This is a genomic window from Kitasatospora sp. NPDC048715 (assembly GCF_043198905.1).
Classification (GTDB): Bacteria; Actinomycetota; Actinomycetes; order Streptomycetales; family Streptomycetaceae; genus Kitasatospora; species Kitasatospora lactacystinica.
Genome location: NZ_JBICVH010000007.1, coordinates 55212 through 169908, shown reverse-complemented (window position 1 = coordinate 169908; position 114697 = coordinate 55212). Strand labels below are relative to the sequence as shown.

Here is a 114697-nt window from a genome sequence, read left to right as displayed (position 1 = left end):
CCGGGTGCTGCCGGTCCGGCGGTGCCGTTCGGTCGGCAAGCAGCACATGGTGCGCAACGACGCGCTGCCGAAGATCGCGGTCGACCCGGAGACGTACAAGGTCACCCTGGACGGCGAGCCCGCCACCATCGAGCCGGCCCGCGAACTGCCGCTCAACCACCTGTTCTACCTCGCGTGAGCGGCACCGATGTCGCCGACGCCGGTGGTGTTGCTGGTGTCGCTGCCGGCGCCGGTGTGTCGGGGGACGGCCTGGACGCGCTGCTGGTCTGCCTCCAACTGACCGACTCGGCCTTCCCCAGCGGCTTCTACACCCTGTCGCACGGGCTGGAGGGCTACGCCCAGGCCAAGGCCGTCACCCCGGACACCCTGCCCGCGCTGCTCGCCGACCTGCTGCGGCACGGCGTCGGACCGTCCGACGCCACGGCGCTGGTCCTGGCCTACCGGGCGGCCACGGCGGGCGACTGGGAGCTGCTCGCCGAGACCGACCAGCGGCTGCACGCCACCCGGCTCAACCGCGAACTGCGCCTGGCCGCCACCCGGACCGGACGCCAACTCCTGGACATCGCCCGGGAGTCGGTGGGCGGCGAGGCGCTGGAGCGGTACGCCGCACTGGTCGCGCGGAAGCGGGCCCCCGGCTGCCAGGCGGTGGCGGCCGGGGTGGCGTACGCCTCGGCCGGCGTTCCGGTCGAACAGGCCGTCACCAGCGACCTGTTCGCGTTCTGCGCCAGCTTCGCCGGCGCGGCGCTCCGGCTGCGGCTGACCGACCACCGCAAGGCGCAGGTGGTGCTGCGGGCGGCCTCCCCGGTGATCCGGGAGGTCGTCTCCGCCGCGCTGGCACGGGACTTGGCGGACCTCGGCGGCTGCGTGCCGGTCGCGGACGCCATGTCCGGGCGGCACGAGCGGGCGGAGGCCCGGCTGTTCATGAGTTGACCACTCGATGCGTACGTGTGCCACCAGAACTACCAATCCAAGGAGGAGAGTTGACAGAGAACGTGCTCCGCGTGGGCATCGGCGGGCCGGTGGGCTCCGGCAAGACGGCGCTGATCGAGGCGCTCGTCCCGGTGCTGATCGCCCGCGGCCACCGCCCGGCGGTCATCACCAACGACATCTACACCCAGGAGGACGCCCAGCACGTGCGGCGCACCCTGGCCGGGCTGCTGGACCCGGAGCGGGTGGTCGGCGTGGAGACCGGCGCCTGCCCGCACACGGCCGTCCGGGACGATCCGACGATGAACCTCGCGGCCGGCGCCGAGATGCTGGAGCGCTTCCCGGACGTCGACACGCTGCTGTTCGAGTCCGGCGGCGACAACCTCACCCTGACCTTCAGCCCGGTGCTGGTGGACCTCTTCCTCTTCGTCCTCGACACCGCCGAGGGCGAGAAGATGCCCCGCAAGCGCGGCCCCGGCATCACCGAGTCGGACCTGCTGGTCATCAACAAGATCGACATCGCCCAGTACGTCAGCGCCGACCTCGGGGTGATGGAGTCCGACGCCCACCGGGTGCGCGAGGGCGGGCCGGTGGTGCTCACCAACTGCCTGACGGGGGAGGGGCTGGAGGAGATCGCGGCCTTCCTGGAGACCTTCCGCAAGGTCCCGGCGTGACAGTCCCGTCGGCTGCCCAGGACGTTCGGGACGTTCAGGATGTCCGGGACGTTCGGGTCGGTGCGGCCGCTCAGGCCGGTGTGCCCGGTGTGCCCGGTGTGCCCGGTGCGGCCGGCGCGGCCGGTGCGGACGCTCCGGCTGTGGGGGTGCCCCGGCTCGACCCCCGGCACTACGAGCCGGCCCGCGTCCCGCACGAGGTCCGGCGCCACGCCGGGACGCCCGACACCCTCGCGGTCGGGCGTCCCGGCAAGGTCGGGCTGCTGGAACTGGCCTTCGAACAGGTCGGCGGGCGCACCGAACTCACCGGCCACTACCAGAAGTCGCCGTTGCAGATCATGCGCCCGCTGTACTTCGACCCGGCCCGCCCCGACCTCGCCGTCACCTTCCTGATGTCCACCGGCGGCGGCATTCTCCAGGCCGACCGGCTCCGCACCGACCTGCGCTGCGGCGCCGACACGGCGGTCCACCTGACCACCCAGGCGGCCACCAAGGTCTACCGGATGGAGCACGACTACGCGACGCAGCTGGTCAACCTGTCGGCGGGCCCGCGCGCCTACGTCGAGTACCTGCCCGAGCCGGTCATCCCCTTCGTCGACTCGCGCCTCTACCAGCGGACCGTCCTCACCGTCGACCCGGACGCGACGGTGCTGGCCGGTGAGACCGTCCTGGCCGGCCGACTCGCCCGGGGCGAGCGCAACGCCTACCGGGTGTTCGCGTCCGACCTCGAAGTGCGGCGTCCGGACGGTGAGTTGGTGGCGCTGGACACCGTACGGCTGGAGCCCTCGCCGACCGGGGGCGGCGGGGTCACCGGGCCGGCGGTGCTGGCCGGGCACGACGTGATGTCCAGCCTGTACGTCCTCAGCCCGCTCGCCCCGGCGGGCCGGATCGCGGACGTCCTGCACGAGGCCGTGGCCGACTGCGGCCGGGGCCGCGGCGAGTTGCTGTACGGGGTCAGCGTGCTGCCGCAGGACAGCGGCGCCTGGCTGCGGCTGCTCGGCTCCGACACCCGGGCCGTCGCGGCCGCCCTGCGCGCGGCCTGGGACGCGGTGCGGCGGCTGCTGATCGGGGTGCCGGCGCCGCAGCTGCGGAAGACGTAGTGTCGGCCGCCGTTCCGGCGTGTCGTGATCTTCTTCCGGTTCCGGGGCAACCCCGGGGCGGGGTGCGGAGTCCTGTCAGGCGTGAACGAGCATGCGAGACAGGACGCCGCACGGGGTGACGTGGCGAAGCCCGGGCCCGAGTTGGAGCCGGAGCCCGAGCCCGGGCCCGAGTTGGAGTCGGAGCCCGAATCGGAGCCGATGCCGGAGCCGGAGCCGATGCCGGAGCCGGAGCGGGGCAGCGCGCTGACCCGGCCGACCCGGCGCCCGGTCGGCCGCCGGAAGCTGTTGATGGGTGTCGTCGGCCTGGGCGCGCTCGCGGCCGCGGCGGGCCTCGAAGCCTGGGTCCGCCAGGGGGATTCCCACGGGCCGAGGCTCTGGCGGACGACCGCCGCGAACGGGCGGCTCGCACTGTCCACCGGTCGCCAACAGGGTCTGTACGCCTCCGGGTTCGACGGCAGCGTGCGCGCCCTCGACCCGCGCACCGGCGAGGTCCGTTGGAGCCGTGCGGTCAGCACGCCCGACGCGGCCGGCCCCCAGGGTGGCTGGCCGGTGGCCGCCGGGGACGGTGTGGTCTGCGTGGCCACCGACACCCGGCTGTGCGTCCTGGACGCCGCCTCGGGGGAGCAGCGGTGGGAGGCCGCCTTGCCCGACCGGTCCGAGGGCGGGTGGCGGCAGGGCCCCGCCGTCGGCGGCGGCAGCGTGTTCGCCGTGCACGGGTCCTCCGTGCGCTGCTACGACCTGGCGACGGGCGAGCCGCGGTGGACCGGTCCGGCGGGCGCCTCGGCCGCCCTGGCCCTCGCCGGCGGCACCGTGTACGCGGCGGGCAGGTCGACCGGGGTCCTGGCTCTCGACGCGCGCAGCGGGGAGCGGCTGTGGGAGCGCAACGTCGTCGCGACCGGACCGCTCACCGTCCACCGGGGCATCCTCCTCCTCGTGTCCGTCAACGAGGCGATGGTCTCCACGTTCGTCTCCGCACTGGACGGGACGACCGGCGAGGTGCGGTGGAGGTCCGTGCAGCACGGCGTGGTGGACTGTCCGCTGTCGGCCGCCGACGGGACGGCCGTCGTGTTCGGCGGGATCCGCCTGACCGGGCTGGACGTCGGCACCGGGGACCGGCGCTGGTCGACCGACGTGCCCGCGGGCAGCCATCCCGGGCCGGTCGCCATGGTCGCCGCCGACGGTGGTGGCGTGTACGCGGATGCGGGCGACGAGCAGCTGTACGCCTTCGATCCCGCGACGAGCGGGCTGCGCTGGCAGGACCAGTCGGAGCCGCTCGACGGCGGCAACCCGATCTCGCTGGCCGCCGCCGGTGGGACCGTTTACCGCGCCGGCCGCGCCGACGTCCTCGCGCTCGGTTCCCTGCCGCCACTGGCGTCGTCCTGACCCGGCCGGGGACCGTCCGGGCCCGTCCGGGGGGATCCACCCGCGTGGGCTCAGGGCCCGTTCGAGCCGTCCGGATCCATGGCCGCGAGCCGGGCGATCTGCCGGTGGCTCAGCTCGACCGTGCGGTTCATGTGCCGTAGCAGGAAGTCGAGTTCGACCTCGGTGTCCTCGGCGAAGGCGGCCACCCAGTCGGTGGACAGCTCGCGCCACACCGCCCCGTAGCGCTCCAGCGTCTCGGGGCGGACCGCGACCAGCACCCGCCGCCGGTCCGCCTCGTCGCGCTGCCGGGTGACCAGCCCGGCCTTCTCCAGCCGGTCGACCAGCCGGGTGGCCGAGCCGCTGGTGAGCCCGGTGAGCTCGGCGATCCGGCCGGTGGTGACCGGCCCGTCCTCCAGGGTGAGCAGGTTGAGGCACTGGACGTCGGTCGGGTGCATGCCCAGGTGGTCGGCGACGGCCTGGTTGAACAGCACGTACGAGGCCAGGTAGCGGCGCGAGACCGGCCACAGCCGGGCCATCAGCTCGTCGCGGGACATCGTCATGGGGGAAGGGTAACCGGCCGCCCGATAATTGTTTGCGTCGCGCAGAGATGGCGCCCTATGTTGTCTGCATGACGCAGATAATTGAGCCCTCGCCTCCCATCGCCGTCACGCCTCCCATCGCCGTCACGCCTCCCGTCGCCGTCACCGGAGCCACCGGAGCCCAGGGCGGCGCCACCGCCCGCGCCCTGCTGCGCGCCGGCCGCCCCGTCCGCGCCCTCACTCGCGAGCCCGGCTCGCCCGCCGCCGCCGAACTCGCCGCCCTCGGCGCCGACGTGGTCCGCGCCGACTTCGACGACCCGGCCTCCCTCGCCCCGGCACTCCACGGCGCCGGTGCGCTGTTCGCGATGTCCACCCCGTTCGGCACCGACCCCGACGCCGAAGTCCGCCAGGCCACCGCCCTGCTGGACGCCGCCCGGGCCGTTGGAAGCGTCCGGCACGTCGTCTACACCTCCGCCACCAACGCCGACCGCTCCACCGGCATCCCGCACTTCGACAGCAAGTACCGGGTAGAGCGGCACCTGACCGGCCTCGGCCTGCCGTGGACCGTCCTCGGCCCGGCCGCCTTCATGGACAACTACGCCAACGACTGGACCCTGCAGTCCCTCCGCGACGGGGTCTTCCACCTCCCCATGCCGCCCGGCGTCCCGCTCCCCGTGATCGCCGCCGACACCATCGGCGCCTTCGCCGCCCACGTCCTCGCCCGGCCCGAGGTCTACGCGGGCCGCCGCATCGACATCGCCTCCCAGTGGCGCACCGGCGAGCAGATCGCCGCCGCGATCACTGCGGCGAGCGGCCGGCCGATCCGCTGCGTGGAGGTGCCGCTCTCGGTCGTGGCGGGGTACTCCGAGGACCTCGCCACGATGTTCCGCTACTTCCAGGAGCCCGGCCTCACCATCGACACCGGCGCCCTGCACGCCGAGCACCCCGAGATCGACTGGCAGCCGCTGGAGACGTGGGCGGCGGCCCGCACCTGGGACCTCTGAGGGGTTCAGGTGCCGGAGGTGAGGTGCGCGACCGCCCCGAGCCCGGCTCGGGCGGCCTCGCGGACCTCGGGATCGGCAAGAGCACGTCGGAGGGCCTCGCCGGTCTCCGGGCTGCCGGGCCACTGCCAGGCGAGCATGGTCAGCGCCCGGCCGCGCACCTCCGGGCTGGGATCGTCGGCCGCCCTGCGCCGGATGACGTCCTCCGCGGATCCGGGGGTGAGCACCGCGTAGCAGCTGAGTGCCGTGCCGCGAACCGTGTGAGCGGGATCCTTCTCGATGCGATCCAGGAGCAGGAGAGCCGTCTCGTCCCGTGAACCCCGGTATTCGGACAGCGCTTCCAGTGCCGATTCCCGCACCCGCCCAGGTTCCGCATCGACGGCCGCGCGGGTGAGCGACGAAACGATCCCGGGGTCGTCGGGGTCCTCGGCGGCGAGGTTCGACAGAGCGCGAACGCGAACGACGGCGTCAGGATCGTGACCCGCACGCTCGCGCAACAGCATCAGGACGGCCGGGGCCTTGGCCCACCGGGTCGCCAGCTCGTGAACCGCCGCGTAGCGGATGCGGCTGTCCGAGTCATTGACGGCACGGTCGAGCAACGTGGCGAAGACCTCGGGGTGCGAGGGCCACACCCACGCGAGTCGCTGGAGGGCGGTGGCACGGAGGACCACCGACTCGTGTGCGACGGCGTTCAGCATCGGGGTGTGGTCGTCGGGGTCGGCCGACAGTCGCGTCAACAGCGTATTGAGCGCCTGGACGCCTTCCACTGTCCCGTCGTCGTCGGCATCGGGCCCGACGACGGTCGGAAGCGGGACCCGCGGATGATCGGGCCAGCGCTCCGCCAGTTCGGCCAGCGCGGCGGCGCCCGCCCGGTCGTGGCCGGATCGGACGGCGAGGTCGCACAAGGCGGCCACGATCCCCGGATGGGCGCTCCAGCGCCGGGCCAGGCCGGCCACGGCGAACTCCCTGGTGGCCGGGGGCCCGAACGTGGCGAGGGCCCGCGTGGTCCGGAAGTCGGTGTGGAGGGTCGTGGCCGCGATCGTCGCCGTACCGGCTCCGGCGAGGAACTGTCCTCGGAGATGGAACCACCGGAGGTAGTGATCGCGCCCGGTCCAACCGGGCACGGAACACAGTGCGGAGAGCGCGGTCATCAGCTGATCGCCGTGGAGGACGGCGTAGTCGTAGTACGTGACGAAAGCGCTGATGAGACGGTCGACGGCCCGGTCGCTCTGCGCGTGCAGCAGTCCGATCTTCCGAACCTCGGCCAGGGACCGGAAGGCCAGGACCAGTGACGGCTCGTCCCCCCGGTCCAGCAGTCGGTCGACCACCCTCCCCGCGTCCGTCTCGCTCAACTGGTTGACCACCAGCAGCAGTACCTCGTGCCACGCAGGGTCGTCCGTCCTCCGCTCGAAGACCTCCTCGATCAGCTCCTCCGGCGACCACTCCCGTCCCACCGTGTAGCGGTGGACGATGTCCGCCGCCGCGAGGTACTCCAGGAAGGCCCGGTGGACGAAGCCGTACACCTCGCCGCCGTACCGGGCCAGGATGAAGTTGCGCTCCCGTAGTTGGTCCCGCAGTGTGCGGGCGGCGGCGAGGCACTGATGGGGCGGGAGGCCGAACTGGGTGAAGTAGTCGCGGAACACCTCCTCCAGCTCCTCCGCGTGGATGTGGTTCCCGGCGATGCCACCCGTTCCCTCCTGCATGCGGCGGGCGAGCAGGCGCAGCAGTTCCAGTCGCTCGCGGTCGTCGAGGAGGCCGAGGGCCTCGGCGGCGCCGGGCTTCAGGGGGATGCCGAGGTGCTTGGTGTCGCGGTCCCAGTGGGCGACCAGGACGCGCACCGCATGCTCGTAGACGCCCTGGCGGTCACGCGGCAGGGCCTGGCGGCGGCCGATGATGACGAGGATGGTCAACAGCAGGGGGTTGCCCGCGAGTTCGCGGATTGGTCGGGAAGCTCCGACGGCGATGGTGATGCGGTCGACCAGGCGGGCGGCCAGCTCGGCATCCGCCGGGCAGGCGATGCCGTACCAGCGGCGGGCGAAGTGGGCGATCCGCTCCGGATCGAGGTCCTGGAGCATGAAGTGGGTGAACCCGGCGCCGCCGAGGGCGCCGCGCTGGTAACCGATGACGCGCGAGGTGACAACCACGCGCGCCCGGTCGTAGCGGGCGGCGAAGGCGGCGATGCGCTCGGCGGTGGCGGCGCGCACACCCGGGTCGAAGAGTTCGTCCAGGCCGTCGAAGACGACCACGACCCGTCCCTCGGTAAGGAGTTGGCGCAGCTCGGGGCCGGGGAGGGACATTCCGGCGACGGTGTGGCGGTGGTCGAGGAAGTCCTCGAAGGTGCGCTCGCGCCACTGCCCCTCGGCGTACTGACGCAGCTCGACCACCAGTGGCACCAGGCCGCCCAGCGGGGCGCGCGGACCGTCGACGTCCTGCACCAGGGTGAGGGCCAAGTACCGGGCGAGCGTGGACTTCCCCGACCCCGGGTCGCCGAGCAGGACCACCCGTTCGCCGCGCGGCCCGGCGAGGACGGAGAGCACGTCCTCCGTCGGCCGGTTCAGGTACTCGGTGCGCAGCCGTTCGAGGGTGGACTGCCCGAGGTCGCCCGGCGGTTCCTCCGCCGTGAACTCGCCACTCGTGAGAAGTCGGTGGACCAGCTCGCGCGGCAGCTCCACCGGTGGCGGGTTCTCCCGCACCTGCGGGGTGACGAACACCTCCCGCAGCTCGACCGCCGGGTGCTCGCCCTGCTCGGAGAGCGGGGTGAGCACCTCCAGATCGAGCCGCCCGTACGTCTCCCGCACCCGCCGGGCGTACGCGGCGCGGGCGGCGGCCATGGACCCGTTGGTGACCTCGGGCTCAACGGCCTTGTTCAGGTTGACCGTTCCGGCCTGGATCACGTCACCGTTGACCGTTCCGGTGACCTCGTTGGCCACCGAAATCCCTGGATCGCCGCCCACCCCGCCTAGGCTAGCCGCTCCACGAACTTGCGCTGCCACGGCGTTTCGACGGCGTGCCGGCTGTAGTGCTCCCGCACGTACGGCACGGCCTCGGCGGCCGGGACGCCGTCCAGGACGGCGATGCAGGCGAGGGCGGTGCCCGTGCGTCCTCGCCCGCCGGCGCAGGCGAGCTCGACGCGTTCGGTGGCGGCGCGCTCCCAGGCCTCGCGGAAGGCGTCGGCGGCGTCCGCGCGGTCGGTGGGGAGACGGAAGTCGGGCCAGCGCACCCAGCGGCTCGGCCAGTCGACGTGCGGCGGGCGGCCCAACAGGTAGAGGCCGAAGTCCGGTCGGGGGCCGGGCGGCAGGGGGCGGCTGTGGCCGCGGCCGCGCAGGAGGCGGCCGGAGGGCAGGCGCAGGATGCCGGGGACGGCCGGGTCCCAGGTGGTGGGGTCGGTCACGAGGGTCTTCTTTCGGGGGGAGGGAGTTCAGGACGCCGCGTGCAGCCCGACCGGCCCGCGCGCAGTCCGGCGCGGTGGGCCAGGGCGGCGGCCTCGCCGCGCGAGGACACGTCGAGCTTGGCGAGGATGTTGGCGACGTGGAACTTCACCGTCGACTCGCTGATCCGCAGCGTCGCCGCGATGTCCCGGTTGCGGCGGCCGCGCGCCAGCTGGTCGAGGACCTCCCGTTCGCGCGGCTGGAGGCCGTCCAGCGGGTCGGTGGCGACGGCGGGTTCGGGCAGGGCCAGCGGGAGGTCGACGGTCACCGTGGTGCCCCAGCCGGGGACCGCCTCGACGCCGTGGTGTCCGCCGAGGGCGGTGATGCGGTCGGCGGTGCGGTGGACGGCGAGGGCGTCGGCGGTCAGTGCGCCGAGGCCGTCGCCGCGCACCACGGCGCGCAGCAGGCCGTCGGCCGTGAGCTGCCAGCTGACGTGCAGCCGGGTCGGCTTCTCCTGTTCCAGCATCAGCAGCACGGCCACCCGGACGGCGTCGCGGGCGGTGTGCGCGGCGTCCGCCGGGATGGAGCGGCCGGCCTCCGCCGGGGGCGCGGCGTCGAGGTGGACCCGGGTGTGGCGCAGCAGCGGGCGCAGTTCGCGCACCAGGCGGGCGAAGGCGGCGTCGGCGGGCTGTTCGCTGAGCGTGCGGTCGAGTTCGGCGCCCTGGCGCAGGTCGAGCAGGGCGGTGACGGCCAGCTCGGTGGCGGTGCGGCGGGCCGTGGCGTCGTCCAGGCCGGGCGCGCGCAGCGGAGCCAGGATCGCGGTGAGCGCGGCGCTGTGGGTGCCGGTGAACTCGGCGATGGCGCGGGCCCGGGCGTTGGCGGAGGCGCGGGAGGCGGCCGTCTGGGTGGGGGCGGCGTCGGTGGCGCGGTGGTCGGAGTGGGCGACCACCAGGTCCCACAGCTGTTGCAGGACGGCGAGTGCCCCGGGTGCGACGGGTCCGGTGCCCGCCCGGACGAGGACCAGCGCGGCGCCGCTGTCGTCGGCCGGCGTGGTGGCCACGACCACCACCGGCCGGGTCCGTCCGGCGAGTTCGGCCTCGCCCTGCCAGGGCCGGCCGGCCGAGGTGGTCGCGGCCGCGCGTTCGGCCAGCCGGGACAGGTCCCGCGTGCTCATGGCCGCGGTGAGCTCGGGCGGGCCGTAGCCGTTCGTGGGGTTGAACGTGCAGACGCCGCTGAGCTGCGCGAGCGCGGTGTGCGGGACGAGGGTGTCGAGCACCTCGGACAGGCGGGGGAGGATGTCCGGCCGGGGAGCGCGCAGCACCTCGACGGCCCGGGCCAGCGCGTCCTCGGGGCGGGCCCAGTGCCGCCGCCAGGGCTCGTCCGTGCCGGCGGTGTCCGCCGCGCCGTTCATGTCGTCCATGCGGTCCAGCCTAGTTCGGGTGCCGCCGACGCGGCCCGGCCGTTCGGACAGGTCGAACCGTCCGAAGGGCCGGGCGGGCCCGCGCCGTCCCGGGCACAGGATGGAAGTCGTCGGAAGCGACCGGCTCCACGGGCCGGCTCCACGGGCCGGCTCCACGGGCCGACTCCACGGGCCGGCTCCACAGACGACTCCGTCGGCGAACCCGTCGGCGAACCCGTCGGCGAACCCGACGGCAACGCCACCGACTGGCTCCGTCGGCGAAGCCGCCGGCAACTCCACTGAAACCTAAGGACCTTCCATGACCAAGGCGATCGCCTTCTCCGAGTTCGGCGGCGCGGACGTGCTGCGCCCGATCGACATCGAGCTGCCCGCGCCCGGGCCCGGCCAGGTGCGGGTCGCGGTCCGCGCCGTGGGCGTCAACCCGGTGGACCGCAGGCTGCGCACCGGCGAGCTGGCCGCGCTCTTCCCGGTCGTCTTCCCCTATGTGCCGGGTGTCGAGGTGTCCGGCGTGGTCGAGGCCGTCGGCGCCGGGGTGAGCGGCTTCGCTCCCGGCGACGAGGTGTTCGGCAGCATGATGGGCGGCGCGTACGCGGAGCACGCGCTGGTGGACGCGGCGGTGCTGGCCCACAAGCCCGCGGGGCTGGGCTGGGAGGAGGCCGCCGCGCTCCCGACGGCGGCCGAGACCTCCGAGCGGGTCCTCGACCTGCTGGGCGTGCGGTCGGGCGAGACGCTGCTGGTGCACGGCGCGGCCGGCGGGGTCGGCACCGTGCTGCTCCAGTTCGCCCGGGCGCGCGGGATCACCGTGGTCGGCACCGCCGGCGAGGCGAACCACGACCACCTGCGCGAGCTCGGCGCGATCCCGGTCGCGTACGGCGAGGGCCTGGCCGAGCGGGTGCGGGCCGCCGCGCCGGGCGGGGTGGACCGGGCGCTGGACGCGGCCGGGCGGGGCGGGGTGCTGCCGCTGTCGATCGAGCTGACGGGCAGCGCGGACCGGGTGCTGACGATCGCCGACGTCGTGGGGGCGCAGGAGCACGGCGTCCGGTTCAACGGCGGCGTCGAGGGCGTGGAGTCCCACCACCGGCGCGCGTTCGCGGCCGCGCTCGCCCTGCACGAGGCGGGCACCCTGCGGCTGCCGCTGCACCGGGTGTTCCCGCTGGCGGAGGCGGCCGAGGCGCAGCGGGTCAGCGAGGCCGGGCACCTGCGCGGGAAGATCGTGCTGACGGTCCGATAGCCGTTCACCGCCCGTCCTGTACCCGTCTGCCCGTTTTACCTCCGTTTTGCATTGGGCTCGCCATTTTCGTACGGTTTCATCCGTTCGGAGTAATTCGGCAGGCGGACGCGCCGTGAACACGGCGCTGAGCCGTCCGGCCGACATGCGGTCCCCCGAACGGTCGACCAGGGTTGGCCGGACGTGGGCGGCACCGGACCGCCTGCCCTGACGGTCAGGAGGACCAGGCGCATGGGCGGAACGGACAGGCGGGCGGTGATCGGCGAGTTCGTCGGGACCCTGCTGCTGGTGTTGCTGGCGGTGGGTGCGGCGGTGCTCGCGGGGGAGGCGATCGGTCCGGTGGGCATCGCGTTCGCCTTCGGCTTCGTGCTGCTGGCGCTCGCGTACGCGCTCGGCCCGATCTCCGGCTGCCACGTCAACCCGGCGGTGACGCTCGGTTTCCTGCTGGCGCGCCGGATCGACGGCCGCACGGCGGTGTCGTACTGGGTGGCGCAGGTGCTCGGCGGCGTCGCGGGCGCGGCGCTCGTCCTGCTGCTGGCGAAGCAGATACCGGGGCTGGAGACCCACGGCAAGCTCGGCACCAACGGCTGGGGCGACCGCTCCCAGGTGCACATCAACGCCGGCGGCGCGTTCCTGACCGAGGTCGTCCTCACCTTCCTGCTGGTCTACGTCGTCCTGGCGGTCACCCACCGGCTGGCCGCGGTTGGCTTCGACGGGCTGCCGATCGGCGTCGCGCTGGTGGTCGTCCACCTGGTCGGCATCCCGCTCACCGGCACCTCGGTCAACCCGGCGCGCAGCCTCGGCCCGGCGCTGTTCGCGGGCGGCGAGGCGCTGTCGCAGCTGTGGCTGTTCCTGCTCGCCCCGCTGGTCGGCGGCGCGCTGGCGGCGGGCGTGCACCTGCTGACCCACCCGCAGCCCAACCTCCCGGTGGCGCAGGCCCTGGCCACCGACGCGCGGGTGTAGGTCCTGGCCACCGACGTGCGGGTGTAGGTCCCGCAGTCGAGCCGGCGCGGCGGCCGGGACCGTACCGACGGTCCCGGCCGCCGCCGTTCCGGCTCTCCGCCGGCCTCGTCCTCGCGCTCCCTGCGTGTCGCTCTGGAGCTTGTTCGCGGTCCCTTCGCAGTCCCTACGTGCTCCCTTCGCGGTCCTTTCGTGCTCCCTTCGAGCCGCTTGGCGTCGTCCTGGGGCTGCTCCGGGGCCGCTCCGGGACCGCTTTTGCGCCGCCGACCGTCCGGATCCGGCGTACCGCCCGAAGAGCCCCGGCTCCCGCCCGTCGGCTGGGTAGAGTCCCGCCATGGTGACTGTGAACGCGGAGAGCCCGGCGGGCGGGCGGCTGGCCGGCCGCTCCTGTGTGGTGACGGGTGCGGCCAACGGCATCGGGAGGGCGGTCGCCGAACGCTTCGCCCGGGAGGGCGCGTCGGTGGTCGCCACCGATGTGGACGCGGCCGGGCTGGACCGGCTGGCCGAACGATTCCCCGGCGCCGTCAGCACGGTGGTCGGCGACGTGGCCCGGGACGAGGACGCCCGCCGGATGGTGGCAGCCGCCGTCGAGCGGCACGGGCGACTGGACGTCCTGGTGGCCAACGCCGGGATCATCCCCCTGATGGAGATCACCGAGGCCACCGCCGAGGACTGGGACCACGTGATGGCGGTGGACGGCCGCGGCATGTTCCTCACCTGCAAGTACGCGATCGAGGCGATGGCCGCCCAGGACCGGCCCGGCGGCTCGATCGTCTGCCTGTCCTCCATCTCCGGCGAGGCCGGTCAGCGCGGCCAGGCGGTGTACGGTCCCGCCAAGTTCGTCGCCTCCGGCCTCACCAAACACCTCGCCGTGGAATGGGCCGACCGCGGCATCCGGGTCAACGCCGTCGCCCCCGGCACCATCACCACCGCGCGCGTCGCCCGGCTGTACGACGAGCCCGGTGGCCCGGAGTACCTCGCGGCGATCGAGAAGCGGCACCCGATGGGGCGGCTGGGGGACCCGGCCGAGGTCGCGGCGGCCGTCCTCTTCCTCGCCTCCGACGACGCGTCCTTCGTCACCGGGGTCGTGCTGCCGGTGGACGGCGGGTACCTGGCGCAGTAGGGCCGCCACCGGGCGCCCGGCTCCCGGTGAGCAGCTCGACCAGGACGGACACTCCGTCCGCCCCGTGTCCGGCGCCGACCGCCGTCCGGGTGAGGGCGAGCGCCGCGTCCAGCACGGAGGTGTCCAGGCCGCGCGCCCGGGCGGTGTGCGCGACGTGCGCCAGCCCGGCCTCGGCGGAGGCGAGACTGCTGCGGTCGCCCGGATGCCTGCGCTCGTCCGCGCGCTGCGCGTAGCCGTCGATCAGCGGCGGCAGCAGGCGCGGCAGGCCCTGGGCGTACGGGGCGAGTTCGGCGCCGCCGATGCCCTCGGCTCGGGCCAGCGCCAGGGCGTGCAGGTAGCCGTGCACGGTGGTCCAGAACAGGTCGAGCAGGGCGGCGTCGAAGGCGCTCGCCCGCCCCGGGTCCGCGCCCACGTGGCGTACGGTGCCGCCCAGTGCCCGCAGTGCGGCCTCGTGGGCGGCGAAGGCCTCGGCGTCGCCGCTCAGGAGGACGGTGCCCTCCGGGCGGCCGACGGTCGGGGTGGGGGTGAGGACCGCGGTGTCCAGGAGGCGGAAGCCCCGGGCCTCGGCGTCGGCGGCGTTCGCCCGCGCGTCGTCCGGGGAGACCGAGGTGGCGTTGACGACGGTCCGGCCGCGCAGCGCCGTTCCGGCCGCCTCCAGCACGCTCCGGGCGGCCGGCTGGTCGCGGACGCAGAGCAGCGCGAGCGGGGCGTCCGCCACCGCCTCGGCGGCGCTCGCGGCCGACCGCGCGCCGAGGGCGAGCGGCTCGGCGTCCCGGCCCGGCGTGCGGTTCCACACGGTGACCGGATGTCCGGCGGCCCGCAGCGCCCCGGTGAGCGCCCGGCCCATCGGGCCCAGGCCCAGCACGGCAACGGCGGTTCGGGCAGGGGTGGTTGAGGAAGATCGTTCGTTCGGCACGGCGGCTACGCTAGAGCTTCACGCCGACGGCAGAGTCAAGGCGCAGAGGCACGGTGGAACGTCGCGGCGGACGGCGCGGACGCTCCGCCGAGGAGGTGTCCGCGATGCGGATCGGAGAACTCGCCCGGCGCGCCGGCGTCACCCCGCGCGCCCTGCGCTACTACGAGGAGCAGGGGCTGCTCGCCCCCGAGCGCCGCCCCAGCGGCTACCGCGAGTACGACGAGCGGGACGTGGACACCGTCCGGGGCATCCGCACCCTCCTCGCGGCCGGGCTCAACAGCACCGTGATCGCCGAGATCCTCCACGGCCTGCCGCTTCCCGGGCAGCGAACGCCCGGCCCGACCTGCCCCGAGTTGCTCGCCGGCCTGGCCCGGGAGCGCGCCAGGATCACCCGGCAGATGGACGAACTCGACCGGGCCCGGGGCCTGTTGGACGCCATCATGGGTGCTCGGGCGCCGGGCGAGGCGATCCGGTCCGGCCGGATCGGGGCGGCGGAGCGGACGCCGGGCGCGGATGCGGCCCCCGCGGGTGCGACCGCTGCGGGCGCTGCCGCCGTGGGCGCTGCCGCCGTGGGTGCGACCGCCGTGGATGCGACCGCCGGGGACCGTCGCCCGCGGTCGGCGGCACGGAAACTCGATGGCGCGCGCTCCCGGACCGTGCTGGAGTGAGCGGATGGATCATGACGAGGTGCTCGCCCTGTTCGACGACCGGCTCCGGCGCAACGCGCCGCCCGACCCCGGCTGCCGCGTCGAACGCGACGGTGCGGTGATCCGGCAGGTGGGCCCGGAGCACAGCTGGAACGGCGTCGTCTGGTCCGGCCTGGACGAGGCCGGCGCGGACGCGGCGATCGCCGCGCAGGTGCGCCACTTCGCCGGACTGGGCCTGGAGTTCGAGTGGAAGGCCTACTCCCACGACCGCCCCGCCGATCTCGGCGCCAGGCTGCTGGCGGCCGGCTTCACCCCGGAGCCGGACGAGGCGCTGATGCTCGCCCGGATCGCGGACCTGCCCACCGACGCGGCCCTGCCCGAGGGGGTCCGGCTGCTCCCGGTGACCGACCCGGCCGGGGTGGACCTGCTGATGGAGGCCCACGAACAGGCCTTCGGCTCCGAGCACCCGGGGCTGCGCGCGCGGTTGCTCGACCACCTGCGGCACGGCACCTCGACGGTCAGCATGGTCGTCGCGATGGCCGGCGGCCGCCCGGTCAGCGGCGCCCGGATGGAGCTGGTCCCGGACACCGGGTTCGCCGGCCTCTGGGGCGGCGGCACCGCACCGGACTGGCGCGGCCGGGGCATCTACCGGGCCCTCATCGCCCACCGGGCCCGGCTCGCGGCCGAACTCGGCTACCAGTACCTCCAGGTCGACGCGAGCGACCAGAGCCGGCCCATCCTCCAGCGCCTCGGCTTCGCCTGGGTGAGCACGACGACCCCTTACGTGCGCCAGCCGTAGGCCCGGCCGCAGGCGGCCGCGGGCGGCCGAGGGGCCGGGGCCGGAGGGGCCGGGAGTCGAGGGGGCCGGGGCCGGAGGGGCCGGGACCTGGGGAACTGGGCCGATCGGCAGGGGAGTACGGGGGTGCCGCTGCTCAGGATGTGCCGTTCGGTACATGCGGGGGAGGGCCGGCCGGGGTCATCGTTGAGGCACCACGAGCGGGGACCGTCCGGGTCCCCGGGGAGGAGCCTCGGCGTGTTCGACCTCTACCACTACCACCCGCGCGTCCTCGGCACGACGGCCGTCGTGCCCGCCGCCCTCGGCGGCTTCGCTCCCAGCCTCGGTCTCAGCCTCGGTCTCGGGCTCGGCCTCGGCCTCGGGTTCGTGCGCCGGGTTGCCCGGCGGCGATCAGGCCGGGAGCCGTGTCCGGGGCACCGCGGCCGGATCGACCGCGCCCGTGAGCGGGCCCTGCCCGAAGCAGCTGCTCCGCTGAGCCCCGGTGTCGTGCACGGCGGTCTGCACCAGGGAGTACTGGAACGGCACCCCGATCGCCGCCAGCGGCAGAAGTACGCACAGCAGGGCGTGCCCCGGGCCGATCCGGAACGTCCTGCGGCGCACGGCGGCGACGAGCTGCCAGCCGCCCCAGCACACCGAGACGACGGCCAGCCCCAACCCCGCCCAGGCGAGCGGCAGTACGGGGGCCGGGGCGCCGGGGCTGTCCTGGCAGCGGCTCACGAGCCCGTGGATGTCGCCGTCCGCGACGAGCGTCGGCACGCCGCACGCCCACCCGAGGCAGGCGAGCAGCAGCGGGCCGCCCGCCCGGAGCCACCGCGGGGAGCGCTGTTCTTCACTCATACGCCTAGTACCAGTCCGGATTCACGCGGACGAAGTGCAGCTTCTGGTGCCCGCGCTGCTCCTGGAAGCTGTCGATCCGGCCGCCCATGCTCGCGTTCTGCTGGCCGCCGCTGTGCTGGGTGTAGCGGATGTCCCCGTCCGGGGTCACCGCCGTCACCACCGCGGTGTGGTGGACGACGCCCTTCTTGTCCTGGGAGTCCTGGTCGGAGTCCTCCTCGTAGTAGACGATGTCCCCGGGCTTCACTTCGCCCGGCGGGACCTCCTGACCGCCGTGGCGCATCATGAAGTCGTGCATGTTCTGCGCCCCGGCCCAGCTCTTCGAATAGTCGAGCCGCTGGTCGAGCCAGTCGCCGCCCGCGTCGTCGCTGCGTCCCCAGGTGTCGTCCCCGCGCCAGCCCCACCACTGGTCCCACTTGGCGTGCACGCCGCCCTGGCGCAGCGCCTCGGAGGCGAAGTTGGTGCAGTTGTCGTCGAAGACGTCGATGGTGGTGTCGTTCCAGTGCTCCAGCGCCCACTGGACCGTCTTCACCCGGTCGTACTTGGCGTTGGGCCCGCCGCGCAGGCCCACCTTCACGTCGTCGGGGATGCCCGGGAGGTTGGCGAGGGTCACGGGGTCGGAGAGCATCAGCTGCTTGTGCTGGTTGTCGGTCAGCGCCTTCCACCAGTCGGCGACCAGTCGGGGGTCCTGCCCGCTGGGGATGCCCCCGGTGTACATGGACAGTTCGGTCTGCGAGGCTTCGCGCTGGAGCTGGTCCAGTGCCTTGCGCGGGTCGGTCTCGCAGGTCGCGGCGGCGAGCTTGCGCAGTTCGGCGGAGGCCAGCTTGTCGGCCTGGGCGGCCTCGCGCAGCGCCTCCTGGAGCATGGCGTCCACCTCCTGGACGGCGTTGTCGTTCGAGGCCGCCGCGCCGCCGCTGCCGTGGACGGTGGCGGTGGTCTCGTCGACGGTGAGGCCGTACTGCTGGGCCATGTCCAGGGCGGAGTTCAGGGTGAGCTTGGCCCGGGTGATGCCGGCGCTCAGCCCGTCGAGGATCATGACGACGCCGCGCATGATGTCCGCGCCGGCCTCCAGGATCTGGGCCTGCTCCTGGAGCTTGCGGCCGGCGGCCTCGCCGACCTTGTCCTTCCAGTTCTCCTTGAGCGGGTCGACACCGTTGGCATGGATGTCGTTGACGGCCTGCCACGCCTGCTTGGACAGGGAGAGCCAGGAGCCGGCGGCGGCATCGACGTCGATGCTGTTGGCGGCCTTGAGCGCCGCGATGGTCATCGTCACGGCTGCTGCCCCGGTTCCGTGCCCCCGAGGTCACCGAGTGCGGCGTCGAGCCGGCGGGCGTACTCCTGGTCGGCCTGGTCGTAGGACTGCGCCGACTCGTGCAACTGTGAGGAGTAGAGATGGAGTTGATCGACGACCGACTTCACGTGGGCCTGCCAGGCGTCGGCGCAGTCCTTCAGTGCCGGACCGGAGTCCCAGGCCGACATCGCGTCGGCGGCCGTGTGGCTGTTGTCGAGCCAGTGCCCGACGGGGCCGAAGGTCTTGGCGGCCTCCGTGAGGCCGTTCGCCGACTGTCGCAACGCATGTGTCTGGACGTGGATGTGGTTCACGGTCAGGTCCCCCTACCCGGCTATGTCGATCCCGATCGACATGGGTGCGGCCATCGTAACGACCGGTTTGGAAGGGAAAGGTCATCCGAAAGTCATGAAAAAGTAATTCAACGGGGCTGGTTGCCTTGCTTCCTGTCGGACGGTGGGCAGCCGGTCACCGGCGCGGAAACCGGGCCTCGTCCGGACCTGACGGGAAGAGACCGCCCGGGAGGACCTCCCCGGGCTCGCCGGAGAACGCCACCTCGCCCCGGTGCAGCACGTGCACCACCGCGGCCCCGGCCAGGGGGTGCGGCAGCGACTGCGCGGCGAGCACGGCCGCACGGCCGTCGGCGGCGCCGGCCAGCAGGTGGGCGTGCAGCCGCGCGGTGACGGCCGGGGCCAGGCCGCGCTCCGGCTCGTCCAGCAGGAGCAGAGCGGGCCGCGTCGCCAAGGCCCGCCCGACAGCGACGAGTTGCTGCTCGCCACCCGACAGGGCGCCGGCCCGGCGGCCCAGCAGGGCGATCAGCTCCGGGAACAGTTCCAGCACCTCGGCGCGCCCCGGCCCACCCAGGAGCAGGTTCTCGGCCACGGTCAGCGAACCGAACACCCCGCGACCGGCCGGGACCACGGCCAGGCCCCGCCGCACCCGTTGGTGCAACCGACAGCCCGCCGATGTCCCGGTCCCGCCAGAGCGCCCGCCCGCCCGACAGCGGTACCACCCCGGCCAGGGCGTGCAGCGCGCTGGTCCGCCCGGCCCCGTTGCGGCCGAGCAGGACCGTGACGGCGGCGGACGGGAAGTCCAGGTCGACACCGTGCAGCGCCTCCAGCGGGCCGTAGCGGACCCGGGCGGCACGAAGGGCGGCTTCGACGGGAATCAACCCACCCCGGAGGTCGGGCGGTTCGGCATCATGTGGCGGCTCCCCACGCCCGGGTGACCCGGGGATCGGTCAGGACGGCCGCGGCCGGTCCGGCGGCGACCACCCGGCCCTGCGCCATGGCGTAGACGGCATCGGCGAGTTCGGCGACCAGTTCGGCGTCGTGCTCGACCAGCAGCAGCGCCATGCCGCGCTCGGCGAGGCCGCGCAGGACGGACACCAGGCGGGCCGTCTGCGCGGCGTCGAGGCCCGCCGCCGGTTCGTCCAGCAGCAGCACCCGGGGCTCGCTCGCCAACGCCCGTGCCGGCTCCACCAGGCGCAACACCCCCGTGGGCTGCCCACCGGCCGGTTCGGCGGCGATCTCCTGCAAGCCGAACAACCGCAGCGCGCGGGCCGAACGCTCGGCGGCCGTCCGGGCGTCCACCCGTCGGGCGTACTGCTCGGCGCCCACCCGGACGTTGTCGGCCACCGAGAGGGTCGGAAAGACGGCGGTCTGCTGGAAGGTCCGCCCAAGCCCCAGCCGCACCCGCCGGTGCGCGGGCAGCCCGGTGACGTCCCGCCCGCCGAGCAGCACCCGCCCGCCGTCGGGCCGCACTGTCCCGGCCAGACAGTCGAACGAGGTGCTCTTCCCCGCCCCGTTGGGCCCGATCAACGCTGTGATCCGCCCCGCCCGCGCCACCAGGTCCACCCCGCCCACCGCCTCGATCCCCCGTACCGCCGCACGACGCCCCGCGCGGTGAGTCGGGCGGTGGGGGCAGGGCGCTCATGGTCGTGCCCCTGCGCTGTGGAGCGGCCTGCCGTTGTGGGGCGGGGTGGTCATGGCAGTTCCTCCGATGCGGTGATCTGCGCTGTGCGCGTGCGCGTGGGCCTGCGCCTGCGGAAGACGATGCGCCCGTGCGGCCGGCCCCTTGCCCGCGGTCGGCCCGTGCGCTGCACTTTCCGCCGCGGAGAGCAGCGGGTGAGCCGAGAGCCTCGGGACAGCCCTCGCTGCGGTGCCCATCGTTCGGTCACTCGTGGCTGTGACTCGCCGGTGACTTCGCCGGGTGGCTCTGACGGCCCTGCGGTATCGCCCGACGGGTTGGGCGCAGGGGGACCTGGTGATCACGACCGCCCGCCTCGCGCGGTGATCCTCGCTCCCCGGCCCAATCGGCCGGGCCGTACCCCGTGGGGTCGGTGGCAGCCAGGTGGGGCTGAACGGGCCCGCCGCAGCTCGTAGCCGCTGCATTGCTGTTCCGGAGTGTGCGTGCCCTGGCCCGTTGGGCAACGCCTGCCGCGGTCCGGCGGAGACAGTCGTCCCTCTCCCTCCGCGGGCCGTGCGACAACCGCTGTCCGTGGCCGAGGGGCTTGCCGGTCCTTGGCCCGGCGGCTCGGTGGTCCTCGTCGCGGCTGGGGCCGAAGGTTCCGCCGGGTCGCCCGATGGTCTGCGTGGTGGGGGAGTTGAGGATCATCGCCGTCCGTCCCGTGCGATGAGGGACCGTAGTCGGCGGCCGGTCGGGGTGAGGCGGGACGCGGGGAGAGGGGCCGTCGGGGGTGCGCGGCGGCCAGGGAGGGGGAGGGCGGCGATTCCGCCGGGGAGGCGGCCGATCGTGGCGGCGAGGACGCCGACGGCGACGGCGGAGACTCCTGCGACGGTGCCGGCGTCGAGGGGCGACGGGCTCATGGGCGGTCAGCCACTCGGCGGGGCGGACTCGCCCGGACGGGTGGGGCCCGGCCCGGCGGCGGACGGCGAGCAGAGCGGGCAGGGCGTCAGGCCCCGGGCCCGGACGGCGTTCGCGTCCACCGGTGCGGCCAGGTCCTTGCCGGTGACCAGCGGGCAGTCCGGCCGGTGGTAGCGGGTGCCCTCGGGGACGGCCAGCCACCAGGCGTCATCGGTGACATCGGCCTCGCCGGCTTCGTCGGCCTGCCCCGAACGGTCGGCCTGTCCGGAACGGTCGGCCGGGTCCGGTGGAGCGGGCCCGGCGTCCGGTTCGACCAGCAGGTCGTACAGCCGTTCCACCCGTCGGTCGGTCAGATCCGTGTGCTCCGGCGGGGACGGCGGTCGCAGTGCGATCAGGAAGGTCCCGGACACGATCAGTGCCGTGCCGGGGATGGTGGACGAGGTTAGGTAGGGGACCTGCTGCTCGACGAAGCGCTCACCGGAGGTCCCGTACCAGCCGAGCACGCACAGCACCGCGCCGACCGCGGCGAGCAGCCAGCCCGCCCACTCCCGGGCGGTCCGCAGCGGCCGAGTCCGACGGAACCCGTCCCGACGGATCTCGCCCCGGGCGGCCGCCGCGTCGGACGGGCGAACCCTCCGGGGCGTTACGGGTGATTTCTCCGTCAGATTGTGATTCGTCCATGGATCCGCCTTCATGGTGTCACTTGAGACGTTTCCAGGATCGGCCTGGAACAGCATCCGGGACACGGAGAGCGGGGCCCGGGCGGCGCAGTCGAGAGGGAAGACCACCATGCACGTGACGCGAAGCGGCACCCCCGAGGACGCCCGCCGGGCCCGGCGGGCGGCGAGCGTACTGCTCGTCCTGCTGCTCGCGGGTACGGCGGCGGCGTGCGGCAGCGACGGCAAGTCCGGCTCTGCGGCCACCTCCCCGGCGGGGACGGGTGCCACCGTCACGGCGACCGCCACCGAGTCCGCCCCTGCGACGGCCACCGCCACCGCCACCGGCACGGCCCCCGCCGACCCGGCCGCCGCGAAGGGGGAGATCACCACCAACTGGGAGAGGTTCTTCGACCCCGACACCCCGATCGCCGACAAGGCCCAGCTGCTCCAGGGCGGCGACGAACTGCTCCCGGCGCTCCAGGGCTTCGCCCAGGACCCGAGGGTCGGCCAGGTGCAGGCGAAGGTCGCCGGCGTCGCGTTCATCGACGCGAGCGACGCGACCGTCACGTACGCGCTCTCGCTGCAGGGCAACGTGGTGGAGCCGAGCGCGACCGGCCAGTCCGTCCTCGACAACGGCACCTGGAAGGTGTCCCGCTCGACCCTGTGCGGTCTGGTCACCCAGGCCGGCGGTGCCACGGCCACCCCGATCCCCGGCTGCGGCTGACCGGATGCGGCCGACTGCCCTGCCGCGCCGCCCGGCCGACGACGCGCTCCCGCGCCGGCGGCCCGGCCGTGTCCGGGCGGCGGTCCGCCCGGACCGCTCCCGCGGCGCCCTCACCGGCCGCTTCGCCGTCCTCCTGCCGCCCCTCGCCGCCCTGCTCGCCGGCTGCGGCACCGGCTCCCGGCTGCCGGCCGAGGCCTTCGCGACCCGCCAGACCCTCGCCTCCCCTGCTGCGGGAGCCACCGGTGTGACCGGAGCCACCGGTGCGGCCGGGAGCGCCAACCCCGCCTCCGACACCGGGGTCACCGCCACGGAGGTCAGGATCGGGCTGGTCACCTCGCTCACCAGCCCGGTCGGCAGCGAGGTGTTCAGCGGTCCGCGCTACGGCGCCCAGGCCTTCTTCCAGGCCTTCTTCCAGGCCCTCAACGACCGCGGCGGCCTGCACGGGCGCACCGTCCGGCTGGTGACCTGTGACGACGGCGGCAGCGGGGTCGGCAACCAGGACTGCGTGCACCGGCTGATCGACCGGGAACACGTCTTCGCCTTCGTCAGCGGCAGCGTCCTCGACTACGCGGGCGCCCCGTACGTGAGCGGCAAGGCGGCGCCGGACGTCGGCGGCCAGCCGATCGGCACGGAGTACGACCGCTGGCCGCACCTCTACGGGATCTACGGCAGCGGCGCCCCGCGCGACGGACGGCCGGTCGGCTGGAACGGCACGCTCTACCAGGGCACCGAGGTCTTCCGGTTCTTCAAGCAGCGACTGGGCGCGACCAGCGCCGCCGTGGTCGCCCACAACCAGGCCGACTCGACCCGTTACGCCGGACAGCTGAAGGCCGGGCTGGAGGCCGAGGGGTGCCGGGTGCTGCTCCGGACGGTGGACTTCGCGCTGCCGAACTTCCAGGCGGTGGCCGCGGCGGTGCACGCCGACGGCTCGCAGCTGCTGTTCGACGCGATGGACTCCCGGGGCAACGCGGCGCTGTGCCGGGCGCCGGACGAGGCCGGGGTGACGGTGGCGGCGAAGGGCACCAACGTGCAGAACAGCAGTACCCGGCGGTCCACGACTTCCGGACCGCGACGGCCCGCTACCACCCGGACCGGGCCGCCCTGCTGTCCGCCTGGGAGTTGGAGGGCTGGGCGGGCGCGCAGTGGCTGACCGACGCGCTGGACTCCTGCGGCGTCGCGCCGACGCGCTCCTGCGTCGAGGCGTTCATGAACCGCGCCGAGCCCTACGACGCGCACGGCTTGATCCTGCCCGCCTCCTTCGTCCCGCAGCCGCCTCCCACCGGGCCGACCCGGGCGTGCCTGAACGCCGCCCGTTGGCAGGACTCGGCCCAGGGCGGGCAGGGCGGCTGGGTCACCCAGGTGCCGTCGATGACCACGAACTGCTTCGACGTGCCGCAGCTGCCGTACAAGCCGTGGCGCAGGGTCCGATCGACAGCCGACAGCCGACAGCCGACGGATTTCAGCTAACAGCTTTCAGGGAACAGCTTTCAGATGACGGCTAACAGATGACAGATTTCGAAATCTGTCATCTGTTAGCCGTCATCCATTGCTTGTCGTTGCCGGTCGCCCACCCTCACGGCAGCCGCTCGACCACCACCATGGCCGCGTCGTCGTCCAGCCTGCCGCCGACGTGCGCGAGCAGATCGCGGCGCAGGCTCTGCAGCAGGGCGGTGGGGCGCTCGGAGCGCCAGGCGGTGACGCGTTCGGTGAGCGGGTAGAAACGCCGCTGGGCGTCGCGGGCCTCGATCACGCCATCGGTGTAGATGAGCAGCCGGTCGCCGGGCCGGAACGGGAAGGTCTCCGCCTCGTACCGCGCCGGCGCGAGTTCGCCGAGGCCCAGCGGCGGGGAGGGATGGTGCGCGGCGAGGGTGGTGATGCCGCCGGAGCGCAGCAGCAGTGGGGGCGGGTGGCCGCAGTCGATCAGGCGGACCGGGGAACCGTCGTCGGGGATGTCGAGCAGGACGGCGGTGATGAAGGATTCTCCGGCTTCGCCGCTCTCCTCGGGGGGCTCCTCGGGCGAGGGGAGGGGCAGGGCGGACAACGCTTGCAGGCCCTGCCGCTCGCGTCGCTCACGCCGGTCGCGGCGGTCCCGTCGGGACTGTTCGGCGAGCTGGGCGAGGTCCCAGCTGACGCTGCCGTCCAGGTAGGCCGCCAGGTCGGGCAGTTCGGCGTGCAGGTGGGCGGCGGCGCGGAAGGCGCCGAGCAGCAGGGCCGCGTCGCCGAGCGAGGACAGTCCCTTGCCGCGGACGTCGCCGACCAGCAGCCGGGTGCCGGTGGCGGTGCGGGCGGCCGCGTACAGGTCGCCGCCGACCTGCGCCTCGGCCTCGGCGGCCAGGTAGACCGAGGCCAGGTGCAGCGGTCCGATCCGTTCCGGCAGCGGGCGCAGCAGCACCCGCTGGGCGGCCTCGGACACCGAGCGCACCCGGGCCAGCTCGCGCTCGTGCCGCTCGCGCAGCACCCGCAGGCCGACGATCAGCACCGAGACGATCAGCTGCGCGCTCAGCTGGGTCTCGATGTTCGCGCTGGTCAGGCTGTCGCGGACGGCGCCGATGACGGTCAGCGCGGCGAACGCGAGCGCGGCGACCGCGGCGGTGGCCCGGGGTCCGGCGAAGGAGGCGGTGAGGGCGGGGGCGACGATCAGCAGCGGGCCGAGGTGGATGTCCGGCGGGGAGAGGATGTCGACCACGGCGATCAGCACGATCAGCGCGAGGGTCAGCGCCGTCAGCACCCGGCGGTCGGGCAGCCAGGCGCGGCGGCGGTCGGGGGGATGCGTCGCGTTCGAGCGGTGCGGCGCATCGGGACGCTGCCGGAGGGGCACTCCTCCTCTGTACACCGTGGAGGCGGAGGGGCGCACCCGGAAGGGCTCGACCGGCCCCTTCGACCGGCTCTCCGTTAGGCCCCTTCGACCGGCCCCTCCGGCCGGTGTTCCGGGTGGCTCCCCCAGGTCAGCCCTCCTGGCCGTACCGGGCCAGGTAGTCGGCGAAGCGGGCGACGTCCTCGTCGGACCAGTCGGTGAAGCGCGCGGTGAAGGAGAGCCTGCGCTGCTCGTTGGCGTCCCGCAGCAGGGTGAGGCCGGCCTCGGTGGCGCGCAGGATCTGGCCGCGCTGGTCGTCCGGATCGGTCTCGCGGGCCAGCAGGCCGAGCTTCTCCAGGGCGGTGACCTGGCGGCTGACGGTGGACTTGTCGAGCATGAAGTGCGCGGCCACGTCGGCGGCCCGGCAGCCGCCGCGCTCGGTGATCAGGTCGAGGATGCTGTACGTGACCAGGGAGAGGTCGGGGTGCAGCTGGGAGGCCTTGTGCCGGGCGCGGCGGGCGAAGGCGGTCAGCTCGCGCTGGATGGTCTCGATGGACGACTGGCGGCCGGGCACGGCGTTCCTATCTCCTCGATATTTGTTGCACTATACAACGGATTTGCCCGGGGTCGCACGCTGCTCCGGTGCTCGCCGCTCCGGCGCTCATCGCCCTGCTGCCCGTCGCCCTGCTGCCCGCCGCCCCGGCGCTCGCTGCTCCGGTGCGGCCCGCCATGCGCGGGCGGCGGTGATCCGCCTGGTCGCACTCGGGTGAGTGGCGAACAGTAGCTCAAGCACCCTCGGCGGGTCGACATCCGAGACGTTCGCCACGGCCAGTCTGCGCTGCATGGCCACGAACTGCTCGACGTCCCCGGTCAGTTCGAGCGCGTGCCGGTCCGCCCTGGCCTCGATCCGGCGGCTCACCGCGCACTGCGGCGGCCCCGACAGCGTGCCCAGCAGCGCCGCGAGCGCCGCCAGTAGCGGCAGCGCCCGGGGGTCCGCCGCGTCCGTCGCCCCGGCGGCGTCCAGCAGCGGCGGCCAGGCGGCGAGCAGGCCGAGGACGGCCACCGCGACGGCCGCGCCGACCGCGCCCAGCGCGGTGCCGACCGGCACGTCCCGGTGCTTGACGTGGCCCAGCTCGTGCGCGACCACCAGCTCCACCTCGCGCGGCTCCGCGGTGGTCAGCAGCGTGTCGTACGCGACGATCCGGCGGGTCGCCCCGAACCCGGAGACGTACGCGTTGAGCGCGGTGGTGCGACGGGAGGCGTCCGCGACCAGGACGTCCCGCACCCGGACGTCGTCCCGTTCGGCCAGCGCGAGCAGCGCGGTGCGCAGCTCCCCGGGGGGCATCGGGGAGAAGCGGTTGAACACCGGCTCGATCAGCAGCGGATGGAGGAAGGAGAGCGCGGCCGTCAGCAGCGCCGCCGCGCCCGCCGCCGGCAGCCACCAGTGCTGCGGCGACCAGGCGGTCAATGCGAACAGGCCCAGTGCGAGCGGGAGGACGAGGACGAGGGTGAGCGCGAGGCCGCGTACGGCGTCCAGCGCCCAGCCGGCCCAGCCCTGGGTCACCAGCCCGTACCGGGCCCGGACGGTCCGCGCCCCGGCGCCGAACGGCAGTTGCAGCGCCTGGCCGAGCACCACCAGGGCCGCCGCGCCGGCCAGTACCCCGGCCGTCCGGGAGCCGCCGAACCAGCCGCCGACGGCGGTCACCAGGGCGGCACCGGCCGGGGTGAGGCCGAGCAGCAGGGTCAGCGCCAGGCCCGCCAGCCGTCCGCCCAGTGCCCACGGCAGCTGGGCTCGGCGCAGCGCGCGGCCCCGGGCGCGCTCGTCGGGGGTGAAGTCCGGCGCGGGGGCTTCGCCGGGCGGGGTGCATTCGGAGGTCGCGGGCTCGGCCGTCACGGTCTCGGAGGCCATGGTCTCGGAGGCCACGGCCTCGGGGATCGCGGCCTCGGGGATCGCGGTCTCGGGGTTCGGGGGTTCGGCGGCCGGGGGTTCGGCGGCCGGGGGTTCGGCGGCCGGGGGTTCGGGGGCCGGGGTGGTGTCCATGGCGGGGTGCGGCTCTTCCGGTCGGGTCGCGGGAGGGGCGGTACGGCGGTTCGGCGATTGTCCAGCGGTGGTCCAGCGGTGATTCAGCATGGCGTACCCGACGGGGCGATGCGCATGCCGCGGCCCGGCGGTCGCCCGCGGGCGGCGGTTCACTCCTCGGTGGGCCCGGTGGCGCCGTGGACGCCGGAGCGCAGCAGTTGGTGGCCGAGGTCCACCAGGGCGCGGCCGACCGCGAACTCGTCGCCGACGGCGGGGGCCGGGGCGTCGCGCGGGTTGCGGCGGGAGCGGGCGTCACTGTGCAGCACGTCGCCGTCGGCGTTCAGCACGGCGTGCACCCGGGTGGTGTCCTCGTCCTCGACCACGTGCAGGCTGAGCTGCCAGTCCTTGGTGCGCACGGCACCGGGGGCCGATTGCTCGACGCCCTCGCCGCCGGCCGCGACCGGCGGCGGGGCGGCCACCGTCCCGTCGGCGCGGACGATCACCACGGGGCAGGCGCCGTGCACGGCGCAGCGGGTGGACACCGAGCCGAGCAGCGTCCGGGCGAAGGTGCCCCGGCCCCGGCTGCCCAGCACCAGCAGGTCGGCCCCCGCCGCCGCCTCCAGCAGCACCTCGGCGGCGTGGCCGAGCACCAGGCTCTCCCGGACCTCCACCGAGCGGTCCGGGCCGAGGATCTCGTTGATCTCGGCGCTCAGCGTGCGGCGGGCGGTCCGCTCGAAGCCGTCGTCCACCATCGGCGCGAACCACCCGTACAGCGAGGGGTACTCCCAGGCCGCCACCGCGTGCACCGCCGCGCCGGTCAGCACGGCCTGGCCGACCGCCCAGCGCAGGGCCGCCTTCGACGGCCCGGAGCCGTCGATCCCGACCACGATCCGGTGCTCCCGGGTGAGGGACGGGGGACTGCCGCCCACGGCGGAGATCTGATTGCTGCCCATCACGCCACACCTCCCGGCCTTCGGCGCGGGATTCGCTCCCTGCACACCACGCTGCGCGCCCCGCCCGCCTCCGCGCCAGGGACACGGTGGCCGGGTCGGCCGGGGCCATTGGGACGGTCGGGCCAGGGGGCGTCCGGCGACCGGCCGGCGATGCCGGGCCCCCGATGCCGGGCCCCTGATGCGCGGTCGGCGATGTCCGCCGGTCGATGTCCGACCGTCGATGCGCAGCCCGGCCCGGGGGTGTCCTTTGTGGCTGGAATGTTGCGGGCTCGGGTCCGGGTGGTGGTGATTCGGTGGCGTAGGCTGACCGCTCTTGCATCATCCTCGGGGGGATCCACTCATGCGCCGTGTCGCGGCCGCCGTCGCGCTGCTCGTCGGAATAACCGCCGTCGCCGCCTGCGGGCCGGACGACCCCGAACCGGTCCCGGCCTCCGCCGCCCCCGTCCCGCCGTCCTCGGCGCCGGACGGTTCGCCCTCCGGCACGGCCCCGGGCAAGAGCGCCCCGCCCCGGCCCGACGGCACCATCACCGTCGCCTTCGCCGGGGACGTCCACTTCGAGGGCCGCACCGAGGCCCGGCTGGCCGTCCAGCCGCCCGAGCCCGCGCTCGGCCCGATCTCCCGCACCCTCGCCGACGCCGACCTGTCCGTCCTCAACCTGGAGACCGCGATCACCGGGCGCGGCGCCCCGGAGCCGAAGACGTACACCTTCCGCACCTCGCCCAAGGCGCTGTCGGTGCTCAAGGACTCGGGCGTCGACGTCGTCTCGATGGCCAACAACCACGCCGTGGACTTCGGCGCCGACGGCCTCACCGACACCCTCGCCGCCAAGGACTCCTCGCCGATCCCGGTGGTCGGCTTCGGACGCAACGCCAAGGAGGCGTACGCCCCGTACGTCACCACCGTGCGCGGGGTGAAGGTCGCGGTGGTCGCCGCCAGCCAGGTCGAGGACCTCACCAACCAGAAGTGGCGGGCCGGCGCCAACAAGCCGGGCATCGCCTCGGCTCTGGACGTGCCGGCGCTGGTCAAGGCGGTGGAGACGGCCAAGCAGCAGGCTCCGGTGGTGCTCGTCTACCTGCACTGGGGCGACGAGGGCAAGGCCTGTCCGACCGGTCCGCAGACCACCATCGCCAAGAAGCTCGCCGGCGCGGGCGCCACGGCCGTGGTCGGCACCCACGCGCACACCATGGTCGGCTCGGGCATGCTCGGCAACACCTACATCGGCTACGGCTTCGGCAACTTCCTCTGGTACGGCACCTCCAACTACCCCAACTCCAACGAGACCGGTGTCACCACCCTCACCCTCACCGCCGACGGCAAGGTGACCGGCGAGGCCTTCATCCCGGCCACCATCGACGACAAGGGCATCCCGGAGCCGGTCAGCGGCGCCACCGCCGAGGCCGCCCTCAAGCGCCGCGACGGCCTGCGCGGCTGCACCGGCCTCTCCCCGGCCCCGGCCGGCCCCGGTGCGGCACCGACGACCCCCACATCTCCGGCCACGACCCCCACCGCTCCGGCGAAGGCCCCTTCGGGTCCCGCGAAGGCGGCCACCACCCCCGCCGCCCCGCGTTAGCCCGCGCTGGTCGGGCACGCACGAGGAACTGACGACCGAACGGCTCTCCCTGCTGCGCCCCGCGGAGGGCGACATCGACGCCGTCCTCGCCGTCCACCGGGACCCGGCCACCTGCGTCCACAACCCCTCGGACGCCCTCGCGACCCGCACCGAGGCCGAAGAGCTGTGCGGCCGCTGGAACGCGGTCCGGGAGCGCCACGGCTTCGGCTACTGGACGGTCCGCGAGCACGACTCCCCGGCCGTACTGGGCTTCTGCGGCATCAAGCCGATGACCTTGGCGGGTCTGCCGATCCTCAACCTCTTCTACCGCCTCGCTCCCGCCGCCTGGGGTCGCGGCGTGGCGACCGAGGCCGCCACCACCGTCGCCGCCTGGGCGTCCGCCCACGCCCCGGACCTCCCCCTGATCGCCCGTGTCCGCCCGGAGAACCTCGCCTCCCGGCGCGTCGCCCTGCGCGCCGGCCTGCGCCGCGCGGAACACCTCGACGGTGAGGGCTGTGACGGCTTCGACCTGATCTTCGCGAGCCGCCTGCCGTAGGGACCCGCCGGACACTGCGACCACGTCCACCAGCACCACAGGCACGACCAGCGCCACTGCCGCCGACGCCGAGGCCGAGACCGTAGGACATCGAGGCCGCAGACGCAGAGGCCGCCCGCCCCCAACCCGGGGACGGGCGGCTTTCTCGTGTTCGGGGGCGCGTTCGCGGTGGGGGAGGCCGCCGCGGTACCAGCGGGAGCGAGTTGACGTTCGCACAGGCTCTCGATGCAGGCGAACAGCTGTGTTAGGTTAGGCTTGCCTAATCTTGCTGGTCGGAGGGGATGTCCTGTGCAGCAGCAGTCCGAATTCGCCGGTGCCGTGGCGATGGTCACCGGGGCCGGGCAGGGCATCGGCGCGGCCGTGGTGCGGGCGCTGGTGGCCGAGGGAGCCGTCGTCGCGGCGGTGGACCGCAACCGCGGCGGGCTCGACGCCCTGGTGGCCGAGCTGCCGACGGTGCGTCCGTACGTGCTCGACGTGTCCGCCGCCCAGGCGGTCGACGACGCCGTGGAGTTGATCGAACGCCAACTCGGGCCGATCGGCACGCTGGTGAACGTCGCGGGAATCCTGCGCACCGCACCGGTCGTCGAAATCTCCGACGGGGACTGGGCGGACACCTTCGCGGTCAACACCACCGGCGTCTTCCACACCGGCCGTGCCGTCGGCCGTCGGATGGCGGACCGCGGGCGCGGGGCGATCGTGACCGTCGGGTCCAATGCCGCCGGGGTGCCGCGGGCCGGGATGGCCGCCTACGCGGCGTCCAAGGCGGCGGCCACCATGTTCACCCGCTGCCTGGGGCTGGAACTCGCCCGGTCCGGGGTGCGGTGCAACGTGGTGTCGCCCGGCTCGACCGACACCGAGATGCAGCGCGCGCTATGGGGCGAGGACGCCGAGGCGGCCGAACGCCGGGTGATCGAGGGCGACTTGAGCGCCTGGCGGGTCGGCATCCCGCTCGGGCGGATCGCCGCACCCGCCGACATCGCGGAGGCGGTGGTGTTCCTGGCCTCCGACCGGGCGCGGCACATCACCATGCACGACCTGTACGTCGACGGCGGCGCGACCCTGCGCGCCTGAGCGGGGCAGGGCGGTGCCGATCGGTGCCCCGCCCGTCCCTCCTCCTCGCCCGCGCTCCCGCTGCTCCCCGCCCTCCCGTTCCTCCTCGTCCCCCGTAGAACCGTCCCAGACTGGAGAGACCGCCGTGACCACGGTGCACCACGCCCCTGCCGGGCCGATACCCGCCGGGCCCGACGACCCGGCGACCGCCCTCGCCGAGGGCCCGGACCACGCCGTCATCGGCGCGGCCAGCGGACTGCTCGGCCAGTACCGGGCCGGCTCCGACGAGGCGTTCTTCGCCTCGCCGACCCGCACCCTGCTCGGCTCCGGCGTGCACGCCCGGGTGCCCCAGGACGGGCGGCCGCTGCCGGTGCGGGTCGCCGAGACGCTGGCCGAGGCGGGCCGGGGTGGGGTCGAACGGCCGCTGGTGGTCGGCGCGGTGGCGTTCGACCGGGACAGCCGGGTCGAACTCGCCGTGCCCTCCCGGGTCCGTACCGCCGGGGCGCTGCGCGACGACCCACTGATCGCGCTGCCCGCGCCGGCGGCCGAGCGGATCGACTGGCGGATCGCCCCGGTGCCCGCGCCGGAGGCGTACGGCGCCGGCGTCGCGGCGGCCGTCGAGCGCCTGCGCGGAGGGGAGTTGAGCAAGGTGGTACTGGCCCGGACGCTGGAGCTGAGCGCCGCCGAGCCGCTCGACCTGCCCGCCATCCTGCAGCGGCTGGCCCGGCGCGACCCGGGTGGCTACACCTTCGCCGTCCCGTCCGGCGGCGGCCGCACCCTGATCGGCGCCAGCCCCGAACTCCTGCTCTCCCGGCGGGGAACGGCCGTGCTGGCCAACCCGCTGGCCGGCTCGGTCCCGCGCAGCGAGGACCTCGGCGAGGACGTCAGGCGCGCCGCCGCGCTGCTCGAGTCGCCCAAGGACCTGCACGAGCACGCCGTCGTGGTGGACGCCATCCGCGAGGCGCTGGCGCCGTACTGCCGAACCCTCGAAGTTCCCGAACGGCCCACTCTGGTACGGACGGCCGCGATGTGGCACCTGGCCACCACGATCCGCGGCGAGCTGGCCGACCCCGCGGTCTCCGCCCTGGAACTGGCCTGCGCACTGCACCCCACCCCGGCGGTCTGCGGCACGCCGACCGACGTCGCACGCCGGGTGATCGGCGAGGTCGAGCCCTTCGACCGCGGCCTCTACACCGGCATGGTCGGCTGGGAGGACGCGACCGGCGACGGCGAGTGGGTGGTCACCATCCGCTGCGCCGAGGCGCAGGAACGGGCGCTGCGGGTGTACGCCGGCGCGGGCGTGGTCGAGCAGTCCCGGCCGGAGGCCGAACTCGCCGAGACCAGCGCCAAGTTCCGCACCTTCCTGGACGCCGCGGGGGTGGCCCGGTGACGCCGCTGGAGACCGCCCGGTCGGGCTTCACCCCGTACCCCGCCGAGTTCGCCGAGCGCTACCGGTACGCCGGGTACTGGCGCGGCGAGACCTTCGGGCGGATGCTGCGCGAACGCGCCGCCGCGCACGGCGAGCGCATCGCCGTCGTCGACCCGGGCGGTCACTCGGTGGCGGCCGCCGAGCGGCGCTGGACGTACGCCGAACTCGACCTCCGGGCCGACCGGATGGCCGCCGGGCTGCTCGCCCGAGGCATCCGGGCCGGGGACCGGGTGGTGGTCCAACTGCCCAACGCCGCCGAGTTCTTCGAGGTCGTCTTCGCGCTGTTCCGGATCGGCGCGCTGCCGGTCTTCGCGCTGCCCGCCCACCGGTACGCCGAGATCGGGTACTTCTGCTCCTTCACCGGGGCGGTCGCCTATGTGGTGCCGGCCGTCGAAGGCGGTCACGACTACCGCGAACTCGCCACCCGGGTAGGGGCGGAGAACCCCGCGCTTCGGCTGGTGCTGGTGGCCGGCGAGGACCCGGGCGAGCACGCCCGGCTCGCGGACGTGCCCTGCGACGGTCCCGGACCGGAGGCCTTCGGCGGGGAGCCCGGGCCCGGGGACGTCGCCTTCCTCCAGCTCTCCGGCGGCAGCACCGGCGTGCCGAAGCTGATCCCGCGCACCCACGACGACTACATCTACTCGCTGCGCGGCTCGGTCGAGCTCTGCGGGCAGGACCGGGACAGCGTGTACCTGTGCGTGCTGCCCGCCGCACACAACTTCCCGCTCAGCTCGCCGGGTTCGCTCGGGACGCTGTACGCCGGCGGCCGGGTGGTGCTCTGCCCGCAGCCCGCCCCGGAGACGGCCTTCCCGCTGATCGAGCGCGAGGGCGTGACCATCACCGGGCTGGTGCCGCCGCTCGCACTGCTCTGGCTGGACGCCGCCGAGCGCGGCGCCCGCGGGTACGAGAGCCTGGAGGTACTGCTGGTCGGCGGCGCCAAGTTCAGCGAGGAGGCCGCCCGGAGGGTGCGGCCGGTGCTGGGCTGCACGCTCCAGCAGGTGTTCGGGATGGCCGAGGGACTGGTCAACTACACCCGGCTGGACGACCCGGAGGAGCTGATCACCACCACCCAGGGCCGGCCGATCTCGCCGGACGACGAGGTCCGGGTGGTGGACGACCAGGACCGGGACCTGTCCGACGGCGCCACCGGCCACCTGCTCACCCGCGGGCCGTACACCATCCGCGGCTACTGGAACGCGCCCGAGCACAACGCCGCCTCCTTCACCGCGGACGGGTTCTACCGCACCGGGGACCTGGTCCGGCGCACCCCGACCGGCCACCTGGTGGTCGAGGGCCGGGCCAAGGACCAGATCAACCGGGGCGGCGAGAAGGTCGCCGCCGAGGAGATCGAGAACCACCTGCTCGCGCACCCCGCGGTGCACGACGCGGCGGTGGTGTCGATGCCCGACCCGTACCTGGGCGAGCGCACCTGCGCCTACGTGGTGCTGCGTGCCTCGCACCGTGAGAACCCACCCAAGAGCGTCGAGTTGAAGAGGTTCGTGCGGCAGCGCGGGCTCGCCGAGTACAAGGTGCCGGACCGGGTCGAGTTCGTCGCCGCCTTCCCGGCCACCGGGATCGGGAAGGTCAGCAAGAAGGACCTGCGCGCCGCGATCGCGGCTTCGCTGACCAGCCGCTGAGCGCCCGCGGATCGGCCGCCGACCGCCCGTTGACCCCCCACACCGCCACGTCTAGCTAAGGAACACCACCGTGGGCCTGCCCCGCATTCCCCGCTATCCCATGCCCGCCGCCGAGGAGCTGCCCGCCAACCGGGTCTCCTGGACGGTGGACCCGGCGCGCGCCGTGCTGCTGGTGCACGACCTGCAGAACCACTTCCTGGACGCCTTCGACGCCGAGGCCGCGCCGGTGCCCGAACTCCTGCACAACGTCTCGGCGTTGGCAGGTGCGGCGCGCGCCGCCGGTGTCCCCGTCGTGTACTCGGCGCAGCTCGGCGGGCAGAGCCCGGCCGAGCGCGGGCTGCAGCAGGACTTCTGGGGCCCGGGCATCCCGGACGACCCGCGGGCCACCGCGATCGCCGAGGCCGTGGCCCCGGAGCCGGTGGACACGGTGCTCACCAAGTGGAAGTACAGCGCCTTCGTGCGCACCGAGCTGGAGCAGCTGCTGCGCGAGCAGGGGCGGGACCAGCTGGTGATCACCGGCGTGTACGCGCACATCGGCGTGCAGGCCACCGCGTGCGACGCCTGGATGCGGGACGTGCAGGCCTTCGTGGTGGCCGACGCGGTCGCCGACTTCGGCCCGGCGGAGCACCGCGACGCGCTGGCCTGGGTGGCCGGGCGCTGCGGGACGGTCACCACGGCGACGGCCGTGCTAGGGGCGCTGGCTCCGGCCGCCCCGGGCGTTTCGGATGTCCAGGGTGTCGCGGGCGTCGCTGGTGTCACTGGTGTCGCGGTTGTTGCGGAACTCGAAGGGGTGAGCGGGAAGTGACGGGCGTGGGCTTCACGGTGGAGCGGATCCGGGCCGAGGTCGCCGATCTGCTCGGCGAGGACCCGGCGGAGATCCCGCTGGACGAGAACCTGGTCGACTGGGGGCTGGACTCCATCCGGCTGATGACCCTGGCCGGGCGCTGGCAGGAGGCGGGCGCCGAGGTGGCGTTCGTCCAGCTCGCGGAGCGGCCGGCGATCGAGGCCTGGGCCGAGCTGCTGGGCGCGGCGTGATGGTGCCGGAGGTGATGGCGCCGGACATGGCGGCGGCGGGCGTGACGGCGGCGGAGGTGACGGCGGCGGGGGTGCGCGAGGCGGTCCGCGGCGCGGCCCCGGGTGCGGTCCGCGAGGCGGTGCTGTCGGCGGCGCCCGAGCTGCCCGCACTGCCCCGCCGTACGGTGCGGTACCCGGCGACCACCGCGGTGGGTCCGGTCGAGGCGCAGGCGGCCCGGACGCCGGACGCGCCGGCGCTGGTGCTCGCGGACGGGGAGACCGTCAGCTACCGGGAGTTGAACGCCGCGGCCAACCGGCTGGCGCGCGCCCTGGCCGCTCGCGGGGCCCGCCCGGGCGCGGTGGTCGGTCTGGCGGGCCTCCGGCGTCCGGCGGAACTGCTGACGGCGCTGCTGGCGGTGGCGAAGTCGGGCGCGGCGTACCTCCCGCTGGACCCGGCGGACACGCCCGGGCGGCGGGAGCGGCTGCTGGCGGAGAACGCGCCGGTCTGCGTGCTGGGGGAGGGGGTGCCGGGGGCGTTGGCCGGGCTGGAGACGGACGGCGAGCTGCCCACCGACCCGCCCAGGGCGCTGACCCCGCACCACCTGCTCTGCGTCGGGTACGGCCCGGGCGGGCGCCCGACCGCCGTGCGGCTCACCCATGCCGAGGCGGACCGCCGGGTGCGCGAGCTCCAGGCCGAGCACCCGCTCGGGCCGGGCGACCGGGTGCTCCACCTGGGCCTGCCGCTCTGGGAGTACCTGTGGCCGCTGCGGACGGGTGCCGCCGTGGTGCTCGCCGACCCGTGGCAGGAGGGCGAGGTCGGGGAGCTGGTGCGGAAGCTGGGCGTGACGGCGGTGCGGGTGGCGCCGGGGGTGCTGCTCGGCGGGTGAGGGCGGGCGGCCGGGCGCTACGGGGTGCGGACGCGGACGGACTTCGGGTGACAACTTTCAGCGAACAGAGTTCAGATGACAGATTTCATCATCTGTTCGCTGAAAGTTGTCGGTCGCCCCCCGTCGGTCAGCGCACCCCACCCGCCGCGGCCTCGGCCGCCGGACGCGCTGCCTGGTCCACCGCCAGGTCCCCTGTCTGGTCCACCGCCAGGTCCACCGCCGTCCACGCCATCGCCACCGCGCCGTCCAGCACCGCCCGCTCCGCCTCCACGCCCAGCGCCGCCTCGGCGAAGGCCGCCTCGTGCGGGGCGCAGGCGCCGCCGGTGATGTCCAGCACCGGATGGATGGACGGCACCGCGTGCGACACGTTCCCCATGTCCGTACAGGCGAAGGGTCCGCTCTCGACCGGTTCCGGCCGGCCGAGCGCCGCCGCGTTGGCCCGCCACAGGGCCAGCAGCCGGGCGTCGGAGCGCATGTCCAGGTAGTCCGGCTCGGGTCGGGTCAGTTCCACCTCGCAGCCGGTGGCGAGCGCCCCGGCGCGGAAGCAGTCCTCGACCCGGGAGCGCAGCTCGGCGAGGTCCTCCGCCGCCGAGGCCCGGATCTCGTACTCGGCGCTCGCGCTGTCCGGGATCAGGTTCGGCGCCGTCCCGGCCGCCGTGGTGATGCCGTGCACCCGCCACTGCGGCGGGAGTTGCTGGCGCAGCAGCCCGATCGCGACCTGGGCGACGGTGAGCGCGTCGGCGGCGTTGCGCCCCCGGTGGGGGTCGAGGCTCGGGTGGGCGGCCCGCCCGGTGTAGCGGACGGACAGCGTGCCGAGCGCGAAGGAGCGGAAGTCGGCGATCTCGACGGGGCAGGGGTGGACCATCATCGCGGCGTCCACCCCGTCGAACGCCCCGGCCTCCAGCAGCAGCGCCTTGCCGGCCCCGCGCTCCTCGGCCGGAGCGCCGATCACCCGGACGGTGAGCCCGAGCCGGTCCGCGTGCGGGGCGAGCCCGAGCGCGGCGCCGATCCCGGCGGCGGCGATCAGGTTGTGCCCGCAGGCGTGGCCGAGTTCGGGCAGCGCGTCGTACTCGCAGACCAGCGCGACGGTGACCGGTCCGCTGCCGAGGCGCGCGTCGAACGCGGTGGCCAGGCCGTGGGCGGGTGCGGTGACCGAGTAGCCGTGTGCGCGCAGCAGTTCGGCGCACCAGTCGGCCGCGAGGTGCTCCTCGAAGGCGGTCTCGGGGTGGGCGTGGATGCGGCGGCTGAGTGCGAGCAGCTCGGCCCGGTGGGCGTGGACGCGGTCGCGCACGGCCTGCTTGTCCTGCTTGGCCTCGGCGGGGGGAGTGGTCGGCGGCTCGGTCAGGGGCATGGGTGGCGTCTCCGGGTTGTCAGGGGCCCGTCCGTGCGGGGCCGTTGACCAGATCATATGAAGTTAGATTAGGCTAACCTAAGTAAGGCGTTCCGGATCCCCGAGGAGCTCTCCACCCCATGCCTGCCGTCGAAACCCAGATCGCCGACAGCCAGACCGCCGACGTCCCCCTGCTCGCCGCCCAGGCCGCGATCTGGTACGCCCAGGCCCTCGACCCCGCGAGCCCGGTCTACAACACCGGCGACGCGGTCGAGATCACCGGCCCGCTCGACGAGGACCGGTTCGAACAGGCGCTGCGGCAGGCGGTGGACGAGGCCCAGGCGCTGAGCGCCGTCGTCGTCACCGGCCCGGACGGCACGCCGCGCCAGCGGCTGCGCCCCGGCCGCCGCTGGCCGCTGCACCGCCTCGACCTGCGGGCCGCCGCCGACCCGGCCGCCGAGGCCGAGGCCTGGATGCGCGCCGACCTCGCCCGCCCGGCCGACCTCGCCGAGGGCCCGCTGTTCACCCACGCGCTGATCCGCCTCGCCGAGGACCGCCGGATCTGGTACCGCCGCATCCACCACCTCGCCGTCGACGCCTACGCGTTGACCCTCCTCGGCGAGCGGATCGCCGCCCTCTACGCCGCCCGCGTCACCGGAGCCGAACCCGCCCCGAACCCCTTCGCCGGACTCGCCGAGGCCGCCGCCGAGGAGGCCGCGTACCGCGGGAGCGCGCAGTACGAGGCCGACCGCGCCCACTGGTCCGCCCGGATGGCCGGCGCCGGCACCCCGGCCGCCCTCCCGGGAAGCCCCGAACCCGCCGGCGCCGGCACCCCGGCCGCCCTCCCGGGAAGCCCCGAACCCGCCGCCGCCGACACCCCGGCCGCCCTCCCGGGAACCCCCGAACCCGCCGCCGCCGACCGGGACGCCGTGCCCGGCGAGGCGGTCCGCCTCACCGCCGACCTGCCCGCCGGCACCCGCGACCGCCTGGAGCGCGCCGCCGACGCCGTCCGCGCCACCTGGGCCGAACTGCTCCTCGCCGCCGCCGCCGGATACCTCCACCGCCTGACCGGCGCCCAGGACGTGGTCCTCGGCCTGCCGCTCGCCAACCGGCGCGGTCCGGCCGCCCTGCGCACCCCCGTGGCCGCCGCCAACGTGCTCCCGCTGCGCCTTGCCGTGCGCCCCGCCGGCAGCGCCGAGGCGCTGCTGCGCGCCGTGGTCCGCGAGCTGCGCGCCGTCCGCCGCCACCAGCGCTACCCCCTGGAGGAACTGCGCCGCGACCTCGGCCGCACCGGCGACCGCCGCGCCCTGTTCGGCCCGATGGTCAACATCAAGGCCTTCGAGAGCGACCTCGACCTGGCCGGTCTGCCCGGCACCGTCCGCAACCTCGCCGCCGGCCCGGTGGACGACCTCGCCCTGAACGTCTCGCCCGGCCCGGACGGCGCGCTGCGCCTGGTCATCGACGCCGACCCGGCCCGCTACGGGCCCGCCTCGCTCGCCGCCCACCGCGACGGCCTGCTGCGCTACCTCGACGCCCTCGCCGAGCTGCTGCTCACCGACCCGCGGACGCCGATCGCCCGGATCGACCTGCTCGACCCGGACGGCCTGCGCCGCGCCACCGAGGGCCGCACCGAGCCCCCGGCCGAGCGGACCGTGCCCGAGCTGTTCGCCGCCCGGGCCGCCCGCACCCCGGACGCCGTCGCCGTCCGCTTCGGTTCGAGCGCGCTGACCTACCGGCAGCTCGACGCCGCCGCCGACCGGCTCGCCCACCGCCTGACCGCCCTGGGCGTCCGGGCCGGGGCGCCGGTCGCGATCGCCCTGCCGCGCGGCACCGACACCCTGGTCGCGATGCTCGCCGTCCTCAAGGCGGGCGGCGCCTGCGTCTCCCTCGACCTCGCCCACCCCGCGCAGCGCCTGGCCGCCGTCCTGGCCGACGCCCGCCCGGTCTGCGCGGTCGCCACCGCCGAGGCCCTCGCCGGGCTCGACCTGCCCGCCGGCCTGCCCACCGTCCGTCCGGAAGCGGCCGACGCCGGGCCCAGCGGTGAGCCCGGGTTCGACCGCGAGCCCGTGCCTGCCCTGCCCGCCCCGCGACTCGACCAGCCCGCCTACGTCCTGCACACCTCGGGCTCCACCGGCCGCCCCAAGGGCGTGGTGGTCACCCACGCCTCGCTGGCCAACCTGCACGCCGGCCTCGGCGAGGACCACATCGCCCCCGCCGTGCGCCGCACCGGCCGGGACCGGCTGCGCGTCGCCCACAGCGCCTCCTTCGCCTTCGACGCCTCCTGGGACCCGGTGCTCTGGATGGTCCACGGCCACGAGCTCCACCTGCTGGACGACGCCACCTACCGCGACCCGGCCGCGCTCGCCGCCCACCTCGACCGGGAGCGCATCGACTACCTCGACCTCACCCCCTCCTACCTCGAAGTCCTGCTCGCCGAAGGCATCCTGGACGAGGGACGGCACCGCCCGTCCGTCCTCGTGGTCGGCGGCGAGGCCACCCCGCCCGCCCTCTGGCAGCGCCTGACCGCCGTCCCCGGCCTGCACCCGGTCGACCTCTACGGCCCGACCGAGACCACCGTCGACGCCTACGCCTGGACCCCGGGCCCGGACGGCGCCCCGCGCGGCCGGGTGGTGCGCGGCTCGCGCGCCTACGTCCTGGACGGCTCGCTGCGCCCCGCCCCCGACGGCGTCACCGGCGAGCTGTACGTGGCCGGGGCCTGCCTGGCCCGCGGCTACCTCGGCCGCCCCGACCTCACCGCCGAACGCTTCCTCGCCGACCCGTTCGGCCCGCCCGGCGGCCGGATGTACCGCACCGGCGACCTCGCCCGGCGCCGCACCGACGGAACCCTGGAGTTCCTCGGCCGGGCCGACGACCAGGTGAAGATCCGCGGCTTCCGGATCGAACCCGGCGAGATCGCCGCCGTCCTCGCCGAACTGCCCGGCGTCGCCCAGGCCGTGGTGATCGCCCGCCCCGGACCGCAGGGCAAGCGGCTGCTCGGCTACGCGGTTCCGGAGAGCGGCAGCAGGCCCGACCCGGACGGGCTGCGCGCCGCGCTCGCCGCCCGGCTGCCCGCGCACATGGTCCCGGCGGCCGTCCTGCTGCTGGACGAACTGCCGCGCACCGCCCACGACAAGCTCGACCACCGCGCCCTGCCCGAGCCGGCCGTCACCACCGAGGGCACGGCGGCGGCCACGCCCCAGGAGGAACTGGTCTGCGGCCTGTTCGCCGAGGTCCTCGGTCTGCCGCAGGCGCCCGGCCGGGACGCCTCCTTCTTCGACCTCGGCGGCCACTCGCTGCTCGCCGGCCGCCTGGCCGCCCGGCTGCGCGACACCTTCGCCGCCCCGGTCGGGTTCGCCGACGTGTTCCGGCAGTCGACCCCGGCCGGCCTCGCGGCCCTGCTCGGCGGGGCGGCCGGCCCGGCCGCGGAGCCCGAGCAGCGGCGTTCCGTCCCGGTGCCCGTGCCGCGCACCGAGCGGATGCCGCTCTCGCCCGCCCAGCGCGGCCTCTGGTTCCTGCACCGACTCGAAGGCCCCAGCCCGACCTACAACATCCCGCTGGCGCTCACCCTCACCGGCCCGCTCGACCGGCACGCCCTCACCCTCGCCCTCGGCGACCTCGTCGCCCGGCACGAAGTCCTGCGCACCGTCTACGGGGAGGAGGCGGACGGCAGCCCGTACCAGCGCATCCTGCCCGCCGCTGGCATCGAACTGCACGACGGCACCGGCGACTTGGCCGAGGCCGTCCGGTACGCCTTCGACCTGACCGCCGAACCCCCGCTGCGCGCCACACTGTTCACCGGGCCCGCCGCGGCCGGCGGATCCACCCCGCCCACCGGCGGCGAGGAGCGGCACACCCTGCTCCTGCTGCTCCACCACATCGCGGGCGACGGCGCCTCCACCACCCCGCTGCTGCGCGACCTGGCTGCCGCCTACACCGCCAGGATCGCCGGACTGGACCCCGAACTGCCGCGGCTCACCGTCCAGTACGCCGACCACGCGGCCTGGCAGCGGGAGCGGATCGGCACCACCGAGGCGCCCAGCGCGCTCGCCGTCCGGCAGGCGGAGCACTGGCGTGCCGCGCTCGCCGGACTGCCCGACCAGCTGGAGCTGCCCCTCGACCGCCCCCGCCCGGCCGTGGCGGGCCACCGGGGTGCCACCGTTCCCTTCGCGCTCGGCGCCGAGGCGCACAGCGCCCTGGCCGGGCTCGCCCGGGCCGCCGGCAGCACCGTCTTCATGGCCGTCCAGGCCGGTCTCGCCGCCCTGCTCACCCGGCACGGCGCCGGCACGGACGTCCCGGTCGGCACCCCGGTGGCCGGCCGCGAGGACGAGCGGACCGCCGCACTGGTCGGCTACTTCGTCAACTCGCTGGTGCTGCGCACCGACACGTCCGGCGACCCCACCTTCCGGGAGCTGCTCGCCCGGGTCCGCGCCACCGTGCTCGCCGCGCACGAGAACGCCGAACTGCCCTTCGACCGGCTGGTCGAGGAGCTCAACCCGGCCCGCTTGCTCGCCCGCCACCCGCTGTTCCAGGTGATGCTCGCCTGGCAGAGCCGCCCGGACGAGCGGATCGCCCTGGGCGGCGGCCTCACCGCCGACATCGCCGCGATCCCCAGCGGTACGGCCAAGTTCGACCTCACCCTCAACGCCGGCGAACTGCCAGGCGGCGGCATCGGCGGCTTCCTGGAGTACCGCACCGACCTCTTCGACGCCGCCACCGCGGCCGCGCTCACGGAGCGCCTGACCAGGCTGCTCACCGCTGCCGCGAGCGCCCCCGACACCCCGATCGGCCGGCTGCCGCTGATCGGCGAGGAGGAGCGGCGGCGCGCCCTGGTCGAGTGGAACGGCCCGTCGGTGGAGACGGCTTCGGACGCCACCCTGCCCGAACTGTTCGAGGCGGCCGCCGCCGCCAACCCGCGCGCCGTCGCGGTCGGTTACCAGGGCGAGCAGCTCGACTACACCGAACTCGGGGCCCGCGCCGACCGGCTGGCCCGGCTGCTGGCCGCCGAGGGCATCGGCCCCGGCACCATCGTCGCGCTCGCCCTGCCGCGCTCGCTCGAACTGGTCGTCGCCCTGCTGGCGGTGGCCAAGTCCGGCGCCGCGTACCTGCCGCTCGACCCCGACTACCCGGCCGAACGGCTCGCCTACATGCTGGCCGACGCCACCCCCGCCGCCCTGCTCACCGACCGGGCCACCGCGCCCCGGCTGCCCGCCCACGAGGTGCGCCAACTCCTGGTCGACGGACCGGAGTCCGAGCGCCACCCGGCCGTCCCGCTGGCCCAGCACGAGCGCACCCGCCCGCTGCGGGCCGAGGACACCGCCTACGTCATCTACACCTCCGGCTCCACCGGCCGGCCCAAGGGCGTGCCCGTCACCCACCGCAACGTGGTCCGGCTGTTCGGCGCCACCGACCACTGGTTCGGCTTCGGAGCCGAGGACGTGTGGACGCTGTTCCACTCCTACGCCTTCGACTTCTCGGTCTGGGAGCTGTGGGGCGCCCTGCTGCACGGCGGCCGGCTGGTCGTCGTCCCGCACCTGGTCAGCCGGGACCCGGCGGCCTTCCTGGAACTGCTCGCCCGCGAACGGGTCACCGTGCTCAACCAGACGCCGTCCGCCTTCTACCAGCTCAGTGCCGCCGACCGGGACCGTCCCGGCAGCGAACTCGCCCTGCGCTACGTGGTGTTCGGCGGCGAGGCGCTCGAACTCGCCCGACTGGACGACTGGTACGACCGGCACGCCGAGGACGCCCCCGTGCTGGTCAACATGTACGGCATCACCGAGACCACCGTGCACGTCTCGTACATCGCCCTCGACCGGGCGAGCGCCGCCGCCGGGAGCAGCAGCACCATCGGCGTCAACATCCCCGACCTCCGGGTCTACGTCCTCGACCAGCACCTCCAGCCCGTCCCGCCCGGCGTCACGGGTGAGATGTACGTGGCCGGGGCGGGCCTGGCCCGCGGCTACCTCGGCCGCCCCGAGCTGACCGCGACCCGCTTCGTCGCCGACCCGTACGCCGAGCTGTTCGGCGAGCGCGGCACCAGGATGTACCGCTCCGGGGACCTCGCCCGGCGCCGCGCCGACGGCGTGCTGGAGTACTTCGGCCGCGCCGACCAGCAGGTCAAGCTGCGCGGCTTCCGGATCGAACTCGGCGAGATCGAGGCCGTGCTGGCCGCGCACCCGGCCGTCGCCGACGCCGCCGTGGTGGTCCGGGAGGACGTGCCGGGGGACAAGCGGCTGGTCGGCTACGCGGTGGCCGACGGCGCCGCCCCGGACGAGCTGCGCGCCCACGCCGCCGCCGAACTGCCCGTCCACATGGTGCCCTCCGCCGTCGTCCTGCTCGACCGCCTCCCGCTGACCGCCAACGGCAAGCTCGACCGCCGCGCCCTGCCCGCCCCCGAGGCCCCCGCCGCGGGCGCCGGCCGCCCGCCGCGCACCCCGCGCGAGCAGCAGCTGTGCGAACTGTTCGCCGAGGTGCTGGGCGTGGCCTCGGTCGGCGTCGAGGACGACTTCTTCGCGCTCGGCGGGCACTCGCTGCTGGTCGTGCGCCTCGCCGGGCGGATCCGCGAGGTGCTCGGACTGGAGGTCGGCATCGGCGCCCTGTTCCAGGCGCCCACCGTGGCCGCCCTGGACGCCGCCCTCGCGGCGGGCGCACCGGACACCGACGCCCTGGACGTGCTGCTCCCGCTGCGGCCCGTCGCCCCCGGCCGGCAGCGCCCGCTGTTCGCCGTCCACCCGGCCGGCGGCCTCAGCTGGTGCTACACCGGACTGATCCGCAACCTGCCCGGCGAGGTGCCGATCTACGGCCTCCAGGCCCAGGGCGTCGGCGCCGCCACCGCTGCCGAGCCGCTGCCCGGCACCCTGGAGGAGCTGGCCGCGCACTACGCCGACCGGCTGCGCGAGGTCCAGCCCGAGGGCCCGTACCGGCTGCTCGGCTGGTCCACCGGCGGGATCATCGCGCACGCGGTGGCCGTCCGCCTCCAGGAACTCGGCCAGGACGTGGAACTGCTCGCGATCCTGGACGCCTACCCCGCCGAGGGCTTCCGCGAGCTGCCCGTCCCGGACCAGGCCGAGGCGCTGGAGGCGCTGCTCACCATGGGCGGCTTCGGGCCGGAGGACCTCGACGGACGTCCGCTCGAACTCGGCCCCGTCACCGAGCTGTTGCGCCGCGAGGGCAGCCCGCTCGCCGGGCTCGACGAGGCCACCGTGGCCGCGCTGAACGAGATCTACCTCAACACCAACCACCTGGTGCGCGGCTACGACCACCGCCGCTTCGACGGCGACGTGCTGTTCTTCCGCGCCACCGTCGACACCATCGACGACACCCTGGTGCCCGAGCTCTGGGAGCCGTACGTGTCCGGCCGGATCGCCAACACGAACGTGGCCTGCTCCCACAAGGACATGACCCTGCCCGCCCCGATCGCGCACATCGCGAGCGTGATCGCCGACCACCTCGCCGACCTCCCGAAGAAGACCGACGATGGAGAAGACCACCGATGAGTGACGCCCCCGCCAACCCCTTCGACGCCGACGGCGAGTTCCTCGCGCTCGTCAACCCCGAGGGACAGCACTCCCTGTGGCCCGCCTTCGCCGCCGTACCGGCCGGCTGGAGCATCGCCCACGGCCCCTGCGAGCGCCCGGCCGCCCTGGAGTGGATCACCGCGAACTGGACCACCCTGTGACCCCTCCCGCCACCCCCGGCGCCGAGGCCCCGGCGCGCCCCCTGCTCGCGGGGCGCGGCGCGGTGGTGGTCGTCTACACGGCCGCGATGTGCATGAACGGCCTGGACTCGACGATCGTCAACCCGGCGCTGTTCAGCATCGCCGAGGACTTCGGCCGGCCCGTCTCGGCGGCCAACGCCGTGGAGACCGCCTTCCTGGTCGGCCTCGCCCTCGGCCTGCCGGTGGCCGGCTGGCTCGGCGACCGGTACGGCGTCAAGCGGGTCTTCCTCGGCGCGCTCGCCGCCTTCACGCTCGCCTCCGCGCTCTGCGCGGCGGCACCCGGCCTGGGCGCGCTGTCGGCGGCCCGGGCCGTCCAGGGCGTGGCCGGCGGGCTGCTCACCCCGGTCGGGATGACGCTGCTGTTCCGGGCCTTCGCCCCGCACGAGCGGGCGGGCCTGGGCCGCATCCTGATCGTCCCGACCGCGCTGATGCCCGCCCTCGGGCCGCCGCTCGGCGGCCTCCTCACCGAACACCTCTCCTGGCACTGGCTGTTCCTGGTCAACGTGCCGATCGGGGTCGCCGCCGTGCTCCTCGGGCTGGTCGGCCTGCGCGACGAACAGGAGCCCCCGGCCGTCCGCTTCGACACCACCGGCTTCCTGCTCGCCACGCCCGGCCTCGGCCTGCTGACCTACGCCCTCGGCTTCGGCCCGGCGCACGGCTGGACCTCCCCGGGCGTGGCCCTCGGCGGACTGCTCGGCCTGGCCCTGCTGGGGGCGGCCGTACGGCACCAACTCCGGGCCCCCGAAGCTCTGGTGGACCTGCGGCTGCTCGCCGACCGCACCTTCGGCGCGGCGAGCTGGCTCGCCCTGCTGACCTCGGCCGGGCTGATGGGCGCGCTGTTCGTGCTGCCGCTGCTCTACCAGGCGGCGCGCGGCGCCACCGCCCTGGACGCCGGGCTGAGCGTCTTCCCGGAGGCGATCGGCCTGATGGCCGCCTCCCAGGTGGTCGACCGCCTGCTGCCCCGGCTCGGTCCGCGCCGGCTCGCCCTGCCGGGCCTGCTGCTGGCGGCGGTCGTCCTCGCCTCCCTCGGTTTCGCCGAGAACCCGTGGGCCGTACGGGTGTTGATGTTCTGCGTCGGCCTGATCCTGGGCACCGCCGTCCTCACCGTCCAGATCGCCGGCTTCGCCGACGTCCCGCCGCCCGCCATGGGCCGCGCGATGGGCCTGTTCACCATCCTGCGCACCCTCGGCGGGGCGCTGGGCATCGCGGCCACCGCCGCGCTGATCGGTGCGCTCGGCGACGGCACGGGTGTCGGGCCGTACCGCCTCGCCCTCCTACTGACAGCCGCCCTGGTCGCCGCCGGCACCCTGCTGGCCGCCCGCCTCCCCGCCGAGGCCCCGGGCCCGCCGCCGGAGGAATGACGCCGGTGCGGTTCGTGGTCCTCCGGTGCTCCGACTGCCCTACGGTGGTCGGAGCACCGGAGGAGAGCCCATGAACCCTCAGCACTACCGTCTGCTCGAAGAGGCCCGTCGTAGCCTGCCGGACGGCTACAAGGTCGAGCTGTCCGGTGACATCATCGTCATGCAGACGTCACCGTCATCGATTCACCAGCTCAACCTGGCGATCGTCCAGCGCCAGTTCGAGGCACACTGTCCTCCCGGCTACTTCCCGACGGGGAACAGCGACCTCTCCTCGCCGGAGGTCGGTTCCGTCCGCAACCCGGACCTCACCTACCTGCCCGAGGACATCATCGAGCTGGGCCGCGAGATCCCCGCCGACCTGGCGCTGATCGCGGTCGAGATCGCCTCGCCGTCCAACCCCGACAACGACTGGAGCGGGAAGGTCCGCGACTACCCGCGGATGGGCTTCCCGCTCTACCTGATCGTGGACCCCCGGCAGAAGACGGTGACCCTGTTCTCCGAACCCAACCGCGACCGCTACCACACCCGGACGGAACGGGAGTTCGGCGAGAAGCTCCGCATCCCCGCGCCCTTCGACTTCGAGCTGGACCTGACCCGGCTGGTGCCCTACCGGGACTGATCGGCCGCGGGGCCCGGGGAGTTCACTCGTTCGGCCAGAGGATCAGGTCGTCCAGCGGGTACCGGCGCGGCCGGTCGCCGAGTTCGGCGACGGCCGCCCGGATGCGGTCCAGGTGGGCGGGGGTGAGCTGGAGCGGGGGCTCGTCGGGCTGGTGGGTGGTGCGGATCGGGTAGTCGACGCCCGGGTCGCGGGTCATCTCGATGTGGCAGCCGAGCACGTGCGTCACCGGGTGGCTCCCGGCGAACGCCACCAGCCGCTCGACGGTCCGTCGGAAGGCCGGCCAGTCGTCGATGTACAGCCGCCCCGGGTAGACGGTGTCTCCGGTGAGCAGGAAGCCCGTCCAGGGGTCGTAGTACGTGACGGCCGCCTCGTGGTGCCCCGGCGTGGCCAGGCACTTCAGCACCCGCCCGCCGCCCAGGTCGACCAGGGCCACGGCCTCCTCGTCCCGGTCGAAGCCGAAGTACGGCCAGGCGGTGGGCAGATCGGCACCGACCAGGGTGGTCGCGGGCCGGTCGGCGAACTGGCCGTCGCCCGCGACGTGGTCGCCGTGCGGGTGGGTGTGCAGCACCAGCAGCCCGTAGCCGTCCCGGGGATTGCGGGCGAGCCACGCCTCCACCAGCCCGTCGACCGTCGCGCGCAGCGGGAAGTACGCGGCCTCGGCCGTCGCCCCGGTGTCGATCAGCACCGCCCGCTCCGCCCCGAAGAGCAGGAACAGGAACGGGGCCTCGTAGTTGATCGCCTTGTTCTGCCGCAGGATGACGGTGTGCTCGTCGTACTCGTGGACCTGGATGTCCGGGTCCGTGTTGTGCTTGGCGGACGGGGAACCGTGGATCCACTGCACGTCCAGCGGACGGGCGATCGGTGCACCGGCAGCGGCCATGACGCCTCCACAGTGCGTCGTCTTGGCAGGCCGGGTACGGCGCACGTCTCGTCCGGGGCCGGCGCCGCTGCACCGCCCCGGGGACGCTAGCACGGGGGCCTTGGCGGCGGCTTCAGCGGTCCAGAGGAGTGACGTCTCGGGCGAGCTGCACGAAGTCGGCCCAGGCCTCGGCGGTGAAGGTGAGCTGAGGTCCGGTCTTGTCCTTGGAGTCCCGGACGCGGACGGTGCCCGGGGCGAGGGCGATCTCGACGCAGGCGCCGCCCTCGGTGTTGCTGTGGCTGGACTTGAACCAGGCCGGTTCAGCGCTCATAGTTCCTCCGCGAGCTTGCCGATGAAGTCGGCCCAAGCCTCGGTCGTGAAGGTGAGCTGAGGTCCGGTCTTGTCCTTGGAATCGCGGACGCGGACGGTGCCCGGAGTGGAAGCGACCTCGACGCAGGCGCCACCCTCGCTCCCGCTGTGACTGGACTTGAACCAGACCAACTCGCGATTCACTGATCCTCCACCAGCTTGTTGATGAACCCGGCCGACTTCTCCGGAGTGAGAGCCTGTCGGAGGATCCTTTCATGGCGTTGGCTCAGGAGCTGTACCTTGTCGATGTCCGAGTACAGCCGCCCGCCAGCCTGGCCCTCCTCATAGGCGATTCGCTGGTGTTCGGGCAGGTCGAGGAGGATGAGCTGTCCTTCCAAGCCAGGATGGAAACCCTTCGAGGGAACGACCTGGATGACGACGTTGCGTTGCTTGCCGACCGTTACGAGGTGCCGCAGCTGCTCGGTGTGGGCTTCTTCCGTGCTGAGGCGACGGCGCAGGACGGCCTCTTCGATCACGAAGTTGAACGCCTTGGTCTGAATGTTCAGCAACCCTCGACGTTCGAGACGGGCGGCCACCCGCGCAGCGACGGTCTCGTCGTCAAGTGGGGGCCAACGACCATCGATGATGGTTCTGGCCGTCGCTTCGGTCTGAAGCAGGCCGGGAACGAGCTGGTTCTCATACCAGTTGATGACCAGCGCTTCTTCCTCGTTCCGGATGTACTCCTCTGCGAACTGCGGATACTTCTCCGGCACCAGGAACTGTGCCCCCGCCACCAGGATGCCCTTCGCGTCGCACATGTCGTCCGCCACCTGCAACAGATGTACGGACGGCTTCCGCCGCCCCGCCTCCATCGACCGCAGGCTCTCGATGCCGTACCCGGCCTCGGTGGCCAGGTCCTCGCGGCTGACACCCGCGCGTGTCCGCCACAGCTTGATCTGATTGCCGCAGTACTTCCACGACATCGGCGGCGGTGTGGCGGACGAGGGCGCGTTCACGGGATACCTCCAGGCCGATCGGTGCGAAGTTCGACGCTAGACGCCCGATGGCCTGGAGGTATGCGAATCAGCCCGAAACCATCCCCTCGGATGACCCGAGCAGGTGCGCGAGCCCGTCGGCCAGGCCCCCGCGCCAGCACGCGTAGTCGTGGCCGCCGTTGAACTCGCGGTAGGCGAGGTCGTAGCCGCGGGCCGTGAGGACGTCGCGCAGGTGGCGGTTCTGGGCGAGGAGCATCCACTCCTGGAGCCCGACCTCGATCCAGAAGCGGGCCTGCCGTCGTTCCTCGGCGGCGAGGCGCCGGGTCAGCCATTCGCTGCCCGCGTCGAACTCGGTCTCGTCGGGCCACCAGAAGGAGCCGGACTGGGAGAGCGCGTTGCCGAAGCGTTCCGGGCGGCGGTAGGCGGCGTAGGCGGCGGTGAGGCCGCCCGCGCTCTGGCCGGCGATCACGGTGGCGGCCGGGTCGCCGCTCGCGCCGAACTCCGTTGCGGCCCAGGGCAGCAGGCGGTCGGCGAGGAGGTCGATGAAGGCCGGGTTGCAGCTCAGGTCGTCCGGGCGCTCCGGCCCCATGGTGTGCACCAGCAGGGTGACGGTGGGCGGGATGGCGCGGTCGGCCGTCAGGTTGTCGAGGGTGTCGCCGACGGAGAGCACCTCGCCCCACATCTCGCCGTCCAGTAGTACCGCGACCGGGTACGGGCCGCAGTCCGCCCGGTGGCCGGCGGGGAGGTGGACGTCGACCCGCCGGCCGGCCACCGTGTGGGCGAGCGTCCGTCCGCGCGGCACGCCTTCGCGCCGCGCCACGTACGGCTGCGTGGGGGCGGCGGGCAGGCTGAGCACCGAGGCGGGGTGGCGGCCGTCGCGGGCGGGCAGCCGGGGCTCGGTGTCGTACGGGTCGGGGCGGGCCTGGTCGAGGACGCGCAGCCAGTCGGGCCGGGTGGTGCCGGGGGCCTCGCCGTGGAACGGGTACAGCTGGTACGAGGCGCGGTGGTCCTCGCGCAGCCGGTAGGTGATCGACCACCCGCCGTCGTCCCGACGCTTCATCAGATGTGGCGTCAGGTCCCCGGCGTGGCGGTCCTTGTCGGTGACGGTGTGCAGCAGCGCGAGCACGCCGTCGCAGTCGCCGTCGTGATGGGTGAAGGTGACCAGGCGGTAGGCGGGGTCGTCGGGGCAGAGGGCGACGAGCGGGGTTTCCACAGCAGTGACTCCAAAAGGCTTAGGCGGGGCTGCCCTTGCGGCCGAGCAGCACCCAGAGCAGGAAGGGACCGCCGAGGACGGTGGTGACGATGCCGACGGGGATCTCCACCCCGGCGAACAGCACTCGGCCCAGTGTGTCGGCGAGCACGACGAGCAGGGCGCCGGTGAGGGCGGAGCCGAGCACGGGCACCCGTGCGGGCCCGGCCAGCCGTCCGGCGATCACCGGCGCGGCCAGGGCCACGAAGCCGACCGGCCCGCAGACGCCGACCGCGAGCCCGGCCAGGGCGACGGCCAGCAGCAGGCAGGCGAGTCGGACCCGGCCCGGGTCGACGCCGAGTGCGGAGGCGACGCTGTCGTCGAAGCGCAGCACCGCCAGTCGCCGGGCCACCGCGAGCGCGACCGGCACCAGTGCCGCGAGTCCGATCAGGACGGGCGTGGCGACGGCGAGGTCGCGTCCGTTGAGGCTGCCGTTGGTCCAGATGTACAGCGATCCGGCCGAGTTGAGCGAGCGCCGGGCCATCGCGACCTGGATGACGGCGGAGGCGAGCGCCGACATGGCGAGCCCGACCACCAGGATCCGGTAGCCGCGCGCGCCGAGTCCGCCGGAGGCCAGGGTGACGACCAGGACGGCGACCAGTGCGCCGAGCGGTCCGGCCCACCAGGCGCCGAAGGTGCCCGCGGTGCTGGCGGAGATGAGTACGGCGGCGGTCGCGCCGTCGTTGACGCCGAGGAGTTCGGGGGTGGCCAGGCGGTTGCGGGCGAGGGTCTGGGTGAGGCAGCCGGCCAGGCCGAGGGCGGCGCCGGCGGCGAGTCCGGCGACGATCCGGCCGAGCCGGAACTTCTGCACCAGCAGGACGTCCAGCCGGTCGCCGTAGCCGAACACGGCCTGGAAGGTGCGGGCGAGGTCGAGTTCGCTCTGTCCGGCGTGCGCCGAGACCACGACGGCGGCCAGCAGGGCGGCGGCCAGGCCGAGCGAGGCCAGCAGTGCCCGGCGCGGCAGCAGCAGCGACCATGTTCCGTGCCGCAGGGTCAAGTCCGGCTTGGGCGGCGCCGGTTCGCCGCGTCGCGCGGCCGGCGTGGACTCGGCGGGGTCGGCCATGGCCAGGGCGGCGGAGTGCCGGGAGCGGACGATCGCGATCAGGGCCGGGGCGCCGATCAGCGCGACGATCACCGAGACCGGCGCCTCGAAGGGTCGGGCCACCACCCGGGCGAGCACGTCCGCGCCGGTCAGTACGGTGGCGCCGAACAGCGCGGCGAGCAGGGTGAGTCGGCCGATCCGGGGGCCGGCGACGGTGCGGGCGAGGAAGCCGGAGAGCAGCCCGAGGAAGGCGATCGGCCCGGCCAGCGCGACCGCCGAGGCGGTCAGCAGGGTGACGGCGACGGCGACGGCGGCCCGGGTGGCGCCGGGTCGGTGGCCGAGGCCGCGGGCGAGGTCGTCGCCGAGGGAGAGCGCGGTCAGCGGACGGGTGGTGAGGGCGGCGAGCAGGAACCCAGCACCGAGCACCGGGGCGAGCTGGCGCAGGGTGGTCCAGCCTTCCACCCCGGCCAGCGATCCGAGTACCCACACCCGGTACCGCTCGTACGCCTCGGGGGAGTTGACGATCAGCACGTCGGTGAGTCCGCGGAAGATCGCCGCGACGGCGGAGCCGGCGAGCACCAGCCGCATCGGCGATCCGCCGCCCCGGCTGCTGGCGACCAGCAGCACCACGGTGCTGGCGAGCACCGCGCCGCCGAAGGCGAAGGCGAGGTAGCCGAAGGAGGTCTGCACGCCGAGCACGGCGATGCCGAGCACGACGCCCAGCGAGGCGCCGGCGTTGACGCCGAGCAGGCCGGTCTCGGCCAGCGGGTTGCGGGTGACGGACTGCAGTTGTGCCCCGGCGACGCCGAGTGCGGCGCCGACGAGCAGGGCGGTGAGGGTGCGCGGCAGCCGCAGGTCGCCGACGACGAGGGCGAGTCGGCCGTCGGCGCGGGCGCCGTCGTGGTTCAGCAGGTAGTCCAGCACCCGCCCGGGGCCGACCTCGCCGGCGCCGACCGACAGCGAGAGCGCGGCGAGGGCGAGCAGGAGGACCGCCGCCGCCGTGACGGCCGGCCAGGTGGGGCGGGCACCCTCGGGCCGACGGCTCCGCCGGCCCGGTGGCGGCGAATCCGGCGCGGTGGCGGGGGGCGCCGCGCGGACGCCGGCTTGCGAGAATGTCATAAGGTAAGGCTAACCTAATGGCCGAGCTCGTCCCGTGGGGCACCCCCGTCCCGTCGAACTTCTCGGACGCCGCTCAACTTCCGTACCACCGTTGCCCGGAGGCACCCATGCCGTTCGCCCGTCGCCCGCTCAGCCCCGTCCGCCGCCGTGCGGCCCAGGCGCTGGCCGTCTCCGGGGCGGCCGCGCTCCTGCTCACCGGCTGCGGCTCCTCCGGCTCCTCCTCCTCGTCCTCGGGCTCCTCCGCGGCCGCGTCCCCGGCGGCGGACGCGGCAGGCGGCGGGAGCGGCGGCAAGCGGACCGTCAAGGACGCCACCGGCAAGGCCGTCGAGGTCCCCGCCGAGCCCAAGCGGATCGTCACCCTCACCCAGGAGGACCTGGACGCGGTGCTCGCCCTGGGCGTCAAGCCGGTCGGCATCACCAACGGCCAGGGACTGGCCGAGCCGCCCGCGTACCTCAAGGACAAGGTGCAGGGGATCCCGGTGGTCGGGAACCTGCTCCAGCCCGTGATGGACAAGGTGATCGCCGCCAAGCCCGACCTGATCCTGGCCGGCGACATGCAGGACGAGCAGGTGCTCAAGCAGCTGCGCGAGATCACCCCCGCCACGCTGGTCACCATGGCGCCCACGGACGACTGGAAGCTCGCCTTCCGCGGCATCGGCAACGCCGTCAACAAGCTCGACCAGGCCAACAAGGTGATCGGCGACTACGATGCCAAGGCCGCCAAGGCGGGCGCCGAGCTCACCAAGAACAAGGGTGCCGCCGTCTCCATCGTGCGCTGGAACCCCACCGGCCCGAGCTGGATGGAGAAGAAGCAGTTCGCCGGCGGCGTCGCCCTGGACATGGGCCTGACCCGCCCGGCCGCGCAGGACAAGGACGGCAACGCGCACAGCCCGGCGCTCAGCCTGGAGAAGCTCAACGAGATCGACGGCGACTGGCTGTTCCTGTCCACCCTGACCGACGACGGCAAGGCCGCGCTCAAGGACGTCCAGTCCAAGCCCGCCTACCAGGAGCTGGGCGCGGTGAAGAACAACCACGCCGTCACCGTGGACGGCTCGGTCTGGTCCACCCGGGGCGGCCCGCTCGCCGCCGACGTCGTCATCGGCGACTTCGCCAAGGCACTCGGCGGCAACTGAGCGCACGTCGAACCAGGGGGAGCTGCCATGGAGTTGACCATCCAAGGGCTCAGCGCCGGCTACGGGCCGGGGCGCCCGGTGCTCGGCGGCGTCGACCTCACCGTCCCGGCCGGACGGGTGGTGGCGGTGGTCGGCCCGAACGGCTGCGGGAAGTCCACCCTGCTGCGGTCCGTCGCGAGGCTGCACCGCCCGGACGGCGGGCGGGTCCTGGTCGGCGGCGAGGACGTGTGGCGGCTGCGCCCGCGCCAGGCCGCCCACCGGGTCGCGCTGCTGCCGCAGAGTCCGCAGGCCCCGGAGGCGGTGACCGTCGCCGGGCTGGTCCGCTACGGCCGCCATCCGCACCAGGGGCTGTTCCGCCAGTGGTCGGCGGAGGACGAGCGGCTGACCGCCGAGGCCCTGCGCGCCACCGGTGTGGAGGACCTCGCCGACCGTCGCCTCGACCGGCTCTCCGGCGGCCAGCGCCAGCGCTGCTGGCTCGCCATGGTGCTCGCCCAGGACACCCCGGTGGTGCTGCTCGACGAGCCGACCAGCGCGCTCGACCTCGGGCACGCGGTGGAGGTGCTGGAGCTGGTCCGCCGGGTCGCGGCGGGCGGGCGGACGGTGGTCATGGTGCTGCACGACCTCGCGGCGGCCGCCCGCTACGCGGACCTGCTGGTCGCGCTGCGGGACGGCGAGGTGGTGGCCTGCGGGCCGCCGCGCGAGGTGGTGGACGCGCCGCTGGTGCGGGCGCTGTACGACATCGACAGCCATGTGCTCGCGGCGCCGGGCGACGGTGCGCCGGTGATCGTGCCCCGGGCGCCGTCGGTCTGACGGGGTGGAGGGGCGGGCGGGGCGGAGGGACGGGCGGGGCGGCTGCTTTCGAGCAGTCGCCCCGCTTTTTTCGCCTCCTCGATCACTCGTTCGAGTGGTTTGAACTTTGCATGTCACGGCCCGAGTTCACCCCGCCCGTCGCGTTGTCAGTGGGCCTCGCTACGTTCCTCGCATCGCTGGTCAGCAGGCGATCGACATGTGTTTCCCGGTGGGAGGAGTACGGCCGTGGCATGGGTGGAGACGGACGCGGGAGGGTACCGCGTCGCGCTCGACGGGGAGGGCAGGGTGGCGTGCCGCAACGCGGCGGGGCGCGACCTCAAGTCCCTGCCGTCGAAGCTCGGTGACGACCGCGTGGTCATGCAGCTCAAGCAGCTCGCCGAGTGGCTGGCCGCGCACGAGCGCCGCTGCCTGGAGGACGTCGAGCGCTGGATGGTCCGCTCGCTGCCGGTGCCCGCCGCCGTGCTCACCGCCGTGTGGCCGGACGAGGCCTGGCAGGGCGTCCTGAAGGACCTCGTGGTCACCACCACGGACGGCTCCGTGGCCGGCTTCCTGCGCGGCGTCGACGCCGAGCGCGGCCTCGGCCTGGTCGACCTGGACGGCGACACCGTGCGCCTCACCGACGGCGAGGTGCTGATACCGCACCCCGTCCTGCTGCAGGACCTCGACGAGCTGCGCGAGTTCGCCGTCGAACTCGGCGTCTCCCAGCGTGTCCAGCAGCTCTACCGCGAGGTCTGGCACCGGCCCGCGGAGCTGCCGGCGGACAGCGAGGTCACCACCTACGCCGGCGGTCGCTACCGGGAGCTGCGCGAGCTGGTCGGGCGCTGCACCCGGCTCGGCTGCCGGGTCCGCGGCGGCTCCGCCGTCCAGCCGGTCACCGAGGGCGGGCGCACCGTCGAGGCCCGGGTCTGGGTCGGCGACTACTACGAGTACGACGCGTGCGAGACCGGCGCGCTCAGCTGGGCCGGCCCCGACGGCCGTGCCCTGCCGCTCACCGAGGTCGGACCGGTCGCCTGGTCCGAGGGCATGCGGATGGCCGCCGCCCTGTACGCCGGCCGCACGATCCAGGGGGAGGAAGCCGCATGACCGCCACCGCGCACCCGACCACCGCGCACCCGACCACCGCGACGCCCGAGGAACTGCTCGACGCCGGGGCCGTGCTCCCGCCCGGCACCCTGCCCGGGGCCGGCCGCCCCGACAGCGCCGCCGACGTCCTCACCGCCCGCGGCTACACCCACCCCGCGCTCGAAGGGCGCCGGATCGTCCGGCTCGTCCCCGGGGCGCTCGGCCCGGCCGAGGACCTCGCCCTCGACTTCCTCGGCCTGGCGCCGGAGGCCGCGCCCGCCGAGGTCGGCCAGGTCCGCCAGGAGGCGCTCGGCTTCCCCGCCTGGGCCCTGGTCCACGACCCGGCCAACGGACACCACGCGCTCGCCCTGGTCAAGGAGCTGGAGCGGCTCGCCCGCCAGGCCGCCTCCAAGCCCGGCGCCGCCAAGGACGGCTTCGACGAGCTGTCCGTCCGCCTCGGCCGGGCCGTCCCGCACTTCCTGCCCACCTTCTGCGAGGAGGTCGGCCGGATCTTCCTGCGCCACGAGAACCGGACCTACGCCGCCGCCTGGTTCGGCAAGGCCCGCGAGGCCGAGCGCACCCACGGCCTGGCGGTGGACGAGGAGCGGCTGCGCGCCGTCTTCCTGGAGTTCGCCCTGGCCGGCGCGCTCACCGTCAAGTCCCTGCGCCAGTACGTCAAGGAGCTCGCCCAGCGGCTCGACCCGCTGACCGCCTGGCAGCGCTTCCGCCAGCTGTGCACCGAGCGCTCCGCGGCGGGCATGGCCCCGTACGCCGGGGTCGCCGAGGACGCCCGCGCGCTGATCAAGGCCGCCGGGCTGGACCGCGCCGAGCACGAACGCGCGCTGCTCGCCGAGCTGCTGGACTCCCCGGCGGTCACGCGGGCGCCCGCCGCGTTCTGGAAGTCCTGGCACGGCGCGCTGGTCGAGCTCGGCCGCAGCGACGCGGCGGTCCGCACCCGCCTGCTGGAACTGCTGCCCGACCCGTCCTCCTCCGAACCGGCCGCGCACGACACCGCCTGGCTGGCGCTGCTCGCCGAGACCGGCGCCGAGGACCTGCTCACCGGCCCCCGCCCCGAGGGCGCCGAACCGGCCGCCGCCTGGCTGCAGCGCTGGTGCAACCACCACGGCCGCGGCTGGCGCAGCCGGCCCAGCTGCCCGGACACCCTCGCGCTGGCCCGCCGGATGGTCGAGCGGCTCAAGGCCGACGCCGTCCCCGTGGACCTCCACACCGGCATCCGCGCCAGCCGGACCAGGATCGACCTGCTGGACCTGCTGCTCACCGAGGGCGTGCCGGTGGCCGGTCCGCCGGACGGCCTCGGCATCGAGCTGCACGACTGGGTCTCGGAGTGCGGCCCCGACAGTCCCGCCCTCACCGCCGTCGGCGCCGACGAGCGCTACCGGCCGCTGCTGCGCCGAGCCGCCCCGGCCGCCTGGAAGACGGCCGCCGAGCGCGAGGTGCCCGCCCTGCCGCTGCTGAACGAGCTGTTCGCCGAGTGGGCCGAGGAGCGCTCCGAGGAGCTGTTCGCCGCCCGCGGCCTGGCCGCCGCCGCCGACCTGGTCCGCGCGTTCGCCCAGCACCGCACCGCCGTCCGGACGGTCGCGCCGGCCGTCGCCGACCGGGTCGCCGCCCTCGACGTCGCCGCGCTGCTCACCGACGCCCTCCGGGCCGGCATCCTGGACGAACTCGGCTGGCCCGCCCTGGAGGAGGCACTCGGCAAGATCGCCGACCCGCCCGCCGACGACGCCCCGCAGCACCCCGTCCCCAGCCTGGGCGGCGCGGGCCTGAGCGGCCTGGTCGTCGAGGACGCCTGGCCGCACCTGATCCTCGCCCGCCTCGACCGGGCCGTCGTGGTCGGCCCGGAGGGCATCGTGCTGGAGCACACCCTCCGACTGCCCGAGGAACTGCACCAGCGCAACCGGATCCGGCTGCGCCTGGTCGACGGCGAACTGCTGGTCGTCTGGTCCCACGAGGGCAAGCAGCTCGCCTACTGGTCGAGCCGCCCGGACGAGCGGTTCGAGCTGGAGGGCGAGACCATCGCCGGCTACTACTACGGCGACCGCGAACCCGAGCCGCCCTCGCTCCAGCTGCCCGGCGGTGGCCGCACCACCGGCGAGCGCCCGCTGCACGCCGGCGACACCCGGATGCCCGACGAGCACCCCGTCCTCGGCGACGGCACCGGCTACTGGACGGTGCGCCACGCCTCCGACGGCGAGGCCGTCCTGCGCGAACTCGACCCGGCCACCGGCGCCCTCGGCCGCGCCGCCGAACCGCCGGTGATCGCCGCCACCGCCCAGGCCGGCCGACTCGTCCGGAAGAGCACCTGGCTGCTGCCGCTGCAGCCCGGCCTGGAGCGGACCCCGCTCGGCACCGACGGCACCGTGCTCGGCAGCTGGGCCAGGGTCGAGCCCCACAAGGCCGTCACCACCTTCACGGCCGACGGGCAGCGCATCGTGCTGCCGCTGTCCGGACACCGGTCGGACACCGTCCCGGTCGGCCGGCTCGCCCTGCCGGGCGCGGCCGCCCCGGTGGTCAGCCACACCTCCGGCGAGCACTTCTCGCTCAACCTGCCCGACCTCACCGACCGCGCCGACCGCACCGTCGACCTGCACCCCTGCCACGCCGGTGAGCTCTCCGCCGCCGGCACCCCGCTCGTTCCGCCGTTCCCGCACTGGCACGCCCTGCGCCCGCGTGACGAGGCCGGCTCCACGGTGCTGCGCGGCGTCACCTCCGAGCAGGCAGCCCGGCTGATCGACGCCGCCTGGCCGACCGACACCGAGCCGGTCCCCGAGGACGAGCAGTGCTGGCTCACCGTCCAGGGCGTGCGCCGTCCGCTCGCCCGGCGCACCCCGCGCACCCTGCCCGTCCCGGAGGTCGGCGCGATCCTGCCCGGCATCGCGGACCAGCGGCTGCTGGCCGGCGTCGCCGGCCTCGCCCGCCTCGCCGCCGACCTGCTGGACCGGATCGCCCGGTTCGCCCCGCAGCCGGAGGCCGAGCGCCCGAGCACGAAGCAGAACACCGAGTGGCAGCCCGAGCACGGGCGCGACCACGAACTGCGCGACGCCGTGCGCGCCGTGCTGCCCGAGATCGGTGGCTTCGGCAACAACTGGGGCTCCGCCGCGCACTGGTGGGTGCTCAACAACCTGCGTGCCGTCACCGGGGTGCTGGCCGCCCCGCCCGCCGCCGACGGCGAGAGCTGGAGCACCCCCGTCACCGTCACCCTGCGCAACGGCAGTGTCAGCTACGGCTGGCTTCAACTGCTCGGCCGGGTCCACGCGCTGGCCCACGCGGTGGCCTCGCCGTTCACCGACCCGGTCCACCGCTCCTCGCTGGTCCTGCTGCTCGGCGAGCTGACCAGGGGCCCGCTGGCCGACCGCGGCGCCACCCTGCGCGAGATCGTCCTCGCCGAGCAGGTGCCGGCGGCGCCGAACGCCACCGGCACCCGGCCGGTCACGCCCCGCGAGGGCGAGGTGCTGCGGCACGGTGGCCGCACCGTCGTCATCATCGGCCACCAGCGGCAGTCCGCCGACGGCTGGGTGCACTGGCTCGCCGTCGACCACGACCCGAGCGGGGAGTTCGGGCCCGTCGCGCACTTCACCACGGTCGAGGAGCGCGACACCGGGGAACTGGTCGACGCCGCCTGGGTCGCCAAGTTCTGTCGGGTCGCCGCCCTGCGCGGCGCCGTCCCGTACGACCGGGCCGGGGCCGAGGCCTTCAGCGGGCTCACCGGCATCGGCACCGCCCGCTCCGCGCTGCTGCTCAGCCCGCCGTCCGGCCTGCTGTACTGGAACGACATCGCCGTGCCCGCCGAACTCGGGCTCAAGGCCGCCGATGTCAAGGCCGCCCGGACGTGGCTGCGCGGACACGACCACACCGGTCTCGCCGCCGTCTGGGGCGCCCTGCTGCCCGCGGACCCGAAGACCCTGTGGACCGACGGCCCCGACCTCGCCGCCGGGGCCGAGGAGTGGATCCGGCGCTTCGGACGCCTCGTCACCCTCCCCGAGGAGGCACTGGCCACCGTCCAGGGCGTGTCCATCGACACCGTCGAGGCGGTGCTCAACCCCGCCCACACCCCGTGGCTGACCGGCCGCACCGGCTTCCGGTTCATCGACGTGGGCGGAGCCGGACCGCGGCTGGCACCCGAGGACGAGTCCGCCGTCCCCGAGAGGAGCGCGCTGAGCTCCACCATCGCCGCACTGCGCTGGCTCGCCTACCACCTGCCCGCCGACAGTCCGCTGCGTCCGCTGCTGCCCACGGCCGCCGAGGCGCTGCGCGACCGCCTGGCCGACCCTGAGCTGCTGCTCGACTTCGACCTGGTGCGCACCCCCAAGGGCACCTCGCTGTCCGCCGTCCTGCGCACCCACTTCGGCCTGCCCGCCGAGGGCGGCGGCGACCGGGACGGGCTGGTCCACTGCGGACCGGCACTCGTCCTGACGCCGTACCACGAGGAGACGGAGCGGGTCTGGCTGCGTCCGGCCGCCCTCACCGGACCGGACGACCCACTGCTCGAACTGCTCGAAGGGCTCTCCAACAGCTACTGGTACCAGGCCGAGCGGCTGGCCATCGAGTCCGTGCTGCGCGGCGAGCCGGAGCGGCTGGCCGCCTCCGCCGCGGTGGCGCCGGCCCCCGGCGAGGGCCCCGCCTGGCTGCAGAACCCGCAGCTGTCCGTCCCCGAGCTGGTCGCCGAGGTGTCCCGCACCCACGACCTGGGCGAGGACGCCGCCACGCTCTACCTCCAACTGCTCGCCCTGCCCGACCCGACCGACCGCAACACCGCCCGCTGGACGGGCTGGAAGCCCGCCCGGCTGAAGAAGGCCCGCGCCGAACTCGCCGCCACCGGCCTGGTGCTGGAGGCCAAGCGGGCCCGGGCCGGCCGCAGCCTCTTCCTGCCCGGCGGCTGGCAGGAGGCCAAGGCGCCGGCACTGCCGGCCGAGACCTGGAAGGCCGCCCTGTACGAACTGCACACCCACCGGCCCGCGCTGGTCCCCCTGCCCGTCCCCGAGCTGTTCGCCCGGGCCTGGCAGCGGACCGTCGACGGCGACGCCCCCGGTTACGAAGAGCTCCGGACCAGCAAGCGCAGGAAGGCCCGCCGATGACCGCCACCGAGACCAACCCCGGCGCGACCACCACCGTCGCGACTGCCACCGTCGCCGCCGCGGACCGGCAGACCGTCCCGCCCGAGGAGAAGTACGCCGCCGAACTGGAGTTCCTGGCCGCCCACGACAGCGGCCCGCGCCCGCCCGGCTGGCGGCTGACCCCGCGCGCCGTGGTCACCTTCGTGATGGGCAGCGGCGGCGAGAAGCTCAAGACCGGGCGCAAGGGCCTGGTCATCGAGCCGAAGTTCGTCGGCGAGCGCGCCCTGGTCGAGCGCTGCGTCGTCACCCTCGCCGGGGAGCGCGGCCTGCTGCTCGTCGGCGAGCCCGGCACCGCCAAGTCCATGCTCTCCGAGCTGCTCGCCGCCGCCGTCTGCGGCACCAGCGCGCTCACCGTCCAGGGCACCGCCGGCACCACCGAGGACCAGCTCAAGTACGGCTGGAACTACGCCCTGCTGCTCGCCAAGGGGCCCAGCCGCGAGGCCCTCGTCCCCTCGCCGGTGCTCACCGCGATGACCGCCGGCGCGGTCGCCCGGGTCGAGGAGGTCACCCGCTGCCTGCCCGAGGTGCAGGACGCCCTGGTCTCGCTGCTCTCGGAACGGCGCATCGCCGTCCCCGAACTGGCCGGCACCCCGGACGGGCAGCTGCACGCCGCGGCCGGCTTCACCCTGATCGCCACCGCGAACCTGCGGGACAAGGGCGTCAGCGAGATGTCCGCGGCGCTCAAGCGGCGCTTCAACTTCGAGACGGTCGGCCCGATCGGCAGCCTCGCCGCCGAGGTCGACCTGGTCCGCCGCCAGTCCACCGCCGCCGTGGCCCGGGCCGGCGCCGCCTACGCCGTGGACGACGCCGTCCTGGAGGCCCTGGTCACCGCGTTCCGCGACCTGCGCACCGGCCGCTCCACCGAGGGCTGGGACGTCGAACGCCCGTCCACCGTGATGAGCACCGCCGAGGCGGTCTCCGTCGCCACCTCGCTCGGCGTCAGCGCCGCCTACCTGCCCGACGGCGGGGACCTGCTCGGCCGGCTGCCCGGCCAGCTCCTCGGAGTGGTCCGCAAGGACGAGCCGGCCGACGCGGCCCGGCTGCTCGGCTACTGGGACGGCCCGGTCCGCCGCCGCGCCGAACAGGGCGCCGCCACCTGGCGCACCCTGTGGGACCTCCGCTCGGCACTGGAGGCCTGATCCGATGAGCAGCGCGGAGATCCCCCGCCCGGACGACGCGGACCGGACGGTCCGGGCCGAGGCCGACCGGCTGGCCGCCTCCGGCACCGGCCGCCCCGGGCCCCACCTGATCGGCGTGCGCCACCACGCGCCGTCCCTCAGCGCGGTCGTCCCCGCGCTGCTCGACGCCGCCCGGCCGGACGCCGTCCTGGTCGAGCTGCCCGCCGAGTTCCAGCCCTGGCTCGGCCGGCTCGCCGACGAGGCCACCCTGGCCCCGGTCGCCCTCGCGGCGGCCCCGACCGGGCCCGAGGAGGCGGCCGGGCCCGCCTTCTACCCGTTCGCCGACTTCTCCCCGGAACTCGCCGCCCTGCGCTGGGCCCGGCGCAACGGCGTGGAGGCCATCGCCTGCGACCTCCCGCTCGCCCACCGCGCCGCCGCGCGGGCCGGCGCGCGGGCCGCGGAGCGGACCGGGGAGCGGGTCGGGGAGTCGAGGCGCACCGACGGGGGCCCGGAAGCGCCCGGCGTCGCCGACGCGCTGCGCCACCGCCTCACCGGCCGGGACGCCGACGACGACCTGTGGGACCGTCTGGTCGAGACGGCCGCCCCCGGCTCCTCCCCGGAGGCCGTCCGGCGCGCCGCCCTGCTGGTCGGCTGGGCACTGCGCCGGGACGCCGAGCGCGGCCCCGGCGTCGACCCGTACGACCTGCGCCGCGAGGCCTGGATGCGGGCCCGCATCCAGGACGCCTCGGCCGGCGGGCGCCGGGTCGCCGCCGTGATCGGCGCCTTCCACGCCCCCGCCCTGCTGGACGGTCCCCTCGCCGCCGAGGAGCCGCCGCCCCCGGACGACCCCGGGCACGTCCTGTCCCTGATCCCGTACACCTACCCGCTGCTCGACGCCCGCTCCGGCTACCCGGCGGGCATCCGCGACCCGGAGTGGCAGCACACCGTCCTGGACGCCGGCGGCGACCCGGAACGCCTCGCCGAGGCGCTCACCACCACCGCCGTCCGGATCTGCGCCGCCCTGCGCAGCCAGGACCACCCCAGCGGCCCGGCCGACGCCCGCGAGATCGTCCGCCTGGCCGGCGACCTCGCCCGGCTGCGCGGCCACGCCGCCCCCGGCCGCGGCGAACTCGTCGAAGCGGTGCAGACCGTCCTCGCCCAGGGCGAACCCCTGGGCCGCGGCCGGGCCGTCGCCCGCGCCCTCGAACAGGTGCTGGTCGGTACCCGCACCGGCCGTCCCACCCCCGCCGCCCCGCGCAGCGGACTCGCCCCCGCCGTCGAGACGCTCCTCGCCGGCCTCGGCTTGCCAGGCCCCGCCGACCCCGGCCCGCGGGACCTGCGCCTCGACCCGCTGCGCAGCGACCTCGACCGCCGCCGCGAGATCCTCCTGCACCGGCTCACCGTCTGCGAGGTCCCCTACGCCGAGTCCGTCGCCACCACCGGCGCCGGCGGCACCGAAACCCTCGGCACCCGCTGGCGCCTGCACTGGACCCCCGCCAGCGCCGCCATGCTCACCGTCGCCGGCACCCGCGGCGTCACCCCCGCGCAGGCCGCCGAGGGCGCCCTGCGCGCCCGCCTCACCGACCGGCCGACCCCGCGCGAGATCATCGACGGCCTCACCGCCGCCGCCTCCTGCGCCCTCCCCGCCCTCGCCGAGACCCGCCTCGCCCAACTCACCACCGTCCTCCCCACCTCCGCCACCCTGCCCGACCTCCTCGATGCCCTGGCGCTCGTCGACCGGCTGACCGCGGGCCACTTCCCCGGCTACGCCCCGGCCGGAGGGGAGACGTCCGCCCCCGCCTCCGCCGTTCCGGCGGGTCGGCCCGGGCTCGCCGCGGCCGGGGAGGTGCTCACCACTGCCGCCGTGCGGCAGTTGGAGGGCGTGGGCGGGTCGGACGATCCGCAGGACGCGCGGGCGCTGGTCGAGCTGGTGCGGCGGGCGGACCGGCTCGGCGGAGTGCGGCTGGCGTACACGCTGGCCGAACTCGCCGAGCGGGGGAGCCCGTTGGTACGGGGCGCGGCCGGTGCGGTCCGGGTGCTGCTCGGGCAGGAGCCGGCCGAGGTGCTGGGCGGCCGGGCCGCCTCCTGGGTGGACGGTGCGACCGGCCCGAAGACGCGACAGGCGCTCGGGCGGGCGCTGGTCGGTCTGCTGACGGCGGCGGAGGGGCTGTTCGACTCCGCGCCGCAGGCACTGGAGCCGCTGCTGGAGCGGGTCGCCTCGCTGCCCGACGACGCCTTCCTGGACCGGCTGCCCGCCCTGCGCGGCGGGTTCGACACGCTCAGCCCGGCCGCCCGCGACCGGCTGCTGGCCCTGGTCGAGGAGAGCCTGGGCGCCCGGCTCGCCGCGCTGCCCGAGGAGGCTGGCCCGGCCGTGCTCGCCGGCTGGGTGCGGGCGGACCTCGCGGCACGGGCGGCCCTCGCCCGCCGCGGCCTCCTGCCCCCGGCGGCGGCCGACATCCCGGCGGTCGCGCCGCCGGCCACGGCCTCGGAGCGGCCTCCCACCCGGCTCCCCGCCGCAACCGCCGCAACCGCCGCAACCGCCACGATTTCCACGACCGCCGCGGCCGTTACGACCACAACCACCACGCCGCGCGCCCTCGCCCCCGCCGAGCGCTGGCGGCTGCTCCTCGGCCGCCCCGGCGACGGCGGCCTGACCGGTCGCGGTGCCCGACTCGCCACGGCCCTGGACGAGTTGTACGGCACCGGCCACGGCGAGGGCTCCGGCCCGGGCCTGGACAGCCGGGGCGGCAGGGGAGGCCGCGAGGCCCCGTACCCCGGCGTGCGGGAGTGGGCCGAGGAGCTGGAGTCGCTGTTCGGCCCCGGCGTGCGCGAGGAGGTGCTGGCCGCCGCTGTCGCCCAGGGCCGTACCGACGTCCTGGAGACGATCGACCCCGCCGCCGTCCGCCCCTCCGTCGAGCTGCTGCGCACCGTGCTGGACCACGCGGGCGGTCTGCCCGAGGCCCGGGTGGCCCGGCTGCGCCCGCTGGTGCGGCGGCTGGTGGACGAGCTGAACCGGGAGCTGGCCACCAGGCTGCGCCCGGCGCTGACCGGGATCGCCGTGCCGCGCCCGTCCCGCCGCCTGGGCGGCGGGCTGGACCTGGACCGGACCATCCGGGCCAACCTCGCCACCGCCCGGCCCGGGCCGGACGGCGGCACCCTGATAGTGCCCGAGCGCCCGGTCTTCCGGACCAGGGCGCGGCAGGCCAACGACTGGCGGCTGATCCTGGTCGTGGACGTCTCCGGGTCGATGGAGGCCTCCACGGTGTGGGCCGCACTGACGGCCTCGATCCTGGCCGGGGTGCCCTCGCTGAGCACCCACTTCGTGGCCTTCTCCACCGAGGTCCTGGACCTCACGGCACGGGTGGACGACCCGCTGAGCCTGCTGCTGGAGGTGAGGGTCGGCGGCGGCACCAGCATCGCGAGCGGGCTGCGCTACGCGCGGGAACTGGTGACGGTGCCGTCCCGCACGCTGATCGCGGTGGTCAGCGACTTCGAGGAGGGCGGGCCGATCGGCGGGCTGCTGGCCCAGACCCGGGCGCTGGTGGACTCCGGCGTGCACCTGCTCGGCTGCGCGGCGCTGGACGACACCGGGACGGCCCGCTACTCGAAGGCGGTCGCGGGCCAACTGGTCGCGGCCGGAATGCCCGTGGCGGCGTTGAGCCCGCTGGAACTGGCCCGCTGGGTGGGGGAGAAGGTGCGATGAGCGCGACGGCACGGACGAGCGACTGGCCGGGCGTGCGGCCCGAGGTGGTCGCCGAGGTGGTGGCCGGACTGAGCGCCCGGCTGCAGAAGCGGCTGGACGGTGCGGCGGCGAAGCTGGCGGAGCGGCCGGTGGCCCGGGAGGGCGACGAGTGGCGGGTGGAGGTGGACGAGGAGACGCTGCTGGTGCTGCACGCCCCGGGTGGGGTGGTCGTGGTGGAGGCCGGCGTCCGCTGCGGCTGCCTGCTGGCCCCGGCCTGCGTGCACCGGGCCGCCGCCGTCACCCTCTGCCCGCTCGCCGAGGCCGAGCCCGAGCCTGAGGTCGAGCCCGATCCCGAGGCCGGGCCCGCGCCCGACGGCGGCACCGGGTCGGTGGCCGCGGAAGGCCGGGAAGGAGCCCCGGAGACGCCCGGGGCGCCGCCCGGCGGGACGGCCCCCGCCCCGCTCACCACCGTCGAACTCGCCGCCGTCCGCCACCTCCACGCGGCCGCGGCCGCCGTCCTGGCTGCTGGGGTGAGCGGGGCGGGCGCCGTCTCCCAGGCCGAGCTGCTGCGCGCCGCCCACCGGGCACGCCTCGCGGGCCTGCACCGCCCGGCCTCGGCGGCGGTCACCGTCGCGACGAGGGTCCGGGCGGCGCGTTCCGGCGCGCCGGACCACCGCCTGGTGGATCTGGTGGCGGGCCAGCGCGAACTGCTCGGCCTCACCACCGCCCTGGCCGCCGGCGCCGCCCCGGTCGCCGAACTGCGCGGCACCGCGCGCCAGGCCTACCGGGAAGAGGGGGGCCTGCGGCTCTACGGCCTGTTCGCCGAGCCGGTGCTGACGGCGACGCACGCGGGCGCGGTCAGCTGGGCGGTGGATGCCAACGGGCGCCTGAGCACGATCGCCGAGGTGATGCCGCACGACGACGCGTCGGCCGCCGCCCCGCAGGCGGTCGGGGCGGGCAACCGGACGGTCCGCCTGGGTGATGCCGCGCTCAGCCACCGCGAGTTGAGCCGGGCCGGGCTGGCCGTCCAGGGCGCGACCAGGTCCACCGGCGGCCGACTGGGCGCCGGCGCCTCGGTACGGGCGGTGCGTGCGGCGGGCACGGCGTGGACGGCGGAGCCGGCCGCCCGGCTCTGGTCCGAACCGGCTCCCGCACAGGTGGCCCGGGCGCTCGCGGCGCAGGAACAGCCGTACGAGAGCCGCCCGGCCGGGAGCGACCTGCTGTTCCTGGACGTCACCCTGCTGGGTACCGCCCCCACCGGCCCGGGCGGGACGCCGCAGCTGCTGGCGCGCTGCACGGCGGGCGGCCCGGCCGAGGGGGCCGCGGACAGCCCGGCAGAGGACAATCCGGCGGAGGCCGGTCCGGGAGGCTCGGGCGGTCCGGTGATCGTCCTGCGCCCGGCGCACGAACACCCCGACCTGCCGTTCCGGGCGAACCTCGCGCTGCTCGCCACCGCGCCCGGGCTGCGGCTGCGGGTGATCGGCCGATTGGAGCGCGCGGACCGTCCGGAGCTGCGCCTGCTCGCGATCGGCACGCCCCCGGGCACGCCGGACCGACTCGCCCTGCCGGCGGCCCGGGCGGGCCGGGTCAACCTCGGCCTCGAACGCCTCCAGACCGCCGACCTCGCGGGGCCCGGCCCGGTCGGTGGGCCGGCGGACGGGCCGACGGCCCCGGCGCCGTACGGCCCGCCCGTCCACGTGCTCGGGCGCCGGGTCGAGCAGACGGTCACCACCGGCCGGCACGCCCTCGCCCCGAGCGAGGCCTCGGCGGCGGCCGACCGCGCGCTGCTGCGCGCCGCCGGGCTGGCCACGGCCGCCGAGCTCCTCGACGCTCTGCGGGCCTGCGCTGCCAACCGGCAGCGCGACGTCTTCGGCCGGATCGTCACGGACGACCACGAGGCCTTCGCCGCCGCTTGGCTGGCGGCGGCCTCCTACACCGAGGAGCTGGCCACGGCCTTGTGCGCGGCGGCCTGGTCCGGGGAGGGGTGAGGGGACTTCCACGGCAGGCCGGCAGGGGAGAGCGCCCGGGGTATGAGTCGAACTATTTGCACAGACCGGTATTCCGCGCCAACTGGCATACTTGTCGTAGGAAGACACAGGACGAGACCTCGTACGAGAGCCGGTACGAGACCTCGCACGGGGCCTCGTCCGGCACACGGCACGAGCAGCGCGACGGAAGGGTGGGCGAGCCATGGGAATCCGCGACGATGCGGCCGAGGTCCGGGCCAGCGGCTGGCGGACGCTCGCCGCGCTGCACGGGATGATCGACACCGCACTGGAGAAGGCGCTCCAGGCCGAGTTCAAGCTCTCGGTGGTCGAGTACACGGTGCTGGACGCGCTCTCCCGCCAGGACGGCTGGCACATGCGGATGCAGCAGCTGGCCCGCGCGGCGGCGCTGAGCAGCAGTGCGACGACCCGGCTGGTGAGCCGCCTGGAGGACCGGGGCCTGCTCAGCCGCTTCCTCTGCGCGGACGACCGGCGCGGCATCTACACCGAGCTGACGGCCGAGGGCCGTGACCTGCTGACGGCCGCCCGGCCGGTGCACGACGCCGCCCTGGAGGCGACGCTGGCCGAGGCCACCGAGGTCCCCGAGCTGGCCCCCCTGGTCGGGTCGCTCGCCGAGCTCCACCCGGTCCACACCAAGGCCTGAGGCGGAATCGGCCCGTTCGCTCGGGCCGGCGGGCCACCCGGGCCGGGGCCTCGCCGCCGCCCGGCGGCTTCGGGTCTCGTGCGCGGGAACGGGGTGAGCCGCCGCCCGGCGGGCCCGCTCGGCGTCCGGTGGTGATCGTGCAGGGGTCCGGTGCGCCGCGTCGTCACTGTTCGCCCCGGGGCACGTCCGACCCGGCGCCGAGGGCCCGCCGCGGCAGGACCCGGGGCGCGCTCGGTCCGCGGTCCGGGCCATCGCCCGTGTCGTCCTTCGGGCCGGTCCCCGGGTCGGTCCCCGGGCCGTCGGCGCGGCTGACGGCGGGCAGTCCGGCCGTGTGTCCCCCCGTGGGGCTGCCCGACAGGTCGTACATGCGCGGCAGTACGGGCCGGGGCACGACCACGGCGCCGGGCAGCCCGGGGATCTCGGCGCCGACCGCCAAGCCCCCGTTGGCGGGCGGCACATCGGCGCGGACGGCACCGGTGACACCGGCGACACCAGCGACCCCGGGAGCACCAGCAGCACCGGCGACATCGCCGAGCCCTGCGGCGCCCGTGCGGGGGCCGTCCGTGGCGTAGGGGACAGGGGGAGCCCCGGGGAGGCCGAAGGGCCCCGGAGCCTGCTGGACCCCGCCCAGCGGCCCGCCGAGCCCCTCTGCCGCCGCGTCCGACGGTCCTGGCCCGAGGCCGTCGGGCCCGGGCCCGGGACCTGAACCGGAGCCGGACTGGCCGTCGGAGCCGGAACCGGAACCGGAACCCGAGCCGTCCTCGGCCCCCGCCTGCCCCGCCTGCCCCGCCTGCCCCGCCTGCCCCTCGGACACCGGAGCCCGGGTGATCCGGGCCCCCGACGGCAGCCCGGGCACCGCGGCCGGGTGTCCGGCCTGCTCCAGCAGCGCCGAGGGCACCAGCACCACCGCCCGGGTGCCGCCGTACGGGGACGGCCGCAGCGAGACCCGGACCTCGTGCCGGGAGGCGAGGCGCGCGACGACGAACAGGCCGAGCCGCAGGTCGTCGCCGAGCGCGGAGACGTCCAGCTCGGGCGGGTCGGCCAGGTACGCGTTGAACCGCTGGTACTCCTGCTCGGTCATGCCGAGCCCGCGGTCCTCGACCTCGACCGCCAGGCCCTCCGCGACCTCCTGAGCCGAGACCTGCACCTGGGTGTACGGCGGGGAGAAGGTGGTGCCGTTCTCGATCAGCTCGGCGACCAGGTGGATGACGTCGGCGACGGCCTGCCCGTCGAGCGAGACGCGCGGCACGCCCTGGACGACGACCCGGGAGTAGCTCTCGGTCTCCGAGACGGCGCTGCGCAGCACGTTGACCATGGGCACGGCGTTGCGCCAGCGCCGGGCGGGCAGGGCGCCGCCGAGGATGACCAGGTTCTCGGCGTTGCGCCGCATCCGGGTGGCCAGGTGGTCGACCGCGAACAGTTCGCGCAGCAGTTCCGGGTCCTCGTGCTCGCGTTCGAGCGCGTCCAGCATGCTGATCTGCCGGTGGATCAGGATCTGGGTGCGCCGGGCGATGTTGAGGAAGACCTTCTTCGTCCCTTCGCGCCCCTGGGCCTGGTGGACGATGGCGGCGATCGCGGCCTGGCGGACGGCGGCGAGGCCCTCCGAGGTCTGCTGGACGTCGTCGCCGGCCCGCCGGGACGGTGCCCAGACGGCCGGGGCGGGCACCTGCTCCCCGGCGCGCAGCCGTCCGACCACCTCGGGGATCTCCTGCTCGGCGAGCGCGAAGGTGTCGGCCCGCAGGCCGGACAGCCGCGCGGACAGGGCCCAGGCGGTCCGGACGCCACGGACCAGGCTGATCAGCAGCACCAGGGCGACGGCCGCGCTGCCGGCCAGCAGTGCGGTGCGCTGTCCGGAGTCGCGCAGCAGGTAGGCGGCGTAGCCCCAGGCGGCGGCGAGGCCCAGGCCGGGGACCAGTACGAGGGAGAGGAGCGGGCCGCGGAGCGAGCCGGACCGGCCGGCGCGGTGGCCCGTGCGGGGGGCCGGTATGCCTGGCATCTGATTCCTTGCTGCAGGGCCGAGTCGCGGGACCGGGACGCCGGTCCGGACCGGTGGGTCCGAGCGGCGGGGTCGATCCCGTACGGCGCGGCCGGGCTTCAGGGAGTCGGGGCCGGGGGTGCCGGAGCCGGTGACGTGCTGTCACTGCTCCGGCGCGGTGCAGCACGGCCGTCGACGGCACGGAACGCTATCAGCCCCGGGCGGCGTCGACGCAATATCAACTGGCCCGGCCCGATGGGCCGATGGCGTCGGAACGGGGTTCGGGCCGGAGGGTCCGCCGGTGCATCGCCGCAGCTCGCGGCCCTCGCCCCGATGGTGCCGACGGTTCCCGGAGGGCGGGGACAGCCCCCCGGGGAATTCGCCAGGAACAGGTCAAGTGTCGTTGTGGCGGGCGGGGCCTCAGCCCGCCAGTGGCATCGGCAGCACCCGTCCGCCCCTCCCCGGCGGCTTCTCCACCGAGGCCTCCCGCTGGGCGGCGAGCTCGCTCCAGGCCCAGCTGGTCAGGTCGGACAGCTCCGCCGACCACTGCTTGCCGTACGTGCCGGAGGCGAACTGCCCGAGCCGCAGCCGCTGGACGTCCGAGGTGCCGGCCGGCGGGTAGACGTGGGTGGCGTCCCGCAGGTAGCGCTCGATGCCGAACTCGGGCTGGAGGCCGCGGGCGGCGTGGATCTCCATGGCGTTGCGCGCGGAGTCCAGTGCGTACTCGGTGTTGATGAGCTTGGCGTTCATCAGCTCGGCGTCGCAGGCGCGGCCGTGGTCGAGCAGGTGGGAGGCGTGGTAGGCGGCGAGCCTGGCGGTCATCAGCCGGGACTGCATCTCGCCCAGCTTGAGCATGATGTTCGGGAGTTGGCTGAGCGGCTGGCCGTACAGGACGCGTCCCCCGGCGAACCGGACGGTGTCCTCGACGATCGCGGTGTGGATGCCGAGCGCGACGGCGGCGAGGTTGATCCGGCCGTAGAGGGTGGAGGAGGAGTAGGCGACGTCCAGCCCCTGTCCCTCCCGGCCGAGCCGGTTGCCGGCCGGGACGCGGCAGTCCTCCAGGAGGATCTCGCCGAAGCTGAAGCCGTGCAGCCCGCTCTGCGACCCGGGGGAGCCGGTGCGGAACCCGGGCCGGTCGCTCTCGACCAGGAAGGCGGACAGGCCCCGGCTGCCCTGGCCGGTGCGCAGGACCACGCCGTGCACGTCCCCGATGTGGGAGTTGCCGACGAACCACTTGCGGCCGTTGAGCACGTACTCGTCGCCGTCGCGCACCGCCGTGCCGGTCATCCCGAGCACGTGCCCGCCGGATTCCGGTTCGGTGACGGCGATGGTCGGCAGGCACTCCCCGGAGGCGAACTTCGGCAGCCACTTGCGGCGTTGGGCCTGGGAGCCGTAGTGGAGGACCTTGGCCACGCCCAGCTGGGAGGCCTGCGCGATCGAGCCGGCGGCCCCGCTGACCCGGGCCAGCTCCTCGATGATCACGGTCTTGGCGACGTGCCCCAGGCCGAGGCCGCCGAACTCCCGCGGGATCGTCACGCCGATCCAGCCCTGGCGGGCGATCTGCCGGGCCAGCTCGAACTCGATCTTCCGCTCGGCCTCCATCCCGGCCACCCGCGGACGCACCTCCTTCTCCGCGAAGTCACGGACCTCGGCGCGAAGCTCCTCGTGACGGTCGTCGGTGAAGTAGTCCATCGCCATGCTCCGGTCCTCTCGGTGTGTGCGGTGCCGTGCCTCCGTTCGTGCCGTCGATGCCGCTCCGGCAACCCCGCGGGGGGCGGTGGGTGTGCGGGAGTTCCGGCCGGTCGCCCCGGTGCGATCGGCGCATGCGTCACCGGGCGGTGTCCCGGTGGCGGGCATCGTCCGTGTCTTCGGCAGGGCTCATTGTTGTATGGGGTGCCGGGGCAGCCCAGAGTCGATCTTGGATTGGCGCGATTCGGCCCGTCCCCGTCCGGAGGGGTTTCGCCCCGGCCCCGGCCGGGAATCGATCTTCGCTTCCGTGACGGTCCGTCGACCGGTCGTTCACGTGCAGTTTTGACGGGCCATCGGCAAGGCTGAGGAACGGTCGATCGGGACGGTCCGGCTGTTCTGATGTCTGGTTACATGTGCGCCATGACTGATGTGATGAGCACTCAAGGCCAGTTCCCGGGTGCCTCCGGCGAGTCCGCGCGAACCCGCAGGCTGCGCGGCCTCGGGCTCAACGACCCGTCCGCGGACGAGGCCTTCGACCGCTTCGCCCACCTCGCAGCCAGTATCACGCGCGCTCCCATCGCGATGGTCAACTTCATCAATGACGAACGCCAGATGTTCCGCGGGCTCTACATTCCGCCAAGTTCGACCGATGCCAGGGCCGAGGACGGATCGTCCTGGGCGGACCGCGGCATCGCGTTCGACCTCCCCACCCGCGAGATGCCGCTGAGCCACGGCTTCTGCCCGCACGTCGTCGCCCAGCGCTCCCCCCTCGCCCTCGACGACATCCTCGCCTACCCCCGGTTCGCCGGGAACCCGGTGGTGGACGAACTCGGCGTCCGCGCCTACCTCGGCGCCCCGCTCGTCGACGACACCAACACCGTCATCGGCACGGTCTGCGTCCTCGACCGGGAACCCCGGCAGTGGGGGCGCGAGCGGCTGCGCGACATCCAGCACCTCGCCGAGGCGCTGCTCTCCGAGATCCGGCTGCGCGACAGCCTGCTCGCCCAGCGCCAGGAGATGTTCGCCGCCTTCGACGGCTCGCCGTTCCCCATCATGCTCACCGAGGGCCCGGCCCAGGAGATCCGGTACGCCAACGCCCAGCACACCGACACCTTCGGCGCGCCGACGGCCTACGGGACGATCGGCGCCGCCTACCCGCAGCTCGGCGCCGCCGGCCTCGAACAGACCGTCGTGGAGGCGTACCACACCGGTCGCACCGCCGTCCTCGACGGCGTCCGGATCGATTCCGCCCGTCCCGACGCGCAACGCGGACGGCAGGTGTTCAGCTTCACCTGCACCCCGCTGCGGGCCGCGCTCACCGGACGGATCAACGGCGTCCTCACCGTCGGCATGGACATCACCGCCCAGTCCCGCACCGAGGAGGAGCTCGGCACGCTGGCCGCCCTGCTCGTCGACCGGCTCCAGCAGAGCGGCGCCTCCGTGCCCGGCCGCTCCGCCGTCGCCGGCGGGGCCGGACCCGGCCTGCCCGTCTGAACCCCGGCCGGGTGCGGACCGTCCACCACCGTGGCGGGGCGCCTCTCACCCCCGTGGAGAGGACCCCGTCACGCTGCCGTCCGGCGCCGGGAGCCCGCCGTCCGGCGCCGGGAGCCCGCCGGGCGCCCGCCGGGTGCCGTTCCCGTGCTCGTCCGTGTCCGCCCGGCACTGCCGGAGGCCCGCCGCCCGGGCCGAGCGGGTGAACCCTCCCCGCTCCGCCGCCCCGACCGGGCCCGTGCCCGGGGCACCGGATGGTAGGCATGGGCCGCATGGACTGGTTCGCCGCCCCCGACTACTGGCTGAGCCGGCTGCTCGTCCAACGCCTGCTCGCCGCCCTCTACCTGATCGGATTCCTGGCCGCCGCCGGGCAGTTCCGCGCGCTCATCGGCGCCGACGGGATGCTGCCGGTGCCCCGCTTCACCGCCCGGGTCCCGTTCCGCCGGTCGCCCGGCCTGTTCCACCTCCACTACAGCGACCGGTTCTTCGCCGCCGGCGCCTGGAGCGGCGCCGCGCTCGCCGCAGCCGTCGCGGCCGGGCTCGGTGACGCCGTCCCGCTCTGGACGTCGATCCTGCTGTGGGCGGTGCTCTGGACCCTCTACCTCTCCATCGTCAACGTCGGGCAGACCTGGTACTCCTTCGGCTGGGAGTCCCTGCTGCTCGAAGCAGGCTTCCTCGCCGCCTTCCTGGGCGACGCCGACACCGCCCCGCCCACCCTGGTGCTGTGGCTGATGCGCTGGCTGGCCTTCCGGGTCGAGTTCGGCGCCGGACTGATCAAGCTGCGCGGCGACAGCTGCTGGCGCGACCTGACCTGCCTCCAGTACCACCACGAGACCCAGCCGATGCCCGGGCCGCTCAGCTGGTTCTTCCACCACCTGCCCGCCCCGCTGCACCGGGTCGAGGCCGCCGTCAACCACTTCGTCCAACTCGTCGTACCGGTCGGCCTGCTGTTGCCGCAGCCGGTCGCGAGCGGCGCGGCCTGCGCCGTCATCGCCACCCAGCTCTGGCTGGTGGCGTCCGGCAACTTCGCCTGGCTCAACTGGCTGACCATCGCCCTCGCCCTCGCCGCCGTCGAACCGGCCCGCCTCGGCCTGCCCGTCCACGCCCGCGCCTACCCCGGCACCCCGGTCTGGTACGAGGTGCTGGTGATCGCGCTGACCGCCGCCGTCCTGGTGCTCAGCTACTGGCCGGTGCGCAACATGATCTCCCGCGGCCAGGCCATGAACCGCTCCTTCAACCGCCTGCACCTCGTCAACACCTACGGCGCCTTCGGCAGTGTCAACCGGTTCCGCCAGGAGGTGGTGGTCGAGGGCACCGACGAGACGGTGCTCACTCCGCACACCGTCTGGCGCGAGTACGGCTTCAAGGGCAAGCCCGGCGACGTGCGCCGCCGCCCGCGCCAGTTCGCGCCCTACCACCTGCGGCTCGACTGGCTGATGTGGTTCGCCGGCATCTCCTCCGCCTACGCCCGCCCCTGGTTCCTCCCCTTCGTCGCCCGCCTGCTGTCCGGCGACCGGGCCACCCTGCGCCTGCTGCGCCACAACCCCTTCCCGGACGCCCCGCCGACCCACGTCCGGGCGACCCTCTACCTCTACCGGTTCACCGATTGGCGCGAACTGCGGGAAACCGGCGCGTGGTGGCACCGCACCGCGCTCAGCGAATACCTCGCGCCGGTCGATCTGCGGGCCCTCGGCCGGGCCGGCTACCGGCCGCCGCCCGGCCGGCCGGGCCCGGTACGGGGACGTGGCGTCCGGGAGGTGCCGATGGAGCGGTTCCGCCGGGGCCACCGTCGGGCCGAGGGCCGTCGTGAGGGCCCTCCCGACAGCCGTCGCGACGGCCGCGCCAACGGCCGCACCGGCGGCCGCACCGGCCGTCGGCCGGAGCCGCCTGTCGGAGGGCCGTGCGAGGAGCCACGGTGAACAGCCGCAGTGAACAGCCGCGGTGAACAGCTGCGGTGGGTTCCGCGAGGAGGAGTCGCGAGGAGGAGCCGTGAGCAGCGGAGACACCCGTCCGGACCAACGCCCGACCACCCGGGCGGACCGCCCGAGTGGCGGCCAGGCGGGCGGTATGGCACACGACACCCGCCCGTCGGGGCGGTGGGTGCGTGCAAGCCTCGAACGGGCACCCGTATTCTGGGCGTCCACAACCGGCAGCCCGCCCGCGCGCCCCCCAGCCCCGCCTCAGGGGCGACCCCGCGCAACCGGTCCGCCGCCCCCTCGCCGCCAGCCCCGCCGTCGTCGCCCAGAACCGGACCTCACATGACAGTGCTTCACTCGCGCAACGCCGACGCAGCCGACCCGGCGGACGTCGCCGACGCCGCAGACGTCAAGGACCCCCAGGACGCCGCCGCGGAGCCCGACCTCCGCGAGGACCTCGGCCGCTACGCCGAGCTCGGGGCCTTCACGCTCACCGCCGAGACCCACGCCTGGTACGCGGCCGTCGACACCGTCGCCACCCCCGAGGACGCCCGCGCCGCCTCCACGGCCCTCGCCGAACTGCGCGGCAGCGACCTCCAGCAGACGTGGGAGGCCGTCACCGCCCTCGCCGCCGACGTCAAGCTGGACGAGCCCGACACCGTCGCCAAGACCGCGCTGCTGGTCGAGATGCTCCAGCGGGTGCACCGCACCTCCACGGCCCTCTTCCCCGCCGCGTACGACGCCGACCTCGGCGCCCTCGCCGCCGCCACCGCCGACAGCACCTGGCGCCGCGAGAACGGCGTCAAGCTCTCCTGGCTGCGCGGCCGCTCGCTGCGCAAGCAGGCCGTCGCACTCGCCACCGACCGCCGCATCCGCCGGGAGGACCTGCACGAGGCCCTCACCTCCGCCGAGATCGAGCGCCGCGCCTGGGCCGCGCTCGCCCCGGCCGGCACCCTCCCGCGAGTGCCCGGCGACGGCGCCCTGGTCGACCGCACCGCCCAGGCCTTCGAGGCGATCAACACCGGCCTGCGCGGCCTCGCCCGCCTGCTGCCCGACCACGACCTGGACGGGCTGCCCTTCGCCGAGCTGATCGACCTGGTCGAGCGGCTCGCCGCCGACGAGGGCACCCTCTACCGCCTGCCCACCATCCGCGGCCTGCGGGTCGGCCTGGAGGAGGCCGGCCTCGCCGACCTGCTCGCCGAACTCGCCGCAGCCAAGGCCGACCGCCGCGCCGCCGAGGCCGCGTACACGGCCCGCCAGGCGCTGGTCGCCGGGCAGCGGGACGGGCTCGGGGAGAAGGCCACCGCCACGGGGGACGCGGCGATCGAGGAGCAGCCCGAGGCCGAGGACGCTGCCGAGGCGACGGACGAGGTCGCTCCCGAGGCCGCTGCCGAGGTCGACGGCGAGGTCGACGGCGAGGCCGGTGCCGAGGAGGCTGTGGCCGAGAAGGCCGGGACCGAGGAGTCGGCGGACCTGGCTGACGCCGAGGCGGCTGCCCTGCAGGCGCTGGCCGGTGGGCAGCGGGACGGGCTGGGAGAGAAGGCCCCGGCTCCGGCGACCGCTCCTGCGGAGGAGGCCGACGAGGCCGCCACGGCGCCCGCGGCCGCTGAGGCAGAGGCCGAGGTCGAGACCGAGACCGCGACCGAGGTCAAGGCTGAGACCGAGGTCGAGGCCGAGATCAAGCCTGAGGTCGAGACCGACGCCGAGGTCGAGGCGGAGACGCCGTCGGACACGGGTGTCGTGGCCGAGGAGCCGGCGACGGAGCAGGCCGACGAGGAGGCCCAGGCCGCGGTGGTCACCCTCCCGGCGCCCTCCCCGGCGGCCGACGACCTGGTGGCGGCCGCGACCGCCGCCCTGGCCGAGGCCGTGGACGAGACCCCGGCGGAGACGGAACCGGAGGCCGACCCGGCCGCCGAGGTCGTTGAGGCCGTTGAGGTCGAGGAGCCCGCCGCCGAGGTCGTGGCCGAGGAGCCGGTCGTCGAGGTTGCGGCCGAGGCTGAGACCGTGGTCGAGGTCGCGCCGGTGGCCGAGACCGAGCCTGAGCCCGTCGTGACGGAGCCCGAGGTGACGGAGCCCGCCGTCGAGGAGCCGACCGCCGAGGTCATCGACGTCGTCGAGGCTGAGGCGAACGTGGTGGAGGAGCCCGCCGCCGAGACCGATGCGCCGGCGATCGAGACTGCCGAGAGTGCCGCCGAGGTCGCGGCCGAGGCTGAGGTCGAGGTCGAGCCGGTGGCTGTCGCGGTGGAGCCCACCGTCGACGAGCCGGCCGCGGAGGTGGACGAGCCTGCCGTTGAGGCCGAGGCCGAGGCCGAGGTCGAGACGGCTGAGGTCGTGGTCGCCGAGGCGGCTGCCGAGCCCGAGCCGGTCACCGAGCCCGAGCCCGCCGTTGAGGTCGCGGCCGAGCCCGAGGCTGTTGCCGTGGAGGCGGCGGAGCCGGTGGTCGAGGCCGAGGAGCCTGCCGTCGCGCCCGAGCCCGAGCCCGCCGTTGAGGTCGCGGCCGAGCCCGAGCCCGTCGCCGCTGCCGAAGCCCCCGCCGCCGAGCCGGAGGCCGACGTCCGTCCCGTGAAGCCGGACTTCACGCCCGGTCGCCCCGTGACCGCCTACTCCGCCGACGAGCTGCTCGCCGTCGTGCGGTGGGTGGACGGCGACGGCGTCGAGCGGACCGACGAGGAACTGCTGCGGGCGGCCATGAAGGAGCTGGGCTTCGCCCGCCTCGGTCCCCGGATCAAGGAGGCGCTGGGCGCCGCCGTCACCGCCGCGCGCGGCTGACGAAACAAGCCGGCAAGGCCACACGGCCACACGGCCGCAGGGCCCGGGACGCGAACACGCGTCCCGGGCCCTGTCACGTTCCGGGGCACCCGCCCTCAGTCGGCGCTTTCCCTCCCGCCCTCGCTCGACCCTCGTACCCCGGTGTCACCGGCGGCCGTCGGTGAGTGGCGGTCGTCCTACGAGGCGCCCGCTCCGCCGCCCGGACCGTACGGGTGGTCGAGGGCCTGCCGCAGCACGGCGGGGGCGGTCACCAGCGAGGGGCCGTACCAGGTCAGGTGCCGTCCGCTGACCAGCGCCGCCGGCGTGCCCGGGAACGCCTCCGGGCCGTCCTCGGCGGTGAAGCGGTACGGCTCGTCCGGCAGGACGACCAACTCGGGTCGGCAGGCGAGCAGTTCGGGCAGCGGAACGGCCGGGTAGCGCTCGGGGTGGTCGGCGTGGACGAGCCGCAGGCCCAGGCGGCGCAGCAGGTCCCCGGCGAAGGTGTCGCGGCCGAGGACCATCCACGGGCGGCGCCAGATCGGCACGACGGTCCGCGGGCCGTCGCCCAGCGCGGGAGTTCCGCCGCTCCCGACAGGGGCCCAGGCCGCCTCCGCCTCGTCCAGCCAGGGCGGCCTGGGCAGTCCGCAGGCGGTGGTCAGCAGCCGGTGCAGGGAGCTGAGGGCGTCGTCCAGGGTGCGGATGTCGGTGACCCAGACCGGGACGCCGGCCGCCCGCAGCGCGTCCAGGTCGGGGCGCCGGTTCTCCTCGTCGTTGGCGAGGACGAGGTCCGGTGCGAGCGCGAGGATGCGCGGGACGTCCGGGTTCTTGGTGCCGCCGATCCGGGTGACGGACAGGTCGGCGGGGTGGCTGCACCAGTCGGTGGCGCCGACCAGCAGTCCGGGTGCGGTGGCGGCGACCGCCTCGGTCAGCGAGGGCACCAGCGAGACCACCCGGCGGGGCGGACGCGGCCCGAGCCGGACGGGGAGGTCGAGGTCGTCGCGCGGGACGGTGGGGGCGGCCATCCGGCCAGCCTACGTCCGGCTCCGGGGCGAGGGGGCGCGCCGACGACGACCGGTCGCGAATCGCGGGGAACCCATCGGCCCGGCCGCCCGACTACCTGGTCCGGGTCCGCAGTACGGGCCTTCGGCACGACCAGCCACGACCCACCCACGACCACCCACGACCACCCACGACAAGCACCGAGCACGGTCACCAGCGCGGTCACCAGCACCGTCACCGAGCACGGTCACCGACCAGGAGAGAGTTGTCATGCGCCCTCGCGTCGCCTGCGGAATCGCAGCCGCCGTCGCCCTGTTCGCCACGGCCTGCGGAAGCGGGACCGGGGGCGGGCCGAGCGCCTCCGTCACCGTCCGGGACGACCCGGGCGGTGGCTTCCCCGTCAAGGTCGCCGACTGCGCGGGCAAGGAGACCAGCATCGCCAAGGCGCCCGCCAGGATCGTCACCAGCAACGCCGCCGGCCTGGAGCTGATGCTCCAACTCGGCGCGGGCGAACGGGTCATCGGCACCGGCTTCCCGCCCGGCAAGGGCACCCTGCCCGCCGCCGTCGCCGAGCAGGGCGCCAAGGTGCCGGTGCTCGGGGACAAGGGCATACCCAAGGAGAAGCTGCTCGGCTCCGGCGCCGACCTCTACGTGGACACCTTCGGCGCGATGCCGATGATGGGCGGTGGCGCCACCGGGCCGAGCGAGGAGGAGTACGCGGCGGCCGGCATCCAGCACGTGTACCTGCTCTCCACCGCCTGCGCCGGGACGTCGAAGGCCGCCAAGGCGCCGCGCACCGACCTCGCCGGGATCGAGGAGGACGTCCGCCGGCTGGGCGCCGTGACCGGCACCGCCGCGCGGGCGGAGGAACTGGTCGCCGGGATGGAGAAGCAGCTCGGCGAGGTCCGCACCGCGCTCGCCGCCGTGCCGGAGGGGCAGCGGCCGAGCTACTTCGTCTTCGACTTCGACGCCGGTACCAAGCAGCCGGTGGCGGTCTGCGGCCGACAGGTCGCCAACGCCGTGATCACCCAGGCCGGGGCGCGCAACGTGTTCGCCGACTGCGACGCCGACTTCAAGCCCGGATCCTGGGAGGACGTGGTCGCCAAGAACCCCGACTGGATCCAGCTGGCCGTGCGCAACCGGGGCAGCGAGGAGGCCACCCGCAAGGCCTTCGACGAGGCCGAGGCCTTCCTGAAGGGCTTCCCCGCGACCCAGGGCCTGAAGGCCGTCCAGGAGGGGCACTTCGTCCGGCTCGGCTCCGAGGTGACCACCATCGCGGGGGTGCGCAACGCCGAGGCCGTCCGGCAGATCGCCGCCACCGTCCACCCGGACCTCGTCAAGAGCCCGGACCCCGCGAAGAGCCCCGACCCCGCTAAGAGCGGGCAGTAGCCGGTGACGTCGGCCATCGCTCGCAACGAGCGCGGCGAAGCCCGCCCGGCCCGCACCCTGCGGGCCGGGCCGCTGGCCGCCGCCCTCGCCGTCGCCCTGGTGCTCGCGCTGACCGTCGCCGTCTCGCTCGGCTCGGTGGACGTCCCGCCCGGCGAGGTCTGGTCGGTGGTCGCCCGCCGGCTCACCGGCCGGGCCCCCGAACCCGGCACCCGCGACCTCATCGTCTGGCAACTGCGCGTCCCGCGCGCCCTGTTGGCGGCCGTGGTGGGCGCCGGACTCGGCCTGGTCGGCACTGCCGTGCAGGCCCTGGTCCGCAATCCGCTCGCCGACCCCTACCTGCTCGGCATCTCCTCCGGTGCCTCGCTGGGTGCGGTCGCCGCCATCGTCCTCGGCACCACCCTCGGGCTCCAGCTCTCCTTCGGCAGCGCGCTCGGCCTCACCGTCTCCCTGGCGGCGTTCGCCGGCGCGCTCGCCGCGTTCTCGCTGGTCTGGCTGATGGCCCGGCGCGGTGGCGGCTTCTCGCCGCTGCGGCTGGTCCTCGCGGGCATCGGCATCGCCCAGTTCCTCGGCGGCATCACCAGCTACCTGGTCCTGCAGACCCGCGACGAGCAGCAGACCAGGGGCGTGCTGTTCTGGCTGATGGGCAGCCTCGGCGGCGCCGTGTGGGCCCAACTCGCCGTCCCCGCCGTCGCCGTGGCGCTCGGACTGGCCCTGCTCCAGGCCCGCGCCCGGGGGCTCAACGCGATGCTGATGGGCGACGAGACGGCCGCCGGGCTCGGCGTGGACGTCACCCGGCTGCGCCGCGAGGTCTTCGTGGTCACCAGCGTGCTCACCGGGGTGCTGGTCGCCGTCTCCGGGGCGATCGGCTTCGTCGGGCTGATGGTGCCGCACGTGTGCCGGCTGCTGGTCGGCGGCGACCACCGGCGGCTGCTGCCGCTGTCCGCGCTCACCGGGGCGCTGCTGCTGGTCGTCGTCGACACGGTGGCCCGCACCGCCCTGGACGGCCAGGAACTGCCGATCGGCGTGGTCACCGCCGTCCTCGGCGCCCCCACCCTGCTCTACCTGCTGGATCGACGACTGGAGCGCAGTTGAGGATCGCCGTCGAGGACCTGAGCGTCGCCCTGGCCGGCCGGACGGTGCTGGCCGGGGCCAACCTGATCGCCGAGGAGGGGGAGATCGCCGGACTGGTCGGACCCAACGGCAGTGGCAAGTCCAGCCTGCTGCGCACCGTCTACCGGCACCTGCGGCCCAGCGCCGGCCGGGTGCTGCTGGCCGGGCGGGACCTCGCGGAGCTGCGGCCCGCGCAGTCCGCCCGGCACATCGGGGCACTGCCCCAGGAGCGCGGCGGGGACTTCGAGTTGAGCGTCCGCGAGGTGGTCGCGATGGGCCGCACCCCGTACAAGCGGGCCTTCGCGGCCGACGACGCCGAGGACCACCGGATCACCTCCGAGGCGCTGACCAGGGTCGGCATGGCCGAGGCCGTCGACCGACGGTTCGCCCAGCTCTCCGGCGGTGAACGGCAACGGGTGCTGCTGGCCCGGGCGCTCGCCCAGCAGCCGGACGTCCTGGTGCTGGACGAGCCGACCAACCATCTGGACGTCCGGCACCAGGTGGAGCTGCTCGCCCTGCTCCGGGAGCAGCGCCGCACCACCCTGGTCGCCCTGCACGACCTCAACGCCGCCGCCTCGGTCTGCGACCGGCTGCACGTCCTGCACGGCGGCGCCCTGGTGGCCTCCGGGACACCGCGCGAGGTGCTGACCGCCGAGCTGCTGGCCGAGGTCTTCGGCGTACGGGCGGCAGTGGTCGAACACCCCCTCACCGGCGATCCGTTGATCGCCTTCGACCACCGGTCCCCGGCAGCGGCGCAGGCGGCCGTGCCGGGGCGGTAGCCCGTACCGGCGCTCCTGCTAGTGGCACTCGTAGTGGCTCGGCCGACCGTCCCGCAGGACCAGCCGGCCGAGCCGCGCGGCCTCCGCGCTGCGCAGCAACTCGCGCTCGCCGCCGGCGCGGTGGAGCACAGCGGAGTGCCAGGGCGTGATCCAGGCGTCGGCCGCCGCCAGCAGCCGGATGCCGAACTTGGACGCCCCGGCCGGCTGCGGGTGGATGGAGAGCCGGACGGCGCGCGGATGGTGCTCGGCGATCAACTCGCCCCAGGCGCGGCTGCGCTGGATCACGCCGTAGGCGCGGCGGCGGCACTCCCGCTGGAGGGCGGAGCGGGTGCCGGTGAAGCCGACGGTGTCCTCGGTGAGGAAGCGGGTGATGCCCCGGTAGAGCCGCAGGGTCTCCTCCTCGGTCAGTACCTGTTCGCGCAACTCCTCGACGCTCGGCGCGTACCGGGCGTGCACCCGGGCGCGCTTCTCGTCGTACGGGAGGTCGCCGAGGACGGCCCGCAGGTCGAAGGTGTCGAGGCGGGTCAGGCCCTCGCGGGCGATCATGGCGGTCAGGGCGTCCGAGTAGGCGTCTATGTGGTCGTCCGGGACGTCGATCAGGTCGCCGAAGATGTGCCCGTCCGAGCAGATCAGGATCCGGGCGCCGGGCGCGTACAGACGGCCGATCTCGGCGCACAGCCCGTCGAGGAAGGTCAGTGACAGCCGTTCGCCCTCGTCCGGCAGGTGGCCGAGCACCTTCGCGGGGTTCGGCGACTTGCAGGGGAAGCCGGGCAGGGTCAGGACGATCGGTTCGCCGGCGGTGATGAAGTCCGCCAACTGGGCCAGCTGGAGCGGGAAGTGCTCCGGGCGGGCGTCGAGCTCCGGGTCCGCGGCCCGGCGGTGCGGCAGCAGCAGGCCGAGGACGCGGGCGGCGAGCCGCTCGGCCGCGGGGCGGTCCGAGGGGCGGTCCGAGGGGCGGTCCGCGGGGTCGGTGGCGGTGGAGACGGCGGTGACAGGGGTGATGGCGGCAGGGGCGGTGCCGACGGGCGGCATGGGGGTCCTCCACGGAAGGTGGTGCGGTGCGGCTTCGGGCGTCAGGTGTCGGGCTCCGGGCGGTCGGAGCCGGGGTGCGTGATCGGGGGTATGTGAGCGGGGGGCGTGTGATCGGGGGTGCGATGTGCCCCGGGGGGTGCGAGGCGCCCGGGGGTCAGCGGCGCTGGTCGTAGGCGACCGGCAGCCGGTTCACTCCGCGCGCCAGGACGGCGGGAACCCAGACCAGGTCCGCCAGGCCGTCGCCGGGCGCCTCGGCCGGGCGCAGGCCGGGCAGCCGGGTGAGCAGGGTGGCGAGGGCGACCTGGAGCTCGGCCCGGGCGAGTGCGGCGCCGGGGCAGTAGTGGATGCCGTGGCCGAAGGCCAGGTGGGCGTTGGGGGTGCGGTCCAGGTCGAGGCGGTCGGGATCGGGGAACTGCTCGTCGTCGCGGTTGGCGGCGCAGAGCGAGACGATCACGGAGTCGCCGGCCGGGACGACGGTGCCGAACAGGTCGCTGTCCTCGGCGAAGAACCGCCAGGTGGTGAGCTCGAACGCGGCGTCGTGGCGCAGCAGTTCCTCCACCGCCCGGGCGAGTCGGTCGGGCTCGTCGACGCCCTCGCGCAGCCGGGCGAGCTGCTCGGGGTGGCGCAGCAGGGTGACCAGCATGGTGGTGATCTGGTTGGTGACCGGCTCCTGCCCGGCGACCAGCAGCTGGAAGACCATCGAGTCGAGCTCCGCGCGGCTCAACTCGCCCGCGTCATGGGCGTGGACGAGCCGGCCCAGCAGGTCCTCCCGGGCCACCCAGCCGGGCTCCCGACAGTCGACGCGCTTGCGGGCGACGACATCGGCGATGTACGTCTGGAGGCCGCGCAGCCGTGCCTCGTACGCCGGTCGGCCGGGGTCCTGCGGGCCGACCGGCTGGACCACCTTGCCCCAGTCCCGGTCGAAGCGCTCGGCCAACTCGGGCGGCAGGCCGATGACTTCGGCGAGCACCCGGAAGGGGTAGTGGGCCGCGAAGCCCGCCACCAGGTCCGCGCCGCCGGACTGCGGCAGTTCGTCCACCAGCGCGTCGGCCAGCTCCTGGAACCGGGGGCGAAGCGACTCCACCCGGCGCGGGGCGAAGGCGTCGAGCACGAGCCGGCGCATCGAGGTGTGCTTGGGCGGGTCCTGGTGGAGCAGATGGACCTGGAGCTGCGAGTGCTGCGGCTCGGGCATGATCGACGCGAGGCGGCGCCAATTGTCGTTGCCCAGGCTGTGGTTCTTGCCAAGGCGGGGGTCGTTGAGGGCCGCGTGGGCGGCCCGGTGGCCGGTGACCAGCCAGGCGTGGATGCCGCTCGGGAACTCCACCCGGTGCACCGGCCCGGCCTCGCGCATCCGTCGGTAGAGCGGGTACGGGTCGCGCTTGTACGCCGGGCCGTACAGCGGGACGGGGGAGGGGAGCCGGTCGTACCCGTACGGGCAGCGCGGGGCTTCGTCGTCGGCGGTGGCGGCCGGGGCGGTGGCCGTGTCGGTGATCGAGTCGGTAATCGAGGCGGGGCTCGTGTCGGTCATCTGGGGGGTCCTTCGATGCGGGGCGATGCGGGCCGATGCGGTGTGTTGGGGCGTGTTGTGGATGCGGGGCGGAGCGGGGGCCGATGCGGGGCGGGCGGTGCGGGGTGCTCAGGCCTCGGGGCGGCGGTGCAGGGTGCTCAGGCCTCGGGGCGGCGGTGCGGGGCGAGCAGGGCGACGGCGGTGGCCGCGACCATGGCGGCCAGGGCGATCCCGGCGCGCGTCCCGGTGGTGTCGTGGGGCGCGGCGAGCGCGGCGGCGGTGCCGAGGGCCGGGCCGAGCGCGAAGCCGAGGCTGCGGGCGAGTTGGACGGCGGAGCCGGCGGTGGCGAGCTTCCCGGGCGGGGAGGCGGACATCACCAGGGCCTGGGTGGGGCCGCCGTTGAGGCCCATCCCGGCGCCGGCGAGGGCGAGTCGCGCGGCGATGTCGAGGGCGGACCAGCTCGGGTCCAGCGGGGCGAGCAGGGCCAGGCCGAGGGCGGTGACGGCGGCACCGGTGAGCGCGGTCGGGCGGGCGCCCCAGCGGTCGGCCAGCCGGCCGCCGACCCGGCCGGCCAGCACCATGCCGAGCGGGAACGCCAGCATGGTGAGTGCGGTGGCGGTGGCGCTCTCGCCCCGGGGTCCGCGCAGGTGCTGGGCGAGCAGGTAGTGGCAGGCCGCGAATCCGGCGGCGAGGGCCAGCACCGAGGCGTTGGCGCCGGCGGTCCCGGCGGCCCGAAGTACCTCGGCCACCGGCCGGCCGCCCGGGCGGCGAAGCCAGAGCAGCACCAGCGGTACGGCGGGCAGGGCGAGCAGCAGCCACAGCGGCGTCCGCGGGGCCAGGGTGAGCCCGAGCAGGGTGGCGGCCACGGCGGCGCCGATCAGCGCGGCGTCGCCGAGCGAGGACCGGTCGGGCGGTCGCAGCCCGCCGCGGCGCGGGGCGTGGCGCCGCACGATCAGGACGGCGGCCAGGCAGACCGGCAGCTTGACGAGGAAGATCGCCCGCCAGCCCAGGTGGTCGAGCAGCAGCCCGCCGAGCACCGGCCCGGTGACGGCGCCGAGCGGACCGAGCGTCGCGGGCACGCTCATCGCCCGGCCGCGCAGCTCGGGCCGGACGGAGGTGGCGGCGAGCACCGGCATCAGGACGAAGAGCACGGCCCCGAAGGCGCCCTGGAACAGCCGTGCCGTGATCAGCCACCCGGCCCACGGGGCGCAGGCCGCCAGCACGCTGCACAGGGCGAAGCAGCCGACGGCGAGCAGCAGGGCCGAGCGGGTGCCGACCTGGTCCAGCCATCGTCCGGCGGGCAACAGCAGGGCGACGAGCGGAAGTTGGTACCCGAGGGCGGCCCACTGGGCGACCCCGGGGGAGACGTGCAGACCGGCCGAGATGTCGGTGAGCGCGAGGTTGACCACGTTCATGTCGAGCATCGCGACGAAGGACAGCAGGCCGGCGGCCACCACCAGGCTCCAGCGGTCCACCGGCTCGTGCTGATGGTTCGTCAGATTTTGGGTGGTCGGGGGTGGTTGCACTGTCATGAAGTCCCTCCGTCTCCCGTGCTGCCGGACCGGACGCCGCCTCGGCGGCGGGGTCCGGTACAGCAGTCGGTGGCGCAGGGGCTCCGGTTCCGAACACCTGGGGGATTTCTTGCGGAGGTGCGGCGCGGGTGACAACTTTCAGCGAACAGATGACAGATTTCGAAATCTGTCATCTGTTCGCTGTCATCTGTCCGCTGTCGGTTGTTCGCCGTCGGCTGTCGATCGTTCGCCGCTCGCTCGCTCGCTCGCCCGCCCGCCGACGGCCCGTCGTCCTCCCGCCGCTCAGCAGGCGGTCGCGAGCTCCCCGGCCTCGGCGGCGCGCAGGCGGGCCACCAGTTCCTCCCGGGCGCGGGCGACTCGCGAACGGACCGTTCCGACGGGGCAGCCGGCGACCTCGGCCGCCTCGGCATAGCTCAGGCCGACCACCTGCGTCAGCACGAAGGCCTCCCGCCGCTGGGCGGGCACCCGGTCGAGCAGATCGCCGAGCGCGATGCCGTCCTCGAACCCGGCCGTCGGTGTGCCACCCTGCCGCTCCGCCGCCTCCTGCCAGTCCGGCAGTGCCGCGCAGCGCGGCCGGGCGGCGGCCATCCGGTACCGGTCGATCACCGTGCGCCGGGCGATCGACAGCAGCCAGGTCCGGGCCGAGGAGCGCCCCGCGAACGCGGGCAGGCCGCGCAGGGCGCGCAGGAACGTCTCCTGGGCGAGGTCGTCGGCGGACTGCACGTCGGTCAGGTGGGCGACGAAGCGCCAGACGTCCCGCTGGGTCGCCCGGACGAAGGCCTCGACGTCGGCCGCCCGTCCGGAGCGGGCGGTCAGTGCCAGCGCGGTGAGCTGATCGTCATCCACGGTGGCCCCCCACCCGGCCGGTCCCGGCATCACGGCCGTGCGGGACGATGGTCATATGAGATGCGTGCAGTTTCGGACAGCTTTGTCCGCCCGGCTCGACGGCGAACCGAGCGGCCTGCCGGAGGTGCGGCTGGACAAGCACGTCGCGCGCTGCCACGGCTGCCGGGAGTGGCTGGCCCGGGCCGAACAGCTGCGCGCTCGGGTTCGGGCGGGCGCTGCCGACGGGCCCTCGCCCGAGTGGTCGGCCCGGCTGCTGGCCGGCCTCGGCGAGGACCGGCCGGGAGATCGTGCTCCGAACGGTCCGCAGGCCGTCGAGCGGTAGGCGCGGCCAGGGCGCCCGGAGGGGCGGGAACGGCAGGACGGGGGCGCCGGCCGGAGCCGGTGCGCCGTCGAAGTGAGGCATGGGAAGGTCCCGAGGGGAAGGCGGGGACGGCACCGCGCAGCGCGGCACCGTCGGCGTCCGGGGGCAGCCGCGCGGCACGCCGGCCCTGAGGGGGCGCGGCGGCGGACGCGGGCCCGCGCCCTGGCGGTACGACGGCACAAGGGCTTGGCCGTACGGCAGGGCGACCTGCCCGTCGCGAGAGTCCCGACGGCCGGGAGGCGGCCGGGGTGAGAAAGGGTGCGGCGGGCGCGTCAGCAGGCGAGGGCGAACGCCGGCGGCCCACGCCGGACCACGGCATGCGTGAGCAGCACCGACCGGGGCGGCCGGGCCCGGTCGTCGACCGGGCGGGGCGGCGCCGGGGCCCGGTGGCCGAAGGGGCGCGCGAACAGTGCCAGCAGCGGGAGCAGCAGGGCCCCCGCGACCACCGCGCCGAGCGCGCCGAGCAGCTCGAAGAGCCGGACCAGTGCCGCGTCGCCGCGCCAGAGCAGGAGCGCACACGCCAGCGCGGCGAGCACGTGGGCGGCGGTCATCCCCGGCGACATGCCGTGGGACATCCCGTGCGCCATGTCGTGCGCCGGTCCCTGCGTCGAACCGCCGACCAGAACCTGCGCCGCGTCGTACGACCCGTCACCGTGGAACGTTCCGTCCGGCATCGTGTGCGGCCCTGCGGGCATGCCGGTCGTGCCTGCCATCCCGGTCGTCCTGGACAGGTCGGGGTGCACGGCCGTCGGGCCCGGCGCCCCGTGGTGCGTTCCCGCCATCGGCCGCAGGCTGCCGGTGAGCGGCGGGACGTCCGGATCGATGCCGGCCATCCGTGCCAGCTCGACCGGGGAGAGCCCGCCGGGCGCCCGGTCCGGGTTGCAGAGCAGGAGGGCGGCCCAGTCCGTGGCGGCGAGTCGGCCGAGGCCGCCGCCCCCTCGGGAAAGCGCCCCGGCCTGTTCGAACAGCTGGTGCAGCGCGGTCTGCGCCACGACCATCCAGAGGCTGATCACCCCGAGTCCGCGCCGCTTTCCGGCGAGCAGCCAGGTCAGCCCGAGGACCGCCCCGAACCCACCGGCCAGCACCCTCGGCGAGACCCCGGGCCCGGCCATGGCGACGTGCGCGGTGGCGGCCATCGCTACGCACAGCGCGGCGAAGACCACGGCGCGCAGCAGGCGGATCCGGTCGGTCATCACGATGGCACTCATCGTCGCACCCGCCCTGCCCGGCCCGTACCGCACCCTCCGGTCATGGCCGGTTCTGTGCCGTGAGACCATGCCCGGCCGCCCGCCCCGCGGCCCGCCGGACCGCCGCCCGGACCGCCGCCCAACCCGGCCCATCGGCCCGGCGCGCCGGACCGAGCCATCACTCGTACGACCATCGGGGCGGTTTGACAGCGCGCATTCCATACTCACTTAATGTGCAGCACCCAGTACGGTGCGTATCGGGACGACGTCGTTCAGAAGCAGGGAGGTCCGGCCTTGGAGACCCCGACGGATACCTCGGCGCCCATTGCCGACAGTGCCGAGTCCGCTGCCCCCACGGAGCCGACCGTCCCGCAGCAGGCGACGGCCCCGAGAGGGGCGGCGCCGACCGAGGCGGCTCCGGCCGAAGCCGAGGAACCCGCCGCGCGGGCCGAAGCCGCCGAGCCGGCCGCAACCGCCGAACCTGCCGAATCCGCCGCACCCGCCGAGACGACCGAGTCTGCCGAGCGCGTTGAGCCAGCCGAACCTGCCGAGGGCGCCGAGGCCGCCGAGCAGGACGAGGCCGCCGAACCAGCCGAAGCCGCCGAACAGCCCGAGGCCGCTGCCCCCGGCGAACCCGCCGACCCCGCCGACCCCGCCGAGCGGACCGACTCGCCGGAGGCCGCCGACTCCGCCGACGCGTCCGCCCCCGCCGACTCGGCCGAGCCCTCCACTCCGCCCGGCTCCGCGGACGCGGCCGAGGCCCCGGCCCAGCCCGAGGCTCTTGCCGCGCCCGGGTCCACAGATCTCGCCGACGCCCGCTTCTGGCAGTTGCCGGCCCCCGCCCGTGCCGCCGCCTTCGCCGAGCTGCGCAGCCGCCCCGCCCCGGTGTTCTTCGGCGACCGCGCCTCCGGCCGGGGCTTCCACGCCCTGGTCCGCCACGCCGACGTGGTCGAGGCCAGCCGCACCCCCGCCGTCTTCCTCAGCGGTCCCGGCGTGACCACCCCCGTCCCGGCGCGCTGGGTCCGGCTGCTGTTCGGAGACTCGATGGTCAACCTGGACGATCCCCGTCACGCCCAGCTGCGCCGGATCGTCTCGCGGGCGTTCACCCCGCGGCTGCTCGACCGGGTCGAGGAGGACGTCCGGCGGATCAGCACCGAGCTGGTCGACCGGATCGAGCGGGAGCGGCCGGAGGACTTCGTGACCGCGGTCGCCGCCGAGCTCCCGTTCCAGGTGATCTGCACCATGATGGGCATCCCGGAGAGGTCGCGCCGCACCATCCTCGACCTGGTCAACCGCACCTCCGAGGACATCGGGGTGGCCCGACCGCTGCGCCGCCGCCTGCGGGTGCCCGGGCGCGGGCTGCGGGCGCTCGCCCGGATGCAGGGCATCGTCGCCGGGATCGGCCGCAGGCGCCGCCGCCGGCCGGAGGAGGACCTGATCTCCGCGCTGGTCACCGCCGACGTGGACGGCCGTCGGCTCACCGGGCGCGAGCTCGGCGCCTTCTTCAGCCTGCTGCTGGTCGCCGGGGTCGAGACCACCCGCAACGCGCTGGCCCACGGCCTGCACCTGCTGACCGTCCATCCCGAGCAGCGCGCCCTGCTGCTCGCCGACCTCGACGGGCTGCTCGGCGGCGCGGTGGACGAGATGGTCCGCCACTCCACGCCGATCATCCAGTTCAACCGGACCCTCGCCGTCGACCACGAACTGGGCGGATCCGGCGGGCCGCTGCTGCGCGCGGGCGAGAAGGTCGCGCTGTTCTACGGCTCGGCCAACCGCGACGAGGAGGTCTTCCCCGACCCGGACGCCTTCGACATCACGCGCACGCCCAACCCCCACCTCGGCTTCGGCGGCGGCGGTCCGCACTACTGCCTCGGCGCGCACCTGGCCCGGCAGGAGATGACGGCGCTGTTCCGCGAGCTGTTCACCCGCCTGCCCGAGGTGCGGTCGGTCGGCGAGCCGCAGCTCGTGCCGTCCAGCTTCGACCACCGGGTCCGCTCGCTGCGCTTCACCTTCTGAGCCCCGGGCGACCCCGACCCGTCCGTCAGGTCGGCCTGGACCTCCAGGCCGACCTGGACCTTCGGCTCGACCCGAATCCTCCGATCGATCCGACCCCCTGGGGCGGCCGGCGCTCCCGCACCCGGCTAGTCGGTCGCCTCCCAGACCGCGTGGTCGTGCGCGAACAGCACGCGGTGCGGCTCGTGCTCCGCCATCCGGTCGAGCCAGGCCCGGTACCCGGGCAGCGGTGCGGCCAGGCCCTCGCGCGCCGCCCGCCGGGCGAGCACCGCCTGCCCGTACTGGGAGGCGAAGTCGTACGCCTGCCCGGCCAGCAGGACCGGGCCGCCGCCCGGGCGGTCGATCAGCAGTGACTGGTGGCCCCCGGTGTGGCCGGGTGTGGGCAGCACCCGCACGCCCGGCCAGACCTCGGCCTCGCCGCCGAGCTCGCGGTACTCGGCGCCGGGGAAGTCGACCAGCGCGTCGATGGTGTACCCGCCGCGCCGGGCGGTGGCCAGCTCCTCCGCCTGGACCAGGACGGGGGTGCCGGCGAACAGCGGGTTGCCGCCGCAGTGGTCGAAGTGCAGGTGGCAGTTGACCACCAGGTCGATGTCGCCGACGGCGACCCCGGCCGCGGCGAGCGCCTCCGGCAGCGGGCGGCGGACCGGGCGGTAGTGCGCCTCGGTCTCCGGCTCGCCGCCACCGATCCCGGTGTCGAACAGCAGCAGCCCCTCCGGACGCCGGACCAGGTACGCGAGCACCGGCTCCACGCGCGGCTCCGGGCCGCCCGCCTCGGCGGCCGGCCGGACGAAGTACCCCAGGTCGAGACGGCGGATCACGCGCAATTCAGCCCCCATGTCGCGGTGCGTCGCTCTGCCCCGTACGGACGGTCGCACGGGCCCCCGGTTCGCACCCTACCCGCCGACCGGCAGCCCCCGGTCGGCCTTCACCTGCTTCATCGTCAGGTGCGAGTTGACCTGCGCGATGCCCGGCAGGCCGGAGAGCACGTCGGTGATGAAGCGCTCGTACGCGGCGATGTCGGCCACGGCGATCCGCAGCAGGTAGTCGGGCTCGCCGAACAGCCGGTGGGCCTCCACCACCTCCGGCAGTTCGGCCACCCGGCGTTCGAACTCGGCGACCGTCACCTGGTCCTCGTGACGCATGGTGATCGTCACGAAGGGCTGGAATCCGCGCCCGACCGCCGCGCCGTCCAGCACCGCCCGGTAGCCGCGGATCACGCCGTCCTGCTCCAGTTGGCGCACTCTGCGCAGGCAGGGGGAGGGGGTGAGGTCCACCCGGGAGGCCAGCTCGGTGTTGGTCAGGCGCCCGTCCTGCTGGAGCTCGCGGAGGATTCTGCGGTCGATTCGGTCCATGGCGCAACATTCTGCCAAAACGCGGCTCCGACCAGCGGGAAGTCGCCATCGCGTGCCAGCCCCGTCCGGCTACCTTCAGTGACCGCACCGGCCGCCGGGCCTTCCCGGCCCACTTCCGGCGCACTCCGGCCGACCGCCGGGAGGCCTCCGGTCGATCGCCGGAACAACCCCGGTCGATCGCCGGGGCACCTCCCGGCCGACCCGCCGGGCCCACACCGCGACGAGCACGACAGGCCACGCCACGCCCATGGACACCCACGCCCTCCTCCTCTTCCTCGGAGTCGACCTGCTGCTGGTCTGCACCCCGGGCCCCGACTGGCTCTACATCGCCGCCCGAGGCCTCGGCCAGGGACGCCGCGCCGCGCTGATCGCGGTCGGCGGGGTCTGCGCCGGGTACGCCGTCCACACCCTGCTCTCCAGCGCCGGCCTGGCCGCCGCGCTGCGCGCCGTCCCGGCCGCCCTGCCGGTGCTGCGCCTCACCGGCGCCGCCTACCTGCTGGTGCTGGCCGTCATGATGCTGCTGGCGCTGCGCAAGGGCGGGGGCGCCGCCGCCCTGGCCGCGCCCAAGCCGCAGCCCACCGCGACGGTGCTGCGCCAGAGCATGCTGACCGCGCTGCTCAACCCCAAGGGCCTGCTGCTCTACCTCTCCCTGGTGCCGCAGTTCGTCGATCCGGGCGCCGCACTGCCGGTCGGCGGGCAGGTGCTCGCGCTCGGCTCGCTCAACGTGCTGGCCTGCGCGGTGGTGTACGGGCTGGTCGCGCACGCCAGTGGACGGCTCGGCGGCCGGTTCGGCGGCACCCCGCAGGCGGCCCGCCGGATGACCGTGGTCTCGGCGGTCCTGCTGATGTTGGTGGCGGGCGTCACGGCGACCGCCTGAAAACCGGAGCACAATGCGGGGCATGACCGATCGTCCGCTGCCAACAGGAACCACCGGACCCACTGGAACCATGGGATCCACCAGACCCACGGAACCCACAGGGCCCACGGAACCCACGGGAACCACCGGAACCCCCGGTGCCGTCGACGGTCCCACGGCCCATGCCTGGGAGGCTCTCGGCGGACCGCCCGAATTGCTGGAACGGGTGACCTTCCACGGGCCGGACGACGTCCTGCCCTCCGGTCTGCCGGTGCGCCGGCTCGCCCGTGCGACCGTGGCGGTCTGCTCGCTGGCCGCCGCCGAGCTCGCCGCCCACCGCGGCGGCGCGGCGGTCCCGGCCGTCCCCGCGGTCCGGGTCGACCAGGGCGCGGTCGCCACCGCCTTCGTCAGCGAGCGGCATCTGACGGTCGACGGCCGTACGCCCGTCACCTTCGCCCCGCATTCCGGCTTCTGGCGCACCGCCGACGGCTGGGTGCGCACCCATGCCAACTACCCGCACCACCGCACCCGGCTGCTCTCCGCGCTCGGCCTCGCCGCCGATGCCGGGCCCGAGCAGCTCGCCGAGACGCTCGGTGGACTGCCGGCCGAGCGGATCCAGGAGCGCGCGTACGAGGCGGGAGCGCTCGCGGTTGCCGTCGCGCCGGTGAGCCCGGCCGTGCACCCCCTCGTGGAGCACGGGGACATCGGTGCCGCCGCCAGGACCGCGCCGGTCCGTCCGCTCGGCGAGGCCCCCGTGGACCGGCCCGCCGCCGGGGTCCGGGTCCTCGACCTCACCCGGGTGATCGCCGGGCCGGTCGCCACCCGCACCCTCGCCCTGCTCGGTGCCGACGTCCTGCGCGTCGACTCGCCCCGCCTGCCGGAGGTCGACGACGCCCACGCCGACACCGGCTTCGGCAAGCGCTCAACCAGGCTCGACCTCGCCGTGCCGGCCGACCGTGAGGTCTTCGAGGAGCTGCTCGCCACCGCCGACGTCGTCGTCACGGCCTACCGCCCCGGCGCCCTGGACGCCCACGGCCTCGGCCCCGACGCGCTGTTCGCCCGCCGCCCGGACCTGATCCTTGTCCAGCTCTGCGCCTGGGGCTGGACCGGCCCCTGGGCCGGACGGCGCGGCTTCGACAGCCTGGTCCAGGCGGGCGTCGGCATCGCCGCCCACGAGTCCGCTTCCGCTTCCGCTTCCGCCGCCGCCTCGGACTCAGCATCCGGCTCCGGCTCGGGGCACGAGGCCACCCCCGGCGGCCGTCCCGGCGTGCTGCCCGCCCAGGCCCTCGACCACGGCACCGGCTACCTCATCGCCGCCGCCGTCCTGCGCGCCCTCACCGACCAGCGCACCCGCCGCCCCGGCGGCCGCCACCTGCGCTTCTCCCTCGCCGGCACGGCCTCCTGGCTGCTGCACGGCATCGAACCGGAAACCCCGCAGGGGGCCTCGCCCGAGCCGTACGACCCCTCCCGCTGGCTGGTCGAGACCGACTCCGCGTACGGGCGGCTGCGCCACGCCCTGCCGCCGATCGGGTACGAGGGCGCGCCCGCCGACTGGTCGCGCCCGCCGGGGCGCTGGGGGACGGACGAACCGGTCTGGCTCTGACGGCCCCGGGCGAGCGCTGTCCGAGGCGTCTGACAGCATCGCCGTCATGACCGCACACGCCACCGACTACACCTGGTTCGAGGACCGCTACCCCGACCTGGGCGAGGCCTACTGCCTCACCCAGGTCCAGGGCCTCGCGGCCGACGAGCTGCTGCGCCGCTTCGACGCGCTGCCGGCGAGCGACGCCGTCGGCCTGACGGCGGTTATGGCCCGCTGGGACGCCTACCAGGACGGAGCGGACGAGGACGACGACGAGGACGAGGACGAGGAGTACGAGGAAGGGGCCGGCGGGGACGAGGGGGACGGGGCGCTGTTCGACCCTGCCGAGGACCGGCTGCTCGTCGCGGTCACCGAACTCGACGGCTGGGCCCTCGCGATCGAGCCGAACGGCTACCTCGGCACCCTGGACACGGTGATCCCGCGGCTCGGCGAGGGCACCCGGCTGGTCTCGCACTTCCGCAACGTCAACGCCGTGGACCACTTCCACTGGTGGGAACACGGCGTCCGGCGGCTGCACTTCGAGCCGCTCTTCCCCGGCCAGCGGGACGGCTCGGACGCCGAAGCCCGCGGCATCCCCGAGTTGCTGACCGCCTGTGGTTTCGACCTGGAGACGGAGGAGTACGCGCAGCACACCGAGGCCGCGTTCGCACTCGCCGAGCGGCTGACCGACGTCCGGCTCACCCCGGAGCGACTGGACGCCGCCACCTTCCGGATCGGCTACGCCCCGCGCCCGTGACGCCTCGCGCCCGCGACACCCCGTGCCCATGACGGGCCCCGCCCGTGCCGCGCCCGTGCCGCGCCCGCGCCCCCGCCCAGCCGTGAGGCCGTGCCCCGGCGGGACACGGCCTCACGGCACCGGACGGAGGTCAGACCCCCGAGGGGATCTGCTTGGCCCGGCCGCGGACCTGGATCGCCGTCACGATCTCGACCAGGCCCAGGATCACCAGCCAGCAACCGGCCAGTACGGCCAGCGCGGTGATCGACCCGACCGGCCACACCATCAGCAGTACGCCGGCCAGGGTGTTGGCCGCGCCCGCGAAGGCCTGCCAGCCGCGGGCGGGCATCAGCGGGTCGGAGATCGCGGCGGCGAGCTGGGTGATGCCGCGGAACAGCCAGCCGATCCCGATCCAGATCGCGAGCAGCAGCAGCGACTGCGCCGCGCTGCGGAAGCAGAGCAGGCCCAGCAGGACGCAGATCGCACCGCTGATGAAGGCCAGCACCCGCAGCGCCGCGGTGGAGTGGGTGCCGAACGCGGCGATCAGCTGCACGATGCCGATCACCAGCAGGTAGAGGCCGAACAGCACGCCCACCACCAGGAGCGTCTCCTCGGGCCAGGCGAAGACCACGATCCCGAGGGCGAGCGAGGCGAGTCCGGCGACCAGCAGGACCTGCCAGGCGGCCTTGGCGAGCAGTCCGAGCGGGCCCTGGACCGGGCTGCCGTCGGGGGTGATGATCGGAGGGGCCACGGTGGCGTACTCCTCGGGCTGACGCCGGGCGACGGGTGACCGGTGACCGGTGTCCTGCCTGGTCGTGTGACGCAGGACGGGTGAGGTCGGATCGGCCGGCTGACGGGCAGGGAACGAACCCCAGCATCTCCGCGCCACGGCCGGACCGCGCGTCGGATACGGCCGTTCGGGGGATCCGCCGCGGTCGCCGGAACGTCACCCTCCGGACACTTCCCGTCGATATCATCCGGCGGTATGACTTCTGAAGGGTGGGGGACCCCTCCGGTCGAGCCGATCAGCCAGCACTACATCGTCTGCGGGGGCAATGCGCTGGCCCATCGCCTGATCCTGGAACTCGTCGAGCACTACGAGGTCCCGGTCGTCGTCCTGGTCGCCGACCGGACCCGCGACCACGCGCCGCAGATCGAGCAGCTGTCCGGCGTCGCGGCGGTCGTGGAGTACGCCGGCATCACCGAGGAGGCGCTGCGCGCGGTGTCCATCGGTACCGCGCGCGGTCTCGCCCTGGTCGAGGGGAGCGACCAGGAGAACATCCACGCCGCGCTCAGCGCCCAGAACCACAACCCGGACATCCGCATCGTGTTCCGGATGTTCAACCAACGGCTCGGCGAGAACATCGAACGGCTGCTCAAGAACGGTGCCGCGCTCTCCGGTTCCGCCACCGCCGCCCCGGCCTTCGCCTCCGCGGCGCTCGGACGGCCCAACTCGGTGGAGATCGAGGGGCGTTACCTGCACATCGCGTTCGACGACGACATCACCTCCGACCGGATCTGCGTGGTCGCCGACCAGATCGACCGGCAGGACCTCGGCAGGATCCGGCTGCTGCCCGAGCAGCAGGGCGACTCGGCCGAATTCGTCCGGCTCGCCAGCGAGTTCGGCGACGACGGGCCGATCCGACCCGGAGGCGTTCGGCGCGAACCGGCGCCCGCGGCCGACCCCGATCAGGAGGAGGAGCCGGGCGGCAGGGCGGCGCTCCAGGTGCTGCGGATCGAACCCCGGGAGCCGATCGACTGGAAGCGACGGCTGCGCTGGCGGCTGCTCGACACCATGCGCTTCTTCACCAGCGCCCGGATGCGGCTGGTGCTGCTCACCGCCCTCGCGGCGGTGCTGCTGGCCTTCGGGGTGCTCTGGTACCTCAACCGGAACTTCGGCTGGACCGTCTACATCGCGCTGCTCGACCTGGCCGGCGCGGCCCAGCCGGACCAGCTCTCCGACATCTCCTCCGGGACGGGCACCGGCGGGTTCTGGCAGCGGGTCGCACAGGTGGTGATCACCATCTGCGGGATCACCTTCGCGCCGGTGGCCACCGCGATCGCGGTGGAGGTCCTGGGCTCCGGGCGGCGCGGGCAGCCGCGCAACCCCGGGGCGGGCACCCGGGACCACGTGATCGTCGTCGGCCTCGGCAACGTCGGAACCCGCGTCGCGATCCAACTGCACGACATGGGCGTGCCGGTGGTCTGCATGGAGCGGGACCCGCAGGCCCGCGGCATCGCCGCCGTCCGGGCGCTGGGGATTCCGGTGGTGATGGGCGACGGTCCGTTCGAGCAGCAGCTGCGCCGGGCCCGGCTGAAGCACAGCCGGGCGCTGGTCGCCGTCAGCGGGGACGACGCCACCAACCTGGAGGCGGCCCTGGAGGCGCGCCACGGCAATCCCGACGTCCGGGTGGTGGTGCGGCTGTTCGAGGACGACTTCGCCAGTCACTTCTACAAGACGCTGGACAACGCGGCCTCCCGGTCGGTGTCCTACCTGGCCGCGCCCGCCTTCGCGGCGGCGCTGATGGGGCGCGAGGTGCGCGGGACGCTGTCGGTGCTCCGGCACGTGCTGCTGATCGCCGAGCTGAAGGTGGAGGACGGCAGCGGGCTGATCGGGCTGAACCGGCACGACCTGGAGGACCCGGGCGGCGTCCGGGTGATCGCCGTGCGCTTCGCCCACGGCGGGCAGCTGCTGTGGAACTTCCCGGACCGCACCCGGCAGCTCGCCCCGGGCGACGAGATCGTGGTCGCCGCCACCCGCAGTGGGCTCGCCCGGCTGAACACGGTGGCGGTGGAGGAGGACGGATGACAGTCGACGGATGACAGCCGACGGCTTTCAGTTGACAGAGTTCAGCGGACAGATTTCAGATGATGAAATCTGTCCGCTGTCTGCCGTCCGCGGCCTGTTGTCGCCTGCCGGACGTACTCCGTTGTCAGCGGTTCTGGAACTCCGGCGGGCGCTTCTCGGCGAAGGCCGCCATGCCCTCCTTCTGGTCCGCCGTGGCGAAGGCCGCGTGGAAGAGCCGGCGCTCGAAGCGCACGCCCTCGGCGAGCGTCGTCTCGAAGGCGCGGTTGACGCTCTCCTTCATCATGATCGCGGCCGGGGTGGACATCGCCGCGATCGTCTCGGCGGTGGCGAGCGCCTCGGCGAGCAGTTGGTCCGCCGGGACGATCCGGGAGACCAGTCCGGCCCGCTCGGCCTCCTCGGCGCCCATCATCCGCCCGGTCAGGCACAGCTCCATGGCCTTCGCCTTGCCGACCGCCCGGGTCAGCCGCTGCGAGCCGCCGATGCCGGGGATCACCCCGAGCTTGATCTCCGGCTGTCCGAACTTCGCGGTGTCCGCCGCCAGCAGGATGTCGCACAGCATCGCCAGCTCGCAGCCGCCGCCCAGTGCGAACCCGGCCACCGCCGCGACCACCGGCTTGCGCACGGCGCCGAGCCGGTCCCACGGGCCCAGCCAGTCGTCCAGGTAGACGTCCGGGAACCGGTTGCCCTGCATCTCCTTGATGTCGGCGCCGGCCGCGAAGGCCTTCTCCGAGCCGGTGATCACCAGACAGCCGATCTCCGGGTCCCGGTCGAAAGCGGTCGCGGCGGCGACCACCTCGTTCATGAGCCGGGTGTTCAGCGCGTTGAGCGCCTTGGGCCGGTTGAGCGTGATCAGCCCCACCCGGCCCTTGCGCTCGACCAGGATCGTCTCGTAGGTCTCGGTCTCGGTCATCGCCGTCGACTCCCATTTCCGCTGCTCGGCGCCCGTGGGCGCGCCCTGACCACCCAACGATCTACGACGCGCCCCGCCTCGCGCCAGTCTTGGTATGCGAGACGCCGGTCACCAGGCGGTGGAGCGGGCGGACACCGAGCCGTCAGAAGCGGACGCCGTAACGTTCCGCCGCCCGCCGTACGGTCTCCGCCTCGACCTCGCCCCGGCGGGCCAGTGCGGCCAGTGCCGCGACCGTCACCGACTCGGCGTCCACCCCGAAGTGTCGCCGCGCCGCCGTACGGCTGTCCGAGAGGCCGAAGCCGTCGGTGCCCAGCGAGGTCCAGTCCTGCTCCACCCAGGGGCTGATCTGGTCCGGCACCGCGCGCATCCAGTCGCTGACCGCCAGCACCGGCCCGGGTGCCCCGGCCAGCGCCCGGGTCACATAGGGGACGCGGGCCGCCCCGTCGGTGCCGGCCGCCGCCCGCGCCAGGTCGGCCGCGTCGCACTCCAGCGCCTCGCGGCGCAGTTCCGTCCAGGAGGGGGCGGACCAGACGTCGGCCGCCACGCCCCACTCCTCGCCGAGCAGCCGCTGCGCCGCCAGCGCCCAGCGCACGGCGGTGCCGGAGGCGAGCAGTTGGAGTCGCGGCGGGTCGGCGGGCAGGCCGGGGGACAGGGCAGCGGCGTCCGCAGTGCGGTAGCGGTAGAGGCCGTGCAGGATGCCGTCCGCGACCTCCTCGCCGGCCGGGAGCGCGGGCTGCCGGAGCGGCTCGTTGTAGACGGTGAGGTAGTAGAACACGTCCTCACCATGGGGGTGTTGCGCGCTGCTGCCGTACATCCGGCGCAGGCCCTCGCGGACGATCACGGCCACCTCGTAGCCGAACGCCGGGTCGTAGCAGAGCGCGGCCGGGTTGGTGGAGGCGATCAACTGGGAGTGTCCGTCGGCGTGTTGCAGTCCTTCGCCGGTCATGGTGGTGCGTCCGGCGGTGGCGCCGATCAGGAAGCCGCGGCCCAACTGGTCGGCCAGCGCCCACATCTGGTCGGCGGTGCGCTGCCAGCCGAACATCGAGTAGAAGATGTAGAACGGGACGACCGGCTCGCCGTGGGTCGCGTACGCGGTGGCGGCGGCGGTCAGTGAGGCCATCGAACCGGCCTCGGTGATGCCTTCGTTGAGGATCTGGCCGGTCGCCGACTCCTTGTAGTGGAGCAGCTGGTCGCGGTCGACCGGGTCGTAGGTCTGCCCGAGCGGGGAGTAGATCCCGGCGGTCGGGAAGAGCGACTCCATGCCGAAGGTGCGTGCCTCGTCGGGGACGATCGGTACCCACCGGTGGCCGGTCGCCTCGTCCCGCATCAGGTCCTTGACCAGACGGACGAAGGCCATGGTGGTGGCGATCTCCTGGCCGCCGGAGCCCTTGAACAGCGTTTCGAAGGGCTTCGCGGGCGGGGTGGGCAGCGGGGCGAAGCGCACCCGGCGGGCGGGCGCCGGTCCGCCCAGTGCGGCGCGGCGCTCGCGCAGGTAGCGGGCCTCCGGCGAGTCCGGTCCGGGATGGGCGTACGGGGGAAGTTCGCCGGCCAACGCGCTGTCCGGGATCGGGAGTTCGAGCAGGTCGCGCATGGCCCGGAACTCCGCGCAGGAGAGCTTCTTCATCTGGTGGTTGGCGTTGCGGGACTCGAAGCCGGGGCCGAGTGTCCAGCCCTTGACGGTCTGCACCAGCACCACCGTGGGCGCGCCCCGGTGCTCCAGTGCCGCGCGGTAGGCCGCGTACACCTTGCGCGGCTCGTGGCCGCCCCGGGAGGTGGCGACGGTCTCGATCAGCCGCCGGTCGTCCAGGGTGTCGGCGAGCAGCCGCAGTTCGGGCGAGCCGTGGAAGAGGTGCTCGCGGACGTACCCGGCGTCCGAGGCGGCATAGGTCTGGAACTGTCCGTCCGGCACCTCGCCCAGTCGGCGGACCAGCGCGCCCGTGGTGTCGCGGGCCAGCAACTCGTCCCAGGCCTCGCCCCACAGCGACTTGACCACGTTCCAGCCGGCCGCCCGGAACCGGCGCTCCAGCTCCTGCACGATCTTGCCGTTGCCGCGCACCGGCCCGTCCAGGCGCTGCAGGTTGCAGTTGACCACGAAGGTGAGGTTGTCCAGGTTCTCCCGGGCGGCCAGCGCGAGCGCGGCGGTGGACTCGGGTTCGTCCATCTCGCCGTCGCCGAGGAAGGCCCACACGTGCGAGCCGGAGGTGTCCTTGATCCCGCGTGCGCCCAAGTACCGGTTGAACCGGGCCTGGTGGATCGCCGAGAGCGGCCCGAGGCCCATCGAGACGGTCGGGAACTCCCAGAACCAGGGCAGCCTGCGCGGGTGCGGGTAGGAGGGCAGGCCGTCGCCGGTGGCCTCCTGGCGGAAGCGGTCCAGCTGGGCCTCGGAGATCCGGCCCTCCAGGAACGCGCGGGCGTAGACGCCGGGGGCGGCGTGGCCCTGGACGTACAGCTGGTCGCCGGAGCCGTCGGCCTCCTTGCCGCGGAAGAAGTGCTGGAAGCCGACCTCGTACAGCCAGGCGGCGGAGGCGTAGGTGGCCATGTGCCCGCCCAGGCCACCGCGGTGGTTGCCCCTGGTCACCATGGCGGCGGCGTTCCAGCGGTTCCAGGCGGTGATCCGGCGCTCCATCTCCTCGTCGCCGGGGAACTCCGGTTCGGCGGCGGTGGGGATGGTGTTGACGTACGGGGTGTCCAGCGGCGGAGGGACGTCGAGCCGCTGCAGTTCGGCGTGCTCGACGAGGCGGCGCAGCAGGTGGGCGGCGCGGTTCGGGCCGCCGAAGTCGCGGGCGGCGTCGAGGGACGCGCGCCACTCCGCGATCTCCTCGGGGTCTTGGTCGGGAAGCTGGTCGAGCTGGGACACGGGTGGTTCCCCTTCGTCGGTGCGCTTCAGAGGTTCATATTCCGGGATGCGGAATAGTATTCCTCTCCATGGAACTACTTGGACCGTAGAGAGCGGGAGGGTGGCGCGTCAATCGCTACTGGCGGGTAGTTTGAGCGATGATCGATCATCTTTGTGCGAACTTTATGCGAGCGCGACGAGTCGGCGCCCCGACGGGGGCGGGCTCAGTCGGAGCGCTGGCCGTCCTCGTGTCGACCATCCTCGTGTCGACCGTCCTCGGGTCGGGCGTCCTCGCGCCGGGCGTACTCCAGGACGTGCTCGGCCAGCAGCCGCCCGACCGCCGGGTCCTGCCGCCGGAAGGCCTCGATCAGCGGCCGGTGGTCGGCGGCGTTCTCGTGCAGCTCCGGCCGGACCTCGTGCAGCGACAGCACCGTCCACACCTCGATCCCGAGGCCCTCCCAGGTCCGCAGCAGCGTCCCGTTGCCCGAGGCGGCCACGATCTCGCGGTGGAAGGCCACCCCGTGCCGGGCCTGGCCGAGCGCGTCGCCCGCCGCCGCGGCCGCCGCCATCCGCTCGGCGTGCCGCTCCAGGACGGTGGTGTCCCCGGCCAGCCGGACCACCGCCGACTCGGCGGCCAGTCGCTCCAGCGCGGCCCGCACCTGGTAGACCTCGCGAAGTTCGGCCGGGCCGATCGCGCGCACCCGCACGCCCCGGTTGGGCTCGGCGTCGAGCATCCCGAGCGTCTGGAGTGCGCGCAGCGCCTCGCGGACCGGTGCCTGGCTGACGTTCAACTCGGCGGCCAGGCGCCGCTCGACGATCCGGTCCCCGGGCTGCCAGCGGCCGTTCAGCAGGCCCTCCAGCAGCAGCCCGCGCACCTGCTCGCCCAGCGGCACCCGGGACAGCGGGTCGGTGTCCCCGGCCGGTGTCGGCGGCGGGACCGGGTGGTTCATGACGGGCTCCAGACGTGCCGGCGGAGGAGGAGGTGGAGGAGGTGGAGGTGGGGCGGGGTTCAGGCCAGGCCCAGCTCGTCGCCCTCGCGCGGGGCGAAGAAGCGGGCGACGTCCGCCTCCGCCACCTCGGCGAGCGTGCCGGGCTTCCAGTGGGGGTTGCGGTCCTTGTCGACCACCTGCGCACGGATGCCCTCGACCATGTCGTGGCCCTCCAGTGCGGCGCAGGAGATCCGGTACTCCTGGTCGAGCACGGCCTCCAGCGAAGGGAGCGTGCGGGCGCGGCGCAGCGCGGCCAGGGTGGTCTTGACGGCGGTGGGGGAGTTCGCCAGGACGGCGACGGCGGCCTCCTTCGCCTCCGGGACACCGGAGTTCAGCAGCCGGTCGACGATCTCCTCGACCGTGTCGGCCGCGTAGCAGGCGTCGATCCAGGTGCGCCGGTCGGCCAGTGCGGCGGGCGGTGCGGGCTCGGTGTGCGCGGAGACGAGGGCGGCGACGAGGGCGGCGACCTCGCTGCTGCTGCTCCCGTTCGCCGCGGCGGTGCCCCGGCTCAGGGCGTCGAGCAGGTCCGGGATGCGCGCCGAGGGCACGAAGTGGTCCGCGAATCCGCAGAGCAGGGCGTCGCCCGGGCCCATCGAGGCGGCGGTGAGCCCGAGGTGGGTGCCCAACTCGCCCGGGGCGTGGGCGAGCAGCCGGCTCCCGCCGACGTCCGGGGCGATGCCGATCCGGGTCTCGGGCATCGCGACGATGGACCGCTCGGTCACGATCCGCACCGCGCCGTGGGCGGAGACGCCGACGCCGCCGCCCATGGTGATGCCGTCCATCACCGCGACGTACGGCTTCGGGTAGCGGGCGATCAGGGCGTTCAGTCGGTACTCGTCGCGGAAGAACGCCCGGGTGCCCGCTCCGCCCGCCTTGGCGTCGTCGTGCATCGCGCGGATGTCGCCGCCCGCGCACAGTCCGCGCTCGCCCGCGCCGGTCAGGACGACGGCGCGTATCCGGTCGTCCCCGGCCCAGTCGTCCAGGGCGGTGCGCAGGGCGGTGACCATGCTGTGGGTCAGCGAGTTGAGCGCCCTCGGGCGGTTCAGCACGAGCCGTCCGACACCGCCGTCCAGGAAGGCCTGGACCTCCGTCACCTCTGCGCTCATCGGGCCCGCTCCCGTCCCTCGGTGATGTCGACGCCGTTCGGTGTCCGCCGGGCCCGGTCGCGGCCCGTCGGCGCCCGCCCGTCGGCGTCCGTTGCCGTCGTCCGCCGTTCGTTCCCGCCGGAATCCTGGCGTCCACCGTACCGGGGGTCGGGAGGCGTTCCGATCACCGGGCCGGGCAGGGCAAGGGCGAACAAGGGTGGGCGGGGTGGGCGGGGAGGTTCGGGGCGCGACCGGGGCGCGCGGCCGGGGTTCAGGGCCAGGCGCGCAGGGCGAGTTCGGCGGTGCGGGCCAGGTCGGCGGCGGTGGCGCCGTCCCGGGCCTGCTGGGACATGCCCTGGATGACCGTGCCGAGGTATCCCGCCAGCGCCTTCGGATCGGCGTCGGGCGGCAGTTCGCCGTCCTGCCGGGCCTGGTGCAGCCGGGCCTCGAAGGTCCGCAGGTTCGCGTTGCGCAGCTCGCGCAGCAGCTCCTGGACGCCGGCGTCCTGCGGGGCGACGTTGGTGGCGGCGGAGATCACCAGGCAGCCGGCCGGATGGGACGGGTCGGGGTAGATGGCGGCGGCCTCGCGCAGGATGCGGGCGAAGGCGCCGTACGCGGTGGGCTCCTCGGCCAGCGCGACGGTCGCGAACGCGCCGACGGGCGAGCGGCCGTACTGGCGGACCACCTCCTCGAACAGTGAGCGTTTGTCGCCGAAGGCCGCGTACAGGCTGCCGGGGCGGATTCCCATGGCGGTGGTGAGGTCGGAGACGGAGGTGGCGTCGTAGCCGAGCTGCCAGAACAGCCGGGTGGCCGCGGCCAGGGCCTCGGCGCGGTCGAAGGCCGGTGGGCGGCCGCGCCGGGGGCGGGGTGGGGTGTCGGGTGCGGTGTCTGCGGGTGCCGCGCCTTCGGGTGCCGCCTTCGCGGGTGTCCCGGTCGTCTGCTGTGCCTCGCTCATGCCCCAAATTTTAGAGCAGTCGCTCAAGAAGTGTGTGCTAGCGTCTTTCTTGAGCGATGACTCAACAATTATCGGATGCGGCGAGAGGGGACTCGGCCATGGGTGCGGGCACGTACGGGCTTCAGGGCAAGGTGGCGCTGGTCACGGGCGGCAGCAGGGGGATCGGCCGGGCCATCGCCCGGCGGCTCGGGCGGGACGGTGCCACCGTCGCCGTCGGCTACGCCAGGGACGGGGCCGCGGCGGAGGAGGTGGTGGCGGGCATCCGGGCCGACGGCGGGCGGGCGTTCGCGCTGCGCGCCGAACTCGGCCGGCACGGCGACGCGGCCGCGCTCTGGGCGGCCTTCGACGCCGGGATCGGAGCGCACGCCCCGGACGGCGGCGTCGACATCATCGTGAACAACGCCGGGATCGGGCGCAGTTCGGACCTCGAAGCGCTGACCGAGGAGGGCTTCGACGAGGTGTTCGCGGTCAACGTCCGGGCGCCGTTCTTCGTGGTGCAGCACGGACTGAAGCGGCTGCGGGACGGCGGCCGGATCATCAACGTCTCCAGCGGGGCCGCCCGGTTGGCGATGCCCGAGATCATCGCCTACGGCGCGACCAAGGGGGCGCTGGACACCTTCACCCTCAACCTCGCCAAGCAGCTCGGCCCGCGCGGGATCACCGTGAACTCGGTCGCGCCCGGCATCGTGGACACCGACGTCAACGCCGGGTGGCTGCGGGGCAACCCGGAGGCGGAGGCGTACGCGGCCTCGGTGGCCGCGCTCGGCAGGGTCGGGCAGCCGGAGGACATCGCCGACATCGTCGCCTTCCTCGCCTCCGACGACGCTCGCTGGGTGACCGGGCGGGTCGTCGACGCCACGGGCGGCGCCGGGCTCTAGACGGAGGTGGGCGAACGGGAAACGGATAACAGCTGACAGATGATGAAATCTGTCAGCTGTTATCCGTCATCCGTGATCCGTCATCGGTGCCCTGTTGTCCGTGGTCGGGTTCGCCGCGGCCTCCCGGCCTCCCAGCCCCCGACCTCCCGGCCCCCCCGGCCTCCGGTCCGGGCCCTCAGCCCCGAACCCGCCCGGTGACCTCGCCGAACCCGACCACGGTGCCGTCCGGCCCGGGCGCGGTGGCGGTGATGGTCACCTCGTCGCCGTCCTCCAGGAACGTCCGGGTCGTCCCGTCCGGGAGCTTCAGCGGCTCCTCGCCGTTCCAGGTCAGCTCGATCAGCGCGCCCCGGGTGTCCCGCTCCGGCCCGCTGACCGTGCCGGAGGCGAACAGGTCGCCGGTGCGCAGCGAAGCGCCGTTGACGGTCATGTGGGTCAGCTGCTGCTGCGCCGTCCAGTACATGGTGGCGAACGGCGGCCGGGAGACCGGGTGCCCGTTCAGCCGGACCTCCATCGCCAGGTCCAGGCCCCACGGCTCGCCGCCCCGGTCGTCCAGGTACGCCAGCGGCTCGACGTCGCGCTCCGGCGGCGTGACCCGGGCGTGCTCCAGGGCCTCCAGCGGGACGATCCACGGCGAGATCGAGGTCGCGAAGGACTTGCCGAGGAACGGGCCGAGCGGCACGTACTCCCAGGCCTGGATGTCGCGCGCCGACCAGTCGTTGAGCAGGCAGACGCCGAACACGTGCTCGCGGAAGTCGTCCAGCACGACCGGGCGGCCCAGCTCCGACGGCGCGCCGACGACGAAGCCGACCTCGGCCTCGATGTCGAGCCGGCGCGACGGCCCGAAGGTCGGCGCGGCGTCGGCGGGCGCCTTGCGCTGCCCGAACGGCCGCACCACCGGCGTGCCGGAGACCACGACCGTGCCCGCCCGCCCGTGGTAACCGATCGGCAGGTGCTTCCAGTTGGGGGTGAGCGGCTCCGAGCCCGGGCGGAAGATCCGGCCCAGGTTGGTGGCGTGGTGCTCCGAGGCGTAGAAGTCGACGTAGTCGGCGACCTCGAACGGCAGGTGCAGCTCCACCTCGTCGGCCGGCAGCAGCGCCGGCGACAGCGCCTCGCGGAAGGACTCGTCGGTGAGCCAGGTGGTGAGGTCCGCCCGTACCCGGGTCCAGACCGGACGCCCCGCCGCCATCAGCGGGTTGAGCGAGTCCGCGTCCAGCAGCACCGACGGCGCGCCGGCCGCGCGGGCGGCCGCCCCGGCGTCCAGCACGAAGTCCCCGACGCGCACGCCGATCCGGCGCCGCCCGGGCCGGTCGGCGGCGGTGAAGACGCCGTACGGCAGGTTGTGCACGCCGAACGGCGAGTCCTGGGCGCTGGCGAGCCAGCTGCTGGGGCTGCTGGGGGTGGTGCTCAACGGTCCTCCTGGTGCAGTGGACTGGGCGACGACAGCAGGCCGAGCGCGGCCAGGTCGCCCAGGGGCTCGGCGATGCTACAGGTGCCGAACGCGGTGAACGAGTTGCGGATCACCGTGACCTGATGGTCCGTCAGTGCGTGCACCGCCTTGGCCAGCACCTCGCCGTCACGCTCCGCCAGCACCGCCGCGGCCGCCGTCCGGTCGGTCTCCTGCGCGGCCAGCAGCACGTTCAGGAAGCCGTGGTGCTCGAACCCGGTCTCCGGGTCGGTGTGCCGGACGGCGTTGTGCAGCCCGGCCGTGCACTTGTACGGCAGCCCGCGCCGCGCGCAGCCGGTGAGGAAGGAGGCCAGCTCGTCCTCGTCCGGGAACGCCTCGGCGACCAGCCCGCCGGTGCGGAACTTCGCCCGGTACGGGCTGTCCACCAGCACGTCCAGGACGGCGTCCAGTCCGTCCCCGCGCAGGAGTTCGCGCGGCAGTTCGACGGCGGCCGGGACGTCCGGTGGCAGCAGCCGGTCCAGCGCGGCCACCGCCTCGGCTGCGTCCCGGGTGGCCAGCTCGACGCCGGCCAGCTCGAACGGCGCGGCGGCGGCGAGCGCCGGGGCGAGTTCGGTGCTGCCCCCCGGCAGCACCAGCCCGACCTTGAGCGGCCGGCCGCCCGCCGCCACCGCGCCGTCCGCTCCCGCTGCGCGTCCCTGGGCCGCGGCGGTCTCCGGGGAGTTCGCGACCGCAGCGGCCAACTCGCCCAGCCGGCCCGCCCCGCAGAGGAGCGGGCCGACGGCCTCGGCGTACCAGGCCGCGCGGTGCAGCCGGTGCGCGGGCACCGCGTCGACGACCGGCAGGTTCCCCGGCGGGAACACCGCCGCGTCGTCGAACAGCCCGTGGAACAGCTCGGGGATCACGCCCCCCGGCGGCAGCGTGTTCATCGCCCGGGCCCCCGACCGGCCCAGGTCCAGGCGTAGTTCGCGTCCTCACTGGCCCGGCCGCCCTCGCCCAGCTCCAGGGGGCGGAAGGTGTCCACCATGACGGCCAGCTCGTCGAAGAACTCCGCGCCGATGCTGCGCTCGTACGCCCCGGGCTGCGGACCGTGGGTGTGCCCGCCCGGGTGCAGCGAGATCGAGCCCTGGCCGATGCCGGAGCCCTTGCGGGCCGCGTAGTCGCCGCCGCAGTAGAACATGACCTCGTCGCTGTCCACGTTGGCGTGGTAGTACGGCACCGGGATCGCCAGCGGGTGGTAGTCCACCTTGCGCGGAACGAAGTTGCAGATCACGAAGCCGTTGCCCTCGAAGACCTGGTGGGCCGGCGGCGGCTGGTGGATCCGGCCGGTGATCGGCTCGAAGTCCTTGATGTTGAAGGCGTACGGGTACAGGCAGCCGTCCCAGCCGACCACGTCGAAGGGGTGGTGCGGCACGGTGTAGCGGGTGCCCGCGACCCCGTTCGGGCCACGGTGCTTGACCAGTACGTCGACGTCCCCGGGGGCGTCGACGACCAGCGGGCCGACCGGTCCGCGGAAGTCCCGCTCGCAGTACGGCGCGTGCTCCAGCAGCTGCCCGTACTTCGACAGGTAGCGCTTGACCGGGGTGATGTGGCTGTTCGCCTCGATGCAGTACGCGCGCAGCGGCTCGTCCCCGGCCGGCACCCAGCGGTGGGTGGTGGCGCGCGGGATGATCACGTAGTCGCCCTGGCCGACCTCGATCGAGCCGAACACCGTCTCGACCGTGCCGGAGCCGGACTCCACGTACACGCACTCGTCGCCGAGCCCGTTGCGGTAGAGCTCGCTCGGGGCCCCGGCGGCGACGTACGAGATCCGCACGTCGCCGTTGCCGAGGACCAGCCGGCGGCTGCCGACGACGTCCGCGGACTTCCAGTCCTGGTCCGCGAACAGCTCGTGCAGCTTGAGGTGCCGGGGGAGGAGCGGGTGGTTGGGCACCGTGGACTGGTCCGGCAGCTCCCAGGGCACCGCGTTGACCACCGCCGAGGGGATGCCCCGGTGGTAGAGCAGCGAGGAATCCGAGGAGAACCCCTCCTCGCCCATCAACTCCTCGTAGTACAGCCCGCCTTCGGGGGTGCGGTGCTGGGTGTGCCGCTTGGGCGGGATGCTGCCCAGCTGCCGGTAGTACGCCATCTCCGTGGTCCTCCTCGACCGTCTGGCAGAGATCCGTGTTCGTCAGAGCTCGTCGGAGCCCGCCGAAGACCCGCTCGTCGGAGCCGGTCGGAAGCCGGCCCGTCGGAGGCCGGCCCGCCGGGAACCGGCTCGTCGGAGCCGTCGGACGCTCACAGGTTGCCGCGTCGGTCCTGCTCGCGCTCGATGGACTCGAAGAGCGCCTTGAAGTTGCCCTTGCCGAAGCCGAGCGAACCGTGCCGCTCGATGAACTCGTAGAAGACGGTGGGGCGGTCGCCGACCGGCTTGGTGAAGATCTGCAGCAGGTAGCCGTCCTCGTCGCGGTCGACCAGGATGCCGCGCTTCTTCAGCTCCTCGATCGGCACGCGCACCTTGCCGATCCGCTCGCGCAGCTCCGGGTCGTCGTAGTACGCGTCGGGGGTGTTGAGGAACTCCACGCCGCGCGAGCGCAGCACGTCGACGGTGGTGAGGATGTCGTTGGTGGCGAGCGCCATGTGCTGGCAGCCGGGGCCGGTGTAGAACTCCAGGTACTCGTCGATCTGGGACTTCTTCTTGGCGACGGCCGGCTCGTTGAGCGGGAACTTCACCCGGTGGTTGCCGCTGGCGACGACCTTGGACATCAGCGCGGAGTACTCGGTGGCGATGTCGTCGCCGACGAACTCGGCCATGTTCACGAAGCCCATGACGCGGTTGTAGAAGGACACCCACTCGTCCATCCGGCCGAGCTCGACGTTGCCGACGGCGTGGTCGAGGGCCTGGAAGAGGCGCTTGGGCGAGCCCTCGGGGTGGGTCACCCTGCTCGCCGCGACGACGTAGCCCGGCAGGTACGGGCCGTGGTAGCGGGAGCGGTCGATCAGGGTGTGGCGGGTCTCGCCGTAGGTGGCGATGGCCGCGCGGCGCACGGTGCCGTTCTCGTCCGAGACGTCGTTCGGCTCCTCCAGCACGGTGGCGCCGGACGCGCGGGCGTGCTCGATGCACTTGTCGACGTCCGGGACCTCCAGGGCGAGGTCGACGACGCCGTCGCCGTGGCGGCGGTGGTGGTCCAGCAGCGGGCTGCCCGGCTGGACACCGCCCTTGATCACGAAGCGGCAGGAGCCGGAGCGGAGCACGTACGCCTTGCGGTCCCGACGGCCGGTCTCCGGGCCGGAGTAGGCGACCAGCTCCATGCCGAAGACGACCTGGTAGAAGTGGGCCGTCTGGGTGGCGTTGCCGACCACGAAGACGACCGCGTCCTGGGCCGTCACGGGGAACGGGTCGGCGGCGGCGTCGTGCTCGACGAGGCCGACGAGGCGGCGCAGCTGGTCGGCGTCAAGACCGGCCTCGCGCTCCTCGGGGGTCAGCTCAAGGGCGTGGGTCTGCGGGGTCATCGCTCGTTCCTCCACTTCGGGCCTCGCCGTCGAGGCTTCCGCTGGATCGCGACCGCACCGCGTACGGGTGGGCGGTGTGGTTGCGGAGAGCTTGCTCCTGTCGGGGTGGTTGGGCAACAGGTCGGATTTTGACTGCTCAATGTGTACAAGCTGATCAGAAAATCCCGCTGTCAGCTGCGCAAAATGTGCTGCTGACCGGGGACGATGCCCGAAGTCTGCGCAATGGGACGGTCACGTACTTCCGGGGCCGACGGGGCGGGGGAGGTGGCGGAGGAACCAGTCCGAGGCCAGCTCGGCGACCCGGTCCAGCGTCCCCGGTTCCTCGAACAGGTGGCTCGCGTGCGGCACCACCGCGAGCCCGGTCTCGCAGCGCAGCCGGCTCCGGGCCCGCCGGTTGAGGTCGAGCACGGTGGGGTCCAGGGAGCCGACGACGAGCAGCGTCGGAGCGCGGACCCGGGCCAGCGTGTCGGGCGCGGCGAGGTCCGGGCGACCGCCCCGGGAGACCACGGCGCGCACCGCCGGGCCCAGCTCGGCGGCGGTGTGCAGCGCGGCCGCGGCGCCGGTGCTCGCGCCGAACAGCCCGAGCGGCAGGCCCAGGGTCTCGGGCACGGCGGCGTCCGGGCCGTTCTGCGCCGCGCCCAGCCGCCGGGCGACGGCGGTCAGCCGGCCGCCCAGCAGCGCCACGTCGAACACGTTCCGCCGGTCGGGCTCCTCGGCCTCGGTGAGCAGGTCGAACAGCAGCGTGGCCAGCCCGGTGCGGTTCAGGTACTCGGCGACGTGCCGGTTGCGCGGGCTGTGCCGGCCGCTGCCGCTGCCGTGCGCGAAGACGACGACCCCGCGCGCGCCGGCCGGGACGGTCAGCCGGCCCGCCAGGCGGACCCCGGCGACGGGCAGCAGCAGCTCGCGGTCGACCCCGGCGGAGTCCGCGGGCGGGTCGCCGCCGGCCTCGGTCAGCAGCCGCAGCACCTCCTCGTCCCCGGTCTGCGTGAAGTCGGCGTAGAACTCGCCGATCGCGTAGAACGGGGACGGCGTGTCGACGCAGACCAGCTCGTCGGCGACCTCGTCGAGCCGCTCGGCCCAGTCCGCGGGCGCGACCGGCACGGCCAGCACCACCCGGGCCGCGCCCCGCTCCCGGACGATCCGGCAGGCCGCCCGGGCGGTGGACCCGGTGGCGATGCCGTCGTCCACCACGACCACCGTGCGTCCGCGCAGATCGGCGGGCGGCCGGTCGCCCCGGTAGCGGCGGGCCCGGCGCGCCAGCTCGGCGCGCTCGCGCCGCTCCACCTCGGCCAGTTGCTCGTCGGTGACCGCGGAGAACCGGATGACCTGGTCGTTCAGCACCCGGACGCCGCCCTCGCCGATCGCCCCCATGCCGAGCTCCGGCTGGTAGGGCACGCCGAGCTTGCGGATCACGCAGATGTCCAGCGGCGCGCCGAGCACTGCGGCGACCTCGGCGGCCACCGGCACGCCGCCCCTCGGCAGCGCCACGATCACGGTGTCGGGGCCGGCCAGGTGGCCCAGGCGGGCGGCCAGCCGACGGCCCGCCTCGGTGCGGTCGGCGAAGCGGGTGAAGTGGGTTCCGGTGACGTGCATGACACGGCCTCCGGTTCCACCGTACGTCGTTCCGGTCGGTGCGGGGCGTTCGCGGGCGGGGGCGTCCGGGTGCGTGCGCAGGCCACCCCGGGGGGCGGCGCGCGGGGCGGGAACCGGTCCGGACCAGGACGGGAACAGGACGGGAACAGGACGGGAACAGGACGGAATCGCAGGTCGGGACGGTGGGCGGGGACCGCAGGCGGGCGGGCCGGGACAGTGTCGGGATCGGACCGGGATCCGGCCGGGAACCGGGGCGGGATCGGGCCGGGATCGGGCCGGGATCGGATCGGGAGCCGGACAGGACGACACCCCCGTGTGGCCGGGACAGCGGGCGGCGCACCGTGGATCGCAGAGGCGGAGCGCAGAGCCCGCCCGCGACCGGAAGGAGCCCGTCATGTCGGGCACCGTCATCACCGACCTGCGCCGCCGAGGCGCCGTCGACCCCGGCCGCCTGCTCGCCGGACCGCTGCGCGGTGTCGGCCTGCAACGACTCGACCCGGGCCACCGCACCGAGCTGGCCGCCGACGGCATCGAGCACGCGCTCTACGTCACCGCCGGCTCCGGGCTCGCCGAACTGCCCGAGGGCGCCGTGCACCCGGACCACCCGGAGCGCGCCGACGCCGGCCTGCCGCTGGTCGAGGGCACCGCGGTCGTGCTGCCGCTCGGTTCGCGGACCGTCCTGACCGCCGGGACGGCCGGGCTGGAGTACTTCCACGCCCTGCTCACCGTCCCCGCCCCCTCCGTCCACCGCTCCGAAGCCTCTCCCGAAGAAGGTGACCCCAGGTGATCGTCACCACCGACACCGGCGCGGCCATGGTCGTCATCGGCCCGAACGGCGAGCGCGTACGGATCCGCTCCCTCGCCCGGAGCCCGATGCTCGCCAGCGCCTGCGAGGCCTTCGACCACCTGCGGCTGAGCCCGGGCGCCCACCACGTCCTCCCGGGCCGGCCCGACACCGAGACCGTCCTGCACGTGCTGCGCGGCGCCGCCGTCGTCGGCCGACTGTCCGACGAGCCGGATCACTTGGCCTCCGAGGGAGACCTGCTGCTGGCCCGCCGCGGCCGCGCCCTGCACCTGGAAGCCGGGCCGCTCGGCGCGGAACTGCTCTGCCTGACGCTCGCCGTCCCCCGACACACCGCCGGCACCCGGGCCGCCCTGGCCCGGCGCCGTGCCGCCCGCCGCGACCGGCCCTGACCCGGGCTGGTCGGCGCCGACAGGCCCTGACCGGCGCCGACAGGCCTTGACCGGCGCTGACCTGCGCTGCCAATCCTGCCTGTCCTCCAGTTCCCCTCGGAGGTGACCACTCGTGATCCTCGTCCCCGCTGCCGTCCCCCGCACCGCGCCCGCGTTCCAGCGGCTGATCGACCCGGAGCAGCGGCCGGCCGTCCGCGCCGGACTCACCGTCGAGGCGCTGCCGCCGGGCGTCCGGATCGAGCAACTCCCGTACGAATCGGTCGAGTCGGTGACCGTGGTGCTCTCCGGGCGGCTGTTCGCGGCCGGCCGGATCCTCTCCCCGGGCGAGGCGCTGCACCACCGTCCCGGAACCTCCTGCCGGATCTCCGCCGTCCGCGGCGCGCCGACCACCGTGCTCACGGTCAGGCCCGTTCCGCCCCGGGCCGCCATCCCGGCCCAGCGGTCGGACTCCGCGCCCGCCGCGAGCCGGCGGCAGGTGGAGGTGGGCACCGCACGGCTCGACCCGTGCGGAACCTGCGGACCGTACACGGACCGCGCCGCCGACGCCTTCCTGGTGGTCCTCACCGGGGCCGCGGCCTTCCTCGGAGAGCTGGGTGAAGTCCTGCTGCTCTCCGGTGACTTGGTCTACGTCCGGGCGGGGGAGCGGTACGGCCTGCGGGCCGGCCGACGCGGACCGGTCACCGCCGTGCTGGGCCGCGTCGGCGCACCCGGCGCCGCTCTGGGACCGGAATGGGACGGCCGGCCCGTGCGCTCGGGGCAGACCGGTCCGCAGGGTTGAGGCCGGAGCGATCGACCGTGATCGGTCACGCGGAAGGAATGTCGACGGGCCGGCGTCCGCGAGTGCGGACGCCGGCCCGCGGCGTGTACCGGGTGAGGATCCGGTTTCGACGGCCCGGTGTCCCGGGTGGCCGGGGCCCGGTCTCGAATCCCGTCCCGACGTGAGCCGGAGCGGCCGGGCCCCGGCTCCTCCCGGCTCCTCCCGGCCCGTCCCTG

90 protein-coding genes, 3 pseudogenes and 1 riboswitch (1 of these 94 running past the window's edge) are annotated in these 114697 nt (G+C 74.7%); of the genes and pseudogenes, 49 read left to right on the top strand and 44 right to left on the bottom strand.

Translation table 11 applies throughout. The features are described from left to right. The 5 genes from ureC to ACGFSC_RS15845 form a co-directional block, all read left to right on the top strand. Positions 1-178: the end of an urease subunit alpha gene (ureC, locus tag ACGFSC_RS15865; protein WP_359904396.1), read on the top strand. Its footprint begins 1547 nt before the window's first position; only the last 178 of its 1725 coding nucleotides appear in the window; its start codon lies beyond the left edge, outside the window; its stop codon occupies positions 176-178. Next, entirely contained in the window at positions 175-930 is a 756-nt protein-coding gene (locus ACGFSC_RS15860) for an urease accessory protein UreF (RefSeq protein ID WP_392863478.1), read from the top strand. The genes ureC and ACGFSC_RS15860 overlap by 4 nt, the downstream gene beginning before the upstream one ends. A 50-nt stretch (positions 931-980) precedes the next feature. Continuing rightward, positions 981-1601 (top strand): urease accessory protein UreG, encoded by a 621-nt coding sequence (ureG, locus tag ACGFSC_RS15855; protein ID WP_359904393.1) that lies wholly within the window; start codon positions 981-983, stop codon positions 1599-1601. A gap of 140 nt (positions 1602-1741) precedes the next feature. Next, a complete protein-coding gene (locus ACGFSC_RS15850; RefSeq protein WP_359904390.1) occupies positions 1742-2698 on the top strand; it encodes an urease accessory protein UreD in 957 nt (318 codons plus the stop codon). Positions 2699-2779: 81 nt separating this feature from the next. After that, positions 2780-4081: a PQQ-binding-like beta-propeller repeat protein gene (locus ACGFSC_RS15845; RefSeq protein ID WP_359904387.1), complete on the top strand. Its 1302-nt coding sequence runs from the start codon at positions 2780-2782 to the stop codon at positions 4079-4081. Positions 4082-4131: 50 nt separating this feature from the next. On the opposite strand, the gene ACGFSC_RS15840 is transcribed toward ACGFSC_RS15845, so the two are convergent. Further along, complete coding sequence (locus ACGFSC_RS15840) at positions 4132-4614, bottom strand: MarR family transcriptional regulator (RefSeq protein ID WP_359904437.1); 483 nt, start codon at positions 4612-4614, stop codon at positions 4132-4134. 74 nt (positions 4615-4688) lie between these two features. On the opposite strand from ACGFSC_RS15840, the gene ACGFSC_RS15835 reads away from it, so the two are divergent. Further along, a complete protein-coding gene (locus ACGFSC_RS15835) occupies positions 4689-5603 on the top strand; it encodes an NmrA/HSCARG family protein (RefSeq protein WP_359904384.1) in 915 nt (304 codons plus the stop codon). Between the two features lie 5 nt (positions 5604-5608). Here the strand turns inward: ACGFSC_RS15835 and ACGFSC_RS15830 are convergent, their stop codons facing one another. Genes ACGFSC_RS15830 through ACGFSC_RS15820 form a run of 3 tightly spaced genes read right to left on the bottom strand, consistent with a single transcriptional unit; the run spans position 5609 to position 10388 of the window. Beyond that, positions 5609-8530: a HEAT repeat domain-containing protein gene (locus ACGFSC_RS15830; protein ID WP_359904382.1), complete on the bottom strand. Its 2922-nt coding sequence runs from the start codon at positions 8528-8530 to the stop codon at positions 5609-5611. 29 nt (positions 8531-8559) lie between these two features. Then, positions 8560-8991, bottom strand: a complete 432-nt coding sequence (locus ACGFSC_RS15825) for a protein phosphatase (protein ID WP_359904379.1) — start codon at positions 8989-8991, stop codon at positions 8560-8562. Continuing rightward, positions 8988-10388: a response regulator transcription factor gene (locus ACGFSC_RS15820; protein WP_359904376.1), complete on the bottom strand. Its 1401-nt coding sequence runs from the start codon at positions 10386-10388 to the stop codon at positions 8988-8990. Before ACGFSC_RS15820 ends, ACGFSC_RS15825 begins: the two co-directional genes overlap by 4 nt. Before the next feature lie 298 nt (positions 10389-10686). Here ACGFSC_RS15820 and ACGFSC_RS15815 point away from each other — a divergent pair, with 298 nt between their 5' ends. The 3 genes from ACGFSC_RS15815 to ACGFSC_RS15805 all read left to right on the top strand — a co-directional run bounded on the left by ACGFSC_RS15815 (position 10687) and on the right by ACGFSC_RS15805 (position 13699). Beyond that, the gene (locus ACGFSC_RS15815; RefSeq protein ID WP_359904373.1) at positions 10687-11619 is read left to right on the top strand and encodes an NADP-dependent oxidoreductase; all 933 of its coding nucleotides are present in this window, start codon (positions 10687-10689) and stop codon (positions 11617-11619) included. A gap of 228 nt (positions 11620-11847) precedes the next feature. Beyond that, positions 11848-12579 (top strand): MIP family channel protein, encoded by a 732-nt coding sequence (locus tag ACGFSC_RS15810; protein WP_359904370.1) that lies wholly within the window; start codon positions 11848-11850, stop codon positions 12577-12579. A 331-nt stretch (positions 12580-12910) separates the two neighbouring features. Continuing rightward, entirely contained in the window at positions 12911-13699 is a 789-nt protein-coding gene (locus ACGFSC_RS15805) for an SDR family oxidoreductase (protein WP_359904367.1), read from the top strand. On the opposite strand, the gene ACGFSC_RS15800 is transcribed toward ACGFSC_RS15805, so the two are convergent. Then, positions 13653-14615 carry an NAD(P)-binding domain-containing protein gene (locus ACGFSC_RS15800; protein WP_359904364.1) on the bottom strand — a complete coding sequence of 321 codons (963 nt, stop codon included), beginning with the start codon at positions 14613-14615 and terminating at the stop codon, positions 13653-13655. The genes ACGFSC_RS15805 and ACGFSC_RS15800 overlap by 47 nt on opposite strands. A 104-nt stretch (positions 14616-14719) precedes the next feature. On the opposite strand from ACGFSC_RS15800, the gene ACGFSC_RS15795 reads away from it, so the two are divergent. Both ACGFSC_RS15795 and ACGFSC_RS15790 read left to right on the top strand, forming a co-directional pair. Continuing rightward, positions 14720-15283 (top strand): MerR family transcriptional regulator, encoded by a 564-nt coding sequence (locus ACGFSC_RS15795; protein WP_392863476.1) that lies wholly within the window; start codon positions 14720-14722, stop codon positions 15281-15283. 4 nt (positions 15284-15287) lie between these two features. Next, entirely contained in the window at positions 15288-16061 is a 774-nt protein-coding gene (locus ACGFSC_RS15790; protein ID WP_359904361.1) for a GNAT family N-acetyltransferase, read from the top strand. 387 nt (positions 16062-16448) lie between these two features. On the opposite strand, the gene ACGFSC_RS15785 is transcribed toward ACGFSC_RS15790, so the two are convergent. From ACGFSC_RS15785 to ACGFSC_RS15755, 7 genes and pseudogenes are all read right to left on the bottom strand, one after another. Next, positions 16449-16895: a hypothetical protein gene (locus ACGFSC_RS15785; RefSeq protein WP_359904358.1), complete on the bottom strand. Its 447-nt coding sequence runs from the start codon at positions 16893-16895 to the stop codon at positions 16449-16451. A gap of 4 nt (positions 16896-16899) precedes the next feature. Then, complete coding sequence (locus tag ACGFSC_RS15780) at positions 16900-18159, bottom strand: amidase domain-containing protein (RefSeq protein ID WP_359904434.1); 1260 nt, start codon at positions 18157-18159, stop codon at positions 16900-16902. 2 nt (positions 18160-18161) lie between these two features. After that, positions 18162-18494 (bottom strand): type VII secretion target, encoded by a 333-nt coding sequence (locus ACGFSC_RS15775; protein WP_359904355.1) that lies wholly within the window; start codon positions 18492-18494, stop codon positions 18162-18164. 154 nt (positions 18495-18648) lie between these two features. Further along, positions 18649-19080 carry an ATP-binding cassette domain-containing protein gene (locus ACGFSC_RS15770; protein ID WP_359904352.1) on the bottom strand — a complete coding sequence of 144 codons (432 nt, stop codon included), beginning with the start codon at positions 19078-19080 and terminating at the stop codon, positions 18649-18651. A gap of 124 nt (positions 19081-19204) precedes the next feature. Continuing rightward, a pseudogene (locus tag ACGFSC_RS15765) lies at positions 19205-19351 on the bottom strand (ABC transporter); the annotation flags it as partial. A 28-nt stretch (positions 19352-19379) separates the two neighbouring features. Continuing rightward, positions 19380-20045 carry an ATP-binding cassette domain-containing protein gene (locus ACGFSC_RS15760; protein WP_359904349.1) on the bottom strand — a complete coding sequence of 222 codons (666 nt, stop codon included), beginning with the start codon at positions 20043-20045 and terminating at the stop codon, positions 19380-19382. A gap of 969 nt (positions 20046-21014) precedes the next feature. After that, a complete protein-coding gene (locus ACGFSC_RS15755) occupies positions 21015-21797 on the bottom strand; it encodes a hypothetical protein (RefSeq protein WP_359904346.1) in 783 nt (260 codons plus the stop codon). Between ACGFSC_RS15755 and ACGFSC_RS15750 the strand changes: the two genes are divergently transcribed. Together ACGFSC_RS15750 and ACGFSC_RS15745 are read left to right on the top strand one after the other, a co-directional pair. Then, complete coding sequence (locus tag ACGFSC_RS15750; protein WP_359904343.1) at positions 21796-22389, top strand: hypothetical protein; 594 nt, start codon at positions 21796-21798, stop codon at positions 22387-22389. The two genes, ACGFSC_RS15755 and ACGFSC_RS15750, sit on opposite strands and share 2 nt — an antisense overlap. Positions 22390-22570: 181 nt before the next feature. Then, positions 22571-23856, top strand: a pseudogene (locus ACGFSC_RS15745) (ABC transporter substrate-binding protein). 106 nt (positions 23857-23962) lie between these two features. Here the strand turns inward: ACGFSC_RS15745 and ACGFSC_RS15740 are convergent. From ACGFSC_RS15740 to ACGFSC_RS15725, 4 genes are all read right to left on the bottom strand, one after another. Continuing rightward, positions 23963-25117, bottom strand: a complete 1155-nt coding sequence (locus ACGFSC_RS15740) for a PP2C family protein-serine/threonine phosphatase (protein WP_380348463.1) — start codon at positions 25115-25117, stop codon at positions 23963-23965. A 217-nt stretch (positions 25118-25334) separates the two neighbouring features. After that, complete coding sequence (locus tag ACGFSC_RS15735) at positions 25335-25757, bottom strand: MarR family transcriptional regulator (protein WP_359904334.1); 423 nt, start codon at positions 25755-25757, stop codon at positions 25335-25337. Between the two features lie 87 nt (positions 25758-25844). Then, entirely contained in the window at positions 25845-27224 is a 1380-nt protein-coding gene (locus ACGFSC_RS15730) for a M48 family metalloprotease (protein WP_359904331.1), read from the bottom strand. Positions 27225-27373: 149 nt separating this feature from the next. Continuing rightward, a complete protein-coding gene (locus tag ACGFSC_RS15725) occupies positions 27374-28156 on the bottom strand; it encodes a universal stress protein (protein ID WP_359904328.1) in 783 nt (260 codons plus the stop codon). Between the two features lie 340 nt (positions 28157-28496). Here ACGFSC_RS15725 and ACGFSC_RS15720 point away from each other — a divergent pair, with 340 nt between their 5' ends. The 8 genes from ACGFSC_RS15720 to ACGFSC_RS15685 all read left to right on the top strand — a co-directional run bounded on the left by ACGFSC_RS15720 (position 28497) and on the right by ACGFSC_RS15685 (position 36278). Further along, on the top strand, positions 28497-29726 hold the full coding sequence (locus ACGFSC_RS15720; protein WP_359904325.1) for a CapA family protein: 1230 nt from the start codon (positions 28497-28499) through the stop codon (positions 29724-29726). Next, positions 29620-30261, top strand: coding sequence for a GNAT family N-acetyltransferase (locus ACGFSC_RS15715; RefSeq protein WP_359904322.1), 642 nt, complete (start codon positions 29620-29622; stop codon positions 30259-30261). The genes ACGFSC_RS15720 and ACGFSC_RS15715 overlap by 107 nt, the downstream gene beginning before the upstream one ends. A 288-nt stretch (positions 30262-30549) precedes the next feature. Next, positions 30550-31332 (top strand): 2,3-dihydro-2,3-dihydroxybenzoate dehydrogenase, encoded by a 783-nt coding sequence (locus ACGFSC_RS15710; RefSeq protein WP_359904319.1) that lies wholly within the window; start codon positions 30550-30552, stop codon positions 31330-31332. 157 nt (positions 31333-31489) lie between these two features. Further along, positions 31490-32701, top strand: a complete 1212-nt coding sequence (gene dhbC / locus ACGFSC_RS15705; RefSeq protein WP_392863518.1) for an isochorismate synthase DhbC — start codon at positions 31490-31492, stop codon at positions 32699-32701. Next, positions 32698-34377 (top strand): (2,3-dihydroxybenzoyl)adenylate synthase, encoded by a 1680-nt coding sequence (locus ACGFSC_RS15700; protein ID WP_392863470.1) that lies wholly within the window; start codon positions 32698-32700, stop codon positions 34375-34377. The genes dhbC and ACGFSC_RS15700 overlap by 4 nt, the downstream gene beginning before the upstream one ends. A 70-nt stretch (positions 34378-34447) precedes the next feature. Beyond that, positions 34448-35182 carry an isochorismatase family protein gene (locus tag ACGFSC_RS15695; protein WP_359904316.1) on the top strand — a complete coding sequence of 245 codons (735 nt, stop codon included), beginning with the start codon at positions 34448-34450 and terminating at the stop codon, positions 35180-35182. Then, the gene (locus ACGFSC_RS15690; RefSeq protein WP_380348422.1) at positions 35179-35412 is read left to right on the top strand and encodes a phosphopantetheine-binding protein; all 234 of its coding nucleotides are present in this window, start codon (positions 35179-35181) and stop codon (positions 35410-35412) included. The genes ACGFSC_RS15695 and ACGFSC_RS15690 overlap by 4 nt, the downstream gene beginning before the upstream one ends. Positions 35413-35426: 14 nt before the next feature. After that, complete coding sequence (locus tag ACGFSC_RS15685; RefSeq protein ID WP_359904421.1) at positions 35427-36278, top strand: AMP-binding protein; 852 nt, start codon at positions 35427-35429, stop codon at positions 36276-36278. A gap of 127 nt (positions 36279-36405) precedes the next feature. Here ACGFSC_RS15685 and ACGFSC_RS15680 read toward each other — a convergent pair whose 3' ends face one another. After that, complete coding sequence (locus ACGFSC_RS15680; protein ID WP_359904313.1) at positions 36406-37629, bottom strand: M20 family metallopeptidase; 1224 nt, start codon at positions 37627-37629, stop codon at positions 36406-36408. Positions 37630-37748: 119 nt separating this feature from the next. On the opposite strand from ACGFSC_RS15680, the gene ACGFSC_RS15675 reads away from it, so the two are divergent. The 4 genes from ACGFSC_RS15675 (at position 37749) to ACGFSC_RS15660 (ending at position 47302) form a co-directional block, all read left to right on the top strand. Further along, a complete protein-coding gene (locus ACGFSC_RS15675) occupies positions 37749-45101 on the top strand; it encodes an amino acid adenylation domain-containing protein (RefSeq protein WP_359904311.1) in 7353 nt (2450 codons plus the stop codon). Further along, a complete protein-coding gene (locus tag ACGFSC_RS15670; protein WP_359904308.1) occupies positions 45098-45283 on the top strand; it encodes an MbtH family protein in 186 nt (61 codons plus the stop codon). Before ACGFSC_RS15675 ends, ACGFSC_RS15670 begins: the two co-directional genes overlap by 4 nt. Then, entirely contained in the window at positions 45280-46683 is a 1404-nt protein-coding gene (locus ACGFSC_RS15665) for a DHA2 family efflux MFS transporter permease subunit (protein WP_392863468.1), read from the top strand. Before ACGFSC_RS15670 ends, ACGFSC_RS15665 begins: the two co-directional genes overlap by 4 nt. A gap of 70 nt (positions 46684-46753) precedes the next feature. Continuing rightward, the gene (locus ACGFSC_RS15660; protein WP_359904305.1) at positions 46754-47302 is read left to right on the top strand and encodes a Uma2 family endonuclease; all 549 of its coding nucleotides are present in this window, start codon (positions 46754-46756) and stop codon (positions 47300-47302) included. Positions 47303-47324: 22 nt separating this feature from the next. Here the strand turns inward: ACGFSC_RS15660 and ACGFSC_RS15655 are convergent, their stop codons facing one another. The 6 genes and pseudogenes from ACGFSC_RS15655 to fhuB all read right to left on the bottom strand — a co-directional run bounded on the left by ACGFSC_RS15655 (position 47325) and on the right by fhuB (position 52875). Further along, entirely contained in the window at positions 47325-48182 is an 858-nt protein-coding gene (locus ACGFSC_RS15655; RefSeq protein WP_359904303.1) for an MBL fold metallo-hydrolase, read from the bottom strand. A gap of 11 nt (positions 48183-48193) precedes the next feature. After that, positions 48194-48261: riboswitch (guanidine-III (ykkC-III) riboswitch) on the bottom strand. A gap of 33 nt (positions 48262-48294) precedes the next feature. Then, positions 48295-48492 (bottom strand): DUF397 domain-containing protein, encoded by a 198-nt coding sequence (locus ACGFSC_RS15650; protein WP_359904301.1) that lies wholly within the window; start codon positions 48490-48492, stop codon positions 48295-48297. Then, positions 48489-48674 (bottom strand): DUF397 domain-containing protein, encoded by a 186-nt coding sequence (locus ACGFSC_RS15645; RefSeq protein ID WP_359904298.1) that lies wholly within the window; start codon positions 48672-48674, stop codon positions 48489-48491. The genes ACGFSC_RS15650 and ACGFSC_RS15645 overlap by 4 nt, the downstream gene beginning before the upstream one ends. Then, on the bottom strand, positions 48671-49486 hold the full coding sequence (locus ACGFSC_RS15640) for a helix-turn-helix transcriptional regulator (RefSeq protein ID WP_359904296.1): 816 nt from the start codon (positions 49484-49486) through the stop codon (positions 48671-48673). Before ACGFSC_RS15640 ends, ACGFSC_RS15645 begins: the two co-directional genes overlap by 4 nt. Positions 49487-49553: 67 nt before the next feature. Beyond that, positions 49554-50687, bottom strand: a pseudogene (gene fes / locus ACGFSC_RS15635) (enterochelin esterase); the annotation flags it as partial. A 10-nt stretch (positions 50688-50697) separates the two neighbouring features. Continuing rightward, the gene (gene fhuB, locus ACGFSC_RS15630) at positions 50698-52875 is read right to left on the bottom strand and encodes a Fe(3+)-hydroxamate ABC transporter permease FhuB (RefSeq protein WP_359904290.1); all 2178 of its coding nucleotides are present in this window, start codon (positions 52873-52875) and stop codon (positions 50698-50700) included. Positions 52876-52982: 107 nt separating this feature from the next. Between fhuB and ACGFSC_RS15625 the strand changes: the two genes are divergently transcribed. From ACGFSC_RS15625 to ACGFSC_RS15590, 8 genes are all read left to right on the top strand, one after another. Then, positions 52983-54008 (top strand): ABC transporter substrate-binding protein, encoded by a 1026-nt coding sequence (locus ACGFSC_RS15625; RefSeq protein WP_359904287.1) that lies wholly within the window; start codon positions 52983-52985, stop codon positions 54006-54008. 27 nt (positions 54009-54035) lie between these two features. Beyond that, positions 54036-54818 (top strand): ABC transporter ATP-binding protein, encoded by a 783-nt coding sequence (locus tag ACGFSC_RS15620; protein WP_359904284.1) that lies wholly within the window; start codon positions 54036-54038, stop codon positions 54816-54818. 225 nt (positions 54819-55043) lie between these two features. Then, positions 55044-55901 carry a DUF4132 domain-containing protein gene (locus tag ACGFSC_RS15615; protein ID WP_392863465.1) on the top strand — a complete coding sequence of 286 codons (858 nt, stop codon included), beginning with the start codon at positions 55044-55046 and terminating at the stop codon, positions 55899-55901. Beyond that, positions 55898-60973: a hypothetical protein gene (locus ACGFSC_RS15610; RefSeq protein ID WP_392863463.1), complete on the top strand. Its 5076-nt coding sequence runs from the start codon at positions 55898-55900 to the stop codon at positions 60971-60973. Before ACGFSC_RS15615 ends, ACGFSC_RS15610 begins: the two co-directional genes overlap by 4 nt. Then, entirely contained in the window at positions 60970-62151 is a 1182-nt protein-coding gene (locus tag ACGFSC_RS15605) for an AAA family ATPase (protein WP_359914751.1), read from the top strand. Before ACGFSC_RS15610 ends, ACGFSC_RS15605 begins: the two co-directional genes overlap by 4 nt. Before the next feature lie 4 nt (positions 62152-62155). Further along, positions 62156-65833 (top strand): DUF5682 family protein, encoded by a 3678-nt coding sequence (locus tag ACGFSC_RS15600; protein ID WP_359914754.1) that lies wholly within the window; start codon positions 62156-62158, stop codon positions 65831-65833. Continuing rightward, positions 65830-67800, top strand: coding sequence for a hypothetical protein (locus tag ACGFSC_RS15595; protein ID WP_359914757.1), 1971 nt, complete (start codon positions 65830-65832; stop codon positions 67798-67800). Before ACGFSC_RS15600 ends, ACGFSC_RS15595 begins: the two co-directional genes overlap by 4 nt. 202 nt (positions 67801-68002) lie before the next feature. Further along, positions 68003-68461 carry a MarR family transcriptional regulator gene (locus ACGFSC_RS15590; protein WP_359914760.1) on the top strand — a complete coding sequence of 153 codons (459 nt, stop codon included), beginning with the start codon at positions 68003-68005 and terminating at the stop codon, positions 68459-68461. Positions 68462-68624: 163 nt separating this feature from the next. Here the strand turns inward: ACGFSC_RS15590 and ACGFSC_RS15585 are convergent, their stop codons facing one another. Next, positions 68625-70457 carry an ATP-binding protein gene (locus ACGFSC_RS15585; RefSeq protein WP_359914763.1) on the bottom strand — a complete coding sequence of 611 codons (1833 nt, stop codon included), beginning with the start codon at positions 70455-70457 and terminating at the stop codon, positions 68625-68627. A 399-nt stretch (positions 70458-70856) separates the two neighbouring features. Continuing rightward, entirely contained in the window at positions 70857-72134 is a 1278-nt protein-coding gene (locus tag ACGFSC_RS15580) for an acyl-CoA dehydrogenase family protein (RefSeq protein WP_380348387.1), read from the bottom strand. Between the two features lie 411 nt (positions 72135-72545). On the opposite strand from ACGFSC_RS15580, the gene ACGFSC_RS15575 reads away from it, so the two are divergent. The 3 genes from ACGFSC_RS15575 (at position 72546) to ACGFSC_RS15565 (ending at position 78301) form a co-directional block, all read left to right on the top strand. Then, a complete protein-coding gene (locus tag ACGFSC_RS15575) occupies positions 72546-73619 on the top strand; it encodes a GAF domain-containing protein (RefSeq protein WP_359914766.1) in 1074 nt (357 codons plus the stop codon). Positions 73620-73888: 269 nt separating this feature from the next. Next, entirely contained in the window at positions 73889-75535 is a 1647-nt protein-coding gene (locus ACGFSC_RS15570) for a lipase maturation factor family protein (RefSeq protein WP_392863459.1), read from the top strand. A 339-nt stretch (positions 75536-75874) separates the two neighbouring features. Then, on the top strand, positions 75875-78301 hold the full coding sequence (locus tag ACGFSC_RS15565) for a hypothetical protein (RefSeq protein ID WP_359900373.1): 2427 nt from the start codon (positions 75875-75877) through the stop codon (positions 78299-78301). A 176-nt stretch (positions 78302-78477) separates the two neighbouring features. Here the strand turns inward: ACGFSC_RS15565 and ACGFSC_RS15560 are convergent, their stop codons facing one another. Then, the gene (locus tag ACGFSC_RS15560) at positions 78478-79302 is read right to left on the bottom strand and encodes a helical backbone metal receptor (protein ID WP_359900375.1); all 825 of its coding nucleotides are present in this window, start codon (positions 79300-79302) and stop codon (positions 78478-78480) included. 247 nt (positions 79303-79549) lie between these two features. Between ACGFSC_RS15560 and ACGFSC_RS15555 the strand changes: the two genes are divergently transcribed. The 3 genes from ACGFSC_RS15555 to ACGFSC_RS15545 are packed head-to-tail and all read left to right on the top strand — an operon-like array spanning position 79550 to position 82557. Then, positions 79550-80668 carry an ABC transporter substrate-binding protein gene (locus tag ACGFSC_RS15555; protein ID WP_359900377.1) on the top strand — a complete coding sequence of 373 codons (1119 nt, stop codon included), beginning with the start codon at positions 79550-79552 and terminating at the stop codon, positions 80666-80668. A gap of 3 nt (positions 80669-80671) precedes the next feature. Then, entirely contained in the window at positions 80672-81760 is a 1089-nt protein-coding gene (locus tag ACGFSC_RS15550) for an iron ABC transporter permease (RefSeq protein WP_359900379.1), read from the top strand. After that, positions 81757-82557 (top strand): ABC transporter ATP-binding protein, encoded by an 801-nt coding sequence (locus tag ACGFSC_RS15545; protein ID WP_359900381.1) that lies wholly within the window; start codon positions 81757-81759, stop codon positions 82555-82557. The genes ACGFSC_RS15550 and ACGFSC_RS15545 overlap by 4 nt, the downstream gene beginning before the upstream one ends. 18 nt (positions 82558-82575) lie before the next feature. On the opposite strand, the gene ACGFSC_RS15540 is transcribed toward ACGFSC_RS15545, so the two are convergent. The 4 genes from ACGFSC_RS15540 to ACGFSC_RS15525 all read right to left on the bottom strand — a co-directional run bounded on the left by ACGFSC_RS15540 (position 82576) and on the right by ACGFSC_RS15525 (position 87474). After that, the gene (locus ACGFSC_RS15540; protein WP_359900383.1) at positions 82576-83589 is read right to left on the bottom strand and encodes an isocyanide synthase family protein; all 1014 of its coding nucleotides are present in this window, start codon (positions 83587-83589) and stop codon (positions 82576-82578) included. Between the two features lie 154 nt (positions 83590-83743). Further along, positions 83744-85117 carry a cytochrome P450 gene (locus ACGFSC_RS15535; protein WP_359900385.1) on the bottom strand — a complete coding sequence of 458 codons (1374 nt, stop codon included), beginning with the start codon at positions 85115-85117 and terminating at the stop codon, positions 83744-83746. A gap of 137 nt (positions 85118-85254) precedes the next feature. After that, positions 85255-86571, bottom strand: coding sequence for an MFS transporter (locus ACGFSC_RS15530; RefSeq protein ID WP_380631009.1), 1317 nt, complete (start codon positions 86569-86571; stop codon positions 85255-85257). A gap of 339 nt (positions 86572-86910) precedes the next feature. Continuing rightward, positions 86911-87474 (bottom strand): sigma-70 family RNA polymerase sigma factor, encoded by a 564-nt coding sequence (locus tag ACGFSC_RS15525; protein ID WP_380348373.1) that lies wholly within the window; start codon positions 87472-87474, stop codon positions 86911-86913. A 55-nt stretch (positions 87475-87529) separates the two neighbouring features. Here ACGFSC_RS15525 and ACGFSC_RS15520 point away from each other — a divergent pair, with 55 nt between their 5' ends. Then, positions 87530-87796, top strand: a complete 267-nt coding sequence (locus ACGFSC_RS15520; RefSeq protein WP_359900389.1) for a zf-HC2 domain-containing protein — start codon at positions 87530-87532, stop codon at positions 87794-87796. 311 nt (positions 87797-88107) lie between these two features. Here ACGFSC_RS15520 and ACGFSC_RS15515 read toward each other — a convergent pair whose 3' ends face one another. Further along, positions 88108-89043, bottom strand: a complete 936-nt coding sequence (locus ACGFSC_RS15515; RefSeq protein ID WP_359900391.1) for a hypothetical protein — start codon at positions 89041-89043, stop codon at positions 88108-88110. An 807-nt stretch (positions 89044-89850) separates the two neighbouring features. Here ACGFSC_RS15515 and ACGFSC_RS15510 point away from each other — a divergent pair. Next, positions 89851-91038: a cytochrome P450 gene (locus ACGFSC_RS15510; RefSeq protein ID WP_380348458.1), complete on the top strand. Its 1188-nt coding sequence runs from the start codon at positions 89851-89853 to the stop codon at positions 91036-91038. 125 nt (positions 91039-91163) lie between these two features. On the opposite strand, the gene ACGFSC_RS15505 is transcribed toward ACGFSC_RS15510, so the two are convergent. Next, positions 91164-91871: an N-acyl homoserine lactonase family protein gene (locus ACGFSC_RS15505; RefSeq protein ID WP_359900392.1), complete on the bottom strand. Its 708-nt coding sequence runs from the start codon at positions 91869-91871 to the stop codon at positions 91164-91166. A gap of 57 nt (positions 91872-91928) precedes the next feature. Next, entirely contained in the window at positions 91929-92387 is a 459-nt protein-coding gene (locus ACGFSC_RS15500) for an Lrp/AsnC family transcriptional regulator (protein WP_316524654.1), read from the bottom strand. Between the two features lie 247 nt (positions 92388-92634). Here ACGFSC_RS15500 and ACGFSC_RS15495 point away from each other — a divergent pair, with 247 nt between their 5' ends. From ACGFSC_RS15495 to ACGFSC_RS15485, 3 genes are all read left to right on the top strand, one after another. Beyond that, a complete protein-coding gene (locus ACGFSC_RS15495) occupies positions 92635-93264 on the top strand; it encodes a LysE family translocator (RefSeq protein ID WP_359900394.1) in 630 nt (209 codons plus the stop codon). A 70-nt stretch (positions 93265-93334) separates the two neighbouring features. Further along, complete coding sequence (locus ACGFSC_RS15490) at positions 93335-94846, top strand: CoA transferase (protein ID WP_392863453.1); 1512 nt, start codon at positions 93335-93337, stop codon at positions 94844-94846. A 46-nt stretch (positions 94847-94892) separates the two neighbouring features. Next, positions 94893-95582, top strand: coding sequence for a DUF6461 domain-containing protein (locus tag ACGFSC_RS15485; RefSeq protein WP_359900398.1), 690 nt, complete (start codon positions 94893-94895; stop codon positions 95580-95582). 130 nt (positions 95583-95712) lie between these two features. Here ACGFSC_RS15485 and ACGFSC_RS15480 read toward each other — a convergent pair whose 3' ends face one another. Further along, a complete protein-coding gene (locus tag ACGFSC_RS15480) occupies positions 95713-96312 on the bottom strand; it encodes an HdeD family acid-resistance protein (RefSeq protein ID WP_359900400.1) in 600 nt (199 codons plus the stop codon). A 234-nt stretch (positions 96313-96546) separates the two neighbouring features. Here ACGFSC_RS15480 and ACGFSC_RS15475 point away from each other — a divergent pair, with 234 nt between their 5' ends. Beyond that, positions 96547-98370, top strand: coding sequence for an NAD-binding protein (locus tag ACGFSC_RS15475; RefSeq protein ID WP_359900401.1), 1824 nt, complete (start codon positions 96547-96549; stop codon positions 98368-98370). Between the two features lie 124 nt (positions 98371-98494). Here ACGFSC_RS15475 and ACGFSC_RS15470 read toward each other — a convergent pair whose 3' ends face one another. From ACGFSC_RS15470 to ACGFSC_RS15450, 5 genes are all read right to left on the bottom strand, one after another. Then, positions 98495-99280, bottom strand: coding sequence for an enoyl-CoA hydratase (locus tag ACGFSC_RS15470; RefSeq protein ID WP_359900403.1), 786 nt, complete (start codon positions 99278-99280; stop codon positions 98495-98497). 142 nt (positions 99281-99422) lie between these two features. Beyond that, entirely contained in the window at positions 99423-102137 is a 2715-nt protein-coding gene (gene aceE, locus ACGFSC_RS15465) for a pyruvate dehydrogenase (acetyl-transferring), homodimeric type (RefSeq protein ID WP_359900405.1), read from the bottom strand. Between the two features lie 203 nt (positions 102138-102340). Further along, a complete protein-coding gene (locus ACGFSC_RS15460; protein WP_359900407.1) occupies positions 102341-103066 on the bottom strand; it encodes a GntR family transcriptional regulator in 726 nt (241 codons plus the stop codon). 59 nt (positions 103067-103125) lie between these two features. Next, positions 103126-104199, bottom strand: a complete 1074-nt coding sequence (locus ACGFSC_RS15455; RefSeq protein ID WP_392863516.1) for an enoyl-CoA hydratase/isomerase family protein — start codon at positions 104197-104199, stop codon at positions 103126-103128. Between the two features lie 262 nt (positions 104200-104461). Further along, positions 104462-105145: a TetR/AcrR family transcriptional regulator gene (locus ACGFSC_RS15450; protein WP_359900411.1), complete on the bottom strand. Its 684-nt coding sequence runs from the start codon at positions 105143-105145 to the stop codon at positions 104462-104464. A gap of 98 nt (positions 105146-105243) precedes the next feature. Between ACGFSC_RS15450 and ACGFSC_RS15445 the strand changes: the two genes are divergently transcribed. Further along, the gene (locus ACGFSC_RS15445) at positions 105244-106023 is read left to right on the top strand and encodes an SDR family oxidoreductase (RefSeq protein ID WP_359900413.1); all 780 of its coding nucleotides are present in this window, start codon (positions 105244-105246) and stop codon (positions 106021-106023) included. 175 nt (positions 106024-106198) lie between these two features. On the opposite strand, the gene fahA is transcribed toward ACGFSC_RS15445, so the two are convergent. The 5 genes from fahA to ACGFSC_RS15420 all read right to left on the bottom strand — a co-directional run bounded on the left by fahA (position 106199) and on the right by ACGFSC_RS15420 (position 112510). After that, positions 106199-107431 (bottom strand): fumarylacetoacetase, encoded by a 1233-nt coding sequence (gene fahA, locus ACGFSC_RS15440; RefSeq protein WP_359900415.1) that lies wholly within the window; start codon positions 107429-107431, stop codon positions 106199-106201. Beyond that, the gene (locus ACGFSC_RS15435) at positions 107428-108354 is read right to left on the bottom strand and encodes a hypothetical protein (protein ID WP_359900417.1); all 927 of its coding nucleotides are present in this window, start codon (positions 108352-108354) and stop codon (positions 107428-107430) included. The genes fahA and ACGFSC_RS15435 overlap by 4 nt, the downstream gene beginning before the upstream one ends. After that, the gene (locus tag ACGFSC_RS15430) at positions 108351-109553 is read right to left on the bottom strand and encodes a cupin domain-containing protein (RefSeq protein WP_359900419.1); all 1203 of its coding nucleotides are present in this window, start codon (positions 109551-109553) and stop codon (positions 108351-108353) included. The genes ACGFSC_RS15435 and ACGFSC_RS15430 overlap by 4 nt, the downstream gene beginning before the upstream one ends. A gap of 149 nt (positions 109554-109702) precedes the next feature. Further along, on the bottom strand, positions 109703-110917 hold the full coding sequence (gene hppD, locus ACGFSC_RS15425) for a 4-hydroxyphenylpyruvate dioxygenase (protein WP_359900421.1): 1215 nt from the start codon (positions 110915-110917) through the stop codon (positions 109703-109705). Between the two features lie 231 nt (positions 110918-111148). Further along, on the bottom strand, positions 111149-112510 hold the full coding sequence (locus tag ACGFSC_RS15420) for a phosphoribosyltransferase family protein (RefSeq protein WP_359900423.1): 1362 nt from the start codon (positions 112508-112510) through the stop codon (positions 111149-111151). Positions 112511-112904: 394 nt separating this feature from the next. On the opposite strand from ACGFSC_RS15420, the gene ACGFSC_RS15415 reads away from it, so the two are divergent. The 3 genes from ACGFSC_RS15415 (at position 112905) to ACGFSC_RS15405 (ending at position 114482) form a co-directional block, all read left to right on the top strand. Further along, the gene (locus ACGFSC_RS15415; protein ID WP_359900425.1) at positions 112905-113297 is read left to right on the top strand and encodes a hypothetical protein; all 393 of its coding nucleotides are present in this window, start codon (positions 112905-112907) and stop codon (positions 113295-113297) included. Further along, positions 113294-113704 carry a hypothetical protein gene (locus tag ACGFSC_RS15410; RefSeq protein WP_359900427.1) on the top strand — a complete coding sequence of 137 codons (411 nt, stop codon included), beginning with the start codon at positions 113294-113296 and terminating at the stop codon, positions 113702-113704. Before ACGFSC_RS15415 ends, ACGFSC_RS15410 begins: the two co-directional genes overlap by 4 nt. 112 nt (positions 113705-113816) lie before the next feature. Further along, the gene (locus ACGFSC_RS15405) at positions 113817-114482 is read left to right on the top strand and encodes a hypothetical protein (protein WP_359900429.1); all 666 of its coding nucleotides are present in this window, start codon (positions 113817-113819) and stop codon (positions 114480-114482) included. The last annotated feature ends 215 nt before the right edge of the window (positions 114483-114697 follow it).

Bases quoted from the DNA above. Each gene is read 5' to 3' on its own strand.
- ACGFSC_RS15840 (WP_359904437.1), bottom strand. From the start codon at position 4,614: ATGTCCCGCGACGAGCTGATGGCCCGGCTGTGGCCGGTCTCGCGCCGC.
- ACGFSC_RS15835 (WP_359904384.1), top strand. From the start codon at position 4,689: ATGACGCAGATAATTGAGCCCTCGCCTCCCATCGCCGTCACGCCTCCC.
- ACGFSC_RS15820 (WP_359904376.1), bottom strand. From the start codon at position 10,388: ATGGACGACATGAACGGCGCGGCGGACACCGCCGGCACGGACGAGCCC.
- ACGFSC_RS15815 (WP_359904373.1), top strand. From the start codon at position 10,687: ATGACCAAGGCGATCGCCTTCTCCGAGTTCGGCGGCGCGGACGTGCTG.
- ACGFSC_RS15810 (WP_359904370.1), top strand. From the start codon at position 11,848: ATGGGCGGAACGGACAGGCGGGCGGTGATCGGCGAGTTCGTCGGGACC.
- ACGFSC_RS15805 (WP_359904367.1), top strand. From the start codon at position 12,911: ATGGTGACTGTGAACGCGGAGAGCCCGGCGGGCGGGCGGCTGGCCGGC.
- ACGFSC_RS15795 (WP_392863476.1), top strand. From the start codon at position 14,720: ATGCGGATCGGAGAACTCGCCCGGCGCGCCGGCGTCACCCCGCGCGCC.
- ACGFSC_RS15790 (WP_359904361.1), top strand. From the start codon at position 15,288: ATGGATCATGACGAGGTGCTCGCCCTGTTCGACGACCGGCTCCGGCGC.
- ACGFSC_RS15785 (WP_359904358.1), bottom strand. From the start codon at position 16,895: ATGAGTGAAGAACAGCGCTCCCCGCGGTGGCTCCGGGCGGGCGGCCCG.
- ACGFSC_RS15780 (WP_359904434.1), bottom strand. From the start codon at position 18,159: ATGACCATCGCGGCGCTCAAGGCCGCCAACAGCATCGACGTCGATGCC.
- ACGFSC_RS15750 (WP_359904343.1), top strand. From the start codon at position 21,796: ATGCACGTGACGCGAAGCGGCACCCCCGAGGACGCCCGCCGGGCCCGG.
- ACGFSC_RS15755 (WP_359904346.1), bottom strand. From the start codon at position 21,797: ATGGTGGTCTTCCCTCTCGACTGCGCCGCCCGGGCCCCGCTCTCCGTG.
- ACGFSC_RS15730 (WP_359904331.1), bottom strand. From the start codon at position 27,224: ATGGACACCACCCCGGCCCCCGAACCCCCGGCCGCCGAACCCCCGGCC.
- ACGFSC_RS15725 (WP_359904328.1), bottom strand. From the start codon at position 28,156: ATGGGCAGCAATCAGATCTCCGCCGTGGGCGGCAGTCCCCCGTCCCTC.
- ACGFSC_RS15720 (WP_359904325.1), top strand. From the start codon at position 28,497: ATGCGCCGTGTCGCGGCCGCCGTCGCGCTGCTCGTCGGAATAACCGCC.
- ACGFSC_RS15685 (WP_359904421.1), top strand. From the start codon at position 35,427: ATGGCGCCGGACATGGCGGCGGCGGGCGTGACGGCGGCGGAGGTGACG.
- ACGFSC_RS15680 (WP_359904313.1), bottom strand. From the start codon at position 37,629: ATGCCCCTGACCGAGCCGCCGACCACTCCCCCCGCCGAGGCCAAGCAG.
- ACGFSC_RS15675 (WP_359904311.1), top strand. From the start codon at position 37,749: ATGCCTGCCGTCGAAACCCAGATCGCCGACAGCCAGACCGCCGACGTC.
- ACGFSC_RS15670 (WP_359904308.1), top strand. From the start codon at position 45,098: ATGAGTGACGCCCCCGCCAACCCCTTCGACGCCGACGGCGAGTTCCTC.
- ACGFSC_RS15660 (WP_359904305.1), top strand. From the start codon at position 46,754: ATGAACCCTCAGCACTACCGTCTGCTCGAAGAGGCCCGTCGTAGCCTG.
- ACGFSC_RS15655 (WP_359904303.1), bottom strand. From the start codon at position 48,182: ATGGCCGCTGCCGGTGCACCGATCGCCCGTCCGCTGGACGTGCAGTGG.
- ACGFSC_RS15650 (WP_359904301.1), bottom strand. From the start codon at position 48,492: ATGAGCGCTGAACCGGCCTGGTTCAAGTCCAGCCACAGCAACACCGAG.
- fhuB (WP_359904290.1), bottom strand. From the start codon at position 52,875: ATGACATTCTCGCAAGCCGGCGTCCGCGCGGCGCCCCCCGCCACCGCG.
- ACGFSC_RS15625 (WP_359904287.1), top strand. From the start codon at position 52,983: ATGCCGTTCGCCCGTCGCCCGCTCAGCCCCGTCCGCCGCCGTGCGGCC.
- ACGFSC_RS15620 (WP_359904284.1), top strand. From the start codon at position 54,036: ATGGAGTTGACCATCCAAGGGCTCAGCGCCGGCTACGGGCCGGGGCGC.
- ACGFSC_RS15610 (WP_392863463.1), top strand. From the start codon at position 55,898: ATGACCGCCACCGCGCACCCGACCACCGCGCACCCGACCACCGCGACG.
- ACGFSC_RS15605 (WP_359914751.1), top strand. From the start codon at position 60,970: ATGACCGCCACCGAGACCAACCCCGGCGCGACCACCACCGTCGCGACT.
- ACGFSC_RS15600 (WP_359914754.1), top strand. From the start codon at position 62,156: ATGAGCAGCGCGGAGATCCCCCGCCCGGACGACGCGGACCGGACGGTC.
- ACGFSC_RS15595 (WP_359914757.1), top strand. From the start codon at position 65,830: ATGAGCGCGACGGCACGGACGAGCGACTGGCCGGGCGTGCGGCCCGAG.
- ACGFSC_RS15590 (WP_359914760.1), top strand. From the start codon at position 68,003: ATGGGAATCCGCGACGATGCGGCCGAGGTCCGGGCCAGCGGCTGGCGG.
- ACGFSC_RS15585 (WP_359914763.1), bottom strand. From the start codon at position 70,457: ATGCCAGGCATACCGGCCCCCCGCACGGGCCACCGCGCCGGCCGGTCC.
- ACGFSC_RS15580 (WP_380348387.1), bottom strand. From the start codon at position 72,134: ATGGCGATGGACTACTTCACCGACGACCGTCACGAGGAGCTTCGCGCC.
- ACGFSC_RS15575 (WP_359914766.1), top strand. From the start codon at position 72,546: ATGACTGATGTGATGAGCACTCAAGGCCAGTTCCCGGGTGCCTCCGGC.
- ACGFSC_RS15570 (WP_392863459.1), top strand. From the start codon at position 73,889: ATGGACTGGTTCGCCGCCCCCGACTACTGGCTGAGCCGGCTGCTCGTC.
- ACGFSC_RS15565 (WP_359900373.1), top strand. From the start codon at position 75,875: ATGACAGTGCTTCACTCGCGCAACGCCGACGCAGCCGACCCGGCGGAC.
- ACGFSC_RS15560 (WP_359900375.1), bottom strand. From the start codon at position 79,302: ATGGCCGCCCCCACCGTCCCGCGCGACGACCTCGACCTCCCCGTCCGG.
- ACGFSC_RS15555 (WP_359900377.1), top strand. From the start codon at position 79,550: ATGCGCCCTCGCGTCGCCTGCGGAATCGCAGCCGCCGTCGCCCTGTTC.
- ACGFSC_RS15540 (WP_359900383.1), bottom strand. From the start codon at position 83,589: ATGCCGCCCGTCGGCACCGCCCCTGCCGCCATCACCCCTGTCACCGCC.
- ACGFSC_RS15535 (WP_359900385.1), bottom strand. From the start codon at position 85,117: ATGACCGACACGAGCCCCGCCTCGATTACCGACTCGATCACCGACACG.
- ACGFSC_RS15520 (WP_359900389.1), top strand. From the start codon at position 87,530: ATGAGATGCGTGCAGTTTCGGACAGCTTTGTCCGCCCGGCTCGACGGC.
- ACGFSC_RS15515 (WP_359900391.1), bottom strand. From the start codon at position 89,043: ATGAGTGCCATCGTGATGACCGACCGGATCCGCCTGCTGCGCGCCGTG.
- ACGFSC_RS15505 (WP_359900392.1), bottom strand. From the start codon at position 91,871: ATGGGGGCTGAATTGCGCGTGATCCGCCGTCTCGACCTGGGGTACTTC.
- ACGFSC_RS15500 (WP_316524654.1), bottom strand. From the start codon at position 92,387: ATGGACCGAATCGACCGCAGAATCCTCCGCGAGCTCCAGCAGGACGGG.
- ACGFSC_RS15495 (WP_359900394.1), top strand. From the start codon at position 92,635: ATGGACACCCACGCCCTCCTCCTCTTCCTCGGAGTCGACCTGCTGCTG.
- ACGFSC_RS15490 (WP_392863453.1), top strand. From the start codon at position 93,335: ATGGGATCCACCAGACCCACGGAACCCACAGGGCCCACGGAACCCACG.
- ACGFSC_RS15485 (WP_359900398.1), top strand. From the start codon at position 94,893: ATGACCGCACACGCCACCGACTACACCTGGTTCGAGGACCGCTACCCC.
- ACGFSC_RS15475 (WP_359900401.1), top strand. From the start codon at position 96,547: ATGACTTCTGAAGGGTGGGGGACCCCTCCGGTCGAGCCGATCAGCCAG.
- ACGFSC_RS15470 (WP_359900403.1), bottom strand. From the start codon at position 99,280: ATGACCGAGACCGAGACCTACGAGACGATCCTGGTCGAGCGCAAGGGC.
- ACGFSC_RS15460 (WP_359900407.1), bottom strand. From the start codon at position 103,066: ATGAACCACCCGGTCCCGCCGCCGACACCGGCCGGGGACACCGACCCG.
- ACGFSC_RS15450 (WP_359900411.1), bottom strand. From the start codon at position 105,145: ATGAGCGAGGCACAGCAGACGACCGGGACACCCGCGAAGGCGGCACCC.
- ACGFSC_RS15445 (WP_359900413.1), top strand. From the start codon at position 105,244: ATGGGTGCGGGCACGTACGGGCTTCAGGGCAAGGTGGCGCTGGTCACG.
- ACGFSC_RS15435 (WP_359900417.1), bottom strand. From the start codon at position 108,354: ATGAACACGCTGCCGCCGGGGGGCGTGATCCCCGAGCTGTTCCACGGG.
- ACGFSC_RS15430 (WP_359900419.1), bottom strand. From the start codon at position 109,553: ATGGCGTACTACCGGCAGCTGGGCAGCATCCCGCCCAAGCGGCACACC.
- hppD (WP_359900421.1), bottom strand. From the start codon at position 110,917: ATGACCCCGCAGACCCACGCCCTTGAGCTGACCCCCGAGGAGCGCGAG.
- ACGFSC_RS15420 (WP_359900423.1), bottom strand. From the start codon at position 112,510: ATGCACGTCACCGGAACCCACTTCACCCGCTTCGCCGACCGCACCGAG.
- ACGFSC_RS15415 (WP_359900425.1), top strand. From the start codon at position 112,905: ATGTCGGGCACCGTCATCACCGACCTGCGCCGCCGAGGCGCCGTCGAC.